101 protein-coding genes and 1 tRNA gene (2 of these 102 running past the window's edge) are annotated in these 115,343 nt (G+C 44.8%); 40 read left to right on the top strand and 62 right to left on the bottom strand.

The annotated features are described in order from the left end of the window. The 4 genes in view from truA to LDX50_RS27505 are tightly spaced (at most 30 nt apart) and all read right to left on the bottom strand, a layout consistent with a single transcriptional unit that may run on beyond the window. Window positions 1–161: the start of a tRNA pseudouridine(38-40) synthase TruA gene (gene truA / locus LDX50_RS27520; RefSeq protein WP_225699507.1), read on the bottom strand. 604 nt of this gene lie to the left of the window's left edge; only the first 161 of its 765 coding nucleotides appear in the window; its start codon is at window positions 159–161; the stop codon falls past the left edge of the window. Between the two features lie 30 nt (window positions 162–191). After that, the gene (locus tag LDX50_RS27515) at window positions 192–1,247 is read right to left on the bottom strand and encodes a saccharopine dehydrogenase family protein (protein ID WP_225699506.1); all 1,056 of its coding nucleotides are present in this window, start codon (window positions 1,245–1,247) and stop codon (window positions 192–194) included. Beyond that, a complete protein-coding gene (locus LDX50_RS27510; RefSeq protein WP_225699505.1) occupies window positions 1,244–1,891 on the bottom strand; it encodes a TPM domain-containing protein in 648 nt (215 codons plus the stop codon). Before LDX50_RS27510 ends, LDX50_RS27515 begins: the two co-directional genes overlap by 4 nt. Window positions 1,892–1,902: 11 nt before the next feature. Next, complete coding sequence (locus tag LDX50_RS27505; protein WP_225699504.1) at window positions 1,903–2,796, bottom strand: TPM domain-containing protein; 894 nt, start codon at window positions 2,794–2,796, stop codon at window positions 1,903–1,905. 50 nt (window positions 2,797–2,846) lie between these two features. Here LDX50_RS27505 and LDX50_RS27500 point away from each other — a divergent pair, with 50 nt between their 5' ends. Genes LDX50_RS27500 through msrA form a run of 3 tightly spaced genes read left to right on the top strand, consistent with a single transcriptional unit; the run spans window position 2,847 to window position 6,851 of the window. Further along, the gene (locus tag LDX50_RS27500) at window positions 2,847–3,953 is read left to right on the top strand and encodes a 6-phosphofructokinase (RefSeq protein WP_225699503.1); all 1,107 of its coding nucleotides are present in this window, start codon (window positions 2,847–2,849) and stop codon (window positions 3,951–3,953) included. 3 nt (window positions 3,954–3,956) lie between these two features. Continuing rightward, entirely contained in the window at window positions 3,957–6,278 is a 2,322-nt protein-coding gene (locus LDX50_RS27495) for a 7TM diverse intracellular signaling domain-containing protein (protein WP_225699502.1), read from the top strand. Window positions 6,279–6,317: 39 nt separating this feature from the next. Continuing rightward, window positions 6,318–6,851: a peptide-methionine (S)-S-oxide reductase MsrA gene (gene msrA, locus LDX50_RS27490; protein WP_225699501.1), complete on the top strand. Its 534-nt coding sequence runs from the start codon at window positions 6,318–6,320 to the stop codon at window positions 6,849–6,851. A gap of 45 nt (window positions 6,852–6,896) precedes the next feature. Here the strand turns inward: msrA and LDX50_RS27485 are convergent, their stop codons facing one another. The 3 genes from LDX50_RS27485 to LDX50_RS27475 form a co-directional block, all read right to left on the bottom strand. After that, window positions 6,897–9,509, bottom strand: a complete 2,613-nt coding sequence (locus LDX50_RS27485; RefSeq protein WP_225699500.1) for a SprB repeat-containing protein — start codon at window positions 9,507–9,509, stop codon at window positions 6,897–6,899. Between the two features lie 131 nt (window positions 9,510–9,640). Further along, complete coding sequence (locus LDX50_RS27480; RefSeq protein ID WP_225699499.1) at window positions 9,641–10,180, bottom strand: hypothetical protein; 540 nt, start codon at window positions 10,178–10,180, stop codon at window positions 9,641–9,643. Window positions 10,181–10,263: 83 nt separating this feature from the next. Then, complete coding sequence (locus LDX50_RS27475; RefSeq protein ID WP_225699498.1) at window positions 10,264–11,796, bottom strand: alkaline phosphatase D family protein; 1,533 nt, start codon at window positions 11,794–11,796, stop codon at window positions 10,264–10,266. 110 nt (window positions 11,797–11,906) lie between these two features. Here LDX50_RS27475 and LDX50_RS27470 point away from each other — a divergent pair, with 110 nt between their 5' ends. Next, on the top strand, window positions 11,907–14,291 hold the full coding sequence (locus tag LDX50_RS27470; protein ID WP_225699497.1) for a GAF domain-containing protein: 2,385 nt from the start codon (window positions 11,907–11,909) through the stop codon (window positions 14,289–14,291). On the opposite strand, the gene LDX50_RS31120 is transcribed toward LDX50_RS27470, so the two are convergent. Beyond that, a complete protein-coding gene (locus tag LDX50_RS31120) occupies window positions 14,288–14,560 on the bottom strand; it encodes a 2TM domain-containing protein (protein WP_225699573.1) in 273 nt (90 codons plus the stop codon). The two genes, LDX50_RS27470 and LDX50_RS31120, sit on opposite strands and share 4 nt — an antisense overlap. A gap of 125 nt (window positions 14,561–14,685) precedes the next feature. Between LDX50_RS31120 and LDX50_RS27460 the strand changes: the two genes are divergently transcribed. After that, window positions 14,686–15,150 (top strand): DUF4199 domain-containing protein, encoded by a 465-nt coding sequence (locus tag LDX50_RS27460; RefSeq protein ID WP_225699496.1) that lies wholly within the window; start codon window positions 14,686–14,688, stop codon window positions 15,148–15,150. 4 nt (window positions 15,151–15,154) lie between these two features. Here the strand turns inward: LDX50_RS27460 and LDX50_RS27455 are convergent, their stop codons facing one another. The 4 genes from LDX50_RS27455 to LDX50_RS27440 form a co-directional block, all read right to left on the bottom strand. Next, window positions 15,155–16,036: a DUF6268 family outer membrane beta-barrel protein gene (locus LDX50_RS27455; RefSeq protein WP_225699495.1), complete on the bottom strand. Its 882-nt coding sequence runs from the start codon at window positions 16,034–16,036 to the stop codon at window positions 15,155–15,157. 51 nt (window positions 16,037–16,087) lie between these two features. Then, complete coding sequence (gene fabF / locus LDX50_RS27450) at window positions 16,088–17,326, bottom strand: beta-ketoacyl-ACP synthase II (RefSeq protein ID WP_225699494.1); 1,239 nt, start codon at window positions 17,324–17,326, stop codon at window positions 16,088–16,090. Next, on the bottom strand, window positions 17,327–20,314 hold the full coding sequence (locus tag LDX50_RS27445; RefSeq protein WP_225699493.1) for an AsmA family protein: 2,988 nt from the start codon (window positions 20,312–20,314) through the stop codon (window positions 17,327–17,329). Window positions 20,315–20,388: 74 nt separating this feature from the next. Beyond that, window positions 20,389–20,736: a hypothetical protein gene (locus tag LDX50_RS27440; RefSeq protein ID WP_225699492.1), complete on the bottom strand. Its 348-nt coding sequence runs from the start codon at window positions 20,734–20,736 to the stop codon at window positions 20,389–20,391. Between the two features lie 358 nt (window positions 20,737–21,094). Here LDX50_RS27440 and LDX50_RS27435 point away from each other — a divergent pair, with 358 nt between their 5' ends. Then, the gene (locus tag LDX50_RS27435; protein WP_225699491.1) at window positions 21,095–21,880 is read left to right on the top strand and encodes a hypothetical protein; all 786 of its coding nucleotides are present in this window, start codon (window positions 21,095–21,097) and stop codon (window positions 21,878–21,880) included. Here LDX50_RS27435 and LDX50_RS27430 read toward each other — a convergent pair. The 4 genes from LDX50_RS27430 to LDX50_RS27415 all read right to left on the bottom strand — a co-directional run bounded on the left by LDX50_RS27430 (window position 21,873) and on the right by LDX50_RS27415 (window position 28,389). Continuing rightward, a complete protein-coding gene (locus LDX50_RS27430) occupies window positions 21,873–22,592 on the bottom strand; it encodes an OmpA family protein (protein WP_225699490.1) in 720 nt (239 codons plus the stop codon). The genes LDX50_RS27435 and LDX50_RS27430 overlap by 8 nt on opposite strands. Continuing rightward, window positions 22,585–24,594, bottom strand: coding sequence for an OmpA family protein (locus LDX50_RS27425; RefSeq protein WP_225699489.1), 2,010 nt, complete (start codon window positions 24,592–24,594; stop codon window positions 22,585–22,587). The genes LDX50_RS27430 and LDX50_RS27425 overlap by 8 nt, the downstream gene beginning before the upstream one ends. Before the next feature lie 122 nt (window positions 24,595–24,716). Next, complete coding sequence (locus LDX50_RS27420; protein ID WP_225699488.1) at window positions 24,717–27,014, bottom strand: patatin-like phospholipase family protein; 2,298 nt, start codon at window positions 27,012–27,014, stop codon at window positions 24,717–24,719. Between the two features lie 73 nt (window positions 27,015–27,087). Next, window positions 27,088–28,389: a peptidoglycan DD-metalloendopeptidase family protein gene (locus tag LDX50_RS27415; protein WP_225699487.1), complete on the bottom strand. Its 1,302-nt coding sequence runs from the start codon at window positions 28,387–28,389 to the stop codon at window positions 27,088–27,090. Window positions 28,390–28,518: 129 nt separating this feature from the next. Here LDX50_RS27415 and LDX50_RS27410 point away from each other — a divergent pair, with 129 nt between their 5' ends. Then, window positions 28,519–29,343, top strand: coding sequence for a Rossmann-fold NAD(P)-binding domain-containing protein (locus LDX50_RS27410; RefSeq protein WP_225699486.1), 825 nt, complete (start codon window positions 28,519–28,521; stop codon window positions 29,341–29,343). On the opposite strand, the gene LDX50_RS27405 is transcribed toward LDX50_RS27410, so the two are convergent. The 7 genes from LDX50_RS27405 to LDX50_RS27375 form a co-directional block, all read right to left on the bottom strand. Further along, complete coding sequence (locus LDX50_RS27405; RefSeq protein ID WP_225699485.1) at window positions 29,340–31,466, bottom strand: protein-disulfide reductase DsbD family protein; 2,127 nt, start codon at window positions 31,464–31,466, stop codon at window positions 29,340–29,342. The two genes, LDX50_RS27410 and LDX50_RS27405, sit on opposite strands and share 4 nt — an antisense overlap. Before the next feature lie 57 nt (window positions 31,467–31,523). After that, window positions 31,524–32,885, bottom strand: a complete 1,362-nt coding sequence (locus LDX50_RS27400; protein ID WP_225699484.1) for a dipeptidase — start codon at window positions 32,883–32,885, stop codon at window positions 31,524–31,526. Window positions 32,886–32,986: 101 nt separating this feature from the next. Then, window positions 32,987–33,880 carry a cation diffusion facilitator family transporter gene (locus LDX50_RS27395; protein WP_225699483.1) on the bottom strand — a complete coding sequence of 298 codons (894 nt, stop codon included), beginning with the start codon at window positions 33,878–33,880 and terminating at the stop codon, window positions 32,987–32,989. 8 nt (window positions 33,881–33,888) lie between these two features. Next, on the bottom strand, window positions 33,889–34,641 hold the full coding sequence (locus LDX50_RS27390) for a hypothetical protein (RefSeq protein ID WP_225699482.1): 753 nt from the start codon (window positions 34,639–34,641) through the stop codon (window positions 33,889–33,891). Then, window positions 34,622–37,312: a triple tyrosine motif-containing protein gene (locus tag LDX50_RS27385; protein ID WP_225699481.1), complete on the bottom strand. Its 2,691-nt coding sequence runs from the start codon at window positions 37,310–37,312 to the stop codon at window positions 34,622–34,624. The genes LDX50_RS27390 and LDX50_RS27385 overlap by 20 nt, the downstream gene beginning before the upstream one ends. Window positions 37,313–37,436: 124 nt before the next feature. Further along, the gene (uvrA, locus tag LDX50_RS27380; RefSeq protein WP_225699480.1) at window positions 37,437–40,253 is read right to left on the bottom strand and encodes an excinuclease ABC subunit UvrA; all 2,817 of its coding nucleotides are present in this window, start codon (window positions 40,251–40,253) and stop codon (window positions 37,437–37,439) included. A 73-nt stretch (window positions 40,254–40,326) separates the two neighbouring features. Beyond that, on the bottom strand, window positions 40,327–40,617 hold the full coding sequence (locus LDX50_RS27375) for a hypothetical protein (protein WP_225699479.1): 291 nt from the start codon (window positions 40,615–40,617) through the stop codon (window positions 40,327–40,329). A gap of 287 nt (window positions 40,618–40,904) precedes the next feature. Between LDX50_RS27375 and LDX50_RS27370 the strand changes: the two genes are divergently transcribed. The 4 genes from LDX50_RS27370 to LDX50_RS27355 are packed head-to-tail and all read left to right on the top strand — an operon-like array spanning window position 40,905 to window position 43,547. Beyond that, window positions 40,905–41,504, top strand: a complete 600-nt coding sequence (locus tag LDX50_RS27370; RefSeq protein ID WP_225699478.1) for an RNA polymerase sigma factor — start codon at window positions 40,905–40,907, stop codon at window positions 41,502–41,504. After that, window positions 41,479–41,715, top strand: coding sequence for a hypothetical protein (locus LDX50_RS27365; RefSeq protein WP_225699477.1), 237 nt, complete (start codon window positions 41,479–41,481; stop codon window positions 41,713–41,715). The genes LDX50_RS27370 and LDX50_RS27365 overlap by 26 nt, the downstream gene beginning before the upstream one ends. 3 nt (window positions 41,716–41,718) lie before the next feature. Then, window positions 41,719–42,363: an endonuclease III gene (gene nth, locus LDX50_RS27360; RefSeq protein ID WP_225699476.1), complete on the top strand. Its 645-nt coding sequence runs from the start codon at window positions 41,719–41,721 to the stop codon at window positions 42,361–42,363. 2 nt (window positions 42,364–42,365) lie between these two features. Beyond that, the gene (locus tag LDX50_RS27355; RefSeq protein ID WP_225699475.1) at window positions 42,366–43,547 is read left to right on the top strand and encodes a glycosyltransferase family 4 protein; all 1,182 of its coding nucleotides are present in this window, start codon (window positions 42,366–42,368) and stop codon (window positions 43,545–43,547) included. A gap of 271 nt (window positions 43,548–43,818) precedes the next feature. Here LDX50_RS27355 and LDX50_RS27350 read toward each other — a convergent pair whose 3' ends face one another. The 3 genes from LDX50_RS27350 to LDX50_RS27340 all read right to left on the bottom strand — a co-directional run bounded on the left by LDX50_RS27350 (window position 43,819) and on the right by LDX50_RS27340 (window position 46,775). Further along, window positions 43,819–45,381: an Rne/Rng family ribonuclease gene (locus tag LDX50_RS27350; RefSeq protein ID WP_225699474.1), complete on the bottom strand. Its 1,563-nt coding sequence runs from the start codon at window positions 45,379–45,381 to the stop codon at window positions 43,819–43,821. Between the two features lie 201 nt (window positions 45,382–45,582). Beyond that, window positions 45,583–46,413, bottom strand: coding sequence for a tetratricopeptide repeat protein (locus tag LDX50_RS27345; RefSeq protein WP_225699473.1), 831 nt, complete (start codon window positions 46,411–46,413; stop codon window positions 45,583–45,585). A 59-nt stretch (window positions 46,414–46,472) separates the two neighbouring features. Continuing rightward, the gene (locus tag LDX50_RS27340) at window positions 46,473–46,775 is read right to left on the bottom strand and encodes an HU family DNA-binding protein (protein ID WP_225699472.1); all 303 of its coding nucleotides are present in this window, start codon (window positions 46,773–46,775) and stop codon (window positions 46,473–46,475) included. A gap of 129 nt (window positions 46,776–46,904) precedes the next feature. Here LDX50_RS27340 and mutY point away from each other — a divergent pair, with 129 nt between their 5' ends. The 4 genes from mutY to gldD are packed head-to-tail and all read left to right on the top strand — an operon-like array spanning window position 46,905 to window position 50,391. Next, window positions 46,905–47,963: an A/G-specific adenine glycosylase gene (mutY, locus tag LDX50_RS27335; protein ID WP_225699471.1), complete on the top strand. Its 1,059-nt coding sequence runs from the start codon at window positions 46,905–46,907 to the stop codon at window positions 47,961–47,963. Between the two features lie 46 nt (window positions 47,964–48,009). Beyond that, the gene (locus LDX50_RS27330) at window positions 48,010–48,456 is read left to right on the top strand and encodes a single-stranded DNA-binding protein (RefSeq protein ID WP_255647417.1); all 447 of its coding nucleotides are present in this window, start codon (window positions 48,010–48,012) and stop codon (window positions 48,454–48,456) included. 23 nt (window positions 48,457–48,479) lie between these two features. Next, window positions 48,480–49,826 carry a gliding motility-associated protein GldE gene (gene gldE / locus LDX50_RS27325; RefSeq protein ID WP_225699470.1) on the top strand — a complete coding sequence of 449 codons (1,347 nt, stop codon included), beginning with the start codon at window positions 48,480–48,482 and terminating at the stop codon, window positions 49,824–49,826. Continuing rightward, complete coding sequence (gene gldD / locus LDX50_RS27320) at window positions 49,816–50,391, top strand: gliding motility lipoprotein GldD (RefSeq protein WP_225699469.1); 576 nt, start codon at window positions 49,816–49,818, stop codon at window positions 50,389–50,391. The genes gldE and gldD overlap by 11 nt, the downstream gene beginning before the upstream one ends. A 2-nt stretch (window positions 50,392–50,393) precedes the next feature. Here gldD and LDX50_RS27315 read toward each other — a convergent pair whose 3' ends face one another. Together LDX50_RS27315 and LDX50_RS27310 are read right to left on the bottom strand one after the other, a co-directional pair. Then, entirely contained in the window at window positions 50,394–51,098 is a 705-nt protein-coding gene (locus tag LDX50_RS27315; RefSeq protein ID WP_225699468.1) for a hypothetical protein, read from the bottom strand. 5 nt (window positions 51,099–51,103) lie between these two features. Further along, window positions 51,104–51,892 (bottom strand): SDR family NAD(P)-dependent oxidoreductase, encoded by a 789-nt coding sequence (locus tag LDX50_RS27310; protein ID WP_225699467.1) that lies wholly within the window; start codon window positions 51,890–51,892, stop codon window positions 51,104–51,106. Window positions 51,893–51,979: 87 nt separating this feature from the next. Between LDX50_RS27310 and recG the strand changes: the two genes are divergently transcribed. Further along, on the top strand, window positions 51,980–54,073 hold the full coding sequence (gene recG, locus LDX50_RS27305; RefSeq protein WP_225699466.1) for an ATP-dependent DNA helicase RecG: 2,094 nt from the start codon (window positions 51,980–51,982) through the stop codon (window positions 54,071–54,073). Here recG and LDX50_RS27300 read toward each other — a convergent pair. Genes LDX50_RS27300 through LDX50_RS27285 form a run of 4 tightly spaced genes read right to left on the bottom strand, consistent with a single transcriptional unit; the run spans window position 54,066 to window position 57,595 of the window. Further along, entirely contained in the window at window positions 54,066–55,016 is a 951-nt protein-coding gene (locus LDX50_RS27300; protein ID WP_225699465.1) for a D-2-hydroxyacid dehydrogenase, read from the bottom strand. The two genes, recG and LDX50_RS27300, sit on opposite strands and share 8 nt — an antisense overlap. Before the next feature lie 28 nt (window positions 55,017–55,044). Then, window positions 55,045–55,782: a LytR/AlgR family response regulator transcription factor gene (locus tag LDX50_RS27295; RefSeq protein ID WP_225699464.1), complete on the bottom strand. Its 738-nt coding sequence runs from the start codon at window positions 55,780–55,782 to the stop codon at window positions 55,045–55,047. Beyond that, entirely contained in the window at window positions 55,760–56,824 is a 1,065-nt protein-coding gene (locus LDX50_RS27290) for a sensor histidine kinase (RefSeq protein ID WP_225699463.1), read from the bottom strand. The genes LDX50_RS27295 and LDX50_RS27290 overlap by 23 nt, the downstream gene beginning before the upstream one ends. A gap of 36 nt (window positions 56,825–56,860) precedes the next feature. Beyond that, the gene (locus LDX50_RS27285; RefSeq protein ID WP_225699462.1) at window positions 56,861–57,595 is read right to left on the bottom strand and encodes a LiaF transmembrane domain-containing protein; all 735 of its coding nucleotides are present in this window, start codon (window positions 57,593–57,595) and stop codon (window positions 56,861–56,863) included. Between the two features lie 176 nt (window positions 57,596–57,771). Here LDX50_RS27285 and fumC point away from each other — a divergent pair, with 176 nt between their 5' ends. The 5 genes from fumC to LDX50_RS27260 all read left to right on the top strand — a co-directional run bounded on the left by fumC (window position 57,772) and on the right by LDX50_RS27260 (window position 63,939). Further along, window positions 57,772–59,175 carry a class II fumarate hydratase gene (fumC, locus tag LDX50_RS27280; RefSeq protein ID WP_225699461.1) on the top strand — a complete coding sequence of 468 codons (1,404 nt, stop codon included), beginning with the start codon at window positions 57,772–57,774 and terminating at the stop codon, window positions 59,173–59,175. 61 nt (window positions 59,176–59,236) lie between these two features. Then, the gene (locus LDX50_RS27275; RefSeq protein ID WP_225699460.1) at window positions 59,237–59,857 is read left to right on the top strand and encodes an Ezrin/radixin/moesin family protein; all 621 of its coding nucleotides are present in this window, start codon (window positions 59,237–59,239) and stop codon (window positions 59,855–59,857) included. Between the two features lie 83 nt (window positions 59,858–59,940). Continuing rightward, window positions 59,941–61,668 carry a single-stranded-DNA-specific exonuclease RecJ gene (gene recJ / locus LDX50_RS27270; RefSeq protein WP_225699459.1) on the top strand — a complete coding sequence of 576 codons (1,728 nt, stop codon included), beginning with the start codon at window positions 59,941–59,943 and terminating at the stop codon, window positions 61,666–61,668. A 13-nt stretch (window positions 61,669–61,681) separates the two neighbouring features. After that, a complete protein-coding gene (lptB, locus tag LDX50_RS27265) occupies window positions 61,682–62,413 on the top strand; it encodes an LPS export ABC transporter ATP-binding protein (protein ID WP_225699458.1) in 732 nt (243 codons plus the stop codon). A 5-nt stretch (window positions 62,414–62,418) separates the two neighbouring features. Continuing rightward, entirely contained in the window at window positions 62,419–63,939 is a 1,521-nt protein-coding gene (locus LDX50_RS27260) for a GH3 auxin-responsive promoter family protein (RefSeq protein WP_476702573.1), read from the top strand. A 102-nt stretch (window positions 63,940–64,041) separates the two neighbouring features. On the opposite strand, the gene LDX50_RS27255 is transcribed toward LDX50_RS27260, so the two are convergent. From LDX50_RS27255 to gldB, 6 genes are all read right to left on the bottom strand, one after another. Further along, entirely contained in the window at window positions 64,042–65,175 is a 1,134-nt protein-coding gene (locus LDX50_RS27255; protein WP_225699456.1) for a DUF2911 domain-containing protein, read from the bottom strand. Window positions 65,176–65,407: 232 nt separating this feature from the next. Beyond that, complete coding sequence (plsY, locus tag LDX50_RS27250) at window positions 65,408–66,043, bottom strand: glycerol-3-phosphate 1-O-acyltransferase PlsY (RefSeq protein ID WP_225699455.1); 636 nt, start codon at window positions 66,041–66,043, stop codon at window positions 65,408–65,410. A gap of 78 nt (window positions 66,044–66,121) precedes the next feature. Further along, window positions 66,122–70,954, bottom strand: coding sequence for a hypothetical protein (locus tag LDX50_RS27245; protein ID WP_225699454.1), 4,833 nt, complete (start codon window positions 70,952–70,954; stop codon window positions 66,122–66,124). A gap of 98 nt (window positions 70,955–71,052) precedes the next feature. After that, a complete protein-coding gene (gene prmA, locus LDX50_RS27240; RefSeq protein WP_225699453.1) occupies window positions 71,053–71,889 on the bottom strand; it encodes a 50S ribosomal protein L11 methyltransferase in 837 nt (278 codons plus the stop codon). 1 nt (window position 71,890) lies between these two features. Next, on the bottom strand, window positions 71,891–72,652 hold the full coding sequence (tpiA, locus tag LDX50_RS27235) for a triose-phosphate isomerase (protein WP_225699452.1): 762 nt from the start codon (window positions 72,650–72,652) through the stop codon (window positions 71,891–71,893). A gap of 10 nt (window positions 72,653–72,662) precedes the next feature. Continuing rightward, window positions 72,663–73,688, bottom strand: coding sequence for a gliding motility lipoprotein GldB (gldB, locus tag LDX50_RS27230; RefSeq protein WP_476702572.1), 1,026 nt, complete (start codon window positions 73,686–73,688; stop codon window positions 72,663–72,665). Window positions 73,689–73,747: 59 nt separating this feature from the next. On the opposite strand from gldB, the gene LDX50_RS27225 reads away from it, so the two are divergent. Beyond that, window positions 73,748–74,389: a PorT family protein gene (locus LDX50_RS27225; RefSeq protein WP_225699450.1), complete on the top strand. Its 642-nt coding sequence runs from the start codon at window positions 73,748–73,750 to the stop codon at window positions 74,387–74,389. On the opposite strand, the gene LDX50_RS27220 is transcribed toward LDX50_RS27225, so the two are convergent. Then, window positions 74,386–74,634, bottom strand: a complete 249-nt coding sequence (locus tag LDX50_RS27220; protein ID WP_225699449.1) for a hypothetical protein — start codon at window positions 74,632–74,634, stop codon at window positions 74,386–74,388. The genes LDX50_RS27225 and LDX50_RS27220 overlap by 4 nt on opposite strands. An 84-nt stretch (window positions 74,635–74,718) precedes the next feature. Between LDX50_RS27220 and LDX50_RS27215 the strand changes: the two genes are divergently transcribed. After that, window positions 74,719–76,044 carry an HTTM domain-containing protein gene (locus LDX50_RS27215; protein ID WP_225699448.1) on the top strand — a complete coding sequence of 442 codons (1,326 nt, stop codon included), beginning with the start codon at window positions 74,719–74,721 and terminating at the stop codon, window positions 76,042–76,044. On the opposite strand, the gene LDX50_RS27210 is transcribed toward LDX50_RS27215, so the two are convergent. Genes LDX50_RS27210 through LDX50_RS27195 form a run of 4 tightly spaced genes read right to left on the bottom strand, consistent with a single transcriptional unit; the run spans window position 76,013 to window position 79,719 of the window. Next, entirely contained in the window at window positions 76,013–77,023 is a 1,011-nt protein-coding gene (locus LDX50_RS27210; RefSeq protein ID WP_225699447.1) for an alpha/beta hydrolase, read from the bottom strand. The two genes, LDX50_RS27215 and LDX50_RS27210, sit on opposite strands and share 32 nt — an antisense overlap. A gap of 2 nt (window positions 77,024–77,025) precedes the next feature. Then, on the bottom strand, window positions 77,026–77,697 hold the full coding sequence (locus LDX50_RS27205) for a YciI family protein (protein ID WP_225699446.1): 672 nt from the start codon (window positions 77,695–77,697) through the stop codon (window positions 77,026–77,028). Continuing rightward, window positions 77,694–78,857, bottom strand: coding sequence for an aminotransferase class V-fold PLP-dependent enzyme (locus LDX50_RS27200; protein WP_225699445.1), 1,164 nt, complete (start codon window positions 78,855–78,857; stop codon window positions 77,694–77,696). Before LDX50_RS27200 ends, LDX50_RS27205 begins: the two co-directional genes overlap by 4 nt. A gap of 1 nt (window position 78,858) precedes the next feature. Further along, on the bottom strand, window positions 78,859–79,719 hold the full coding sequence (locus LDX50_RS27195) for a hypothetical protein (protein ID WP_225699444.1): 861 nt from the start codon (window positions 79,717–79,719) through the stop codon (window positions 78,859–78,861). Window positions 79,720–79,789: 70 nt separating this feature from the next. Here LDX50_RS27195 and LDX50_RS27190 point away from each other — a divergent pair, with 70 nt between their 5' ends. Together LDX50_RS27190 and LDX50_RS27185 are read left to right on the top strand one after the other, a co-directional pair. After that, the gene (locus LDX50_RS27190) at window positions 79,790–81,298 is read left to right on the top strand and encodes an ArnT family glycosyltransferase (RefSeq protein ID WP_225699443.1); all 1,509 of its coding nucleotides are present in this window, start codon (window positions 79,790–79,792) and stop codon (window positions 81,296–81,298) included. A gap of 86 nt (window positions 81,299–81,384) precedes the next feature. After that, the gene (locus LDX50_RS27185; RefSeq protein ID WP_225699442.1) at window positions 81,385–81,684 is read left to right on the top strand and encodes a hypothetical protein; all 300 of its coding nucleotides are present in this window, start codon (window positions 81,385–81,387) and stop codon (window positions 81,682–81,684) included. Here the strand turns inward: LDX50_RS27185 and LDX50_RS27180 are convergent. Then, window positions 81,681–82,082 carry a VOC family protein gene (locus LDX50_RS27180; protein ID WP_225699441.1) on the bottom strand — a complete coding sequence of 134 codons (402 nt, stop codon included), beginning with the start codon at window positions 82,080–82,082 and terminating at the stop codon, window positions 81,681–81,683. The genes LDX50_RS27185 and LDX50_RS27180 overlap by 4 nt on opposite strands. Before the next feature lie 145 nt (window positions 82,083–82,227). Between LDX50_RS27180 and LDX50_RS27175 the strand changes: the two genes are divergently transcribed. From LDX50_RS27175 to LDX50_RS27145, 7 genes are all read left to right on the top strand, one after another. Next, window positions 82,228–84,006, top strand: a complete 1,779-nt coding sequence (locus LDX50_RS27175; protein ID WP_225699440.1) for a chloride channel protein — start codon at window positions 82,228–82,230, stop codon at window positions 84,004–84,006. Window positions 84,007–84,477: 471 nt separating this feature from the next. Further along, the gene (locus tag LDX50_RS27170) at window positions 84,478–84,963 is read left to right on the top strand and encodes a TlpA family protein disulfide reductase (protein WP_225699439.1); all 486 of its coding nucleotides are present in this window, start codon (window positions 84,478–84,480) and stop codon (window positions 84,961–84,963) included. A 12-nt stretch (window positions 84,964–84,975) separates the two neighbouring features. Then, the gene (locus tag LDX50_RS27165; protein WP_225699438.1) at window positions 84,976–85,584 is read left to right on the top strand and encodes a thioredoxin family protein; all 609 of its coding nucleotides are present in this window, start codon (window positions 84,976–84,978) and stop codon (window positions 85,582–85,584) included. A gap of 46 nt (window positions 85,585–85,630) precedes the next feature. Beyond that, entirely contained in the window at window positions 85,631–86,143 is a 513-nt protein-coding gene (locus LDX50_RS27160; protein ID WP_225699437.1) for a DinB family protein, read from the top strand. Between the two features lie 24 nt (window positions 86,144–86,167). After that, complete coding sequence (locus tag LDX50_RS27155) at window positions 86,168–87,466, top strand: D-alanyl-D-alanine carboxypeptidase (protein ID WP_225699436.1); 1,299 nt, start codon at window positions 86,168–86,170, stop codon at window positions 87,464–87,466. 4 nt (window positions 87,467–87,470) lie between these two features. Beyond that, on the top strand, window positions 87,471–88,556 hold the full coding sequence (locus LDX50_RS27150; RefSeq protein ID WP_225699435.1) for a glycoside hydrolase family 3 protein: 1,086 nt from the start codon (window positions 87,471–87,473) through the stop codon (window positions 88,554–88,556). A gap of 98 nt (window positions 88,557–88,654) precedes the next feature. Beyond that, a complete protein-coding gene (locus LDX50_RS27145) occupies window positions 88,655–89,947 on the top strand; it encodes an OmpA family protein (protein WP_225699434.1) in 1,293 nt (430 codons plus the stop codon). On the opposite strand, the gene LDX50_RS27140 is transcribed toward LDX50_RS27145, so the two are convergent. Together LDX50_RS27140 and LDX50_RS27135 are read right to left on the bottom strand one after the other, a co-directional pair. Then, window positions 89,948–90,397, bottom strand: a complete 450-nt coding sequence (locus tag LDX50_RS27140; protein ID WP_225699433.1) for an LEA/WHy family protein — start codon at window positions 90,395–90,397, stop codon at window positions 89,948–89,950. A gap of 32 nt (window positions 90,398–90,429) precedes the next feature. Further along, complete coding sequence (locus LDX50_RS27135; RefSeq protein WP_420828569.1) at window positions 90,430–91,542, bottom strand: amidohydrolase family protein; 1,113 nt, start codon at window positions 91,540–91,542, stop codon at window positions 90,430–90,432. Between the two features lie 98 nt (window positions 91,543–91,640). Here LDX50_RS27135 and LDX50_RS27130 point away from each other — a divergent pair, with 98 nt between their 5' ends. Beyond that, window positions 91,641–92,774: a tetratricopeptide repeat protein gene (locus tag LDX50_RS27130; protein WP_225699432.1), complete on the top strand. Its 1,134-nt coding sequence runs from the start codon at window positions 91,641–91,643 to the stop codon at window positions 92,772–92,774. On the opposite strand, the gene LDX50_RS27125 is transcribed toward LDX50_RS27130, so the two are convergent. From LDX50_RS27125 to LDX50_RS27115, 3 genes are read right to left on the bottom strand one after another with little or no spacing between them, the layout of a single operon-like run. Continuing rightward, on the bottom strand, window positions 92,775–94,325 hold the full coding sequence (locus LDX50_RS27125) for an ABC transporter permease/substrate-binding protein (RefSeq protein ID WP_225699431.1): 1,551 nt from the start codon (window positions 94,323–94,325) through the stop codon (window positions 92,775–92,777). It lies immediately after the preceding gene. Further along, window positions 94,325–95,233, bottom strand: coding sequence for an ATP-binding cassette domain-containing protein (locus tag LDX50_RS27120; RefSeq protein ID WP_225699430.1), 909 nt, complete (start codon window positions 95,231–95,233; stop codon window positions 94,325–94,327). Before LDX50_RS27120 ends, LDX50_RS27125 begins: the two co-directional genes overlap by 1 nt. Window positions 95,234–95,278: 45 nt before the next feature. Then, on the bottom strand, window positions 95,279–96,124 hold the full coding sequence (locus LDX50_RS27115; protein WP_225699429.1) for a CE1 family esterase: 846 nt from the start codon (window positions 96,122–96,124) through the stop codon (window positions 95,279–95,281). Between the two features lie 135 nt (window positions 96,125–96,259). Here LDX50_RS27115 and LDX50_RS27110 point away from each other — a divergent pair, with 135 nt between their 5' ends. Beyond that, window positions 96,260–97,153: a diacylglycerol/lipid kinase family protein gene (locus LDX50_RS27110; protein ID WP_225699428.1), complete on the top strand. Its 894-nt coding sequence runs from the start codon at window positions 96,260–96,262 to the stop codon at window positions 97,151–97,153. Here the strand turns inward: LDX50_RS27110 and LDX50_RS27105 are convergent. Then, the gene (locus LDX50_RS27105; protein WP_225699427.1) at window positions 97,150–97,713 is read right to left on the bottom strand and encodes a class I SAM-dependent methyltransferase; all 564 of its coding nucleotides are present in this window, start codon (window positions 97,711–97,713) and stop codon (window positions 97,150–97,152) included. The genes LDX50_RS27110 and LDX50_RS27105 overlap by 4 nt on opposite strands. Then, a complete protein-coding gene (locus tag LDX50_RS27100; RefSeq protein WP_225699426.1) occupies window positions 97,691–98,590 on the bottom strand; it encodes a patatin-like phospholipase family protein in 900 nt (299 codons plus the stop codon). Before LDX50_RS27100 ends, LDX50_RS27105 begins: the two co-directional genes overlap by 23 nt. 45 nt (window positions 98,591–98,635) lie before the next feature. Here LDX50_RS27100 and LDX50_RS27095 point away from each other — a divergent pair, with 45 nt between their 5' ends. Beyond that, window positions 98,636–99,154, top strand: coding sequence for a DinB family protein (locus tag LDX50_RS27095; protein ID WP_225699425.1), 519 nt, complete (start codon window positions 98,636–98,638; stop codon window positions 99,152–99,154). 11 nt (window positions 99,155–99,165) lie between these two features. On the opposite strand, the gene LDX50_RS27090 is transcribed toward LDX50_RS27095, so the two are convergent. The 4 genes from LDX50_RS27090 to LDX50_RS27075 form a co-directional block, all read right to left on the bottom strand. Next, a complete protein-coding gene (locus tag LDX50_RS27090) occupies window positions 99,166–99,615 on the bottom strand; it encodes a hypothetical protein (RefSeq protein ID WP_225699424.1) in 450 nt (149 codons plus the stop codon). Between the two features lie 111 nt (window positions 99,616–99,726). After that, entirely contained in the window at window positions 99,727–100,896 is a 1,170-nt protein-coding gene (locus LDX50_RS27085; RefSeq protein WP_225699423.1) for an AIR synthase related protein, read from the bottom strand. A gap of 44 nt (window positions 100,897–100,940) precedes the next feature. Continuing rightward, window positions 100,941–102,947 carry a CHU_0125 family OmpA-like outer membrane integrity protein gene (locus LDX50_RS27080; RefSeq protein ID WP_225699422.1) on the bottom strand — a complete coding sequence of 669 codons (2,007 nt, stop codon included), beginning with the start codon at window positions 102,945–102,947 and terminating at the stop codon, window positions 100,941–100,943. 81 nt (window positions 102,948–103,028) lie between these two features. Continuing rightward, entirely contained in the window at window positions 103,029–103,514 is a 486-nt protein-coding gene (locus tag LDX50_RS27075) for a hypothetical protein (RefSeq protein ID WP_225699421.1), read from the bottom strand. A 163-nt stretch (window positions 103,515–103,677) separates the two neighbouring features. On the opposite strand from LDX50_RS27075, the gene LDX50_RS27070 reads away from it, so the two are divergent. After that, on the top strand, window positions 103,678–104,373 hold the full coding sequence (locus LDX50_RS27070; RefSeq protein WP_225699420.1) for a response regulator transcription factor: 696 nt from the start codon (window positions 103,678–103,680) through the stop codon (window positions 104,371–104,373). 2 nt (window positions 104,374–104,375) lie between these two features. Further along, window positions 104,376–105,857, top strand: a complete 1,482-nt coding sequence (locus tag LDX50_RS27065) for a sensor histidine kinase (protein ID WP_225699419.1) — start codon at window positions 104,376–104,378, stop codon at window positions 105,855–105,857. A 93-nt stretch (window positions 105,858–105,950) separates the two neighbouring features. Here the strand turns inward: LDX50_RS27065 and LDX50_RS27060 are convergent, their stop codons facing one another. Next, window positions 105,951–106,619 carry a DUF2461 domain-containing protein gene (locus LDX50_RS27060; protein ID WP_225699418.1) on the bottom strand — a complete coding sequence of 223 codons (669 nt, stop codon included), beginning with the start codon at window positions 106,617–106,619 and terminating at the stop codon, window positions 105,951–105,953. A 151-nt stretch (window positions 106,620–106,770) separates the two neighbouring features. Between LDX50_RS27060 and LDX50_RS27055 the strand changes: the two genes are divergently transcribed. Then, entirely contained in the window at window positions 106,771–108,153 is a 1,383-nt protein-coding gene (locus LDX50_RS27055) for a spondin domain-containing protein (protein WP_225699417.1), read from the top strand. A 48-nt stretch (window positions 108,154–108,201) separates the two neighbouring features. Here the strand turns inward: LDX50_RS27055 and LDX50_RS27050 are convergent, their stop codons facing one another. Together LDX50_RS27050 and LDX50_RS27045 are read right to left on the bottom strand one after the other, a co-directional pair. Beyond that, window positions 108,202–109,008 (bottom strand): (Fe-S)-binding protein, encoded by an 807-nt coding sequence (locus LDX50_RS27050; RefSeq protein WP_225699416.1) that lies wholly within the window; start codon window positions 109,006–109,008, stop codon window positions 108,202–108,204. Between the two features lie 4 nt (window positions 109,009–109,012). Beyond that, window positions 109,013–110,341, bottom strand: a complete 1,329-nt coding sequence (locus LDX50_RS27045; RefSeq protein ID WP_225699415.1) for a 4Fe-4S dicluster domain-containing protein — start codon at window positions 110,339–110,341, stop codon at window positions 109,013–109,015. Window positions 110,342–110,419: 78 nt separating this feature from the next. Here LDX50_RS27045 and LDX50_RS27040 point away from each other — a divergent pair. Next, window positions 110,420–110,492 (top strand) — tRNA-Phe (locus tag LDX50_RS27040). Between the two features lie 136 nt (window positions 110,493–110,628). On the opposite strand, the gene LDX50_RS27035 is transcribed toward LDX50_RS27040, so the two are convergent. The 4 genes from LDX50_RS27035 to LDX50_RS27020 all read right to left on the bottom strand — a co-directional run bounded on the left by LDX50_RS27035 (window position 110,629) and on the right by LDX50_RS27020 (window position 114,396). After that, entirely contained in the window at window positions 110,629–111,381 is a 753-nt protein-coding gene (locus LDX50_RS27035) for a pseudouridine synthase (protein ID WP_225699414.1), read from the bottom strand. Window positions 111,382–111,385: 4 nt separating this feature from the next. Further along, the gene (scpB, locus tag LDX50_RS27030) at window positions 111,386–111,952 is read right to left on the bottom strand and encodes an SMC-Scp complex subunit ScpB (RefSeq protein ID WP_225699413.1); all 567 of its coding nucleotides are present in this window, start codon (window positions 111,950–111,952) and stop codon (window positions 111,386–111,388) included. Continuing rightward, window positions 111,953–112,339 carry a TraR/DksA family transcriptional regulator gene (locus LDX50_RS27025; protein ID WP_225699412.1) on the bottom strand — a complete coding sequence of 129 codons (387 nt, stop codon included), beginning with the start codon at window positions 112,337–112,339 and terminating at the stop codon, window positions 111,953–111,955. It lies immediately after the preceding gene. Window positions 112,340–112,794: 455 nt separating this feature from the next. Beyond that, on the bottom strand, window positions 112,795–114,396 hold the full coding sequence (locus LDX50_RS27020) for a lamin tail domain-containing protein (RefSeq protein WP_225699411.1): 1,602 nt from the start codon (window positions 114,394–114,396) through the stop codon (window positions 112,795–112,797). Between the two features lie 75 nt (window positions 114,397–114,471). Between LDX50_RS27020 and LDX50_RS27015 the strand changes: the two genes are divergently transcribed. After that, on the top strand, window positions 114,472–115,343 hold the 5' portion of the coding sequence (locus LDX50_RS27015; protein WP_225699410.1) for an aspartate-semialdehyde dehydrogenase. The gene runs 121 nt beyond the window's last position; only the first 872 of its 993 coding nucleotides appear in the window; it begins with the start codon at window positions 114,472–114,474; its stop codon lies off the right edge, out of view.

The following is a 115,343-nucleotide window of genomic DNA, read 5'->3' as shown; positions in this document are numbered from 1 at the left end:
CCACTTCCCACCACAGCGCCGGCTTCAGGCCATAATTTTACAAGGGCGTTTTCAACTTCCTCCTGCACGGTATGGGCATTTTTCTGTCGCTGCCAGCCATGATATTTAGTGCCTCGATAGGCAATTTCAAAGAAATACCGAACTGATTCTGCCTGATCCATGTGCAAACATACAAATATCAGATCGATTGTCTATTTCCATCCGTTAACGCCTTCAATTTCCAGCACCAGGTCGGCCCCATACGCTGAGGAGGGCGTCTGATAACCTACTTTGAAATTTCCGTCCATAATTTTCTGAGTTATCAGCACTACCGACCGAGCGGTAAGAGTATATCCTTCAGGGGTTTCCAAATATTGTTTACAATGATTGTCAGTATTCGAAACTTCACCATAAAGAAAGGACCGGGCTTTTTCCCTTTTTTCCTTACCCGGGCCCGGAGGCCGTTTGTCAATACGCGAATATAACCACTGCTGCACCCAGCCAAGTTTAAAAAGAAACCGCAGTCGATGTGCCCATTTAAGAAAACGGACCTGCCCCCGGGTACTCCCGGTGTAGACTTCGATGTTTGGAATGCCGGTACTGAAAAAAGCAGTGGAAATATCTCCCCAGGAAATTCCGACAGTAAGCTGTTTAAAATTCCCGAAATCTGTGATCCGGGTTGCGGAACCCAATGGCTTTTTCTTCAGAATTCCTTCCGACCTGTAAACCAGTCCATCTGGTATACCTGCCACCATCGTGCGGGCTGTACCACGCGAAATACCTCCTCCCCTTGAAGTGAATGCCAGTAACAACCGATCGCTTCCGGGAAGCCTTGATGCGAGGTGCGCTGCCAGGCAATCTGATGGAACGACATCAAAGCCCGCTCCCGGTAATAGCATGATCTTTGCCTTTTGGGCTGCTTCATTCAATGCCCGAAGCTGTTCAAAGACCGCATACTCCCCTGTGATATCAATGTAATGACATTCCGCTCCGATACACATTTCGGCCACTGGTTCTGCCGTGTGAACGAAGGGCCCCGCACAGTGGATGAGAATATCCGTGCTTTTTAAAATCCGGATGAACCGGGATGTATCGGAAATATCCAGTACTTCGAATGTAAGTTCTGTTTCCTTCGCCAGCTGGCTGAGTTTTGCTTCATCCCTTCCGGCAATCACCGGATTGATCCCAACTCTTTTAAGTTCAGCAATTATAAGACGGCCTGTATAGCCGTAAGCGCCATAAACCAGTATCCTTCCGTCCGAAATCACGATATTCTGATATCATCTGACAGCTCATTCGGGTTATCCGGTGGTTTGTCCACACCGGCTGTCTGCAGTAATTCTCCGCACCGGTTGATGCCTCTGACAATCCCGCCAACGGGATCATTGGCTTTAATTCCTTCAATGATCAGGCCCACGACATGGGACCATTCCTTCTGATCGACTTTTGCATTAATACCGGTATCTCCGATTACCTCGACCATATGTTCAAAATGGGAAATGAATATCAGAATTCCGGTCCTGTTTTCGGTAGAAAACACTTCTTCTGTAAGAAATGCTGCCATAGCCCTGCGTTCCACAGCATTTTCCAAACGGCCATGACTCAAAAGGAGACGTTTATATGCTGAAGATACTCCCGGCAGAATGTAGCCTATTGCGCCCATGATTACGGCAATGATTGCAACTTCGAGGGGAGTTACCTGAAAGGGAAGAAGCCATGCAAACGAAAGGATCGCCAGCATGAAAAGTGGCGCAGCCACAAACATAAGTGTTGATCGCAATCGCACTTCCTCGTATTCATCGGATTTTTCAACGAAATAAGTGACTATTTCACCAGACGTTTTACCTTCCGCCATGGCAACAGCTTCCTTAATGCGGTCTTTTTCTTGTTGAGTGAAATTTCTTGCTTTCATAACTTTACTGTTTACCACCCCCCGGAAGCACCGCCTCCGCCAAAACTACCTCCACCTCCGCTAAATCCGCCGCCGAAACTACCGCCGCCGCCGAAGCCGCCACCACGTCCGCCGCCGAAACCACCACCATAGAAGCCTCCGCCACCGCGACCGCCACCACCGCCGAGCATTGAAATCACATAGAAAAACGCAAATGCCAGCGCAGCAACGACTCCTACTGCCAGACTTACAAAAATCCAGCCGGCCAGAAACGCAATTCCGCTACCAATTAATCCCCCTTTCGATTTGCCAGCTATTTTTCGAAGAATCGGCCCCATGACCAGGAAAATGACAATGAATACAGTGAGCAGTCCATTCACACCCCTTCCTCCGGGTTCACGATTCGCCGAAGGTTCAGGCAGAGGTTCTCCATCCACCACATGAATTATGGCATCCAGTCCTGCACTAATTCCGGCATAGTAATCCCCGGTCCTGAAACGGGGAACAATAATTTCGTTGATAATTCTGTTTGCAGTGATATCCGGAAGCGCTCCTTCCAATCCATATCCTACCTCGATCCTCAATTTACGGTCTTCTTTGGCTACCAAAAGGATTACCCCGTCATCAACCCCTTCACGGCCGGCCTGGATTTTTTCCGCCAGCCGAATACTATAATCCTCGATCGGTTCAATTCCGGTTGAGGGGATCATCACAAAAACGATCTGGCTTCCCTTTTGTGCTTCAAACGATGCCAATTTATTTCTGAGGCTGTTGATCTCCTCATTGGATAATGTTCCTGTTACATCCGTTGCGAACTCCTTCAGGTCGGGTAACGCTTTGATGTCCTGGGCATATACAAACTCCAGGGTAAAGAAGGAGATCGCGAGAATCAGAAAAAAGTATCGGAGTAAACCTCTGGGAAACATGACCTAAACTTAATAAATTAAACCGAAAATGCAGACTACTGCTCAAATGGATGAATAAAAAAAGGAAGATACTTATACTCACCGGAGGCGGTGACTGTCCGGGTTTAAATGCTGTTATACGCGGAATTTTCAAGAGGGCAAAAAAGGAAAAGGACTTTGAAATAATTGGAAGTATTGAGGCATTCAATGGTGTTTTTCACGATCCTCCCAATTTGATGAAGCTTACAAAAAAGAATACTTCAGGTATTCACGTGAAAGGTGGTACCATTCTCAAAACCACCAATAAAGGACATCCGTTTGAATATCCGGTTATAAATGAGGACGGCAGTATCACTATTACCGACCGGTCAGATGATCTGATTGAACGCATTCATAAGCTTGGAGTGGAAGCGGTTATCAACATCGGAGGGGATGGTTCGCAAAAAATTTCCCAGCGGCTGTATGAAAAGGGCCTGAATATTATTGGAGTTCCAAAAACAATTGATAATGACCTTTGCTCGACCGATCTTACCTTTGGGTTCAGCACAGCAGTTCAGGTAGCTACCGAGAGTTTTGACAGGCTTGTAACAACAGCCGAAAGTCATCACAGGGTAATGATCATGGAAGTGATGGGAAGAGATGCCGGCTGGATCGCTTTGCATACAGCGATTGCGGGTGGCGCTGAAGTCTGCCTGATCCCTGAAATTCCTTATAAAATAGAAAATATCGTTCGGCGGATTAACAAGAGGTATAAACATGGCAAGGGATTCGCGAATATTGTAATTGCAGAAGGGGCAAAGCCTCAAAGTGGAGAGGCGTACTCACAGAAGTCAGATGAACTAGGCTATGCGCACCGGCGACTTGGCGGAATTGCCTACAGGCTCAGCGACGAATTGAAGAGCGCGGGATGCCAGGCGGATATACGGGAAACTGTTTTAGGACATATTCAGCGCGGGGGAATACCTGTCGCTTTTGACCGAATTCTTGCCACCTGTTTTGGTGTAAGGGCATTTGAACTGGTACTCGAGAAAAAATTTGGTTACATGGTATCTTACCTGAACAACAAAGTAACCGAAGTCCCACTAAAAGATGCTACCCGGGAATATAACTTTGTTTCAAAAACCTCCTATCTTGTAAATACCGCACGTGGCATGGGAATCTCATTCGGGGATGAATAACAAATGAAATTTATATCGCTAGCCCTACTTTTCTTTTTTAGCTATCCGGCTTTCTCTCAGATTGTTCTGGACAGGGAGAAGGAGGTGGATATCACTTCAGAAATTGAATATTTCATTGATTCCACTGGTGAACAGGATATCACACGTATTAAAAGAAATGCCACATTCTCCCCGGCTCCGCCGGTAGGGCTGAGATTAAATGACCTGGAAGGAAACCTATGGCTTAGGATCACCCTGCAAAATCCCTATCAGGATGATGAACAGAGTATACTGATATTTAAGGACCCTTCATTATTTAATATCTCCCTCTTTGAAGAAGGAGAAGGCGAGAGTCTCAGCGGAGCCTCTGTCCCGCAACATGAAAAAGATGTAGCCGGCAATCACAATGCTTTCAATATAAATACCAAACCCCTTGAAACCGAGATCATATATGTAAAGATTCAATCCGATAATTTTATTACCACCAGCGCTACGGTATTTACCGACAAATTATACCATGAAAAAACCCGGCGGGAATATATATTCCTGGGGCTGTTTTACGGAGTGATGATGCTGATTATGGTGTATTCCATTTTCCTGTTCGTCCTCACAAGAATGTCTGTTTTCCTTATTTACGGCAGCTATATTTTGGGAAGCATGCTTTTTACAGGGACTTCCGACGGGTTCACGCACATGTATCTTAATCCGCTGGTGCAGGCAACCGGCGGATACCTTGAATATATTCTGGCAGCCGTTTCCAATATGATCGCACTCATCTTTATGGACCGGTTTCTGCACACACAACGCTGGTCTGTTCAGATTCATAAGGTGATAAAAGGCTTAGTCTGGTCTATCGGTGGAATTCTCACATTTACATTGCTTTTCACTCCCAATGAAGGATTTGAAGTAATGCGACCTGTTGGAATTGTTGTGCTTCTGATCGTACTATGGGTAAGTGGTAAGGCTGTAAAGCAACACGTACACCAGGCCCGTTATTTTTTTATTGCATTCCTGGGCTATGGATTTTTCATCACTCTATTTGTGCTGAATTTGTTCAGGATAATTCACTTCAGCTTCCTCGTACAGTATTCCATCCATTTCGGGATAATCTTTAACCTTACTGTACTCTCGATCGCTTTAGGAATGAGAGTATACCGAAGTTATCAGAACTCCATCAGGGCAGAACGTGAAAAACAGGTGGAATATTCGATCAAGAACGAAGCGCTGGAAAAACTGGTCTGGGACCGTACCAAGGCAATTATTCAAAAAGAAAATGAACTCCGCTCCATCATCGACAACAGTGATAATCTCATATGGCTGATCGATACCGACTACATACTACGTGAATTAAACACAGCTTTCGCCACATCCTGGGAACTCACTTTCAATAAAAAATTAAAGAAAGGGAAAAATATCGTTGAGCAGATCCCGGGCGATAAACTTAAGGAATTATGGCGATCCCGATACGACAAGGTATTTAAAGGCGAGGCCATTCGGTTTCGTGAAAATTATGAAATTGATGGCGAACAGCGATTTTTTGAAATCAATGTTTTCCCAATCCGCGAAAACCGCATAGTGAAAGCTGCTGCATTTTTCTCTCGGGATATTACTGAGCGTATGAAATACGAACAGGAATTGAAAGATAAAAATATTGCATTGCAAAAGGTTAATCAGGAGCTCGACAGTTTCGTTTACAGCGCCTCCCACGACCTGAAAGCTCCACTGGCCTCCATTCAGGGTCTGATAGCCCTTGTTAGGGATGAAAATGATCCGGAACATCGAAAGCAATATTACAGCATGATGGAACGGTCGATCAACCGGCTGGATCAGTTCATCCGTGATATCATCGACTATTCCAGAAATACAAGAGTAGAAAACAAACGGGAGGTGATTGACATTACCGAAATGATCAACAGCATCCTGGATGATCTGAAATACATGAATACGTCCGGAGCACTGGAAATAGCTCTTGAGGGAAATGAAAAATACCCGTTCATCAGTGACCCTACCCGAATGCGGATCATCCTGCGAAATCTTATCAGCAACGCGTTCCGGTATGGCCATGTTGATAAAGAAGATCCCCAGGTTTCGGTTTCATGGATCATTAAAAAGAAAGAGGCTGTTTTTTTTATTTCGGATAAAGGTCCGGGAATCGATAAAGAACATATTGAACGGATATTTGAAATGTTCTACCGTGCTCACGAAACTTCATCCGGTTCAGGGCTTGGTCTTTATATTGTTAAGGAAACTCTTTATAAAATGGATGGTGACATTTCTGTTGAATCCGGTAAAGGTAAGGGCACTACTTTTAAAATAGTTATCCCTAATTATTCTTCTGCTTCATAACTTTCAGGTACCCTGACGGGTTGTACAGATATGAATAAAATGGAAATTGAAGAGACCACATTGGGCGGTGGATGTTTCTGGTGTATTGAGGCGGCTTTGCAGCTTCTGGATGGGGTGTCATCTGTAAAACCCGGCTATGCGGGAGGTAAAATAAAAAACCCCACTTATCGCGAAGTATGCAGCGGTCTCACCGGCCATGCTGAGGTAGTTCAGATAACCTTTAACCCCGACATTATCAGTTTTGAGAAAATTCTGGAAGTTTTTTTCTCGGTCCATGATCCAACCACGCCGAACAGGCAGGGTGCTGATGTCGGTTCTCAATATCGCTCGATCATCCTTGCGCACAATGACCATCAGCTTAAGTCTTCAAAAGAGATCATACAGAAATTAGATGAGGAGAAGATCTTTGACAATCCGATTGTAACACAGGTTGAGATGTTAAAAATTTTCTACCCGGCAGAAGCTTATCATGTTGACTACTACAAAAATAATCCCAGTCAACCCTACTGTTCATTCGTAGTAAAGCCAAAAGTCGACAAGGTCAAACGAGTCTTTTCAACATTGCTAAAATAAAAAACCCCCGGTCTCATCAACCGGGGGCTTCTCCTTAAACCGCATTTATTTCATAATCATAACCTTTCCTGTTTTCATAGTATGATCCCCGACTATGCGGTAGGTGAACATACCTGAAATACCCTTATCCGGATACCAGGTCCAGGTATTTGTTACACCGGATTCCACCTTATCCCTGAACAGGATTGTCGCCAGATTTCCGGATGGGTCAAAAATCTCTACACGTACATTTTGTGAAATTGCCGATGTATATTGAATTTTCACATAATCAGTTGTAGGATTCGGGTAGGCAATCGCATTCTCATTGATCTCCATTTCCGCAACCTCAAAATCAATACAGGTGCCGTATTTGAATGCAACCCGTGGTGATTCATTCAACAAGAGGCTACATTCATCAGATACCCCACAGACAGTATACTCAATAGTGAATTCCTGGTATTCATGCCCCTCACCAAAACCGTTGATGTCATCAATCTTAAATCCGGAAATTCCAGTTTTAGGATCCGTTCCTTCCACAATTTTCCAACCTGAAGAATTGTATATGTCCGTAATTTCACCACAAGGTACTTCTACGGCCATGTGTGACAACCCATGGGTTTTATTTCCGTTGTAAGAGACGATCAAACGATAGGTCCGGCAATTTCCGGAATCGTTTAACTGGTCAACAATTACGTCAAATGAATCCTCACAGTCAGTAGTAAATGGCCCGTCAACATCCGTAGGATCGGTTGGATCGGTTGGATCAGTTGGATCAGTCGGATCGGTTGGATCCGTAGGATCAGTCGGATCGGTTGGATCAGTCGGATCGGTAGGATCAGTCGGATCGGTAGGATCAGTCGGATCCGCAGGGTCTTCACAGCCAGCCTCCGGGTAGCTCACAGAAATCATTTCAGTAACGGAACATCCATTATTATCCGTAACAGTGACACTGTAAATTCCTTCGGCAAGACCGGTTTTCATTTCTCCGGCGGTACCATCCTCCCAGACTATATCGTATGTGCCAGACCCGCCTGCAACTTCTATAAATGCCGTGAATCCATCAGTCAAACAGCCATCATTGGAGATTTGCGAGGTTATGGTAATTGGCGCCGGATCTGCAACAACGTACAGCAGTTCACGTACACAACCGGCTTCATTCGTTGCAGAAACACGGTAGACACCTGATTCCAGCGAAAGCCGTTCATTACCTATATAACCATCCGTCCACTGATAGGTGACTCCTGTGCCCGGCGAGAGGATAATAGACCCGTCATTACCTCCATAGCAGGTAGTGTTGCTAATCTCAGAGGATACTTCAAACGAATCAGCTGTGACATATACCGAAATACTGGCTTCACAGCCGCTCTCATCCGTCACCGTCGCCATATACATGCCTGCTGCCAGGCCGTCAAGATCTTCGGAGGATGCGCCGTTTGACCAGCTAACGGTTACGTTACCTGTTTGTCCTGTAATCGTCAGGTCTATTGTTCCCGAGTTATCCTCAATACAGCCGGTAGTTGTTGCAGTGGCCGAAAGTCTAAGGCTGTTTTTCTCCTGAACAAAGAAAGCCCCGCTTGCCGTGCAACCCGATCCATCAGTTACAACGACATTATAGATACCTGCTTCCAGGCCTGAAATATCTTCGGTTGTTGCACCATTAGACCATTCAATATTGTAATTGCCAGATCCGCCGGCAATCTCAATATCAATTGCTCCATCCGGTTCGGCACAGGAGGTGCGGGTAACCTGACCGGAAAGTTGAATCGCTGTTATATTCCGCACCTGGAAATTGGCATAATTCGAACACCCGTTGGCATCAGTCACCAGCACAGTATAGTACCCCGCCATTACACCCGAAAGGTCCTTCTCTGTTGTTTGGTTATTCCATTGATAGGAATATGGCGCTGCACCGCCTGAAACAGCTAAAACTACAGAACCGTCTTCCTTGCCGGAACATGAGGCATCTGATATTTCTCCGGAAATAACGATGGACTCCGGCGCCGACACTATTCCGGTCAATTCAAGTATCTCGCCATTTCCGTCTGTAACAGTGACTGAATATTCACCTGCGGGAAGGTTCTCAGCAAGTCTGCCTTCAAAACCATGAGACCAGTCAAAGGTAAACGGTTCAGCACCATCGGCTATTAGCACCTCAATTGACCCATCTAACCCAGAGGCACATGAGGCATTGGTAATCCTGAGCGATGCATCCAGTTTTGAGCAAACTACATCAATCGTTTCCCGGTAAACACATGTTCCGGCTTTATAGGCCACCTCTGGCGACCAGCATTTCAGGCCGTCAGCCGTGCATTCAGTATCAGGACAGATTTCAAATGTAACCGTAAACTCGCCTGCTGAATCGCCAAAGCCTTCAATATCGTCAATCTTAAAGCCATTGGTCCCTGTCGTTGGATCGAGCCCATAGGCTATTTTCCAATTGCGTGAATTTGTAACATTTGAGATGTTACCACAGGGTATATCCATCGAAAAGTGGGAGAGTGCATGTACACAATCAGTACCTGCATTCACGGCAACGGTATACCGCAAACATCCCGAAGCGAGTGTTTCAACCGTTTGAATCTCGCTTGAAAAGCAGCTGTTCCCGCAGTCTTTCTTTTGTGCGGAAACGCCGGTAATAAATAAAAGGTTAAGACAAAGCCATGTAAAAATGTATCGCATAGCATAATTGGTTGGTTCAATCATGTATGCGCTGATGACAACAAAGGTTATCTTACCTTTAGAGCATAGGTTGAATTCGTCGGTGAATGGCTATATTAAACGGTACAATTCAATTACCAGGATGTTGAAATTTACTCCAGCAATGACTCAATTTCATCCATTTTTTTACCTGAAAATGACCCTGTCGTGGCATATATAATTTTGCCATCCTCATCGAGCACGAAGAAATAAGGAACGTCTTTTTTGTCAAATGCCAGGGCATCCTTATAGGTCTTCAAATCTCCTTTATAAAACAGGATGTGCGGCAATAAACGGGCATCAATGTTTTCCGCTGCCTTTTTCTTTGCCGTTCCGGCAGCAGCCGCCTTTACTCCGGTGAACATCGGAACAAAATAGACATTCACATCATATCCAAATGATGAAAAAAGTCCCTTGTTTTCAGCAATGAACTTCAGATATACAGGCTCGAACCAGGTATTCAGGTCATCCTCCGATTTCTTGGAATAGGCCAGGCCGAGTAATGTGTATTTCCCTTTCGTATCCACCGGGAGGTTAACCGTTTCATCCTGAACAGTTTCTGCCTCCATCTCGGGGAAAAATTTACCGGTAACCTGTGAATACCCTGTAAACGGCAGTACCAGCAACATCAGTATCAAAAAATTTCGCATCATCCGTAGTTTTAAAAATGTAAATTCCTGACTATGGATATTATGAACGTAAAAATTGTAACCTGCGTATAGACTTTGATTAAAAACTAATCTTGAGGAGGGCTTTTCAATATGTGATATTCACCTGCGGGAACCCAAAACCTGGCTTCAATTCCCGCCTCCACGTTTCGCTGTCTCAAAGATTTTACAAAATAGAAATCGGCCCGGGCTGCTGTCGGGGACAAACTCAACAGCAAGTATCCATGATCCCTTAAATTCACGTATTTGAGATGTGGATTCACTTCCTCTGAAAGCAGCAATCGTTCATGAATCATTACAAGTGAGTCTGGATTACTCTCATTGCTGTTGGCACTGTTGATGCTCGTGGTTCCAAGTTCAATGGCGAGGGCCCCTTCACCTGTTTTAGCATTATACGCTCCGAACGGATCAAGCGTTGATTCAAACACCCACGAGGAATGTGTATCACCTGTTACCATTATCAAATTATCAAATTGGTTTATACTGAACATTTCAGCCAGACGAGCCTGTTCGTAAGGATATCCATCCCATGCATCCATATTCAGATTGAGATTTTCGCGTCCTGTATTCAGCCGCGAAAAAATGACCTGATTACCAATAATTTTCCAGGTGGATCTGGTTCGTACGAGCTGACTGGTTAACCATTGGAACTGTTCTTCTCCCAGCATTGAGCGCTCCTTACTACTGAAACCCGAATCGTCCGGACCAGGAACCGGTGCTGTCCGCCCGGCAAGGCGCTCATCCAGCATGATGAGTGTTGCCAACGGGCCGAAATCAAATTTCCTGTAAAGCGGGCCGCCCTCACGAACCGGCATCCATTCATAATAAACCTGTTTTGCCACATTCCTTCTCACCTGAAAGTCTCCTTCTTCAGGTTGATGGTTTTGGGCACCATCCATATAGGCATTATTGGCAATCTCATGATCATCCCAAATGGAAATAAAGGGATGGTTTTTATGGACTTCCTGAAGGTCGGGATCACGTCGATACTGCCCATATCGCATCCGGTAATCTGCCAGTGTGATGATTTCATAGGGTGGTTCATGTATCCTTCCGATGGTCGTGTCTCCATATACTCCCGGCCCGTATTCATAAATATAATCACCCAAATGTATCACCGCCGCGAGATCCGGTTGTTTGGCGATATGACTGTAGGCGTTGAAATATCCCCACTCATAATTGCTGCAGCTAACCACGGCAAACCGAAGACTATCTACAGAACCCGCAGGTGCCGTCCGCGTCCTGCCGACCGGTGAATACACACCGTAGGCCTTGAACCGGTAATAATATTCTCCTCCGGGGCGCAACTCGCCTACATCCACTTTTACCGTGAAGTCGCGTTCTGCGGTTGTATTAAAATTTCCTTGCTGAACGGGAATGCGGAATTCCGCATCACGCGCCATTTCCCATTGAACAGCAACGGATGAATCAGCGTGGGGTATAGTAATGCGTGTCCAGATGATGACACGATCAGCTAATGGATCACCGCTCGCCACTCCATGCATGAATATGTCACCCGGCTCGTAAGATAAATCAGGTATAGTGGATTTACAGGCCACGAGTAACAATAAAAGCAGCGTATAAAAGGGGAATCTCTTCATTGTATTTAATTTACTCATTATTCCGGATATCTGCGCACCCTTACAATTACACCTTTGAACCAAACTTATTCCGGGTAAATTACGTTGGAAAACTTATCAACCCGTTTATCATGAAGAATGCGAAAAATTATCCCGGCTGTCCTTTCAGAACCGAGCTTGATCTATCCGGTCTCATCAGATATTGGAAACAGAACCTGAATCAAAAAGAAAGCACACTGCAATATGCCTCAAAAGAAATACTCCAGCAGATCGAAAAGGCAGTTGAATTGCATAAGCCGATTCAGGATCCCTCGGTGCTGGAAAAGCATTCAGACCTGATCAGGATTCTCATGAGTGCCATCTTCCCGACTGCGTTATCTGATTCCGTCTTAATGGGAGCCCATGTACCCTTTAATTTCAGCGGATTTTACGCCACGCCCGGTTATACGGAAATCCTGCCCTTTGATAAACCGCGTGAAGATATCCGTTTGTACAGCGACACGGCAGACACCTCAAAGGGTACGATCATGATGGCTTACCTGTTCATTCTGAATAAATATTTTGGAACCAATATTGACTACCAATTACCCATAATTCTGGGTCTGCCAGATAAAAAAACAGGACTGGAGCGAATCTACAACCTCGAATTTGATACAAGATTCATTGAAGTGATCGCTCTTGAAAAACCGGAGATGCCGGATAGCAAGACCATCGCCATGCTGCTGGAAAATCTGTATGATGTTGAGTTATGGCGACGATACATTCGTCCGGAAAATTTCGTATTCCGGGGTTTTGCACTTCATAAACTGGTCGACGTTACAGACCAGGAAATGCTTTCCTCAATAAAATATTATTTACTAAAACGTGATGCTGTTACCTGTGGAGTGAATTTTCTCACCATCCAGGAAAAAATTCAAGCCCTCTTTGCACTTCCAGACCTGAAACTGGGAATTGTATTTTTTGACCCGAACAATAATATCATCTCGAGTGGGGGTATTTCCGACTGGAATAGTTTCATGATACATGATCATCAGGAGAATTTATCATGCTCCTATTTCTCCAATTCCATTTACGATAAGGCTTTCACCGAAAAGAAGCCTGTGATAATCGAAAACCTGGCAAAATACGATCGTAAAACAAAAATTGAGAAAGCGCTGCTTGAGCAGGACATAAAAAATATCATCATTGCACCACTTACCAATAATGGTGAAGTTATAGGCATGCTTGAGCTTGTAACCCCAAATCCAGGTGATCTCAATTTCATCAATGCCGGGAAGCTTTCAAATGTCCTTCCAATGTTTTCAGCGGCAATTACCAGGGTATTGGGCGATCTTCATAATGAAGTTCGGGCCGCAATTCAGAAGGAATGCACCGCTATTCATCCGTCTGTAGAGTGGAAATTCCTTCAGGCGGGTTATGAAATGGTCGGTCAGAACCAGAAAGAAGGAAAAACCACCCTCCCTGAAATCGTTTTTGATAATGTGTACCCGTTATTCGGGATGTCAGATATCCGCAATTCATCGGTACTACGTAATCAGGCGATTCGGGAAGATCTCCTTGAAAACCTTTCCATGGCAAAGCATATTATTGAAAGGATTCTTGAATACCGGAATATGCCTATTCTGGATGAGCTTATTTTCCGTATTAACACTGAAATGTCTCAAATTGAGCCCGGCCTTGCTTCGGGTTCCGAATCCGGAGTAATTTCCTTCCTTAAGGAAGAAGTGAATCCGGCTATCCAGCTCTTCCGTAATCATAATGAGGAAATTAAGAACCTCACAGACAATTACTTTAATGAGTTAGATCCGGACCTGGGAGTGATCTACCATAAGCGCCGTGATTTTGAGACCAGTCTTACCAAGGTGAATGAAAATATTTCCAAATTTATCGAAAATGCCGAAGTGCAGGCGCAGGAGATCGTTCCCCACTATTTTGAAAAATACAAGACCGACGGGGTGGAATATAATTTATACCTCGGACAATCATTGCTGCAAAACGGTACGTTCGATACTCTTTACCTGCGAAATTTCCGTCTCTGGCAGCTCATCACCATGTGCGACATCGCCAGAAGCATCGATGAACTGCAAAGCGAATTAAGCCATCCCCTTGAGATCGCTCAGCTTATACTTGTTCATAGCGAACCACTTGCGATCCGTTTCCGACAGGATGAAAAAAGATTTGATGTAGATGGGGCGTATAACATCCGTTACGAGATCATTAAGAAGAGAATCGACAAGGCTCACATCAAAGATAGCGGTGAACGGCTTACCCAACCTGGTAAAATCAGTATTGTATATTCCCGGGAGTCGGATGCGACTGAATACCTCCGATATCTTGAATACCTTAAAGCACAGGGCTTTCTCTGTGGAGAAGTGGAACAATTTGAAATTGAGGAATTACAGGGAGCAAAAGGACTTCATGCACTTCGGATCACAATAAATCAGGATAGAAAGACCTCGGATAGTTCAGACAACAGCCTGATCGATGATCTCATCAGTCAACTGGAAGAGGCCTAGACCCCGATCAGTTTGAACATAGCGGAAAGCAGCTGGGGATTACGTCGTTGTTTATTCATCGGATCAATACCGTATACAAGCAACCCGTGATAAATTAAGGCAATGGCCCAGCATACAATGAGGAATAACCAACCCCATCTCGATCTGATATCTCCAAAAGTGTACAGAGCCAATGCTATGTTGGCAGAAATGTATAGGAAAATATGAATCATGAAAAAATTCAGCGCTTTAACAAGGCGCCTGGTTTTTTCATACACTTCCGGGTTCATCATGCTATTACTACTTTAATATACAACTATACTTAATTTTTTTATTATTACCGACTGAATGGGGGTCTATGTAATGAAATTAAACAATTTACCTGCCTAATCCATTAGTATTATAAAGGATAATTATGGATAATACAATAGAAAATAATGCAATTAAGTATGGCTTGCTCACCTCTTTTGCCCTCATAGGCTTCTTTTTTCTGATGAAGGTAATGGGCCTGAGCACTGAGTATGAATTGCGCGCATTGAACGTTCTGTTCCTCTTTTCAGGTGTATATTTCGCTGTTAAATCCTACATTGATAAAGCCGATAATGTTAACTATTTAGGAGGCCTCGGAACCGGCATGTTAACTTCCGGGATTGCCTTATTCGTATTTTCAGGCTTCATCGTAATATATCTTGGCGTGATTGATCCTTCATTCATGAACTCACTGAAGGAATACGAATATTTTGGACGGTATCTGAATCCCTACATTGCCGGAGCAGTGATATTTCTAGAGGGTACAATTTCAGGATTGCTTGTTTCATTCATTTTGATGCAATATTACAAGCGCAGCCATCTGTCGACAACCGAACCTGCGATACCGTAGGCTCTCATTTCTTAACCCTGAAAAAGAGGTTAAAAGAAGCCAGAAATTGTGATTTGTCAAATTCACGGAGGAGTTCGCGGTCATTTCCGAATCTCAATAAACTCAGTGTAAAATCCACCTTATCACCTTCCGCATATTCTTCAAAGGTACGGTCGACCGGATATCCGAATCGCGCCTGAGCAACGATCTGTGGCGTAATGTAATACTCGATGAACCAATCGAAATCGAGGCTGCTGCGTTCGGTATATACGCCATCACCCATGAAGGAAGTCACCAGTCCGATGTAGTTTAATCCCGTATTCCAACGTTCGTTTATTGAATAGGATAAGGTGTTATACATCGGGAAACTTCCGAAGAGCCTCCATCTGTCTGAGATTTGCCAGTCAATAGCCAGAAAGGGCTGTAAGAGCTGGCCAAAAAGCTCATGGTTGGTGTAGATGCCATAACCCAGCATTAGATCTTCATTAATCTGTTTATTGGCACTTAGCAATACTCCAACCTGAAATCCATCGCCGAATTTCGCATCCTGATAAATACCGGTTCGCAAAAGAGGCAGGACCTGGAGGTTCCACTTTTCCGAAATTTGGGTCTGAATGCCCGCCTGGAATAGGTACCATTTAAAATTTTCTCCGGGGTCAACCCGATACTGCCAAAACCTGAAACCCGGGAGAAAATATGTTTTCTCGCTGATCTTTACCGGCAGAAGTATGTTGAACCTTGCCCCGTAGACAGATCTGGCTGTATCACCGTCACTGGCCGACGTTGGAAAAGAATAACGATAGCCTAACTGTCCTATCTCAATATAGTCCTGACCTTGCGTGCGCAGCAAGGAAAACACGAGCAGGGCGGTCATGATAATAAACCGGACAGTGTTTTTTCTAAACATTCGGAAAAATATAAAAATATTCCGGTAATGATGCGAGCAGCTGAAATTTACTTATTCTGACGAACCAAAGATGACAATTGCATTATGACCACCAAAGCCAAAGGTATTGCTCATAACATTTTTTAGATGGGCTTTGACAGGCATGTCACGTACCAGGGGAATACCAGCAGGAATTGACTCGTCAAGATGATCAATATTAATCGTTGCCGGCACTATGCCTTCTTTCAGCGCCATCACCGAAGCAACTGCTTCAATGGCCCCGGCAGCGCCAAGTAAATGCCCGGTTGATGATTTGGTGGCCGACAAAAGCGGTGTATGGTTAATAAAGACCTGACCGATTGCTTTAATCTCACTTACATCGCCAACCCGGGTGCCGGTAGCATGGAGGTTGATATACCCAATATCATCCGGAAGAAGATCCGCATCTTGAAGTGCGAGCCTCATTGCCCTGGCTGCCCCGTCTCCTTCGGGATGTGTGGAGGTAGCGTGAAATGCATCGTTGCTCATTGCGGCACCCTTAACCTCAGCGATAATGTGGGCACCACGCTGTTGTGCATGTTCAAGGCTTTCAAGAATGAGCGCTCCTGCACCTTCACTCATCACAAAACCGTCACGGTCACGGTCAAATGGCCTCGAGGCTCCCTGCGGATTGTCATTATTCCTTGACAACGCTTTCATGGCTCCGAAACCTCCGATTAAGGCCCGGGTGATGGGCGCTTCTGAACCTCCCGCAACAATAACATCTGCTTTGTTCCATCGGATGTAATTCAGGGCATCCATGATGGCGCTATTGGATGAGGCACACGCCGATACGACCGAATAGTTAATGCCCATGAATCTGTATTCAAGTGCAATTTCTCCGGAAGGTGTATCAAGAAGTGATTTAGGAACGTAAAAAGGTGAAAATCGAACCATTGCCGGGTTTTTTGCAAACTCGAGCAATCCGTCTTCGATCGTTTCGATCCCTGCGTTACCCGAAGCCCAGATCACCCCAATTCGTTCATTATCGTACGAAGAACTGAGCAGACCGCTTTGATCGATTGCTTCCTTAACCGCCTTAAGCGCATATAATGACAACCGGTCTTTCCGGTTGATCTCTCTTGGCGTGAATGATTGTTCAGGCTCCCAACCTGAAATCTCACCTGCTATCCGGCACGGAAAATTGCTTGCGTCGAAACGCGTGATCCTGCCGATTCCGCTCTTACCGTTCACAAGATTTTCCCAAAATGCCTCTACGGATGCGCCAATTGGTGTGAGTGCACCCATTCCCGTGATCACTACCCTTCTCATTTAGTTGGATCCCCCGTCATCTTTCTTCTTCTTTTTGAAGATTTCCTTTATTTTATCCACGGCTTCATCCTGTACTTTCTTCTCAACCGGTACTGTAACAGAATCAGACTTAGTACTATCTGCAGGTGTTTTCTTACCCAGAATATTACCAAGGATCTCACGGGTCTTTTCATCCTTTACATTTTCAAGAAGGTCTTCCGCTTTTGCCCCTGCTTCCTCGGTGGCCTTCTGCTTAAGAGCGGCTTCAATCAATGCCTTTTGTTCGTCCATCAACAGCATAGTTTCAGGCTTCTTGTAGGTGCCGCCAATACCCAGTGTGACCGGGATCAAATCACCACTTGCAGGTGCCTTACTGTTCTCTGCCAGGAAAGCATTCAGCTGAGAGCCCATTTTACCTGCCGGAACAAGCATGGAAACCTGGTAGGCAATGGATCCGTCAAGGGCTGTAGTCCCCTGTATGGTCGCATCATAATCTCCCATTTTTATGTCAAACGGATCCACCTTCAGTTTCCCATCTTCAATGGTAACATTCATGATCAGGTCTCTTAAGACCACCTGGTCCATCTTCTCAAGACTCGTAACGGAAGAAATACCTTTCAAAATATCCGAATCTTCAAGTGTAGCCCGTAAAACTTCTACCATGGCATCCACATCCACGGATAAAAGGTCTGGTGACATATCCTGCAATAACAGCCCGCTTAGTTTAACATCGGTAGAAACCGTACCTATCAATTGATTGGCAATAGGAACAAAGCCACGAACGATATCAAACGTGCTGAATGCCTCAGCAATTCTAACTTCCTTCACATCCATGGCCAGGTCATAGGAAGGTTTCTCCGGATCCACAGTTGAATAAGAACCGGAGGTGGAAAAAGCACCACCAAGCATATTGAATCTAAAGTCATTCATGCTTACTGTCTGATCCTTTATTATGAGTCGGCCCTGTGCATTAGTCATCCGCATATTTGTCAGGAGCACTTCATTCGCACGGGCATTAACAACAAAATCGATGTCTGCCGGAACTAAGATTACCGACAATGCAGAATCAACGGAGGCCGTTGCTGACGGATCTTCCTCAGTCATGAATTGGTTCAGGTCAATTTTAGTGGAATTTACATCCAGCTCCCCGCGGAGAGTTTTTCCCTCGCCAAGCGCGTAGCCAATGTAATTGCTGATATAACCGGTAACCTTAAAGTCACTGTCTCCAAGCCTGGAATCAAACCGGACAAGATTCATTCGTGCAGGATCAAACGTCAGGGCCGCTTCAGAAATTTTAAAAGCCGCGGGTAAGGCAGAACTGTTATATAAAAAATTCCGAAGCGTAACGTCTCCGCTGGTGGGAAGCTCCGCATACCTCTCTTTCTCCAGCGCCTCCATATTCCCTTTTGTGTGAACATCAGCCATTAGCTGACCTTCAAGCTCCATGTCAGTGAGTTTTAGAATTGCAGCCAGCTTTTTGAGATCAACTGATCCCTGCGCATTCAAATCCCATGTATAATTCTCGAGATTGGCGATCTTTCCATCTGCTTTGAAAGGCGCTCCGTCAAGCTGCATTGAAAATGGGTTGATACTGGCCTTGAAATCTTTCATTTCGCCTGTCGGGTTTTCAATCTCACTTTTCAGACGAACCTTTTCCAGGGCATAAGGCAAATCGGCCGACTTAATATAACCGTTCTCTATCCCCACACTTCCCTTGATTGAGGGCATGATCTGGCGAACAGAATCATAAATGCCGCTGAACGTCAGATCTGCCATTCCTGTTCCACGAATTTCGTTTCCCTCGACAGGGAAAATAGTTGTAAGCTCTTCAAAATTCAGCGAAGCCTTCAGATGACCGGCCATTTCATAATTCCTTAGATTATTGATCTTCAACGTGGCATCAACAGGATTTTGTCCAAAGTCAAGGTGAAACTTTGAAATATCAACGGAAGTGTTTTCAAGAATACCGTCTTTATTTTCAACAAGTGCATCAATAGTAATATTCTCCACAGCCCTGGGTAAATCAGGATACTGGAACATAGAATTCTGAGTAAAGAGTTTTATGCTGAATGCCGGAAGGCGTTCGTCATTGTAGGTTCCTTTGGCGTTCGCAGCGAAATCAAGGGTACCATTTGCCTGGATCCGATCAAAGTCGGATGTATAAATTCCCGGAACAAGTGACAACAGGCTTTTGAACGAATTATCCTTGGCGGCAAAAGTAAGATCCATATCATACCCTTCATCCAGCATTTTGAAAATGCCGTCAACGCCTATTTTGAAATCATTTATGGAAATGGTATTCTCCCTGAACGTGTAGGTGGAATAATTATCACTGATATTCATGACCACATCTGCATCAAGAACCTTATCCTGAATATATCTTATACCATCATACTCAATTACGAATGAGTCCGCCCGGGTATTTGTGCGCAGATCAAATGAAACCTGTGTAAAATCGCCATTCCCTTCGTGATTGATATTTTTTAAACTCAATCTCATTGGAAAGGTCGCATCATAATACGAGAGTGACCCTCCTGTTACATACCAGTGATCAATTCCAAGATTGAATGATGTACTATCCGGTGACGATGTGCCTGTTTCACTATTATCATCAATTGAAATATCGTAATTGGCTCTTCCTTCTTCGTCGATTAAAATGTTGACCACAGGATTCTTTATCCCCACACCGACGACTCTGATCTGATCTCCGAACAAGCTGAACAGGTCGATTTCCACTTCGATTTCGTTGGCCAGAAAAAGTATTTCTCCTTCAAAAGGAGCGCGATTTACTATTCCAATGTCGGATAAGTGGGCGGATACATTGGGAAAATTAGAAAGCAGTGAAAGGGAAAAATCATCTGCCTCCCATACAATATCGGCATTCACAGATTCTGCCAGTGCCTTATCAATGGCCGCTTTTATCTCGTCCTTGAATACTATTGGTAATACCAGAATTGCGGTAAAAAGGATTACCAGGATGATCCCAAAAATTACAATGAATTTTTTCATAGAAGATGGTGTCTTAACTATTGCAAAGTTGGTGATTCCAGTATCAAAAAAGACTGATTTGTAAGATTATACAATTATTTTTTAGCTAAAACCACGGTGATCTCGTCGAGGTAACTCAATTCCCAGTAGTCTGGTTCCCGGTGCTGTATTTCGTAGACCAATTCTATGCCACTCAGGTGATTTTTCAATGTCACTTTCTCTTCCGAGAGAACCACGATAAACCTGGCTTCGTCGAATCCGGATAGCAAATGAGAATCGGGAGATCCGTAGGCCTGAATCAGGGCCTCATTATCTCTGAATTCAATAGACCCCGTAAGTATTTCATTGTCGAAAGCCCAGCTAATTTGCCATAGCCCTTTTAATGGTGTGTCGTATGAACTCCGGACCTCTTCTTCTGAACATCTGATAAAACCAGCCGACAACAGGCAGATTAAAAAAATTCTCCTCCATTTCATCTCCCTATCCTAACGAAATCAACTCGCTCAGATTGTTTCAGGAGTCCGGATATTTTGAAATTCGTCTCCCCGTATACCTCACTTTCACAGAAAGAATGAAGTGCGGGCATATCGGCCCCACAAACTCCGGCTCAAAAGAACAAAAAATAGTACGTATGTTAATTTAATGTTAACAAATGAAACGATTTTATGAATTTAATGTTAACTTAATGTTACGTAATCAAGATTGAAAGCAGGGATGCGAAATTTTTTAACCTTTATTATCACAATTGCCCTTGGAATTGGGGGCATCATGGCGCAAAGCACTTTGCCTAAAAACAACAGCATGGCTAGTGAAACTGAACGTCAGTTAATCTGGAAGGCCTATACTGAGTCCGGTGCTGATTTGTTTTCATTGAATGCTGCAGCAAATTCAACCTTGCCCATCACTGCAATTGAGTCGTATAAATCGGGTCTTGCCGCATTTACATCGGAATTACGGGAGAGTTATGCAAAACATAACAACACCCAGTATCTTCTTAAAACCTTGTTCTACAAAACACATAAGAAATACCTCCATCAGTATAAATCCAATACCTCCTTCGGAAACCTGCTGGAAACCGGCAACTACGACTGTTTGTCAGGAACGATTTTATACGGGTGGTTACTCCATGAGCTGGGATTTGATTACAGTGTTATAGAAACTGAACATCATATCTACCTGGTTATCAATTCTGAACAAGGTGATTTCATGTTTGAATCAACCGATCCCCTGAACGGCTTTATCTATACCACTGCAGAAATGGAGGCACGGCTTTCGAAGCTTTCAGAAAATGAAGCGGGAGTGGAGACTTTTAAACCTGTTAACAATTCGGTAACATTCAAAGAGCTTGTGGGACTTCAGTATTTTAATGCTGCGGTAGATGCCTACAATTCGGGAAATTTCATCGAGGCCGTGGATCAGGTTGAAAAGGCCAGTATCTTTTATTCCGGGGATCGGCTGAAGGAGCTTGGTATAATTATTTCAAAGGCGATCGTTGGTTCCGATTTGGATCAGCAAACGAAGATGGCCTATTTGATGAAACTGACTCAAACTTTAAATAAAGGCGTAATCCTTGCCAGTCTTAATTAGCAAGAATACGAACTTCAACACGGCGATTTCTTCTTCTTGAGTCATCATCTGAATTACGGCTAAGGGGTTGTGTGCCTCCAAATGCCTTGGTCTGAATCCGCTTGCCGGCTATCCCCTTATTTTCAAGATAATCTTTCACGGCCTTAACCCGACGCTCAGACAATTTCATGTTCTTGCGCTCATCACCCCGGAAATCGGTATGACCTTCCAGCTGAATTTCCATAGCGGGATTACTATGAAGCATCTCCGCCAGTTTGTCCAGCTCATCAAATGAATCGGGAGTAAGATCTGATTTACCCTGCTCAAAAATCACCTTATCCAGCCGAATCACGTCACTTATCATATTGGGAACCAATTCGATAGTTCGTGATAGCACTTTGTTGCGGATCTCTGAATTCTTAAGAGTGGAAATATACCTGTTATATCCTTCGGCAGTAACGGTAAGCATATAATCCGTACGGGAATTCATTGGAAAAGAGACCGAAGAGCCTCTCATTACCCCAACAAGGCTGCCGTAGGGAATGCTTTCGTATTGGATAAGCGCTTCAACGGGCTCCTTGGTGGAGGCTGAAACAACAGTTCCCCTGAAGGTAGCAAACGCGCTGTCAACAGAAATGACCTGTCCGCATGCTCCCTGGATTCCAAGGAGCATGAGAGTTACAATTAGTGTGTAGCTAACACAGGTCGATTTCCATTTAACATTTCTAATCATTCGTAATTTTAAATTCAACTCGTCTGTTCGCTCTTCTTCCCGCGAAGGTCTCATTTGTTTGAACCGGCTTGGATTCACCAAAGTACTTCACGTCCAGCCTTTCTTTACTAATTCCTTTTTCGGCCAAATAATTATATACCGCTTCTGCCCTGCGTTTCGACAGTCCGAGATTGTATGCTTCGGTACCGGTAGCATCAGTATGGCCTGCAATTTCAATCGAAAGGTTCGGTCTGTCATTCATGAGTTCAACCACTCGATTAAGCTCAGGGAATGACTCAGACTTCAGTACAGCCTTGTCGAAATCAAAGAACACGTTATTCAATACGATCGTTGCCTCCACTTCTATAGGAACGAGATAGAGGTCTTTACGCTCAGTGGTACGGTCTGAATCTGCATTGAAATTACGCAGATCAAGGTTTTCGTTAACCGCCACATACCCTTCGGCATCTGCACGGATACCGTATAATTCACCGGCCGGCAACATTATTTCGTAAGCCCCTGTTTCAGGGTTTGACTGTGTTAAACCAATTTCCTGTCCATCTGATAAGCGCTCATACAGGATCTCTGCACCAACAGGATTGTTGGTCTTCGAGTCACGAATATTTCCCTGAACCAGGATAACCGGATCCGGGCGTTTGAAGAGTGGCATAGCGACCCTGAAGATATCCAGGTCATCTTCGCTAACACCCTGGGAATAATATGCAAAATCACTGTTCCCCGGAATATTAAAGAACAGATCCTCGTATTGTGAATTAATGGTTGGGCCGAGGTTTTCAGGCTCAGACCAATTGGTCCAGCTGTCATCCAGCCTGCGGGTCACATAAATATCACTTCCTCCAAATCCGGCGTATCCGTTTGAAGAGAAATAAAGCGTTTTGTCATCGGGAGCCAGAAAAGGAGATGTTTCTTCTCCTGCTGTATTTACAGTTTCCGATAAATTCAACGGCTCTGTCCATGTATCATCATCTTTAAGAAAAGAGACATAGAGATCACGACCGCCACGACTGTCATCCCGCTGAACTGACATAAGCAGTACTTTTCGGTTATTGGCCAGATAGAAGTTCGCCCTGTCTGAATAATTGTACTCATTTTCAATTTGCAATGCGGTAGGAGAAGACCAGCTGCCGGTAGTATTGTTACTCACCGAAACACCCGATGACATCCTGCCGTTTGATTCATACCGATTACCAAGTACCAGAATCACTGATTTTCCATCCGGGGTTACCGAACTTACAAAGTTAGGGTCTTCATTATTGAGTTCCGGGCCGATATTTTTGGCGAGTTGCCATTCCCCATCCGATCCAAGTTCGGAATACCAGATATCCTCCTCATCTTTCTCACCACCGATATTCTCCGGGTGATTCTTCCGGGAGAAATACAGGGTCTGTCCGTCGGGGGATAACAATGGTTTATATTCTTTATACTTACTGTTCACGTTTTCACTAAGCCGCTCCTTATATAATTCCGGATTCAGCCCTTCGGTAACCTGTATTTCCGCAGAAATAGGAATATCCGAATCAGAAATCGCCACTGCATCAATACTGTAATACTCAGGAACAGCGGCTCCGTCAAATTCCAGTTTGATAGCCGATACTTCAAAAGCTGTTTCTTCAATGATGATATTCAGCATACGGCCGTTCAGTGGAACAGAACGGGGACTGAATGTATTTACAAGATATTCCGTTCCCCCTGCATCATATGCATACACCTTATATAGTGCACTGGGGTTAAATGATTCAGCTACAGCGATCTGCCGAATTTTGATCGGATTATCAAAACCTATCTTGATAAACTCTTTTTTATTCGCACGTTCGGGAGTCCAGGCATTCGGACTTTCTCCCCCGGCGGGTAGTACATCGGGCTTGCCAAGGATTTGTTCTGCCGAATATTGAACAGGTGTCAGTTCCGAAGAAACCTCAATGACACGTGTCGCCCATTGAACTGTTTGCGCCTTGACGCCGAAACCAAGAAGAATTAAAAATAATAGTAAAAATCGTTTCATGTAAGCACTCTTTGAAGTATGGAATATTTACCTAAGGTAAACATAATTAAATTTTAGATTGATAACAATCAGAAATACCATTTGACTTGTTCAGAATGAGTTACGATGACGCATCAGGGCAGTTATTCCCAGGATTTCTTATTAAAGAGGAGATATCCGACATGTAATAATACCCCAAATTGATTTTCTTCGTCGTCATAGTAATTTGCACTGAGACTAACCGGTCCGAGCGGACTATGTAAAACCAATCCGCCGGTGGCGGCAAATTTTAGAGACCGGTTAAATCTTGTCGACGTCTCGAGTTGTTCATCATCTGAGCGAAAACCGTCAAGGCTTTGAAAGACATACCCCTCCAGCCGAAATTCAAGAAGATCGGAAATAGTGAAAACATTGCGCCACCCTGCGGCGATATAATTATAGCTAACAAGATTCTGAAGAAGAAGCGTACGGCTGTCCATGATCGGCTCGAAGGCCGGGGCATACAGAACGGATGCACGATTGGTAGCGAAAACTGGTTGATTCGAAAAAACAGCCTCAAAAAGATACCCTGTGCTATATTTATTCTTTCTGAAGTATTGTTCTATTCTGCCTTTTAATCGAACAAAGCGGTGATTCGCCTCAGTTGGCAGTATTTCCGAATTACTTCCGGGAATATAGTTTTCGTTAGCCGAGAAATAATCGAAGGAGAAATTCATTGCCAGTCCATCATTGGGGTATTGCTTTCTGTTCAGGTCATTCCGTTTGAATGAGATTCCGGCACGCAGACCTTTCACCTGAATGAAATCAAGTGTATCACCAGAAGTGAATTCACTTGTTGCCGCAAACCTGTCCTCATTATTAAAATGCCCTACCTGGATTTCGCCGTGAAATTTAGCACTTACCGGAAATCCGGTATTCAGCGCATATTTCCTGTCGATACGATCCAGTATTGTTGCCTGCCTGTCCTGGATGAACAGATCGTCATCATCCAGAAAATCCCATGCATTGTAGGTAAATTCGGGTTCGATATAGAAGGGGTAAAGATTCGAAAGCAGCAGACGTGTTTTGAGTTGCCCTGATTTATAAAAGTTGCCGGCATAAAAGTGAAGGGAGGTACGCAACAGGTAGCTGTCGAAATAATAGTGCTTCAACCCCAGGTATACCTGCGAGATATTTCTTGAGGCAATTACTCCACCCAATTGAACATTTAAATTGCTTCGCGGCCGGTCATTCAACTCCAGCCGGTAAGCCTTGTCCTCCTGATTATATCGGATATCGGGATAAATACTTTGAAAGTATGGTTCTGAAACCATTTTAAAGTATCCCTTTTTGATACTCTCAAATGAGAGCATCTCATCTTTATCTGCTTCGAACAACTTACCGATATACTTCCGCTGACGCCGGTTGAATCCATACAGGTCTACCCCGGAAAAGCTCAGCGGGGTACTTTCCGACCAGAACTCTTCCCGTTTTTCCTTTCGCTCAGCGATGGTTTCACGGCTGGTAATCTTCGATTTGATCTCCTGAATCTTTCTTCTGGTCGAGACATACCCACTATCGATGAGGCTCTTCACCTTCTTGAAGTCAAATGACGTATAACCGGTTAAATCAGGCTCGATATAAATACTGTTCAGCGGCATGCTGGAAGGGTCCGATTTATCAAGCAGCATGAACAGCAGCGACTTGTTGATGAGTTCGTCATCAGTTTCATAGGGATATTCCTTAAAGACCTTGGATGAAACATTTACGCCTATAATTACCTCTCCCCCGAATTCCCGCTGTGCAACATCAACAGGAAAGTTATTATAAATGCCACCATCAAACAGGTACTTACGTTCAATCCGAATGGGTTTATAAAAAAATGGAACCGACAGAGAAGTACGCACCGCTGATGCAAGAGAACCTTCCTTCAGGATCACTTCACTTTGGGTAAAAACATCAGAAGCAAGTATCCGGGCAGGAACAAAAAGACTGTCAAAATCATACCCCGCAATCATGGAGGGCTGGGCAAATTTTTCAGCCAATGCGAAATTAAGTGAGAGGTCGCTGGCAAGGCTGGATTGGAGGGAAGCCCGAAAAGTACTGTCGAGGCTGAAATCCACCTCCAGCACAAAGGGATGCTGATCATCCTGGTTATAGTAATAGTTATACTCCGGCTCAAGTTCACCATTTACCCACCGGATGAACGCTTCCGATGTCATGATTGCCTCAATTTCTTCTGCAGAATATCCTGCTGCGTAGCATCCGGCAATAACCCCTCCCATCGACGTGCCTACCACAAAATTAATTGGAATATCTTCTTCCTCCAGTGCCTTGATAACTCCAATATGCGCCAGCCCTTTTGCGCCGCCTCCACTCATCACCAGTGTGACCTTCTGTGCCTGTATGAACAACGGGCAGAAAAGAAGAATTGACAGCATTATTCGTGACAGAGACTTCATGATCATCTAGAGTGTAAACAAAAATAGCAAGACAAATATTGCCTTGCTATCTCCCAATTTTATGTGCTAAAGATTATTTCACACTTGCCAGCACTTCAACTTTTTCCTCAGGCATGGAAATCGCATCAAGCTGTTCCATCAACTGGTCGCGTTGGTGAAAAAATGCATCTTTGTTTGTATCCACGATGGGTTCCGAAGGAGGAAGATCGACTTTCAGCGCATCTACCTGTACACCGTTTTTCCAGAAGCGGTAACATAGATGATTCCCGGTTGCCAGACCCGTACTTCCCACATATCCGATCGTTTGACCCTGCTTCACCTTTGTGCCCGGCTTAATTCCGGAGGCAATTTTAGACATATGTAAATATTGTGTGGTATAAGTACTGTTGTGTTTAACCTTCACATAGTTACCATTATATTTTTTGAACTGGGCTTCCACAATAATCCCGTCGCCAACAGATCGGATAGGTGTCCCCCTGGGAGCAGCGAAATCCGTACCCCGATGTGCTTTGTATCGTTTCTGAACAGGGTGATATCTGCTGCCGGAGTAGCGTGAGCTTATCCGGGTAAACTCCAACGGATATTTCAATAAAGCCTTTCGAAGACTATTGCCTTCTTCATCAAAGTAATCGATTCCGGAACCCTGATCGAAGTTGAAGGCATAATAATCATTACCATAGTGCTGAAAGTAAATCGCCTTAATATCTCCTATCCCCACTGAGGTTCCCTCCACCATTTTATCTTCATAAATGACCTTGAACTGATCCCCTTTCTGTAACCCGAAGAAATCAAGCTGCCAGCCGAACACATCCACAAACTGATCCGTCAGTGCGGCTGAAAGTCCTAATTCCTGCATTGTAACAGAAAGATTTGATTCAATAACCCCGGCAGCGGTTTTTTCAATCACCTCCACATCCCTTGCCTTCTTCTCGACGAACACACTGTCCTTCAGGTTGAAAATCACATATTCAATCGGATTGTGCTCATACACCAGCACTCGTGCTGTTCTGAGTGAATCCTGCTCACATATGAGCGTATACTTCTTATTGGCTGCTATTTTTCGAACATCGAATACGTCTTTCGACTTATTGGCCAAATCAAAAATTGTCTGAGAGGATACGTTGTATTCAGAAAGGATTTCTGAAATGTTCTGATTCCGTTTAATCTTATCCTCAATGACGGTCATTGATTCAATACTAATGCCATAGAGCGTTGGCGGCTCGGATACAATTGTATCAATGGCAACGGCCATCGACATGGTTTCTGGTTCATCGGCCGGAGTCTCCGTCGAATTTCCCTGGATAAAAGGGATCAGGAAATAGATACCTACAGAAAATATCCCTAATATCAGCAGGGACAGAAATCGTTTTGACATGGTTAGATCAGTTAAAAAAATTTTTCACTGTACAAGAATTTCTAAATAAGCAGAATCTTCTGCAAATTATACGTAATAAGTAAGAAATAAGCTAAAATTAACCCATTATTGGAGTTATAACGCATAAAAATGTCAGAATCGCATTCAAACTCAGAAAAAAAAATTATCGGGATCCTTGGATGCGGCTGGCTGGGAACTGCAGCCGGCAAGTCGCTGATCAAGAAGGGATTTAATGTATACGGTACAACAACCAGTTCAAACAGGATGTCTGAGTTACGGGAGCTTGGAATTTCACCTGTAATGCTGCAGGTTGGTAACCCATCTGCTAAAGAACTTCCTGTACTGCCGGCAACGGATATCATCATATTATTCATGACGCCCGGGGTAATCTGGCCCAACCGGAACCAGATTTCACAGCTCATTAGAAAATCCGGGTCGTCGCATCTCATTCTGGCAAGTGCAACATCTGTTTATCCCGAAAATAACAAGACCGTAAAAGAAACCGACGCTGAATACATCTCATCACCCCACAGCGGTATTGTACTTCTGTCCATGGAGGATCAATTCCGTAATATTCCAGGGGTTACAACAACCGTCCTGCGTTTTGCCGGCCTTTATGGCCCAGGGCGGGAACCGGGAATGTTTCTAAAAAACAGAACCATTGTAAGGGGGCCCGGCAATCCGGTTAATCTTGTTCACCAGGAGGACTGCGTACGTGCTGTTAATGTGATCATCGAACGCCTGCCACCTGCAGGCATTTATAACATTTGTGCCGATGTACATCCTACAAGAAAAGAATTTTATACCGCAGCTGCTGAAAGAATCGGCATCAACCCGCCGGTATTTTCCGGGGATGATGAGCCGTTCAAGCTGGTTGACAATGACAAATTCAAGGACAATTTTGGATTCAGGTATATGCATCCCGATCCAATGGAGGATCTGAAAAAGTACTAGCGCAAATAACGCTCTGAATATCGGGCTTTCCCCTTATCAAGAAACTCCACAAAATTCTTTACATCCTTGTCGTATCCGAGTGGAGGCATCAGGACTTTTTCATCCGCTCCTACAAGCACATAAAAAGGTTGTGCATTGTTATTCAATTTGGAAATCTGCAAATCCGCATTTTGCTTCCCGATTGTCTTTTTCAGCTTGTCATCATATTCCGACGCATACCATTGGTCTTCAGGTAACTCAGTTTTATCATCGACATAGAGGGCTACCACCACATAATCTTCCTTAAGCCGTTTCAACACCTCAGGATCAGACCAGACGACTGCTTCCATTTCCCGGCAATTTGTGCAACCATGACCGGTAAAATCGATAAATAACGGTTTATTCTGAGATCTTGCACAGGCGAGTGCTTGTTCGTAATCAAAATATCCCTCCAAACCGTGGGGCAAATGCAAAAAATCACTGTATTTCGGCTCATCACAGGTGCCGGAATAGTTCGGGTCATTGTCGGGCCTGTTCATCGAAATCAGATCAAAGTCATGGGTATACATGGGCGGCAGGTAGCCGGCAAGTGCCTTTAGTGGCGCACCCCATAATCCGGGGATGAGGTATATCACGAAAGTAAAGGTTGCCATGGCAAGAATCAGCCGTGTTACACTCACGTTTTCAATCTTACTGTCATGGGGTAGTCGGATCTTGCCCAGCAAATAAAATCCCATCAGTGTAAATATCACGATCCAGATGGCAATGTTGATATCACGATCCAGAATGCCCCAATGATATGCCTGATCAGCAATACTCAGGAATTTAAACGCAAGTGCCAGTTCGATGAAACCCAGAACAACTTTTACCGAATTCAGCCAGCCTCCGGATTTCGGCAGGCTGTTCAACCATCCCGGAAAAATTGCAAACATGGTAAAGGGAATGGCGAAGGCAAGGGAAAATGCAAGCATCCCCATGATGGGCTTGATGACTTCACCTCCTGCAGAAGCTACCAAAATGCTACCCACAATTGGTCCCGTGCACGAAAATGACACCAATACCAGCGTAAAAGCCATAAAGAATACCCCCAGCAAACCTCCTTTATCTGCCTTTTTATCCATCCTGTTTACGAAAGAGCTGGGCAGGTTCAGCTCAAAAAGGCCAAAAAATGCCAGGGCAAAGAAGATAAAGACCAGGAAGAAAATAATATTGGGTAACCAGTCTGTCGAAAGGCTGTTGGCAGTTTCAGGACCCATCAAAGGAGCGATCGCCGCGCCAATGATTGTATAGATCACTATTATCGAAAGCCCATAGATCAAGGCCATGCCAAGGCCTCCCTTTTTTGTAAAGTAGGTTACCGTCATGGGAATCATTGGGAAAACACAGGGAGTTAGCAGGGCCGTAAGACCGGCTAAAAAGGCGACGATCATAAATGCCCAAAGTGTCTGTTTTGTCTTTACCTTACCACCATCCTCAAAAATCGCCTCATCCAGATCCGGGCCATCCGCGTCGCCATATACCGGCTGGCTCACAGAACTGTCCTGTACAGAATCGGTGACGGGCAAGGTGACAGGAACTTCCTTTACATCCGTCTTCTCATCAGAATCCCCGGGAGCCTGATCTGTTATTTTTTCCGGGGTATCACTTACAGGTGCAACAACCTTTATGTTGGTAAACGCAAAGTCATAGTCAAACGGTATGCACTGGCCTGTTTCATCAGAACAGACCTGAAATTCGTAGTTCCCGCGGATTATAACCTCCGGGGAAAGGATCTTCACCGTCTGTCGGAATTCGCCTTTCTTTTTGAAGATGCGTACGTTGCATTCAAAAATATCATCATATTTCTCCGTCGGATTTATGGCTTTGAGCTCACCCACCAGTTCAAAGCCGGCATTCGGTTCGAAGGTAAACGTAGTTACCATCGGACCGCAATCCGGATCGAAATCACTTGAATAGAGATACCATGCGGGATCGATTGTCGCTTTAAATATCAGTTCGATCTCTTCACCAGCCTGAACAGAAGAACGGCTCACATCATATTCCCATTTTGACGGTTCCAGGACCTGGCTGAAAAGGGATTGATGCATTGAAATCAGCAGTACCGAAAAAAGTATGACACGGACTGAATAAAAAATTTGCTTCATTCTGGTAGTTTAGATTCTACGTTAATAATCAAAACGAACGGAAACGAGTTCCCGGTTTTATTTTTTGGCAAAGTGTTTATAAAACTGGCAGATCGTTTCAATACCTTTCAGATAATTCTTTACACCATAGTGCTCATTGGGTGAATGAATCGCATCAGAATCGAATCCAAAACCCATAAGTACTGTATCCAGTCCCAGTTCTTTTTTGAAAAGAGAAACAATTGGAATACTACCGCCATCACGGGTTGGAATGGGCTCTTTGCCGAAAGAATCAACAAATGCTGCTGAGGCGGCCGCATATGCTGCTGAATCTGTTGGCGTAACAGCAGGTTCCCCTCCATGGTGCGGTGTTACTTTAACTTTTACTGAAGCCGGTGCAATAGATTTAAAATGATCCTCGAACATTTTTGAAATTTCCTTAGAGGATTGATCAGGTACAAGTCTCATTGAAATTTTGGCGTATGCTTTCGAAGGAAGTACTGTTTTGGCGCCTTCGCCGATATAACCGCCCCAAATACCATTTACATCCAGGGTCGGGCGAATTCCCGTACGCTCGATGGTGGTATAACCTTTTTCACCTTGTACTTCGGCAATATCCAGGTCCTTTTTATATGCTCCCAGATCAAAAGGAGCCCGATTAAGCGCTTCTCTTTCTTCGGCAGAAAGCTCAACCACCTTATCATAAAATCCAGGTATGGTAACCCGTCCGTTTTCATCATGCAGTGAATCAATCATGGAGCAAAGTACATTAATGGGATTAGCCACTGCACCACCGTAGACTCCACTGTGCAAATCACGGTTAGGTCCGGTCACTTCCACTTCCATATAGCTAAGACCACGCAAACCAACGGTGATTGAAGGTGCTTCGAGTGAAATCATTGCCGTATCCGAGATCAGGATAACATCGGCCTTTAATTTTTCATGATTATTTTTTACAAAAATCTCCAGGTTGCCGGATCCCACTTCCTCCTCGCCTTCGATCATGAATTTAACATTACAGTTGAGTTCACCAGCTTTGACCAGCGTTTCGAATGCCTTTACATGCATGAACATCTGCCCTTTATCGTCACATGCTCCGCGGGCATAGATTTTTCCATTCTTGATAACAGGCTCGAAAGGCGGAGAGTCCCATAATTCATAGGGATCCGCAGGCTGCACATCATAATGTCCATAAACCAGGACAGTTGGAGCATCCTTGCTTACCATTTTTTCAGCATAGACAATCGGATATCCCGCGGTCTCACAGATTTCGGCTTTATCAACACCGGCAGTTTCAAGTTTTTGTTTCAGCAGGTCTGCCATTTTGAATACATCATCCCTGAACTTTTTATCCGCACTTACAGACGGCACCCGAAGCAATTCGAGTAATTCTTCAATAAACCGGTTTTCGTTATCCTTTATATATGATTTGATTTCCATAAAATGAGCATTTCGTTGTCTTGTGTAAAGGTAGAATATTTGTTCAACCTCTGCTATATTCTGTTAAAGGGATTGCCAGTGAATAGTCCATTCTACATTATTCATGTGCAATGGGGCCGAAAGGCATCCTGTTGCAGGGCGTGTTCCACCTGGATTGTCACATGATCAATTTGATGTTCCCTTGCAAGATCATGGCGGACTTTCACTAAAAGCTCATCGGATGCTCCCCCAGGCATCACCAGATGGGCTGTCAGTGCCGTTTTGGTGGTCCCCAGCGCCCAGATGTGTAAGTCATGGACTTCCTCCACCCCTTCTATATTCAACAAGTATTCCTTTACTTTATCCTGATCAATATTTTCAGGCACCGCATCGAGCGCAAGCCGTAAAGATTCTGAAAACAGCTTCCACGTACTCCAGACGATCACTATCACGATAATGAAGGACACGACCGGGTCAATCCAGTAAAGACCGGTCCATCTGATCAGCAATCCGGCCACTACCACACCGAGTGAAACTCCTGCATCTGCAGCCATATGCAGAAATGCTCCCTTGATATTCAGGTCCTCTTTCTGGCCCTTCATAAACAAAAGTGCGGTAGCTGTATTGATTACGATGCCTACAAGAGCGACCCAAATAATAGTGTCGCTGTTAACCATTGAATTATCCCGGAGCTGATTAAAGGCATGGTAGAGAATAATTCCTGCCGCCAGGAATAGAAGAACGGCATTCAGAATGGAAACAAGGATCGTTGTCCTTTTAAAACCATAAGTATATTTTTTATCGGGTTTTCGTGTGGCGATCCATGCAGCGCCCCAGGCAAATACGAGGCTGAAAACATCTCCAAAATTATGGCCGGCATCCGCAAGGAGTGCAGATGAGTTTGCAATCCACCCGTATGCCGCCTCGATAACGACAAAAGCCACGTTAAGGGCTATGCCGATTCCAAAAGCTTTACTGTGTGAAACGTGTTCGGTATGCGTATGAGAATGTCCCATACATATTTCTATTCCGAAATGATGAGATCGGACATGTTATAGTTCGGATCGCTGAATACTCCATCGGGTAATTCATCATATACCTTCACATTCTTCGGGCCCCGGTTATCGGAACGGTCGGCAGAAAGCATCAGACCACCATAACTCGCATAATTGTCCCAAGGCCAGACAGCTGAAGCTGAGTCCTGGCTGGCTTTTTGAAAATAACACCACTGCTTCACCAGGTAGTCCTCCATATCCACATAAACCTCATACTTATTCTCCGGTGTTACGCCAACACCGGCGAATGTCAATTGCAAAACATGCGCAGGATACCCGCCCGGCAAGGTGTCCTCACGGGCATATTTGAGGGTTACTCCACTGTCTTTGAGCTTGAAGGGCATGAAAAGCCAATATGAGTCATTGATCCAGATACTCTTGCCCTGATCCACCTTTAATTTCAGGCTATCGGCAGGAGCTACCAACGAATCTCCAACGTAAACCTTACCGGTTTCATCGTTGACGTTAATCAGGTATGTTTCATTTCTGGGGGGGAAGTCAATTCGAACCCGACCGGTCTGTTTATCCCAAACCAGGTCGCGGGCCCCAAAAAAGTTCCAGGAAACGTAGCGAAGTTCGTCCCAGGCCTTTCTTCCGCCCATCGCCTCCATTACGCTGTCGGCAATAACGATGGCTTTTTGATCCGAGGCTTCGATATTGAAGCCGTCCGAAGGAGGATTTAGTTCCTCTTGTGTTGTTTCTTTAGTTTGACTGCAACTCATCAGCAGTGCCGGCAACAGCAGGCTGCTCAGGAAGAGGGATTTCCTTATTCTTGTCGCGAAGGCTGAAAATATCGAATACTTTAACATGCTTTTCCTTGAAAATGTATTTCCTCAGAATTTCTTCAACCGGGAGGATCATAATTGCCATCAGTACCTGAATGACAAACCCAAAAACGGGTGAAGTTTCCGTTTCAAATTTACTTTCTGCCAGCGCCTGGATCAGTTCAATGATGGTGATCAGGGTAAGCAGTGCAAGCAATCGGCTCACCAGTCGGTACTTGTAGCCCATTGCTTTCATTCTTATGGAAATAAGCAACATTAACGCGATAATCGCAAATTCAAGGGCATAAAACCATGTGCGTTTCCAGTAGGGTGCCAGGACCCGGAATTCAATTTCAGACAGTTCACTTACCTGACCAAGTACATTACGCGAGCGTATTCTAAGGGTATAATCACCTGCGGGCAGATAATTGAACCGTACTACCTGATTCGACTCAGACCATTCAGAGGCATCTTCCTGCTCACCGAGGAGTTCATATTTATACTCAGTATTCATAACCCCACTGAATTCAGGCTGACGGAATACAAAGGAAACATTACTGTTTTCCTGTTCGAAGCGAATCTTACCTGACGGAGAAATTTTCAGCTTGTCACCAATAGTGATCTCTTCCAGAAACAAACGATTTGGCTGATACCAGTCATAGGTCGCCTGCGGCAGTAAGTTGTAAAGTGTATTTTCACTTACGCCATTCTCGGTGATCACCCAAAGCCCCTCGTCCATTTTACTTTCTGAAATGAACCTGATCCTTTTCAGAGCAGAAAGATGACGGAAGGTCTCGGTATGGACTCCCTTTCCCGGTGCATGCCAGCCGTCTGCACCCAGTATCCATACCTGATCATTCACTCCCTGCAGGAGTTGTTCAGGGCTTTGCACATTATTCACGCGCTCAGCAATGCCTTCAGCGGGCTTAAGATTATATATTCCGGATTTATTGATCAGGTAGATAGAATCATTACTGATCAGACCATACGTTTCTTCGTAAAACGGATTCTCAAACGGAATCTCCTTAAGGTGGTTTCCTCCGTCATACAGAAACACCGCATGCATCCCTATCAGGAATAAATTGCCATCCTTGTTTTCAAAGATATAATTGATGGGTTCTGTGATCTGACTTAAAATCTCGCGGGATTCACTCTTATTCCCGCTCAGGGTAATGTCGATAATATTTCCTTCGTACGTTGCGGCAAGAATTCGTTTACTTGCCTCCGAATAGTGAAAATACTTTACAGGAACCCTGGTGAGACGTCGGGAATCCTTACGATCCACTTCAAAAATACCATCAAGACCGGCAGAATATAATTTCCCATTTACTGAAGCCAGGTGAAATACTTTGGACTGTATATTCTCAACCCGGATATATTCATACTGAATTGAGTGGAACTCCTTTGTAGTTTCCACCACTTCACGTTCTTCTGTTCGGGGTACATCTTCCCTTTTGTTGAAAAGCCGATTAAAAAAGCCCTTTCGTTCATTTGAACTTACGGTAACGTATTCTTTGTACCGGTGCCGGATCTTTTCGTAGACCGGAGTTTCATTGAGGTAGAAAAGGCCCTGACTGGTGCCCACATACAAAGTTCCCTTGTGCCGGTAAGCATTCAGGATTTTCCCTTCCAGACCTGGAAAGCGATCATATCGTCTGAACGGGTAATTCGGGGCAATGCGTGTAAACCCTTTTTCATGTCCCACCCAGACTCCGCCATTATTGTCCAGGTTCATAGTGAATACCTCATTGTCAGGAAGATCATTCTGGTAATTTATAACCTTCACCACATTTCGTTGCTCACGCCCTTTCTGAAACGGATTCAGAAATACAACACCGCCTTTAAGCGTGGAAATTACTGCAAGCGTATCACTGATCCATAATCCTGAAAGGATTTCGCTTTCCCTGAAGTATTCAAGGTCTTTGCCGTCAATTACATCATCTAAAATTTTTTGAAAACCTTTATCATAAACGTATAGTTTATTCTCTTTAGAAGCGGTCAGATAAATATCCTTTCCCGGCATTTTTTCAACGAAATTGAGCTGTCGCGCTGCAATTCCATCACCAGACTTGCGTAGGTGATCTCCGGAAATCACAAAGGAGTCTCCACTAGCATCGAGTACATATACTTTCCCTTCGAACGCATACAGATTAATGAATTCTTCACTTTCCGATGATGAAAAAGCGTGGGCCTCTGAAGTTTCAGCATTGTAGGAATAGACGTTCGTAGGTGACATCCCGTAGAGGATACCTTCCCATTGGATCATTCGGATTATATCCTTTACCAGACCTGGTGAATTCAAGGGGACATATTCCCATTCAAAATCCTCATTTCGCGTAAGCTCGCGAAATCCTGTGGGACCACCGGCAATGATCCTTCCATCAACTCTCTCGATGGCAAACAGGGACGCACTGTCGGGGATTTCCTGCCATGTTTTGCCGTCGAAGGTGATTATTCCCGACTTATGGGCCATGTACAGTATTCCCGCATCATCCTGCTCCAGGTCAAAGATCTGATGATCACTGCTGATAGAAGGTGGTACAAAGTGTGTTAAAAAATAATCACCTTCCTGAGAAAATGCCGCAAAGGGCATAATAACACATAAAAATACAAGCAGAAGACGTATCATCTGTAAGATTTAGGTCTAGGTTAATATGCCTCGAAAAGCATTGGTAACCTCTCAACATGGCTGCAAAGCTGTTAAAATGTGTCGGGTTTTCAGCCCTTAAGACGCCAAAGTAACGCTGGGATCGTTAACTGAGCTTATCTTTGAGATAAAGAGCTGTGTGACTGTCGTTAATGGAGATCATGTCCTCCGGGGTACCACTGTACTGAACGAAACCCCCGGCATCACCGCCTTCGGGGCCGAGGTCAATAACCCAATCCGCACATTTGATCACCTCCATATTATGTTCAATAATAAGCACGCTGTTACCCTGATCAATCAAGGCATTTATAGCATGGAGTAGCTTGGCAATATCATGAAAATGAAGGCCTGTGGTAGGCTCATCGAAAATAAAGAGTATATGATCCTTGCTATCCCGGGTATTCTTTCCCAGATAAAATGCAAGTTTTACACGTTGTGCTTCCCCTCCACTTAGCGAATTGGAAGACTGGCCCAACCCGATATACCCCAGGCCAACCTCAAACAAAGGCTGAAGGCGATTATAGATGGGTGCCTTGTCATGAAAAAATTCAAGACTTTCCTCGACCGTCATGTCCAGCACGTCTGAAATGTTCTTTCCGTTATACTGCACTTCAAGAACCTCATTCTTGAATCTTTTGCCTTTACAGCTTTCACAAGTGAGGTAGACGTCGGCCATGAACTGCATCTCGATCTTGACCACGCCTTCGCCCTGGCAGGTTTCACACCGACCCCCGTCTACGTTGAAAGAAAAGTGCGCGGGTTTGTAGCCACGCTGCTTTGACAACGGCTGTTCCGCATACAACTGCCGTATACCATCGTATGCTTTCACATAGGTAACAGGATTTGAGCGCGATGACTTTCCGATGGGGTTCTGATCGACAAACTCCACCTGCGTAACCTTTTTATAATCGCCCTCCATACCTGAAAATTTACCGGTCGCCTCTGCGACTGTTCCAAGGTATTTCCCAATGGCAGGATAGAGAATTTTCTTTACAAGTGTGGACTTCCCACTTCCGCTCACGCCTGTAACAACTGTTAAAACTCCCAGCGGAAACTTCACATCAATTTCTTTCAGGTTATTTTCCCGTGCTCCGAAAATCTCGACAGCGTCTTTCCATTTCCTGCGTTTTTCAGGAACCGGTACTACCTCCCGCCCAAGCAGAAAGTCGGCGGTATGTGTATGTACATGCTGCAGGTCATCTATAGTTCCCTGAAATACGAGCTCACCACCATGGATACCCGCGTCGGGTCCGATATCAATGAGCTGATCGGCCTGCTTCATGACTTCCTCCTCATGCTCAACAACAATGACTGTATTGCCAAGATCCCGGAGTGATTTAAGCACCTCCACCAGTTTTGTTGTATCTCTGGGGTGTAAGCCAATGCTGGGTTCATCCAGGATATACATAGATCCCACCAATGCACTACCAAGGGAAGTGGCAAGCTTTATGCGCTGAAACTCACCGCCGGAAAGCGTAGAGGTCATCCTGTTGAGGGTGATATAGCCAAGGCCCACCTTATCGAGATATTCAAGGCGGTAGTTGATCTCCCGAAGAAGACGTTCTGCAACCTTAAAATCATATTCAGGCAATTCCAGGTCGCCAAAAAACCGGATGAGCGATGTAACGGGTAGCAGCACAAGGTCGGTAATACTCTTTCCTCCGATTTTAACATAGGAAGCGTCCTTACGGATGCGGGTTCCACGGCAGTCCGGACAAGTAGTTCTCCCCCTGTACCGGGAAAGCATGACCCTGTATTGGATCTTATGCGTCTTGGATTCCAGATGCTTGAAAAACTTGTTGAGTCCCTTGAAATACTCATTGCCCGTCCACAGGAGCTGTATTTCTTCAGGGCTCAGGTCCTTAACTGCCCGATGAATTGGAAAATCAAAACGAATGCCGTCGCGCAGAAGCGGTTCGAGCCATTTCTTCATGGTCTCACTTCGCCACGGTGCAATCGCTCCTTCAAAGACTGACAGGCTTTTATCCGGGATAACGAGGTCTTCGTCTATCCCCAGAATTTTACCAAAGCCTTCACAGGTACGACAGGCGCCATAAGGGTTATTGAAGCTGAAGAAATTGACCGATGGTTCTTCGAAAGTGAGCCCGTCTAATTCAAAACGATCTGAAAAATAATGGGTCTTTCCGCCATCAACATGAATATAACATTCGCCGAGGCCTTCAAAAAACGCTGTTTGAATTGAATCGGCAAGCCTGTACTGTGCGTCTTCATCCTCAGGTTCAACTGACAGCCGGTCGATTAGTATCTGAAATTCGTGCTCACCTGTGAGACCGTCTTCAAGCAAATCCTCGATGAACATCGCTTCACCATCCACTAAAACACGAACAAACCCTTTCTGCATTAGCAGCTCCATCTCCTTTTTCATAGAGCGCTGCTTGAATTTTTTTAAAGGACAGGAAACCATGATCCGTGTTCCGGGTCCGATGGCGTTAATCTGGTCGACCACATCTGAAACACTGTCACGGCTTACCACATTGCCTGATAAAGGGGAATAGGTTATCCCGATCCGTGCAAAAAGAAGTTTCAGGTAATCATATATCTCGGTGGTTGTCCCTACCGTTGACCTGGGATTCCTGGTATTAACCTTTTGTTCAATGGCGATAGCTGGTGATACACCCCGAATATAATCTACTTCCGGCTTTTCCATCCGCCCGAGGAACTGACGTGCATAGGAGCTCAGGCTTTCAACATACATTCGCTGACCTTCGGCAAAAAGGGTATCAAATGCCAATGAAGATTTTCCGGATCCTGAAAGCCCCGTCACAACCACCAGCTTATTCCTTGGGATAGCAACACTGAGGTTTTTCAGGTTATTTACCCGGGCACGCTTGATAATTATAAACTTTCTGGGATCCAGATCATCCAGGTTATTCTCGGTTACGTGGGTATTCTCCTGCCTCATAAGGGCGCAAAGATACAACAGAATTCAAAGAATTCAGGCCTGCCCCGTATCATCCTTTTCCAGGAATGTACTGCTAGTCGTCGAAGTCGGCATCATCGTCATCGACACCGAAGGCAGGATCGTCATCATTGTCGATTTCATCATTTTCCACATCCAGATCATATTCACCGTCGCTATTTCTAACCATGGCGATTTTGATCAGATAATTGGTGTCATCTGTGTTGAGAGGTACCACGAAGATGGGTTCATTCTTCTGGTTGGTAATTCTCATGATGCTGTCTTCGAAGCCATCCGGATACTGCTTTTTAAAAATTTTTCTAAGCTCCGGGGAAAGGTTTTCCAGACTCTTAATTACTCGGTTCATTTACTACAAAAATTGATTCTCATTCCGGATATAACTATTCATTAATTGATGGGGATTAATGTAATAAAAGATTTGAGATAGCCTCCTACAATTAATGTAAAAAAATGATTGTTTTTTTCTTCTAACACATCCCATATGCTTTTTCCTCGTTTTTTTTAAGAAAATTGTTTGCAAGTTTATTTTATAAATCTTTACATTTGGTTCTACGTCGAAAAAATATTTTCAACAAAAACCCCCATCGCAGCAATATGATATAGACCTCTACGTTAACCTAACATGTGAACTTAATGGAGAAGATCAAGAAAAGTGACAGTGAATTAATTAAGCTGTACAAAGAAGGTAACGAAGGGGCATTCGAATGTTTGCTGCATCGTCACAAAGCGAGAGTTTACACTACCGTTTTACTCATTGTAAAAGACAAGTACATTGCTGAAGACCTCCTTCAGGAGGCCTTTATTAAGGCAGTGAAGACTATAAAAAGTGGACGTTATAACGAGGAGGGTAAGTTTTTACCCTGGATCACCCGTATTGCGCACAATCTTGCCATCGACTATTTCCGGAAGGAGAAACGATATCCAACGGTCATACTGGAAGATGGAAGCAAGGTGTTCAATACGCTCGAGTTTGCAGAGGATTCTTTCGAATCAGCACAGATACGCAAGGATACACATGCAAAACTCAGGGAAATGATACAGGAATTACCACCTGCTCAGAAAGAAGTACTGATCATGCGACATTATATGGACATGAGTTTTCAGGAAATTGCCGATAATACGAACGTAAGTATCAATACGGCACTGGGCAGAATGCGTTATGCGCTCATTAATCTGCGCAAAAAAATGAACAAACATAATATTGCCTATGATCAAAACATTTACCCACGATGATGTAATCCGATTTGTATATGACGAAATGAACGAGGAGGAAGCCCGTGAGATTTCACAGGCTCTTCTGTGTGACACCGAGCTCGAAATTATGTACAACGAGCTGATTACAATGAAGGCGCAACTTGATGCTGCCGAGCAGGCACCCTCTGATAAAGTTGTAGAGAGAATTATGAATTATTCAAAATCGTTACCTTTGCCTTCCAGTAAATAAGGAATGCAGCGAAAAGAACGGTTTCAACATTTCATAGATTATTTTACAACCCATCAACCCGATGCTGAGACGGAATTGCAATACAGCAATCCGTATGAGTTGCTGGTTGCCGTAATTCTCAGTGCTCAATGTACTGATAAACGCATCAATAAGGTTACTCCTGCCTTTTTTGAACGATATCCGACGGCGGAAGTTCTGGCCGCCAGTCACTTCGATGAAGTATTCCCTTTCATCAGATCTGTAAGTTATCCAAACAATAAAACAAAGCATCTCATTGGTATGGCCAGGATGCTTACCGAAGATTTCAACGGCATTGTGCCGGGTGACATCCGCGAGTTGCAGAAATTGCCTGGCGTAGGGCGAAAAACGGCCAATGTTGTTGCCTCTGTGATCTATAACCAGCCCGCAATGGCGGTTGATACGCATGTATTCCGCGTTTCAAAACGACTCGGGCTTGTAAATCAAAATAGCAAAACCCCCCTCGAAGTCGAAAAACAGCTTGTGCGCTACATACCGGATGAATACATAGCCCGCGCACATCACTGGCTCATTCTGCATGGTCGTTATGTTTGCCTGGCGAGAACACCAAAGTGTGACGAATGCAAGATTCAACATTTCTGCCGTTATTATGAACGGAACCGGAAATAGTCATGCACATCCGTATTATCCATCAGTATTTCAGAACCCCCGATAAGGGCGGGGGACTCCGGTCCTACTATATCGCCCGTGAGCTTCTGGACAAAGGGTATCGCGTAAGTGTGATCACTGCCACCAATGAGAACAAGGCTCACTTTGAGAATATCGGGGGCATTGAAGTTCACTATATTCCTGTCTATTACACCAATCACCTGAGCTTTTACAGCCGGCTTCATGCATTCCTGCGGTATGTATTTTTATGCGTCAGGAAAATCAGGTCACTCGAAAGAGCAGACCTTAACTATGTAATTACCACCCCGCTCACCACCGGCGTAATTGCCATTTATGAGAAGTTCAGAAGAAAAACGCCCTATATTTTTGAAGTGGGTGATCTCTGGCCTGATGCTCCTATCCAGCTGAATGTACTTAAAAACCCGATCCTGAAATGGCTTGCGAGGGGCCTTGAGCAACGAAGTTACCAAGGGGCATCGGCTTTAATCGGTCTAAGTCCGCCCATTTCAGATTACTTAAGGAACTGCAAGCCTTCAAAAACCGTACTTACCATCACCAACTTCAGTAATGTTCAGGTACGCAGGAATACCAAGGATCCTGTCCTCTTCAGGAAAGAGCTCGGTATTGCTCCTGAAGCATTCCTGATTGCCTATGCAGGTACCATTGGCATGGCCAATCACCTGGAATATCTGGTCGATTTCATTAATACGATACCTCTTGACTGGCCGGTTCATGCGGTGGTCATGGGAGATGGGGCACGGCTTCCACAAATCAGGGCATACGCAGGTGGAAACGGGCGGATCACATTTCTGGAAAAAGGCGGACAGCAACAGGTTGCCGATCTGTTGACTGCATCAAATGCGGTTTATATCTCATTTTATAATGTGCCGGTGTTAAATACCGGAAGTCCGAATAAGTTTTTCGACGCCATCGCTGCCGGTAAACTGGTCATACTGAATTTTAAAGGGTGGTTGAAATCTCTGGTTGAGTCTGAGAATATCGGTTTTTATCAGGATCCCGGGAATCCTTCATTGGCGCTGGACAAACTGAAGGAATATATTGACAATCCTGAGGAATTTGAAGGTGTGGGAGGCCGGGGAATGCGGATGGCAGAAACCAGGTATACCCCGCAAATACAGCTTCAGCCGTTGATTAAATTATTACAGGAAATAAAAAAATCCTGAGCCCCGCAAATTTCTGCGACCGCCCGCTGCGCAGGGGTCGTTTTAATTAACCATTCAACACCTCGCATATGTGACCCACGCTCTCGCATGGGTCATTAATCAGTCATTGGACATAGCAATGATGTTTACATCGGTGGTAAAACAAAGCGCCCTCTGTGAATTTATCCCCCGAAGCGGATGCATAGGGGGAACGGGGGTCGAATACGTGAGCAGGAATCACCTTAAAGATGTTTGCATAAAAAAAGGCTGCCTTTATCAGACAGCCTCTTTCTTAATTCAGATCAACCTGGATCTCTTCACCCAGCTTGTTTATAAACTTGTAATCTGTAATGGCAATGGATGAGTCCTGAACCAGCTTCACCCATTTGAAGTAACGCAGATACCATTTCAGTCTTCTGGAAAGTGTGCCCCGTGTAAAATACGCATACACATAGGGGTGAAGCACTACCGTAAGATCTTTTTCATTTTGCTTGGTAAGCAAATAATCAATTGTCCGCTCAATCGTGTCAGAGGTTAAAATAGACGGACTGATTTTTCCTGAACCATGGCAGGTCGGACAAACCTCCTTGGTGGTGATATTCATTTCGGGACGAACGCGCTGACGGGTAATCTGCATCAGGCCAAAGCGTGAGAGTGGCAGAACGGTATGCTTGGAGCGATCCGTATCCATTTCCTGCTTCATTACTTTGTAGATGAGTTTCTTATTCTCGGCTTTCTTCATATCGATGAAGTCAACCACGATAATCCCACCCATATCGCGTAGTCGCAGCTGCCGGCAAATCTCTTTGGCAGCTTCCATGTTAACCGAAAGTGCCGTAGCCTCCTGGCCATCCTCCCGGTTTGATTTATTTCCGCTGTTCACATCAATGACGTGCAGCGCTTCTGTGTGCTCAATGATCAGGTACCCGCCGCCTTTCAGACTAACTGACTGGCCGAACGCAGATTTAATCTGCTTTTCGATTCCAAAATGTTCGAAGATCTTGGCCTTACCGTTGTAAAGCTTGGCGATCTTTTCCTTATCGGGGGCAATCTTTCTGATGAAGGTCTTTACCTCATCATAGATATCCTTATCGTCAATATAAACACTGTCGAATGACTCATTCAGAACGTCGCGGAGCAATGCCGAAGCCTTGCCCATTTCACCGATCACTTTATCCCTGGTCTTGGCCGTCTTCAGTTTTTCCATACCTGAAGACCAGTTATCCAGTAAATTCCTCAGATCCGAATCCAACTCGCGTACATCCTTGTTCTCTGCCACGGTTCGAACAATTACACCGAAATTCTCCGGTTTAATTGATGAAACCAGGCGGGAAAGGCGTTTACGCTCCGCTGCACTGGTTATCTTTTTGGAAATATTTACGGTATTTGAAAACGGGACCAGCACCATGTACCTGCCCGCCAGGGAAAGCTCGCAGGACAACCTGGGACCTTTCGTTGATATGGGTTCTTTTACCACCTGCACCAACACTTTCTGATTCCTGGTCAACACATCAGTAATCTTACCGTGTTTGTCGATCTCGGGCTTCATGTTGTATTTCTCCAGCTTGAATTCCTGACCTTTCTTACTGGTAGCAACCCGCTTGGAGAAATCCTGCAGTGAGGTAAACCTTGGCCCAAGATCCAGGTAATGAAGGAACGCGTCCTTTTCATAACCAATGTCTATAAAGGCCGCATTCAACCCCTGAACTACTTTCTTAACCGTACCAAGGTAGATGTCTCCGACGTTGAATTTATTATCATCCTCTTCGTGATGAAATTCCGTCAGAACCTTGTCTTTCAATAAAGCAATGCGACATCCTGTTTGAGTCGAATTGATAATTAATTCGTTACTCAAAGCTGTATGTATTTAAGTGAAACTTGAAAAAATGACATTAAGGGCATGTTTAATATGCTAAACACGCCATCTTACTTCTTCTTATGTCTGTTCTTTCTAAGTCTCTTCTTTCGCTTGTGTGTCGCGATCTTATGTCTCTTTCTTTTTTTACCGCAAGGCATAATACAAATCTTTGTGCTCCCGCAGGAGCGGTTAAAACTTTTACTTTATACTTTCGAGGTAAGATTCGGCCGCCGCTTGGGTTTCCTCATCCGTTCCCCTCTCCTTTACTAATTCAAATTGCTTTCTGGCCTTATTGCGCTTTCCGGTTTCCAGATAACTTACACCCAGAAAAAACTGGGCCTCCATGTTTTCCGGGTAAGTTGTCACCAACTGCTCAAACCGTTCCACAGCCCGGTCATATTGCCCCGATTGCATCGACAGTACACCCAGGTTGAACATCGCCTGCTCGTTGGAAGGATCTTCCTGAACGATCTCCCGCAGCATCAGTATTCCCTGCATGGGAGTTGATGATGCGAGCCAGGTCATTGCCACCCGGTTCTTCACACGCAAATCCGAAGGGTCTTTTTCCAACACCCGTTCGTAATATGTGCGTGCACTGGTAGCAAGCTCCGATCTGTACTGTGGTTCAGTAGCAAAACCATACGCTTCATAAAACGCATCCCCGGCGCGCAAATCATTTTGCATATCCGGATCAGCCTTCGCAATTACCTCAATGAACATTGCCGCACTGTCAGGTCTGTTAATTTCCTGATACAGTTCGGCCAAAGAGTCTGCAAAGATAATACTTTTTTCTGAATTATCAGCAAGGGCAACACTATCCCGAAACCGGTTGATCCGGTTGCGAATATCCTCATTCACTTCAACTGAATGCGCATTTTCGATCGCTTCGCGCTGCGCTTCGCTCATTCCGGATTCCGCTTCGTTTTCAGAAACCTCCTCCTGCTGATTATCCACCACGACCTTAGGCAGCAGGTATATACCTCCTACAAGGACAATGGCAATAAAAAATAAAATGATCCGTGTTTTCATACGACCTTTACTTTGCCGCAAAGGTCGTCTATCAAATCGATAAAAAGAAAGATGTGGAATTAATTGTTGGCCTCGGCAACCTTATTACTCTCCTTGATCTTCTCAATGAACATCTTTGAAGGCTTGAAGCTTGGTACAAAGTGTTCATCGATCACTATAGCCGTATTCTTGGAAATATTACGGGCAATTTTCTTTTTGCGTTTCTTATTGACGAAACTTCCAAACCCCCTCACATAAATATTATTCCCTTCTGCCATCGAATCTTTAACTATCGTAAAGAATGCCTCCACTGTAACCGAAACGTCCTCCTTCGGAATACCTGTCTGCTCTGAAATTTCTGAAATTACTTCTGCTTTCGTCACTTGTCTCTTAGTTTAAAACGTTATTTGTATGCACAAAAAAAACTTTGCACAACAAATTTATGTCGGCTTTTGTTATTTAAAAACTAATTATTTTGCAAACTCACCTGAATTATTACATCTATTAAACCTTTGGTTGAACCTTCAGAAATAAGTGCCGGAATTTTACAGTGGTATGAAAAATTCAAGCGGGATTTGCCATGGCGAAAAACGACAGATCCCTACAAAATCTGGCTCTCAGAAATCATATTGCAACAAACCCGTGTAAATCAGGGCCTCCCGTATTATCATAAGTTTACCGAATTGTTCCCGGATATTTATGCCCTTTCCGCTGCCTCCGAAAAAGAGGTTTTAAAGGCCTGGGAGGGGCTAGGTTATTACTCAAGGGCAAGAAACTTACATCAGTGCGCGAAAATAATTTGTGAAAAACACGGTGGATTTTTCCCAAATTCCTATCAAAAGTTACTCGATCTTCCGGGAATCGGTCCGTATACCGCAGCTGCTATTGCCTCATTTTGCTACAATGAACCGGTTGCCGTGGTCGACGGGAATGTATTCCGTGTGCTTGCACGGCTCTATGCAATCGATGCAGACATCCGTGTTAGCCAAAAATTATTCCGGGAAATTGCACAGCAGTTGATACCGCATGATACTCCCGGAACCTTCAATCAGGCCATCATGGAATTCGGCGCCTTGCAGTGTACGCCCCAGTCACCCGACTGCGGCAGTTGTCCGCTGCAGGTACATTGCCTGGCACGCAAAGCGGGTAAACAGGATCGTTACCCGGTGAAGTCACCGGCAAAGAAAGCGCGAAAAAGATACTTCCATTACCTGGTCCTTACCCAGGACGAAAATATTTACATGCGACCAAGGCCCTCCGGCGATATCTGGCAGGGGCTCTATGACTTTCCTCTTATAGAAAAGGAAGAATTCATGAAAGATGATGACCTTCTCCATGCTGCCGAACAGCTTCTCAGTGGGCCATCCATTCTTCAGGATGTTTCGGCTGTCTATGAGCACCAACTCAGCCATCAGAAGTTACATGTACGATTCTACCGCCTAAAACCTCATAAAAACATGAAATTAAGCGATTTGATGGATAACCTGATATGCCTGGATAACCCCGAACAGGCAGGCTCATTACCCAAACCTGTTTTGATTACACGTTATTTGAATGAACACTTTTTTTAGTTAGATTTATAATTGTTACGTAGTTTTACACAAAATTTGAAGTCGTATGTCAGGAGTTAATAAAGTGATTTTAGTTGGAAGGTTGGGAAAGGACCCTGAAGTAAGGCATCTGGAAAGCGGCGCTGCAGTAGCTAATTTTCCCATTGCGACTTCCGAGACGTATAAGGACCGAAACACAGGAGAACGACGGGAACAGACCGAATGGCACAATATTGTCGTTTGGCGCGGACTCGCTGATGTTGCGGAACGTTACCTCCACAAAGGTGATCTTGTATATATAGAGGGTAAGCTTCGCACCCGTTCCTGGGAAAAAGAAGGTATTACCCGGTATACAACCGAAGTGGTGGCTGATAACATGACCATGCTGGGAGGTCGTACTTCCGAAAGCGACAACACACCGTATGCTGAACCAACAAAAAAACCAGAGCCGGCTACATCCGACAGCTCCGGAATGAATAACGGTGGCGATTTGGATGATGATCTTCCCTTCTGATATGTTGAATTAAATAAGATGTATTGGAAAGTTTAGACGAACCTCCTAGTCAGTATCTGTTAGCAGCCCTGCTCACCCCTCAAGCCTGGTTTTTTATTTCAAGCAGTATAGCGCTTGTCGTATTATTAATTACTTCTGCGCTCATCAGCGGATCTGAAGTTGCCTTTTTCTCACTCACCAGTAAGGACATTGCCAATTGCAAGGAACGCGGTTCCACCGCAGACATTAAGCTGCTATCCCTCATACAGCGACCCAAATTGCTGCTGGCCACCATCCTTATTGTAAACAACTTTGTGAATGTGGCCATTGTAACCCTGGCAACATTCATGACGTGGGAAATTACCGGGTCGAAAACAACCGAGGGCCTTGTTGTGGCTCTTCTCACATTCGTTGTCACCTTTGTGATCGTATTTTTCGGTGAAGTACTTCCAAAAGTGTACGCCACACCCAATAACCTTCAGTTCGCGCGGCTCACTTCCCCGCTTATTAAAGTTGCCGAAACCATATTCAAACCACTTTCATTCCTGCTCATGTCGATGAGCAACCTCATTGATAAGCGATTCCAGCGTAAAGGCTATGATATTTCTGTCGAAGAACTTCACCATGCCCTTGAAATCACAACGACGAATGAGGAAACCACCGAAGAGGAAAAGGACATCCTCAAAGGCATTGTTAATTTCGGTACCCTGAGTGTAAAACAAGTGATGCGCTCCCGTATGGATATTACGGCATTCGATGACGAGATGGATTTCCATGAACTCATGGATAAGATCAACAAATCAGGGTTTTCACGTATCCCTGTCTACAATGAAACGATCGACAATATTAAAGGCATCCTCTATATTAAGGATCTATTGTCCTATGTTGACCGGGATGAAAACTTTGAATGGCAGCAATTCCTGCGTCAGGGCTATTTTGTGCCCGAAACCAAAAAAATTGATTCACTGCTCAAGGATTTTCAGGAACGACGTGTACATATGGCGATCGTAGTAGATGAGTACGGTGGCACTTCAGGTCTTATTACACTTGAGGATATCATCGAGGAGATCGTGGGAGAAATAAATGATGAATTTGATGATGAGGACGTTATTTATTCCCAGATTGACGAGCGGACCTATATGTTCGAGGGAAAAACAACGTTAAATGATTTTTGCAAGGTCCTGGAAGAATCTCCCTTAACTTTCGAGAAGATAAAGGGTGAAAGTGAATCACTCGGTGGTCTGCTTCTTGAAATCAACGGCAAACTTCCATCAGCCGGTGAGCGGATGTATGTTGATAAATATGTTTTTACGGTCGTTGCAGTCGATCAGCGACGCATTAAAAAAGTTCGTGTATTTTTACAGGAAGAAAAGAAGACTCATGAAAATTAATTTTTTGCCAGCCATTTTCATGGCTGTTGTATTCATGGCGTGCCAGAGTGATTACACACCCAAGCCAAAAGGATATAACCGATTTGATCTGCCCGAGCACGCTTACACAAGTTTATCCGATACGCTTCCGTATTCATTTGAATACTCCCAGCATGCCCGGGTGCTGGCCGATACATCCTGGATCTCCGATAAGAGCTGGATTGAAATCAACTACCCTGAGTATAAGGCGAATATCCACATTACTTACAAAAAGGTCTACAATCAGGACTCACTAAAGGGATACCTCGATGATGCCTACTTCCTTACCGCAAAACATCAGATCAAGGCCTATGCGATCGATGAAAGCATTGTAAAAACACCTTCGGGAAAAACCGTGGTATACGCCGAACTTGAGGGTGAGGTACCGAGCCAGTTTCAGTGGTATACCACAGACTCCACCGAACATTTCCTGCGTGGGGCCCTATACTTCAATACCCAGGTACAGAACGATTCTCTTCGACCCGCTATCGAATATGTAAAAGTGGATATCGTACATATGATGAATTCACTGAAGTGGCGTGATTGATTTTATTCTGAAAGTCTTCCCAAAAGATCCAAAGCCGCCTCCCTCAGGTTTGGCGTTCTTACCGTATTTAAGAATTCCTTAATATCATCTCTTAATTCTGCTTTTGCCGCTTCATCTATTGACCCCTGATTAAATCGTAGTATAAAATCACCATATCTCCTGTTATCCCTTTGGCTAAGGTTCTTTAGTACATCGATAGCCTCAGAAAGATTCTGATCATCTTCCAATCGATGGCTATAATAGCTGCTGATTTGGCTTATACTCGGCCGGTATTCCTCCTCAATTGATTCACCCAGCTCACTTTTCAACTTCTTATATTCATAAAAAATTGTTAACCCATCTGTCGGGCGTTTTTCGTAGTTAAGCCAAATGTCTATCCCTTGTTTGAAAATTTTTACAGCTTCCGCTGATCTCGAGTCATTGAAAGTTGTTCTGCCCCACATTGAATAAAACCATATCAAAAAAGGATCCTGCATGGAACAACTCTCACAAAGCTGCCGGTAGTCCTCTGAAGCTTCAAGCCATTTCTTATTCTCCCAATAGACATATGCCCGAAAAGATAAAATTTGGTGTTCAATTTCTGCTTCTGTTGGATTGAACCGCGGATCAATATTCGCACGTGCCGTTTCCAGCATGGCAAGACACTCCTGAAGTTGCCCTTCATGGCTTTTGTTATAAATTTCATTCGTAAACTCGGTTGTAAACATAGTTTTTACATTGCCCGATGATCCTTTGTCCGTTCCCTGAGCGCATCAAACTGGGTTTCGATCACCTTGTCCATTTCTCCAGGTTCCAGGAAATTCTTGCGGATATCCTCCAGCCTCTTATCACCTCCGAAAACCACATCGATTTCCCCTGAAACCATTCCGTCGATACTCACCCTTGCCACATCTGCCGGATCATCCATATTCCCCACCGTCGCATTCTTCATCATCGGGGTATCTGTTGCCGTGGGATAAATGGTCATGACATGAATCGGAAAATCCTTCAGCTCCCGCCGCATCGCTTCAGAAAAATGCCGGACACCCGCCTTCGTCACTGCATACACATTATAGAATGGCCTGGCGATAAATCCCAGTCCGGAGCTCACATTCATTATTGCCGCCTCATTGCTTTCCTTCAGCATCGGAAGACATTTCTTTGTGAACAGAATCAGCCCGGTAAGATTTATCCCGATCTGCCCGATAATATCCTCGTCACTCATTTCATCCAGCAGGGCCGCACTCACCACGCCGGCATTATTGATCAAAATATCAAGCCTTCCCCAGCTTTCCCTGATTTCTTCCGCCGCCTTACTCACTTCAGCAGGATTCCCCATATCAGCGGAAATCAGGAGAAAAGAAACATCCGGGAACTCATCTTCCAACGCCTTCAGGGGCTCTTTGCGCCGCGCAATGATGGCAAAATGCGATGCCCCCCGGTTAATAAGATCGGAAAGTATTGCCTTGCCGATTCCGGCGCTTCCACCGGTAATACAGATATATTTATTTCGAAACTCCATCCTATAAATTTAAGAAATCTCCGACGGTCGGCATGAACTCAACGTCACACATTCGGCATCTACCATCATTTCTCATTATTTTAGCGCATGCCCGGATTTTTTGACACCAAAATCGAATTTCTAAAAGGCGTGGGGCCTCAAAAGGCTGCCATGCTGAATAAGGAATTGGGCATTTTTACCTACGGCGACCTGCTGCAGCACTATCCATTCCGGTATGAAGACAGAACCCGCTTTCACAAGATCAATGAACTGAATGGAACCATGCCCTATGCCCAGTTGCGCGTACGGCTGCGGAATACCGAGATGATCGGCGCACAGCGCCGTAAACGGCTGGTTGCCCACTTCCATGATGACACCGGCGAAATAGAATGTGTCTGGTTTCAGGGGGTCCCATGGATGGCAAAAAAACTTGTCAACGGAGTTGAATATGTTCTTTACGGAAAACCCAGCCTCTTTAACGGAAAGCTCAATATTCCGCACCCGGAACTGGAGATCGGAAGCCAGTTTTCCCTCGAAGGGGGTTATCTACAGCCCGTTTATTCAACCACAGAAAAACTTCGCAGGAAATATTTAGACAGCAAAGGCATCGGGCAGCTCATCAGGAACCTGCTGGATAAATCTATTCCACATCTGCGGGAAACGCTCCCTCCATATATTCTCGCCGAATACGCTCTGATCGATAAACCACGTGCCATACAGCATATCCATATTCCGGAAAATAATGATATGCTGGCCAAGGCTGTGTTCCGGCTCAAATTTGAAGAGCTCTTTTTCATCCAGCTTCGATTGCTGAAGCTGAAACTCGCGCGTACCGATAAATTTCGGGGCATGGAACTGACCGACACATCTCTTCTCACTAAATTTTATAATGAACACCTGCCATTCGACCTAACTGAAGCGCAGAAACGTGTTATCCGGGAAATCTACACCGATATGAGGTCGGGGCACCAGATGAACCGCCTTTTGCAAGGTGATGTGGGCAGCGGAAAAACCATCGTCGCCTTTATCTGCATGCTGATCGCAGCCGGATCGGGAGCGCAATCGGTAATGATGGCACCAACCGAAATCCTGGCCAATCAGCATTTCGAGGGTCTGAAGGAATATGCCGACAAAATGGGTCTTCATATCGCCCTGCTTACCGGCTCAACACGAAAGAGCGAAAGAAAGATCATCCATGAAATGCTTCTTTCCGGTGAGCTCTCCATCCTGGTCGGCACACATGCACTCATTGAGGATGTAGTTCAATTTAAACAGCTCGGACTTGCCGTGGTGGATGAACAACATCGTTTTGGGGTTGCTCAGCGGTCCAAACTCTGGCAAAAGAACAAGAATGTCTATCCACACGTGCTGGTGATGACTGCCACACCGATTCCACGAACGCTGGCCATGACGCTTTACGGGGATCTCGATGTTTCGGTGATCGATGAATTACCCGCCGGAAGAAAGCCCATTAAGACCGTTCACCGCTACGATGCAAATCGCCTTCGCGTCAATCAGTTCATGAAGGATCAGATCGATGAAGGCCGGCAGGTATATATCGTTTATCCGCTGATCGAAGAGTCGGAAAAACTTGATCTCAAACACCTCATGGATGGATATGAAAGTGTTTGCAGGGCATTTCCCGGTGTTCCCGTGAGCATTGTACACGGCAAAATGAAAGCCGATGACAAGGATTATGAAATGAAGCGTTTCGTAAAAGGAGAGACAAAGATCATGGTTGCCACAACGGTGATTGAAGTGGGCGTAAATGTTCCTAACGCTTCTGTCATGATTATTGAAAATGCCGAGAGATTCGGCCTTGCACAGCTCCATCAGCTGCGCGGAAGGGTAGGCCGCGGTGCAGATCAATCCTATTGCATTCTGATTACAAGCTACAAGCTGAGTAAGGATGGACGAACCAGAATTGATACCATGGTTCGCACCAATAATGGTTTTGAGATCGCAGATACTGATTTACAACTTCGCGGACCGGGAGATATCACCGGAACACAGCAAAGCGGAATTCTGGATTTGTTGATTTCCGACCTTGCCAAGGACGGTAAAATCTTGCAGGTCGCGCGTACGGCCGCCCAGGATGTGCTGCTTCGTGACCCGGAACTCACGCTTGATGATCACCGGAATATCCGATATCAGATAGAAAACCAGCAAAAAACAGTCGTAAACTGGAGTCGTATCAGTTGATCACATTCAGACGTTCACCCGCCTGGAAAGCCTTCAAATTTTCAATCAGGGCCGCCATCAACCGCTGTCTTGATTCCACTGAAGCCCAGGATATGTGGGGTGTTATGATACAGCGGGGTGCCGTAAGCAAGGGATTATCCTCATCAGGCGGCTCTTTTGATAGCACATCTACCGCCGCAGCGGCAATTCTGTTTTCATGAAGTGCATCCGACAGGTCTTTTTCGTTGATGAGTCCTCCTCTCGCGGTGTTTATCAGCCAGGCCGCAGGCTTCATTCGCCCGATAAGTTCTGCATTTACCATTCCTGCAGTTTTTGGCGTTAAGGCCGTATGTAATGATACAATATCGCTGCTTTCAAAAAGTTCTTCCAGGCTCACGATACGACCAAATTCTGCTTTATCAGCGTGCTCCGATGCGATGAGTATTCTCATTCCGAAGGCATGCGCAATTTTTTCGACCGAGCTGGAAATGGCTCCATATCCAACCAAACCAATGGTCTTTCCATACAACTCCGGGATTGGGTGTTTGTAATAACTGAAGTCTGCACTACGCACCCATTCCATTTCGTGAACACTTTGATTGTGCAGGGCAACGCGATTTGAAAGCTGCAGAATCAGGGCAAAGGTATGCTGTGCCACAGATGGCGTACTGTAGCCAGGAACATTGGTAACACAAATTCCCGATTCCCGGGCTGCTTCTGTATTCACATTATCGAACCCGGTAGCCATTAGCCCTATGTATGACAGCCGGGGCAGGGCCTGAATAACTTCCCGGGTCATTTTAATTTTATTGATGATCAGCGCATCCGCATTTTCAGATCTCTTAATCACGTCCCCGGGACCTGTCCGCGGATAAACAGTTACATCTCCCAATTCCTGAAGAGGCTCCCAGGACATGTCATCGGGATTGAGTGTATGTCCGTCCAGTACAACGATTTTTTGCATGCCGCAAAAGTAGGAAAATAGGTGAAGACTAGAAACCGAGCTGGTCGCGCAGCAACTGATATCCCTTTCTGCTAACGGGAATCTTATCTCCGCCTTTCAAAATGGCAACATAGCTATCCTTGGAATAGGCTTCGATACGGTCGATCTTACTAACTGAAACAAGATAGGACCTGTGCACCCTGACAAAATCTTCGGATGGGAGCGACTCTTCGAGGTATTTCATGGTTAGCTGCTTCAGGTATTTTTTTCCTTCAGCATGAACAGCGACATAATCATCCTGTGCTTCTATGAAATCAATTTGTCCCGCCCCGATAATCGTGATCCGGGTACCGTTTCGTACGGCAATCCGGTCGATGGGCCTTGAGGATTGTCGAACTGTCGTAAGGGCACTTGTATCCCGGGACTCGCCGGCACCCAGTTTTTCAATTGCCCGGCCCAATGCTTCATCGAATCTTTTACGCGTAAACGGTTTTAAAAGATAGTCGGCAGCGCTTAACTCAAAGGCTTTGATTGCATATTCATCGAATGCGGTGCTGAAGACAATCACCGGTAATTCATCCAGGAGTTCAAGCAATTCAAAGCCCGAAAGCTTTGGCATCTGCACATCCAGGAAAACAATATCCGGTTGGAGTTCCTGAATTGCCTTCAGACCTTCAAAGCCATTTATACATTCACCTACCACCTCAACTTCCGGATGGTCTTTCAGGAAATTCAGAACGATTGAGCGGGCAAGCGGTTCATCATCAATTATCAGAATCCTGATCATCGGTCTGGGGTACAACAATTTTTACACGATACATATCGCGCGTTCTTTCAATGGTTACAAGGTCTGGAATACCATACATTAATTCAAGGCGGCTTCGAACATTTTTCAGCCCAATGCCTGTGCCTTTTACTGATGACTTTTGCATCGGATCATACGTATTTGATATGAATATTTCCAGCAGTCCCTCCCGGCATTTCACCTCAGTTCGGATTTCAACTGTTTCGAGTTGTTCATACACTCCATGTTTAATGGCATTTTCATAAAGCGGCTGTAGTATTAATGCGGGTAGTTTGTGGCGCATACAGCTCCCGGGAATAACCTGTACTACCCGGAGTCTGTCGCCAAACCGCACCTGTTCAATATCCAGGTAAAGAGCCATCTGCTGCATCTCATCGGCAAGCGTATGAACATCTTTCCGTTCCTTTCCAAGGGCATTTCTGAAGAATTCCGATAACTTGATCACCATTTCCTGAGCCGCCTCAGGCGAAGACATGGTAAGCGCGCTTATGGAATTCAGACTATTGAAGATGAAATGCGGATTGATCTGAAACTTCAGCATTTCCATTTCAGATTCGCGCAGCATATTTTTTAAATCCTGTTCGCGGCTTTGCTGAATTTCCAGGAACTGATTATGGTTATATAAATAGTAGATTAGCACCAGGATCAATAACAGCATCACGCCTGAAGCAATCCGCCAGCCTAGGCTAAATTGGAGATAGCCGAAATAATCTTCATTTTCTATCCAGGCACGCATGATACGGTCGTGCAGAAACGCCACAAGTGATACCACGATGATCACTCCTGTGAGATGGGTTAAAATTTCCTGCAGGGTGATCCTGTTCTTTGAAGAAGAAAAACGAATGGCAAAATAGTAGCTCATGCCGAATCCCGCCAGTATCAGGTAAAAAGAAGCGGCATCAGCCAGGCAGATGATGACCGGGAATGTGAACAGGTTATAAAGAACCCCGGCGTGGATAACGATGATCAGTATCCACACCAGGGAATATATAAGGAATGCTTTGCCGTTGATAGGATGTTTCATGGTAAAAAGGCCGGGCTCATGTCCCGGCCTGAGGAATTATTTGTTCAATGAGACTTCGCCACCTCCAAACATCACAAATCCTTTTATTACAAGCGTTTTTTCTGAATCGGGTATTACCTTAAGGTTGGAATATCGTTTGTCACCGAAACCACCCAGCAGGGAAAATACCTCCACCCGCACGTTCCAGTCCGGCGGCACCAGAATATGAGTTCCACCGAACATGACAAATATATCCAAAACCTGGGTACCGGGCGCTAGTCCCGCCCCGCGCAGATCAATCTCCGAACCTCCGAACATAGCGGTGATCTTTCCACCCCTGAAGTTCTGCGAATTCACGGTACGTTCCCGTCCGCCAAATATGGCAAAATCATCAATTAAGTCTCCTCCGGGATCACCTGGCGTTGATCCGGATGCACCAGCAAATGAATCCACCGGACTGTTTCTTCGGGTGATCAGTGAAATACCAATCGCTATGATGATCAGCGGCCAGAAAATACTCCAGACATTAAAGTTCAGGAAGTCGAAGAAATTGAGGTCCTCAAGCCAGAAGAAAGATCCGATGGCAATCAGGACCACGCCAGGGCCTACTTTTTGACGGCCGACAATTAAAAAGGCGCCGAGTGCAATCAGGAAAGTTTTCCAGCTGAACAGGTAGTATTCAATGTGATATGGTATTACATTGAGATTATCAAGTAACCAGGCTGCTCCGAGTAACAGGAGGGCGACGCCAAGCCATACGCGTCTGTCGGGGGTGTGTCGTTGTTCTTCCATTTCTTTGATTGTTAATTATATCAATATTAGCGGATTACAACCCGAAAGGTTAGTGTTTATCGGCGAGTGCCGGTCCACTACCGGTAAATGCCGAAAAGGGATGTGTTAAATTGAACGACCGGTATTCCGACAACCAAAATATATTGGCTAAATTTGAGCATAAATAACGATCACCTATGGAATACCGGATAGAAAAAGACACGATGGGGGAGGTAAAAGTACCTGCCGACAAATATTGGGGGGCACAAACGGAGCGTTCCCGAAATAACTTTAAAATTGGTCCGGCAGCCAGTATGCCGCTGGAGATAATACAAGGTTTCGCCTATTTAAAGAAAGCGGCGGCCCATGCAAACCACGACCTGGGCGTTCTTTCTGCCGAAAAAATGGAGCTTATTTCCAAAGCTTGTGATGAAATTCTGGCGGGTAAGCTTGACGATCAGTTCCCCCTGGTGATCTGGCAGACAGGTTCAGGAACCCAGTCGAACATGAACGTGAACGAGGTGGTTTCGAACCGGGCACACGTTCTTGCCGGTAACACGTTGGGTGAAGGGCAAAAACTAATCCATCCGAACGATGATGTGAACAAGTCGCAATCATCGAATGATACCTATCCAACCGCCATGCACATCGCATGTTATAAAATGCTTGTCGAGACCACAATTCCCGGTGTGGAAAAACTTCGGGATACCCTGGCTGAAAAATCCGCAGCCTTTATGGACGTGGTAAAAATCGGGCGCACGCACTTGATGGATGCCACACCGTTAACACTCGGACAGGAATTTTCAGGTTATGTAGCGCAGTTGAACCATGGTCTGAAAGCACTTCGCAACACCCTCGACCACTTATCGGAAATCGCCCTTGGCGGCACTGCGGTAGGCACAGGAATCAATACTCCGGAAGGGTACGCCGAATTGGTTGCGAGTAAAATTGCAGGTTTTACGCAATTGCCTTTCAGAAGTGCCGAAAACAAATTTGAAGCCCTGGCTGCCCATGATGCGATCGTTGAAAGTCATGGAGCCCTGAAACAGCTTGCCGTTTCTTTGAATAAAATTGCTAATGATATTCGTTTGCTGGCATCCGGTCCGCGGTCCGGAATCGGGGAAATAATTATACCTGCCAACGAACCCGGATCATCCATTATGCCCGGCAAGGTAAACCCCACACAATGCGAGGCGCTTACCATGGTTTGTGCCCAGGTGATCGGAAATGATGTTACCATTACTGTTGGCGGCACGCAAGGTCATTACGAATTAAACGTCTTTAAACCTGTAATGGCAGCAAATTTCTTACAATCGGCACGTTTGATCGGGGAGGCATGCGTCTCATTTAATGATCATTGCGCTATCGGCATCGAGCCTGATCTGAAAAACATCAAAAAGCATGTAAACAACAGTTTAATGCTTGTTACAGCGCTAAATACGCATATCGGGTATGAAAAAGCGGCTAAAATCGCAAAGACAGCGCATGAAAACGGCACGACACTCAGGGAAGAAGCCATAAACCTGGGCTACCTTTCTGGTGAAGAATTCGATAAATGGGTACGTCCGGCAGATATGGTGGGCAGCCTGAAGGGCAAATAATAAAATATTTAATTATATTGCCTATATTTCAACGAGAATCATTTTTTAACTATTAAGAATCATGAAAAAACTTTTTTCGCTCGTTACCATTGTCCTGTTGGTCCTGATCAGTTCCACCTCTTTTTCCCAGCTTACCAAGGAAGAATCAAAGGAATGGAAGAAACGTGCCAAGGAGATGGCGAAAGATCCTGAATCGCTGAAAACACTTGTAGAAAGCGAAGCGGCTTTACAGTCCCAGGTAAGTACTTTAAAAAACGAACAGGATGCGCTGAAATCGCAGCTCAATGCCAAGGATGCCAAAATCGATGAGATGGAAGGCAACCTCACGCAATTAAGGGCTGAATTGTCAGACGCGAGAAGTACCATCAGTGAAATGGAGAGTAATATGCCACAGGTTGCTGCCAGCGAAGGTGCGATCCCTGGTGTGGTATTTAAAGTCCAGATCGGTGCCTTCCGTAACAAGGACCTGAGTAAGTACTTCGACAATCACCCGAACTTTGCAGGAGAAATCGTGGACGGTACTCAGAAGATCACGATTGGCCAGTTCAGTGACTATTGGGAAGCCGACACATTTAAAAAATATCTGAGGGAAATGGGTGTTAAAGATGCCTGGATAGTTCCCTATAAGGACGGTGTGCGCGTGCCGATCAAAGACGTCCTGGAAGGAGTCGTCTCTGAATAGAGCGATTGTCCGTTTACAAGTTTAACTTTGCTGAAGGCAGTACCCGTGTGCTGCCTTCTTTTTAACCCGTCTGCCAGAAAACTATGCAAAAGAAGCGCTGGATTCTTCCGGAATCAATGGAATCTGAGATGGCAAACCAATTAATGTCTGCCATAAACGTAAGCGCTCCCATTGCCAACATACTCATCAACAGAGGGATAACCAACTTTGAACAGGCGAAGGAATACTTCAGGCCATCGCTGGAAATGCTGCATGACCCCTTCCTCATGGCAGGAATGGAAGCCGCCGTGGATCGGCTGGTGAATGCGATCGGTACAGGCGAAAAGATTTTGATCTACGGCGATTATGATGTAGACGGGACCACGTCTGTGGCAATGTTCTATCATTTCCTTTCGTCGTTCTATGATCATTGCGAATATTATATTCCCGACCGTTACAAGGAAGGATACGGCGTGTCACTTGCAGGAGTAGATTATGCGGAAGAGAATAATTTTTCCCTCATCATTACATTGGATTGTGGAATTAAATCAAATGATCTGGTTTCACTGGCCTCAAAAAAAGGGATTGATTTCATCATCTGCGATCATCATGAGCCAGATAACGTTCTGCCACCTGCCGTTGCGGTCCTTGATCCCAAACGCACAGACTGCCCGTATCCCTATAAGGAATTATCCGGTTGCGGGGTGGGCTTCAAATTTATACAGGCCTTCCTGCTGTCACACCCCGATATAGGTTTTGATCCGTTTTCACTGCTTGACCTGGTTTGCGTTTCCATCGCGGCGGATATCGTCCCGATAACGGGCGAAAACCGTGTTCTCGCCTACTATGGTCTTCAGAAATTAGCAAGAGATCCTCATCCCGGACTGGCAGCGCTGATGGAAGTTGCAGGCATTCAACAGAATGATGTAACCATTTCCAGGGTCGTATTCGGACTGGCGCCCCGTATCAATGCAGCAGGCCGGCTGGAAGACGCCAAATATGCCGTTCGGCTGATGCTGGCGACGGATGCTGAACCGGCTCAAAATTTTGCTCGTCAGCTCGATGGCCATAATCAACAGCGAAAAGACATTGACCGTCTTATTACGAGTCAGGCTCATGACATGATACTTGAAAACGGGTGGACCGAGGCGAATACAACGGTGCTTTTTCAACCAGACTGGCATAAAGGTGTTATCGGAATTGTAGCATCACGATGTATTGAGTCGTATTACCGGCCAACGGTCATCCTTACCGAGACACACGACGGAATTTTAACGGGTTCGGCCCGTTCTGTAGATGGTTTTGATCTCTATTCAGCTCTTTTGAAATGCTCAGATCTGCTGGAACAATTTGGCGGTCATAAACATGCGGCGGGAATGACCCTTCGAAATGAGAACCTCGAAGCTTTTCGGTCACGCTTCGAGGCAGTTGTTTCCAGTGAAATCACTTCAGACCTGTTAACCCCGTCGATCATAATCGACACCAGAATTTCACTGGACGACATCAATCCAAAATTTTTCAGGATAATGCAGCAAATGGCCCCGTTCGGGCCAGGAAACGCTGAGCCTGTTTTTGTCGCTGAAGATCTTATCGCACGTGACGTGCGAGCTTTTTCGGCGCGTAACAATCCGGATTCAAACCACCTTAAACTTCGGATCGGTCAGTATGGGTGTACTTCCACATTTGAAGCTATTGGATTTGGCATGGGGGAATATGCAGATCAGCTTAAGAAAAATCCGCAGGGTTTCGGTATGGCTTTTGCGGTAGCGGAGAACAGATATATGGGCCGGGTTTCACTGCAACTGTATATAAAGGATATTAGGTGGGAATAAGTATATTTGAATCATGAAGCTTCACGCGAACAATCTTGTAAAAAAGTATAAGAAAAGAACTGTTGTAAACCATATATCGGTTGAAGTGGAGCAGGGCGAAATTGTCGGACTTCTGGGCCCGAATGGTGCCGGAAAAACGACTACTTTTTACATGATCGTAGGTTTGATCAAGCCGAATGAAGGTGAAATTTTCCTGAATGATGAAAATATAACCGACCTTGCCATGTACCGCAGGGCAAAAAGAGGAATCGGTTACCTCGCGCAGGAAGCATCGGTTTTCCGAAAGCTGACGGTGGAAGAAAACATACTTTCCGTACTGGAAATGAGAAATCTTCCGAAGAAAGTGCAGCGGGAAAAAACGGATGAGCTTCTGGAAGAATTCAGTCTCACGCACGTACGGAAAAACCTGGGCATGGTGCTGTCAGGAGGAGAGCGCCGACGTACCGAAATTGCGCGTGCCCTGGCTGTAGATCCTAAATTTGTACTGCTCGATGAACCCTTTGCAGGAGTTGATCCCATTGCTGTTGAAGAGATCCAGACAATCGTAGCCCAGTTGAAAAATAAAAATATTGGAATCCTCATTACTGATCACAATGTAAATGAGACGCTGTCCATTACCGACCGTGCATACCTCATGTTCGAGGGAAAGCTCTTAAAGGCGGGTTCGGCCGAAGACCTCGCTGCTGACGAACAGGTGCGGCGGGTATATTTGGGTCAGCACTTCGAACTTAAAAGAAAAATTTAGCATCTGTGGGTCTGATAAATTCGATATTGACATGGGTCATGAAAAAGCGTATTCATGATATTGAGCTTTTCATGAAGTACCCACACGATGTTCAGGAAGAATTGTTTCATAGGCTTATCGCAAAGGGCGCGCAGACAGAATTCGGCAGAAAATATGACTTCCGGTCTATCGGTTCAAAGGAGGAATTCAAACAACGTGTGCCTGTTCACCAGTATGAAGACCTTTTCCCCTATATCGAGCGTGTCATGCGGGGAGAGCAGGGTATCCTCTGGCCGAGTGATATTACCTGGTTTGCAAAGTCATCAGGAACAACGAATGCCCGAAGCAAATTTATCCCTGTGAGTACAGATGCCCTGGAGGATTGCCATTTCAAGGGGGGAAAGGACCTGATTTCCATCTACATCAATAATTATCCGGAATCACGCATGTTTACCGGAAAGGGGCTGGCCATTGGTGGGTCACATCAGATTAATGAATATGATCCGGGAGCGAATTCCTACTATGGCGATGTTTCGGCTGTGATCATGAAAAACCTGCCGCTTTGGGCGCAAATTATACGAACGCCAAGCCTGGAGGTCGCACTGATGGACAAGTGGGAGGAAAAAATTGAGAAAATGGCCCATATTACAATGGACCAGAATGTCACCAGTCTCTCGGGCGTTCCTACATGGACCATTCTACTTATTCAGCGCATTCTTGAAATCAAGAAAGCGGACCATCTGCTGCAGGTATGGCCAAACCTTGAAGTCTTTTTCCATGGAGCAGTCGCATTTACACCTTATCGTTCTCTTTTTGCCAGTCTGATCCCTGAAAATGAAATGCGATATGTTGAGACTTACAATGCATCGGAAGGATTTTTTGGGATACAGGATCAAAAGGACAGCAATGAGCTGTTACTTATGCTTGATTATGGAATTTACTATGAATTTATTCCCTTTGACGAGATTGACAGTGACAATCCTTCAACGATTACCCTTGACCAGGTAGAAACAGGGAAAAATTATGCCATGATCATCTCGACCAACGGAGGTTTGTGGCGGTATAATATCGGGGATACGGTGGTTTTCACTTCTACTGATCCCTACAGGATCAAAATTTCGGGCAGAACAAAGCATTTTATCAATGCATTTGGAGAAGAGGTGATCATAGAGAATGCAGAAAGCGCCATCACATATGCGTGCGAAAAGACTGGTTCCATCATAGATAATTTTACTGCCGCCCCTGTTTTCTTCGAAGGAAAGGAAAAGGGCCGACATGAATGGATCATCGAATTTCGGAAGTCTCCTGATGATACGGATGCCTTCAACCAATTGCTGGATCAACGACTTCGGGAAATAAATTCGGATTATGATGCGAAACGATATAAGGATATGGCCCTGATCGAACCCATCATACATCACGTTCCGGAGGGAACATTCTACAAATGGATGAAAAGCCGGGATAAACTCGGCGGTCAAAATAAAGTACCGAGGCTGAGTAATAGCCGGGAATACGTAGAATCTATCCTGAAAATGCTCAATCATTAAGAAGCAGCCGATTTCCCTTAATTATTATCGTTGCCCAGGTAAGCCGAAATTAGCAAATAGGAAAGGCTGCCGTTTCCGGCAGCCTTTCTGACCTTGAAGTGCTTAATTAAAATCCTTTCCTTCTTCAAGTGCTTTCAGGTATCCTTCCAGGAAAGGTTTACTCGCATCTGGCGCCAGGGCAAAGGCTTCACGTTCATATTTCAATGCCTTTTTATACGATCCGGTTGCAGACAGACCTCGGGCCAGGCCATGCGGAGCAAGCCAGTGATCCGGCCATTTTTTGCTTGCTGTACTGAAAACCTCCAGTGCTTTTTCGGTTTTGCCCTGTGCTATGAGGGTACGCCCGTAATTGTAGTAATTCTGAATGTTGGCAGTAGGATCCTCCAATGCCTCATCCATCAAGGCAGCTGCTTTATCGGATTCACCCATTCCATTGAGAATCTGCGCCTTATTACTCAAAGAATTAAAATTCTTCTGACCAACAAACGGTGCATTTATGGCATTATCAGCCCACTCAAGGGCGGTTTCACTATGTATTCCCTGTGTTGACAGATAGGACGAAGCTGCAATCCAGTTCTGATAATCGAATCCTGGAATCGACTTGAGCTCGTTTGTCAGATTTTGATAAGTGAGTTCCGGCGTATCAAATGAGATCTTTATGGGAATGCGTTTCTGCTCCCAGTCGAGTACAAGTGTGGCGCTGTTCAGGTCAGCCTCAGGAAAACTATACGTAAGCAGCGGGGTATTCGCATGATCCTCCCATTGGGTATTTACACGCAGCGCATCATGGGCCGGATCGTAAAAGAAGCTTCCCCAAGAATGGGTATCATGACTTAAAATGACCGTTACCGCTCCATCCTCAGAGAGAACCATATGAAGTCCGTATTCGCCGGCTTCAATGGACTTACCGCCGAACGTTGCATCATGAGAAAATTCAATGAGCGTATTTTCATTAGCACCTGCCCGCCAGGGAGCAGCCTTCGTACTACCAAAGCCAAGATCACTCAATCCGTAAGGAACCAATGCACCCCATATCTGACCGGTACGGTCCTGTCCCTGAGGAGTGACAACATTTGGCCTGGAATAGGTAACGGTCACTTGTGCGATTCCGACAGTTTGAGAGATTGTAGCCTTTGGGCTTACCTGCGGCAGTGTTACGGTCTGAGCGCCTGAATGGGGGATGGATATCCCCCAAAACAAGGCCAGGACAACAAGGGGTTTATATAAGTTTTTCATACGTAGAGGGTTGAATTGGAGAATTAGGTTTTCACCCCCATGTACGCGATCGCAGGTGTTTTTGTTTGAAATATATGGACGAATGAGCGGTCCGCTTTTTAAACGGTTAGCCAACATGCCTGACAGGCAGCGGAAATAAAGCATTGCGCATGCCTGAAAATGAAATTGCCCTCAAAATATTGCTTTAAACGTAATAAAGAAGGATTCTCAGCATATCCCCCCAATGACGGGATTAATCCTTTCTTGATTTGAGCAGGTAGGTTTTGCGCTCTTCTCCATCAATAATTCTCCGTATATTCTTGTGATGAGTCCAGACAATCACGATAAAAAGGAAAAATCCAAAGATCACCAACAGCGGCTCTGACGTCTTGAATCTGGGAACCACCCACAGTATGGTGGGAAATGCCAGTGCACTTATGATTGAAGAAAGAGAAACATATTTAAACAGGAGGAGCGTAAGAATAAAAATAGCAATACAGATCAGTGCCACTTCGTAGTCGATGGCGATCATCATACCTAATAAAGTCGCGACACCCTTACCTCCACGGAAATTCAGGAATACCGAAAATATATGCCCGGAGACCGCCACAATGCCGAAAAGAATTTTAAAAATGATAAGATTGTTTTCAGAAATGAAACCCAGGTTCATCAATGGAATGGCGATGGAAGTAGCCAGCAGACCCTTAACGATATCCACCAGCATCACGATGATACCAGCTCTTTTGCCCAAAACCCTGAAGGTGTTTGTCGCTCCAGGATTTCCGGAACCGTGTTCCCGCACATCTATGCCGTAAAGTGCTCTTCCGAGCCAAACGGCCGTAGGTATGGATCCAAGTAAAAATGCCAGTAAAAATCCCGCTACTATCATATCATTTCCCGCATTGATTTATCACGGTACAAAGATAACGATTTGACAACACCTTCAAAAAATGATTATACAAACGGTTTAAAACCCATCATCCTCATCCCCGAAACCATCGTCTTCCTCCTTCTTGCCACCAAAGCCATCTTCGTTTTCGTCAACCACAGTTTCAACTTCAGATTCCAGGAAATACTCTTCATCGATGCCGTAATATTGCAACCTGAAGCGGTTGATGAATGCGAGTGTCTCTGCGCGGTCGCCGGGGGCAAAAACAAGTTCACCGATCTTAGCCTTGGCTCCGTTACTTTTCTCTGCAATGATCTGATTAAATAATTCGTTCGATGAATAAACCAGGAGCCGGTTATCTTCATAGCCAAAGTAGTACCACGAGGCGCCACTGGCCTTCAGGAAAATATTAAATACGGGCAGCCCGTCCTCACTTCGCTTCATTTCAAGGAACCCGTCAAAAGCACCATTAATATCTGTCCTCAAAATATTGGAAAGTCCGATTTTACCTTCGCTGTAGAAACCGTTAAAATCATTGCTCCACTTCATATCCAGGTTGGGGAACATCATTGAAACACTCGTTTCATTTGCAAATCCACCAAGCGAAACATATTCACCAGCTGAAGCTGCTTCATATTCACGGGCAGCTCTTTCCCCTGCAACATCTGCAAGCTTATACAGTAGGTTTGTCGGATCACCCAGAGATTCGGGAGCGCCCAGGTTTACAATTACATCCAGTATATCCACCGCCATTGCTTCCATGGCCTGCTGCGGTAATGTTGCAAAATTTACCGCCAGCATGGTGTTCATCACATAGGAATTATCATTAATATTTCCGGATCCGATCACAGCCGATTTAAACGAAGCATTCGTTACGGTGGGAAGGAATTTAGCAGGTCCTTCGAACCTGATATTGCCGTTGAACTTATTATACCGATAAATACGTCCTGCGAGTGAATTTCCTGATGCCTTAGCAGTATCTTCAACCACAAAGTCCTCGCTCATTTCGTCGTAGAACATAACCCCACCCGCCAGGAAAAAATCTTCATCGTCGGGTGAATAGCGTTGTGTGATGAATGTATTATACAGGCTTTGATCACCCGCAGAGATGTGCAAACCGGCAACGACATTCCTTCCATCTTCTGTAACAACATTGTCGTCGAAATTAATCACCACTTTTTCATCATCTCCCGAGCTTGAGTGTTTTATCCAGGTATCGTACCCCGGCTCATTCATATCGAGCTTGATATAACCATCCAGTTCAAGCGCAGGCTTATTGGCATATAATGTCATGCCGCCTTTATAGAACATTCCCGGAGCTACCATGGCATCCTGATCCTCCCGAACAAATCCGTCGGCAGTGGTATGTTGTTCTGTTCTTGCCCTGCGTCCCTTGCCGATCGTAACCTCCTCAAGCCGGAAATTATCAAACCTCACCGGCACACTGTCACCGAGCATATTCACGAAATGGTAGGTTGCATACCCTGTAAACTCATTTCGCGATATAATATCAATCACACCGTCTGTGAGGGTATGATACCCGTTGAGTGTATCGAGTACGATGGTCGTGTTCATCAGTGTTCCGATCTTCGAATTCTCAAGGATCAGTACCTCGCCATTTTCCGGGGTGATAAGCGCATCCGCAACCGTGATTGACGGAATTCCGCTCACTTTCAGCTCAAGCGTATTCAAATCATATTCCGCATGGGTCGCATAGAAGCTAAGGGAATCCAGGTCTTCGCGAGTCGTGTAAAAATATGAGCTTTCCAATGCCACATTTTCAGGCTTCGACATATAAATCTTGTCCTGCTGTAAGTCCCACTTCGCTTCACTAATGGAGGTATTGAACTGCGCATAGGGGAATTCAATCGCTGCATCTCCCTCTACTTCCGGACTGATCGTAGATGTACTGTCGACAAGGTTGAAATTCAATTTTACGTCTGTTCCACGGATCAGAGGTTTTTCAGGGTTGTCACTCAGCTTGTTAAAAACGGCATGCCGTGCATCGAAAGCATCATGCTTGAAACTGATTTCTTCCGAATTGAAGACTGATTCCCGCGCTACAACAGTACCGCTTGCAAAAACCCCGTTACTGTTAATGGACGCCCGCCCGTCGAGCGACGCAAACGTATCATAGAACCTGAATGCCTCCTCCCGGTTCTCTATGACCAGACTGTCCTCAGACGGATTCCATTTCATATCAAAATCAGTGATCTCCGCCCTTGGGAAGGTAAATCCGTTAATACTTTCTTCCCTCATGACCAGTGACTTTGCCTGGGAAACAACGGAATCGGGGTAAAATATAAAGTCTTCGGATTCCATCGTTAAAGACAAATGTTCAATCCGTCCATTTCCGCGCAGTCCGTTCTTATCAAGTTTCAGATCATTGTAATAAGTAGAGTTTCCCCCATAAAGATTCAGCCCTTCAGTAGGTGTAGTATATTCAAAACCCATTGAATAATCATCCATCACCTCCAGCTTGGCATCGAAAGTTGGGAAGATGCCACTCACAAACTGACCGTCAAAAGAGATGGAGGTTGGATCTGAACCATTGAGGCTGTCAACCGCGAATGGAGGAACCACAAAATTTATTGAACGTTCATAGACCCCGCCAAAAACATCTTTATTATCAAAAAATACGATGGATCCCTTCCCGGTATCAAATTTTGGATATTCATTGTAACTAACCTTGCCCGACTTATTATTCGGCCGGTTAATATACAGCGTACCTTTCGTGGCGCCATCAACATCTGATACGAGTGAGTTATTAATCTTTCTACGGCCTTTACCCCCGCGTGAATTCACATCCTTGATATAAAACTGGATGCTGTCGATTTCCTTGAGGTTGATCAGGAAGCTGTCATACCTGAAGGTAAAATCACGACCATAATATTCATAGTTACCGGCAGTGATTTTGCCATTGAACTTGAAATCCCTGTTTTCAAGTAACGTAATGGTACTGCTATCGGGCTCAATCATGACCCGCAGGGAATCACTAACCTGAAATTTTTCCACGCCCCGAACGGTCATATAGCCATTCGGGAAATTCAGTGTGGCATTCGGCTTGTCCATCACTGTTGATGCAAAAATGAAATTATCGAAATCCTTCATCCCGAATTTCGACTGGTACAGGTGTTCACCTTTTTCCTTAAGCTTTACCCTTCCTGATTGTGCGTTAAAATCAACTAACCCTTTTTGGGCAAGTGACAGCATAGCACCTTTTATAATGTGATCGGGTTTTTTATATCTTCTGGCCAATTCTGAAACATAGAATTCGTTTGTTCCTTCTTTGGCCGCATAGGCTGCAACAATTCCGAGCGGATTGAAGTCATATAATTGGTCGCCTAACGCGACATAGTCTTCATAATTATAATGATCGACGGATTCAAAATTCGCCGAAACCATTCGTTTCGCTTCAAGAATGGATATGTCAAGGCTATCGTTATCCAGGTCCCAGCGAATAAGATCAGCGGTGAAATCAACATTGAAGAAGGATGCAGAGTACGGAGTATTGCGGTATCCGCCTTTATCCTTCTGAAGGACAAGGCCTCTCGAATTCATGTTGTATTCCATCCGGACTGCCGGATGATAGATGCTGTCTGTATTCTGGTAAACAATTACTTTCGCACGTTGAGTTGATACTATTGAATCTGCAAATTCAAAGTACCTCGCACGCGCCTTGAATTTAGGCATGTCATTTACCGCTACATTGATGGTTGAAAGATCCCCAAGAACGGAGGCACTGATAATTTTGCTGCCTTTCATTGAAAAGCCGCCGACGTATGAAATATCGGGGCCAAAACCAGCTACGGGAATATTACTTTGATAAGAGATAAAACGCGGATATGTTGCGTCGGTTACAGAATCATGGCGTACACTTTTATAGTTCACAATCCCGGGTACGCCTTCTGTTACTTTCCCTGAATAATGCATGATTGCATTTTGCGCCTCAAACTCAGGTTTCCTGATATCGAAACTGTATTCAGCTAATTCCGAATAAACATCCGATGGAGGCAGTCCCGCTGATTCCCACGTCAAACGGCCCTCACTTCCAACAAAAACATTTTTTGTTACTTTAAGTGCCCCGCTTGTATTTTCAAGGAAAACGGAATCATAAGGAGTGGCAAAATTAAATGTGACCTTGTCAAACCTGATTACGGCACCTTCGATCAAAGGAAGCGGATCACCGGCAGCAATTGCTTCTGCCATGCTGTTGTCATTTTCTTCTTCGTAATCATCCCAGTTTTCATCATCCTCCCAATCATCATCCTCCCAATCGTCATCCTCCCAATTGGTATCCCAGTCATCATCACTCGGTTCATCATCCCAGTCATCGAAATATTCGTCTTCTTCCTCCTGTTCAGGTTCAGCGGTTTCGGTTATTTCCTGTTCTGTGTACTCGGGAATAGTTACATACTCAAAATTATATGTTGCATCAAGGGCATAGAGGGTATTTGAGTTTTCTGCAAAAAGCTTGTGTTCCCGGAACAAGAGTGAGCTCGTCGATAAAAAAGTCATTACGAAAGAACGTTCCTCACGATCAATGACCTGCCCGGCAGTTTCCAGGTACGATGATAATTTTTGGGCATCAAGATGTTCCTGATTAACTGCGGCCGCCAGTGCCTCACTGTATATGACAATATAAGGTCTTACAGGATACTTTTTATTCAGCATGATCCGGATATGGGATGCGGCTGATTCCTGTTGCTGACCTGACATAGACAGCCATGCCGAGGAAATTTCCTCGCCGGCAAGCATTGCTCTTTCATTGTTTGTGGCAGCGAGTAGTGAACGCAAAGAATCACCAAAGACAGCCACATTTTCCGGTAGTCTTGAAATCTGCGAAAAACCGGAAAATCCGATGAGCAGGAAAAAAATAAGTACGATATATCGTAACCTGGCCCTTATCATAAATTTAAGTTCCTAAAAATCCTGTTAATATACCATGTTCAGCACATAGATACTAACACAAAAACAGGGTGAAAAATTGCCTAAAACTAACCTCGGTGCTATTTTTTATGAAATAACAGTGCCGACCAGTGGTTTCTGTGCCCTGTTTTTACCAATTCGAAGCCCAGGGGAATAACACGGTTGATTATATCCTGTTCGTCGTAATCATAGAAACCACTTAACATTAATACGCCACCCGGCACAAGGTAACTGTTGTAATAATCCATTTCTTCCAATAAAACATTCTTGTTGATATTGGCAAGTATGATATCATAGGCTCCCTGGATATCTATGGTTGAAATGGTACCTTCCTGAATCGTGATACTCTGGCAATTATTGAGTGATAGATTTTCCGGTGCATTTTCGATCGTCCAGCTGTTATTATCATAGGCCAGCACTTCCCGCGCACCCAGCTTTTCAGCAAGTACGGCCAAAATGGCTGTACCGCAGCCCGCATCAAGAACTCTCTTCCCAACATGATCGGTTTCAAGCTGATGTTTCATCATCAGCCATGTGGTTGAATGATGGCCAGTGCCGAATGACATTCTGGGATTTATGATGATTTCATACTTAAATTCAGGATTGGCTTCATGAAAAACTGCACGTACCCTGCATATACCATCCACTTCAATGGGGTCGTAGTTTTTCTCCCACTCTTCGTTCCAGTTACGGGTTACTACACGGGAGGTGCTGTATGTCACGGCAGTTGATGCATACCTGCGCAACAATTCATCCAGATGCTCCTGGTTAAAATCCGACTCAGGAATATAGGCCTCAAGTCCGTCTTCGATTTCCATCATTGTGTCATAACCCAGTTCAGCGAGTTCCGCAATCAGTATATCACGGAATTCCTCAGGACATCGAAACGTCACTGCCATAAAGTCGATCAGTGCCAACCTAGAACGATTTAATTATGTCTACAAAATCCCTCGAGGAAAGAGATGCCCCTCCAATCAATCCGCCGTCTACATCCGCACAAGCAAAAAGCTCGGGCGCATTTGATGGTTTACAGCTTCCGCCATAAAGAATTGTAATATCATCAGCCAATTCTTTTCCATACGCGCCGGCAATATAGTTTCGAAGCGCATGATGCATTTCCTGTGCCTGTTCGGTCGAGGCGGTTTTACCGGTACCGATAGCCCAGATCGGCTCATAAGCGATCACAACCTTGCGCAGCTCTTCTTCTGATAAATGAAAAAGGCTTTCATTTAGCTGATTGCACACATGTTCAACATAATTGCCTTTTTCGCGAATTTCGAGGGATTCTCCGCAGCAAAAAATGGGAAGCAGTCCGTGGTTCAATACGATATCGGTTTTTCTTGCCAACTGTTCGTTGGTCTCATTAAAGTATTCGCGGCGCTCACTATGACCAATGATCACGAAGTTCACACCAACCGAAGCAAGCATCCCGGCCGAAACCTCACCCGTGTAGGCGCCTTTTTCGTGCTCAGAACAATTCTGTGCCGCAAGTGAAATTCGGGCTTCATTTTTGAGCAGCTGACTGATCTTGGTCAGGTGAACAAAGGGGGGTGCTATTACGACACCAACATTTCCTCTTACTTCATCCTCAACCATATGAATAATCTCTGAAGTGAGCTTCAGCCCAGCATCAAGATCATTGTTCATTTTCCAGTTTCCGGCAACAAGTTTTTTTCTCATGATAAATAGATTATTGATTTTTTGGAGCATAATTACTCCTATCCAGAATTTTTTGTGCATCGGGTTCTGCCATCAATTCCTGAAGTGAAATATCAGGGTTCTCCCGCATGTAAGACTTGACGATCTCCCATCCAACCCAGGTGGCGATCCGGCCCGGTGCCTTGTCTCCGATCTCATAGGTGTTAGGCCGCTCATCAAGATATTTTTTCTTAACCATGTGACTGGTCTCGAAAAGTAATTCATTCTCCAGGAAATGCGCCCAGATCGTTCCGGCATTTTGCCGGACGCCCGTCATATTTTCAGCTGTGTATGAAATAATCACACTATCAGGTGTACAGGGCATCATATGCTTGGCAAAATAATACGCTTTCCCGTAGGTTATCATATCGGCAAGCATCGATTTGTTATTCAATTCAGTTCTGTTCCAGCGCGGAGAAATCCCATAAAGCAACATAAGGGAAGGTGTAATTTTTTCGGGGGTATAGCGGGCAAGCATATACTGATACATTCCTGCAGGCCTGAAACGCGCACCCTCTCCAAGAAAATAATCAAGCCCGATGATTACAAGGGAATCCGACATGAACAAATCATATTCAATACCGCTGATTACCGTTTTAATTTCCGGTATCTTAAAATCCGGATAATAATATTGAACGTGGGAATACGCATCATTTAGTTCCATTTTCAGATCAGTCAGATCACCGAAAACAGCGGCCACTTCCATACCTAGAGTATCAATATAGGGGTTGGTAAAGCGATCCAGCATCACGTCGATCATAATGCTGTCAGTTGGATATTCACTTCGCTTTAAAAAAACTTCTGCCACGACCGGATTGTCATTCAGGAAATTGATCATTTCATCCCGGTCAGAAATTCCAAGAAGTTCATCTTGTAATTCCATTATTTGAAGTTCGACTCCATTCCCAGAAATATCCGGCTGTGAAACACATTCTGATTCCGGGTCTGAATCACAACCCGTTACAATCAGCAGAACTAATATCAGACAGATTATTAATTGATTAAGAGGTTTTTTCATCGGGAACTATTGAGTTACTTTGTGTGAATCGTCACAAAAATAACATAATTGAGATAGCCATGAGAAAAAAATACATTTTCATTCTTACTATACTCCTGGGTGCGACTTCAGCCATGTCCCAAATTCAGATGGGATTCAAGGTATCTCCATACTGGTCCAGTAACCGTGTCGATGTTGAGGTTGGTGATGTAAATGTAGAAAACGACGGAAATGGCCTGCGCCTGACATTTGGCCCGGTAGTTGACCTTTCTATCGACAATAATGAAAACTATTATTTCAGCACCGGATTGTGGCTATCATCCAGACGTGCGGGAATAAGCTATTCAGGCTCTGAACGAATTACGCAGTCCTATAATCTTCAATACTTGTCTATCCCGGCAACCATGAAGCTCTATACACAGGAGGTAATGCTGGACAAACGGATTTTCTTTCAATTCGGACCGACATTTGACTTCAAGGTTTCAGAAAAACTTAAGGACGGAAACAGAAGTATCCGCCTGATTGATGATTTTCGGTTCATCGATGTATCACTTTACTTCTCGGCGGGTCTCGACTGGCATCTGGGATCCACAACACGTATATATGGAGGACTTACATACAGCAGAGGTCTTGTAAATGCCGCTAAGAATACCATCAGCGATTTGAATGAAATGACCTATAAGAATGATCTCTTCGGAATCGAGCTGGGGGTAATGTTCTAATTCATTTCGGCACTGTTCATGCTGATTACGTGGCGCCGGGTGGTAACCGGGTCATACTGATTGTAATAACCGGATAGGATTCTGTGAGCGATGTGGGAAAGTATTAATTCTTCATCGCTTTTTCCTTTATTTGACTGCCAGTAAACGCGCCGTGGATGACGCTTCATATCATCCACATAGCTCTTTGCATGTTCATATTGCTCAGGGGTATAACTTAGGGTAAAGCAAGTATTGACTGTTTTCATATGACCAAGATTTGATGTTGTTACTTCTAAAAATAACGAATCATATAGAAATTTGGTTGTTGGAGCCTGTAAAATTCATCTGTTATGGGGGATAATTCGGTGCAAAAACTTCTGTTCCGGCCGGTTGATAACACTCCATTAGTCGTATTCCGGGTCATTTTCGGGGCATTAATTATGGCCGAAGCGTGGGGTGCTATTCTTACCGGATGGGTGAAACGAACATTCATAGTACCCGATTACAATTTCCCGTTTATACAATTCTCATTCCTGGAGCCTTTGCCCGGTAATGGAATGTACATTTATTTCGTGGTGATGGGAGCCGTCGGCTGTCTTGTCATGCTTGGTTACAAATACCGTTATGCCATGCCGGTATTTGCCTTAATGTGGTCGGCTGTTTATCTCATGCAGAAAACCAACTACAACAATCATTACTACCTGTTGATGCTGCTAAGCTGGCTCATGTGCCTGCTCCCGGCCTCCAGAAATATATCCCTTGATGCAAAAAGAAATCCGGAATTTCGGTCGGAAAGCTGCCAGCAGTGGCATACCTGGTTATTTGTGGTTCAGATCACTCTGGTTTATATCTACGCGTCCATTGCAAAGATGTATCCGGATTGGTTTCAGGGAATTCCTGTAAGAATCTTTTTTGAAGGGAAAAAGGACTATCCCCTGGTGGGTCCATGGTTGCAGAAAGATTGGGTTATTTATCTTGTTGCCTATGGTGGAATACTGTTCGATCTGCTCATAGCCCCGGCACTATTGTGGAAAAAAACCCGAAAGGCGGCATTTATCATTTCCATATTTTTTCACTTATTCAATTCCGTCATATTTCAGGTTGGCATTTTCCCCTACCTCGGAATTGCCTTTGCCATATTTTTCTTTCCTCCTCAGACAATCCGCAAAATATTCCTTAGAAAGAAACCGGCATATATTTCTCCGGCTCACTTTTCAGTAAAATATAAACGGCCCATGATGGCTTTTCTCCTTGTGTATTTTCTCATACAGCTCGCGTTGCCCCTACGCCACCTCACATTCCCGGGTAATGTGAACTGGACGGAGGAAGGTCATCGCCTGTCCTGGCATATGATGCTGCGATCTAAAGCCGGATTTGTGCATTTTCGGATTAAAACGGATTCGGCAGAGTGGGTTATAGCTCCGGGAAATTACCTGACTTCAAAACAAGCTGCAAAGGTGGCAACACATCCCGACATGGCCTGGCAGTTTGTTCAGTATCTGAAAAAGGATCTCTTCTCAAAAGGAATCGCCGATCCTGAAATTTACGCTGTGGGTAAGGCAAGCTTAAATGCCCGTCCCTATACCACGTTGTACAACCCCGAAATTGACCTGGCAAAAACAGAGTGGGAGCCCTTCCGGCACGCTACCTGGCTGGTGCAGCTTCCTCCCGATTAACAGGTTTGAGATTCATCTCCTTCTCCAGAAATTGAATTGTTTCTTTTCTAACCGCATCCAGATCATGCGAAGTGAGCGAGGAAGCCATCACGTGATGTCCAACCTCAGGAAATCGCACAAGCTTCTTTTTTTCCGAGCCTAGCTGTTCGTACATATCAACAATCGCTTCGACGGAAACTGTATTATCCTGCAATGAATCATTCTTGTAGTAACAGCCAACAAAAACAGGATCTGTAACCGACCTGAAAGTTGACTCAACCATCGTTTCATCCACCAACGCCTGCAACTCTCCCAGTGACTTCAGGCAGTAGCGCGTGGTCCAGTATTGCTTACGCGGACCCTCAGCCTCCCATGAGTGAAAACTGCTGCCCGTAATCAAGCGTGCAATTTGTATTCCCCAGGGATCATCGAGGATGGCTGCCGATTTGTCGTAGATGCGAATATTGGGAGAATACAGAATCTGACCGGCAATTTCAGGAGCTGCATTGGCCAGGTAAAGCCCGAGTGTTCCTCCGGTGGATGTCCCCATGATAATCACACTGTCACCCAGCTGCCGGGCAATCGCCAGGGCTTCACGGGCAGATTCAAGAAGCTTGTCGGCCGTGAGATCACAAAAATTGTTTTCCACATCAATGCCATGACCGTAAAGACGGGGCAGGTAGAGGTTGAACCCATAACGCTCCGCAATTTCCCGGTGTATGGGATCCCCTTCCATGTAACTTGCAGACCACCCATGCAAATACACTATTGCATAGGGTGTTTTATTCCTCAGCGTATCATTATTCCAGATAATTCTTGCCTGATTGTCTGCCTTAATTCCGGTGACGGTATCCTCTCTGCTCAGGATCATCTGCTCAAGTGCTGTGAGATCAACCGGGACTTCCGGCAGGAATAATTCTAATTCAGGATCCTTAACTTGTGGTCCCGCCAGGTATACAACAATCAGTACCAGCGGAATAATCAGCCACTTTTTTTTCATACTTACTTGTTTTCACAAAAAGATCCGTCCGCAACCCAGATGGTTTTAATCTCCGGAAGGAAGATCCCGTTAATAACGGTAGGATCAGACATAATAAGCTCCCTGTCGGGATCATCCTTGAATATCAATATTCCCCCGTCATTATTATCAAAGATGCCTTCCGCAAGGATGTTGTCAGATATCACATGTTTCTTCAGATAGTTATCATGTTCGAGATATAATTCAGGAGACTGCTGAACATTGAATTTCGTAATATGGGGAACATAGCGAACGAATGTATGCTCGCCCATGGCCGCATCCGGAGATGCCTGACAGGCAGAGCCTGTTCGGGGGGTCCATTCAAACATCTCAATTTTATACCGGTTTGCACGGATTGCTGGATCCGTTAAAATCCAACCTTTGGCTTCGTCTCTGTCGGCCGTTTTTAAAATGAATATTCCACCTCCGGAATTAAACGGTCCGGCAACGATTAATTTACCTTCGCTTGCCAGCTTACCAATATTTTCCAGATGCCTTCGCTGAAGATCTTCTACTTCCTCAGCGGGAAGTTCTTCGCGTTCCGGATTTGTATTCAGAAATACCCATATGAATTTCTCCTGAGCATTTTCTTTCTGTGCATTTACGTTACCAGAAAAACATGAAACCGCTAAAACCAAAAGAATCAGTTTTTTCATAACACCCCCATTTTGGCTGCTTCTGTCAGGATCGTTGTCAGCTTTTCCAGGTCAGCCTGTGTGTTGTAAACATTCGGAGAAATCCGCAATGAATCTCCGCGCCATGAAACAATAACCTTTTCATTGTCCAGCGTTTTTCTGAGTTGCTCATGATCTGTGTTTTGGCGCATTCTGATACCAAAAAGATGATTCCCTCTTTGGCCCGCGGCAGCAATTCTAAAACCTGAATCGCGAAGATCAGCAATGGTTGATTCTATCAGTTGCCCCGTGTATGACTGGATATACTGCGGGGTAAATTCATTAACCTGCCGCAGTGCTTTGAGCAACATGGGGACCAGGTTAAAATTGCTGTGCTCACCCACTTCAAAACGGATTGCACCGGTCTCATATTCACTCTGATAATTAACAAGACCTTTAAAATCGGAACTGTTTTTTCTATTGATCCAATTCTCCTCCACCGGGGTGCCGTTATCAAAATAAGGCCCGTAATATGCCAGTCCGAGCGCATACGGCCCCATGAGCCATTTATACCCCGCACAAACCAGTGCGTCTGGCTGAATAACACTTACATCGAAAGGTAAGGCCCCCACAGACTGGGTCCCGTCCACCACGAGTAAGGCACCCACATCTCGCGTACGCGCCCTGAGATCCTGAAGCCTGAAAAGGGTACCATCGGCCCAATGGGTATGGGAAACCGCCACCAGGCATGTATTTGTATCAATCGCGTCGAGTAAGCGCTCGTTCCAGCTGGCTTCCCGATTCTCCGCCTTTGGGTCTGGTGATATCTGGCGTAATTCCAATCCGTGTTCCTTTGCCAGCCGTTCCCAGGGATAATAATTACTTGGAAACTGTTCTGCGGCCAGGATGATGTTTTCTCCCCGTGAACATTGAACATTCCTGGCTACATTGGCCATACCATAGGAAACAGAGGGAACAAGCACAACCCGGCTGGAAGGCGCATTTATAAGGCGTCCAAATTCACTTCGGATGCTCTCGGTATCAGAAAAAAAATCATCCGCAGAGAAGGCGAGAGGATTTCGTCTTTTCTTCACAGCTTCGATGCCTGCTTCTTCAACGGACTGAAGAAGTGGCGCCATATAGGCACAGTTCAGATAAGTTATTTCATCGGGCAGATGAAAGAGATGTTTGAAGGATTCCATATTACTTCAAATCTAATGAATCGCGCCAAATTTGATCCTTATTTTTATTTAATTGCCAGTAGGGCAACTTCAGTGATTTTCTTTTTCTTGCCCGCGTGGTAAGCCCCCCGGTGGTTTCGTCCCAGCCTGTTATCGCATTCGGAAATTCCGGCTCAAAATATATCCTGAGAATACGGTCATCTTCAAATTCCACCCGGTATTCCGCTGTTGACGAATCCTTTGAAAATGATGCTGTTGCCTGTTGGCCCGTCATGGGAAAATGCTGCAGACGGGAGGCCATCATGGATGGCAGTATGCTTATCTTTCCCTGTGGAAGCTCCATTGGATTCAGCCGGATGCGCGTCCACAATTCATCCTCGGTGATTGTTACAGGTATGGTCAGACGCTGATCTCCTTCTTTTTCAAAATAGGAGAAGCTTTCCAGCATGAAACCGTCTGAACGATTGTTCAACTGGGAGAAAACCTGACCACACCATTCCTGCGAGGAAAAAGTCATTTTCAACAGATTGCTTTCGCCATAGCTGGTGAGGGGGCAAAAGGTTGATAACATGGTCGAATACGGATAAATTCCAGTCGTAAATTTTCTGATAAAATTCAACTTCATCACATTAATCCCCTCATCTTCAGGATTATCCAGCTTCACTTGCTTTTCCCTGGAGAAAGGCTCAGAAACAAAAATCATGACGGCATGACCCTCATGAATCTCACCATAGCGCGCCTGTTGAAGGTCGAAGGATATGATCTCGGCCCGTCCATCAAACCAATATTCCTTAAAATCATCGCTTAAAGATCTTACCTTGTCATCTCCTGGTGAGCAGGAAGAAATAATAAAGAGTAGTAATAGAATAATATTGATTTTCATCTGATCTTGGTCTGTTTGCGTAAGCACTTCAATAAAAAGGAATTCATATATTTACCTTTTGGATTTTATTATGCAGCTAACCTCGCACAAATTTTTTCTTCCGTTTCTTCTCATCCTGTTTTTTCTGGGCAGTTACTACTATACGTTCGATCCGAAGATTGCCCAGCTTGGCGATAATGCCAGCTATTATATGCTTGGAAAAGCCTTGTCACAGGGAGAAGGTTATGTGAACATAAGTAAGATAAACAAAACGCCAAACAATCACTACCCACCCGGTTATCCGGCTATTCTGGGAGTGGTGATGCTTTTCTCGTCGGATATCATAACACTGAAATTACTCAATGGCCTGTTCTTGCTGGGATCAGTGCTGGTGCTTTTCGCACTGGTAAACCGTTTATCCTCCTCACACCTGCTGGCATTTATTACAGCATCAGCCATGCTGGGGAATTTTCATATTCAACAGTACAGCTCGCTGCTGATGTCTGAGGTCCCCTTTATGTTCTTTTCCCTCCTTTGTTTGTTATTTATTTCCAGATCCGGAAGCACCGATTCCCTTCGTGATAAAAATTTTTGGTTCGCAATAGCACTTGCGGTCGTTTCATATTATATCAGAAGCCTTGGAATAGCATTGATTGCGGGTGCTGTTTTTTACTATCTGATGGAAAAACACTGGCGTAAAGCCGGTGCAACCGCCCTTGCTTCATTTGCCGGGGTATTGCCATGGTTTCTGCGCAGCCAGCATCTTGGAGGAGGCTCATATGCGCGTCAGCTTCAGCTGATCAATCCATACCGTCCTGAACTGGGCACAGCTGATTTCGGGGATTATTTAACCCGAATTACAGAGAATTTCTCCCGGTATGTATCAGTTGAAATTCCCTACAGCATATTCCCCGGAACCCGCCCGGATTATACAGCAAGCGGGGATACGGGATCCTGGATTCTGGGTATTGCGATCATTGCTATCACTGTATATGGAATCATCCTACTTCCAAAATTCAGGTGGCTCATCCTCGGATATCTGTTGTCAACCTTTGGGATTCTGATGCTCTGGCCGGATGTATGGGTAGGGGTTCGTTTTATGATCCCGGTAATTCCGCTCATTCTTACAGGCTTGTTTTTCGGGCTTTACACGATTTTTTCAAGGTTTTTCCGTCAAGCGAATAAAAACTTCCATCCGGCCTGGCTGGTCATTCCATTGCTTTTTATGGTTGCCCCGTTAGGTGAACTTCATGATCAGGCCCGGCTGCCGCTTCACCCGGCATGGCAGAATTATTACGCCATGGCCGAATGGCTCCGCAAGAATGAAAAGCCTGACGTGGTTGTGAGCTGTGGGAAACCGGCGCTTTTTTATCTTTATTCGGGAACTTATACCATGCGCTATGCCTTTGAGGATGAGCCAGACAAGCTGATACGGGACCTGGAAGAACAACAAGTTGATTATGTAGTACTTGACCAGGTCTACGGAAATACGATGCGTTACCTGCTTCCTGCGATAAAACAATACCCGGAGCGTTTTGAGCAGATAGTCTATGCAAAAAACCCCGATACATTTCTCCTGAAATTCAGGCGCCTTAATTAGAATTTTTTGTAGCAAATCGTCCTGCCATACAATATGAGCACAATGTTCACATTCAGTTCACACAGTGACGATAAATTTGCTTATATTTGTACCCCGTTCTTATTCTGAATGGTATCGCTATGGAAGTAGGAAGAAAATATCGTGGAATAGAATTTGTCCGACTGAGTGATCTGCCTGATGAGCTTCAGCAAGCCATGACTAACTGGCTGAATGAGGATATTCTGATCAAGATAAAAACAGATGAATCCCTTTTCAGCGATTGCATACTTTTAAAAGACTTCCAGTACTGGTACCAGAATATTTACACCCCTGTAAATGATCTTTCTGAAGCCGGAAAAGCTACACCATCCAAAAGAAGGTCTATCAATTTCGCTTTCGAGCGCTAGTCCCACACCCCCTCGGGGACAATTTCAAGAACATTACCTTCAGGATCTTTAAAATAAAATGATTCCTGTCCCGAACCCCAAACCAGTTGGTCAATGATCTGTATGCCCTTTTGCTGAAATTCATTTTTCAGCAGATCGTAATCGGCAGGGCTTACTTCAAAGGCCAGATGCTGCGGACCGTCGGCATAATGCGGCGGAGGTGATTTTTTGGTTCGACTGTCCACGGGGTTAAAGCAAAGCAAAACACTTCTTCCTGCACGGAAAAAAATATGTTTACCGGGTTCATGGTGGATTACCGGGAATCCAAGTGTATCATGATAGAAGGTTTTGGCTGAATCCAGGTCATGAATGTACAGACAGGTTTCCTTGATTCCCTTGATTTGGTTATTAATCAGCATCTTTCGGGCAGTTTATGCGGCAGTTATTTCTGCTTTTCTTAAAGTATTGAAAAGTTGATTATTTACTAATTTAATTCAGAGTTTTTGGCTAACTACCAACCATAAGGGTTCCTATTGATTACATTTGTGGCTCAAAATTAAAGCAGTGAAGGTAGATCAGTTATTGTTAAAGTTCCTGGTATGGCGCGTTCGGCATATCAATAACAAAAACTTTGTCCTGATCCTCGGCGGTGTGATCGGTGCCATCTCCGGATTGGCTGCAGTGATACTTAAGACGAGTGTTCACAAAATAGAATCATTGCTTACCAGTGATTTCAGCACGCGGCTTCCGAACTTCATGTATATCGGATTTCCCCTTATCGGAATTCTGCTAACCGTTATAATTGCCAAATACCTGCTTCGCGAGCGGATCGGCCACGGGATCACACAGATACTCTATGATATTTCAAAAAATTCCGGGATTATCAAAAGATCCAGAATGTATTCGCGCATGATCACAAGTGCAATCACGGTAGGATTTGGAGGATCTGTAGGGCTGGAGGCTCCAATCGTAGTCACTGGCAGTGCCATCGGATCAAATATAGGTCGCCTGATGCACCTCAACAGCAAAAAAAGGAGCCTGCTCATCGGATGTGGGGCTGCGGGTGCCATCTCCGCTATCTTTAACTCCCCGATCGCAGGAGTAATATTTTCACTTGAAGTCATTCTTACGGATGTAACCGTCGCGATGTTCATCCCGGTACTCATCGCATCGGTATGTGGATCACTGATATCTCTAACACTCCTGGGTGATGACGTTCTGTTTTCCTTTAAGCTGGTAGACAGCTTTGTAGCAGCCGACGCACCATACTATATTTTGCTGGGAATAGTTTGCGGACTGGTATCTGTATATTTCACACGAACCACATACCGGATTGAGGGCCTGGTAACACGCATTACCAATGATTTCGGAAGGGCCATTACGGGAGGAATTCTTCTGGGAATTGTAATTTTCATTCTTCCCCCGATGTATGGGGAAGGATACAATACCATCAAACTGCTGCTGGCAGGTCGTGAAAGCGAAATACTGAACGGGTCGCTGTTCTTCGAAAACTTTGATAACCGCGGGTTTTTGCTGCTATTTATCTTCATGATCATCCTGGTGAAACCTGTTGCATCGGCATTGACCATAGGTTCGGGTGGCAGCGGTGGAATTTTTGCGCCATCTTTATTCGTTGGCGGGGTAACCGGACATTTATTCGCATCCCTGATCAATTCTGTAAGTACCGTCGGCAATGTGAGTACGAGTAACTTCACCCTTGTTGGCATGTGCGGGATCATGAGCGGGGTGCTGTATGCGCCGTTGACAGCTATCTTCCTGATTGCAGAAATTACCAGCGGGTATGAACTCTTTGTTCCCCTCATGCTGGTCTCTGCCATAGCTTACAGTACCTCCTCCTTCTTTGAAAAACATTCATTGTATACCAAGCACCTCATAGAAAGCGGAGATCTCATTCAATTCGACAAGGACCGGCTTGTCCTAAGCCAGATTGATCTGCATAAAATCATCGAAACCGATCTGTTGAAAATTCACCCCGATGCCACGCTCGGAGAGCTGGTGGACCTTGTTCGTATATCCAGGAGAAATATATTCCCGGTTATTAATGATGATAACAAATTAGTTGGTGTGGTTACACTTGATGATATCCGAAGCATTATGTTCGATGAAGGAAAACACGAGACGACAAAGGTTAAGTCGTTGATGCACAGTCCTCCCGAAGAAATATCCTCTCATGAAAATATGCAATCCGTTATGGCTAAGTTCGAAAGGAGCAACGCATGGAACCTTCCGGTCATAGATAACGGAGAATATATCGGGTTTTTGTCAAAATCCAGAATTTTTAATACCTATCGAAAAAAACTCATCCGACATCAGCGGGATTAGTGGATTTTTTCATAATTTATTGCGCATCCACTGTCCACCAGCCATCCCCTCCGTATCAGGTCGAATAGTTGTCCACAAAACCAATAATTGATATTATTTTTATAATACAATGATTATCAACTACTTAAGCATATTTTAAAAAATGGTGTGGATAACTTCTTCAAAATGTGGAAAAGTTTTTGTTGACTTTTTGCAATCTTCGTTTTGTATAATGCTATTAGAATATCCAATGTAAAAATGTCATTAGATGTATAATAATCAGACCCCCAATTCTGACTAAAAATGGTTAAATCAGGCAAGCGAAACTTTCATGTAAAGGGGTTATTAAGACGTTAATTGAATATTATCTTCATGTTAACCAATTTGACATACTTATCCTGACACGGACCTGACAAAATTTCATTTCTTGAAATAATACAATTTTAATCCTGTGCCATAAAACCTCTTTTCAATAAGAACGTTAACTCTACTATGAAATACCTATTCCCCCTGGTTATAGTAATGCTACTCAGTTCCCTGCCTGATCTCATGGCGCAGAAGGAAGCGCGGATTGTTTCCTTTGAAGAATTTGAGCAACGCATGAATTCTTCTGTCAAGGATATAACAGTAATTAATTTCTGGGCAACCTGGTGTGCGCCGTGCATCAAGGAGCTTCCACATTTTGAGGAGGCATTCAGTCAACACAAGGAACGGATGGACCTTCTGTTGATTAATCTTGATTTTGTGGAAAAGATCGGGAAAGTGAATGAATTCATCGTGAAAAAGGAATTAACCGGCGATGTACTCCTGCTGGATGAAATCGATTATAATACATGGATCGACAAGGTTGATACATCCTGGTCCGGAGCCATACCGGCAACCCTGTTAATCAATCGTATTAGCGGAGAGCGCAAATTCATAGAGGGGGAGATCTCTGCTTCAGAACTCGACACAATACTTGAAGATTTTTTACAATAAAATATATCTGCTATGTTTAGAACAACACTATTATCACTTGCTGCATCATTTCTTCTTACCGCTGCCGGTAACCCCAATGGCTATCAGGTGGGGGATATCGTGGACACTTTTACCCTGAAAAGCACTTCGGGAGAAATGATCTCTCTGGATGATTATACCGACGAAAAGGGACTAATCCTCATATTCGACTGCAATACCTGTCCATATTCACAGGCATACAGGGAACGGATCAAAGAACTGCATGCCATGTACGCCTCCAGGGGCTTTCCGGTTCTTGCCATTAATCCGAATGATCCGGTGAAGCAACCAGGCGACTCATTTGAGGCCATGGCAGCATATGCGAAGAAGCATGATTATAAGCATCCGTATGTTCAGGATATCGAGCAAAACGTTACGCGAGCCTTTGGAGCAACCAATACGCCACATGTCTTTGTACTTAAAAATGAATCGGGGACTTTCCGGGTTTCGTATATCGGCGCGATTGACAACAATACCCGCAGTGCAGCGGATGCCAACAAAAAGTATGTTCAGGATGCTGTAAATGCGATCCTCAAAGGGGAGAACCCTCCGGAGACCAAAACCAAGGCTATTGGATGTTCCATAAAATGGAAATCAGCATAATTTGAAATGGCGCTTTAATCGGCGCCATTTTTTGTATTTTTAAACTATGAAAACAACACACCCCGTTTTACCTCCGTTTTATTCACGCTATGTCGATCTTGTTTCTGATGTGGGACTTCTTTCATTATTGGAAGAGAATGGACGGGACATGAGGGCCATGGTGAATTCCTGGTCTCCGGAAGAAGCCGATTTCCGATATGCCCCGGATAAATGGGCAGCACGGGAGGTGATCATGCACCTGATCGATTCGGAACGAATTTTCAGTTATCGTGCACTGCGTTTTGCCCGGAAAGACCATACTCCACTGCCTGGATTTGATGAAAACAGCTATGCACAATTTTATGGGAATGATAAGCGAACGTTGGAAATGCTGATTGCCGAAATGAAAAGCGTACGTGACAGCACCATTTCCCTGTTCAAAAGTTTTGATAGCGACGCGCTCAATCGAAGAGGGGAGGCAAGCGGAATATCCATGACGGTACGTACCATCGGAGAAATCATTGCCGGACATGAACTTCATCACAAAAAAGTTCTTGAAGAAAAATACTTTCCTAAATAACCCCGGTTTCGTATTTTCCCGATCATGAAGAACCTGTTACTTTTTGGCGCTATTGTATTTTTTCACTTCTCCTGTTCATCAATCCGGAAAGGGCCAATCGAAAAAGACCTGAAGGCACTTCAGAATAAATTTCAAAATCATACCGGTTTTGCCCTCTATGATCCTGAAACCGATAAAATGATCATGTCCTACAACGGTGATCGATACTTTACTCCTGCATCAAACACCAAAATCTTTACTCTCTATACCAGTCTGAATACACTGGGAGACTCTTTGCCGGGAATACAGTACACCACGCACCAGGATTCCCTCTTTTTCTGGGCGACAGGCGATCCTTCTCTTTATTATGACGATTTGCCGGCAAGCCACGTGATTGAATTTTTATCAGGCCGCACAGAGACGCTCGTTTATGCAGAAGAGAGGGTACGTATTGAGCGATTTGGGCCGGGGTGGTCATGGGACGATTATAATTATGCATATTCTGTTGAAAGAACTCCTTTTCCTATTTACGGAAACCGCTTTACTTTTAGCCTCGACAGTGTAAGCGGGCTCCTTGATTCACCTCAGGAATTTTTCAAACGGTATATCTGGCTGGGTGATACCCTCGATCAACCGGAGATGGTTCGTGACTATGAATCTAACCGCACGACCTTCTTTCCCGGTAGAAACCGCAGCAATGAAGTGTTTTCCATACCCTTTAAATATTCAACTGAGCTGGTTGCGCGTCTGCTTACGGATACACTCAAACGGAAGGTTAACCCCATGCAATTGGAGCGGCCATCCAAAAACGAACTGAAAACCATTTATAGCATCCCTACAGATAGTGCTCTCACCATCATGATGCAAAACAGCGATAATTTTATCGCGGAACAGCTCATGGCGATGAACGGACTGCTTTTAACGGATACACTGGACGCCGAAACCGGAATCAGAGCCGCGGAGAAACTATATTTCGCCGGAATGCCCGATAAACCCCAGTGGGTCGATGGATCCGGACTATCAAGATTCAACCTGTTCACACCACGCTCCATTGTCTGGCTCTGGAAACAATTATATACTCAATTTGGCAAGGACAGATTATTTCCAATGATCGCCTCCGGCGGGGGAAATGGCACACTGAAATACTATTACCAGACGGACCCACCATTCATTTTTGGTAAAACAGGTACACTTAGCAACAATAATTCACTGAGCGGTTTCCTGATTACCAAAAAGGGCAAACTTTTAATTTTTAGCATGCTGCATAATAATTATCCAGGCTATTCCACTCCGGTAAAAAGAGAAATGGAACGGATTTTGACAGCAATACACGACAACTACTGATATTATGAAAAAACTGATCCTGCTTTTATTGTGTCCATTCATCTTGAGTCCGTTATTAGCCCAGGACCGGGACAGCCTTGATATTAAAATCGGTCAAATGCTGATGATAGGCTACCCCGGAACGAGTATCACAAATGATGATCCTGTAATGAAGGAAATCAATGCCGGGAAGGTAGGAGGGGTCATTTTCTTTGAAAAGAACTTCACTGCCAGGCGCACACTGCTGAACATGAAGGAAATGATCTGGAAAATGCAATCCAATACTTCTGTTCCATTACTTATCGCTATTGATCAGGAGGGAGGACGCGTAAACCGTATGAAGACCAAATATGGATTCCCTAAAAGTGTTACGGCTGAATACCTGGGCACCCAACCGCTGGATAGTACAAGATTCTACGCAGAATTAACCGCAGGCACCCTTTCCGCAATGGGCTTCAACGTAAACTTTGCCCCAGTTGTGGATCTGGCTATTAACCCCGACAATCCCATTATAGCGGGTGTTGACCGCGCATATTCGGATGACGGAGCAACAGTTGCCCGTTATGCTGAAGAGGTGATCAGAGCTCATCGTAAAAATCATATTGCAACGGCACTAAAACATTTTCCTGGTCACGGAAGCTCCAAGGAAGATACACATAACGGCATGGCTGATGTAACCAATACCTGGCTGGAAGATGAGTTGACCCCGTACCGGATATTAAATGATCGGGGGTTGATCGATGGTGTAATGTCCTCTCATATTATCAATAAAAAACTTGATCCTGCGGGGCTTCCCGGAACCCTTTCAAAGCCTATATTGACCGGTGTTCTTCGTGAAAAGATCGGATATGACGGCGTGGTTTACTCCGATGACATGCAGATGAAGGCAATAACTCTTCATTATGGCCTTGAAAAAGCAGTTCAGCTGGGTATTGAGGCAGGCCTTGATATTCTCATATTCTCTAATAATATTCAGGACAGTGAAGAGCGAACTGTGGATGCAGTCCATGATATAATTCGGAAACTGGTTGAAAACGGAACCCTCAGCGAGGACAGAATCGATGAATCATATAGAAGAATCATCCGGTTGAAAAGAATGATCAACCCGTAATTGTCAATAAAATCCTTGAAAATTAACATTATTTAGCTTAATTTCACTATACTAAACAGGTGTGTGAACCTGCGATTTATATCCAAAAGAATGGTTTCATGCACAAGGTGATTAAGTTGTATTCAGCTATACTGATCCTGTTTGTTGCCTCCCTGCAGGCTTTCGGACAAACCACGATCGATACCACCAGAAGCGCTGAGTACCTCGTCAAACAGATTCTGGTGGGGAATGGAGTTTTAGTTGGAAACGTTCAGTATACGGGCCCCAGGCACGCAATTGGACTATATATGGATCCCCAAAAACCCATTGGGATCGATACAGGAATCGTATTGACTTCAGGAAATGCCCTGTTTACCATGGGACCCAATCAATCACCAAGAACCGGGTGGGCCAGCAATTATCCGGGCGATGAAGACCTGAATGATATTGCCCGTGGAAAGACGCACGATGCCGCAGTTCTTGAATTTGACTTTGTAACGGCCTCAGAAAACCTATCTTTCCGGTTTGTCTTTTCTTCGGAAGAATACCTGGAATATGTCGGTTCAAAATTTAATGACGTGTTTGGATTCTTCCTGGTCGGCCCGGATGGAAAAAAGATTAACCTTGCCAAACTTCCGGATGGCAAGACCCCTATAACTGTGAATACGGTTAATAATTCAAGAAATCAAAAGTACTACATAGATAATACCTATTTCAACACGACAGATCCATTCGTCTGGGATGTGAGGAACAGAAAGGTAGTACGAAATGATCACTATATGGAGGAGGAGCAGCTGCCGCCTTACAACATTCAGTATGATGGATTCACCACAGTTCTTGAGGTGAACCAGCCCGTTATTCCCAATGAAAAATATCACATCAAAATGGCGATCGCTGATGTAGCGGATGGGATACTGGATAGTGGTGTATTCCTGGAAGGCAGCTCTTTCAGCAGCAGCGGAAATCAGATCGTCCGCCTCGACAAGCATTTTGAAGGTTTTGATCTCACCATCCCCCGGGATGTCGCAATTGTTCCAACAACCACAAGTGAAGTTAAACCTGTCGATGAACCGGAAATACTCAAAATTCAAATGATCAACTTTGATTTTGACAAGCATGACCTGAATGCTGAAGCGGTTATTCACGTGAGAAATGTTTATCGGGCATGGCAGAATCACCCGGAAGCGGTGATCGAGATTGCAGGACACACAGATTCTTATGGTTCCGTTGAATATAACAGGGTCCTGTCGCGTAACCGTTCGAGCAGTGTAGCAAATGCACTTCGCACCCTGGGCGTTCCTGAAGAGAAACTTAAGATTGTCTTTTTTGATGAGCGCAGACCCATGACGGCTAACTCCACGAATGAAGGACGGGCTTTGAACAGACGGGTAGTCTGCACCATTATTCTTTAATCAGCGAAGTCTTACCTCGCTTTCATAATCTACCGGAACCCGAACGGGCAACCCGTTCATGGTTACTTTAATATATCCCATATAACGTACTGACAGTTTCTTTCCGCCCAGCATTCCCAAAACAGTATTCAACACACCAACATCACCAATCCGGAATGTTGCATCCAGCGGAATTTTAAAATCAGATGAAGCGGGGATCTTGATTTTATTTGATTGTTCGATTCTCCCCACTTCACGTCCTTCAATAAACAGGTCAACATCTATGCCCCGCAAGGTCATGCCCTGTTCATTGGGATTATAAAATACAGCATCCGCATTTAGATATGCCTCCTTATCAGTCACATTCGTAACCCTCACATTCTCCACATATTTAAATTCGGGAGCCTCCTCAGGCCCCTTGCACGAAGCAAGCCCTGAGATCAAAATAATTACCAGCAAAAAATTCTTCATAGAGTGATATCTTCATTAATCATGCCATCCCGCTATTCAGGAAAAAGTGACGTATCGATATTGGGAATAACCTGGAGGGCATTCTTATAGTATAGCTTCTTCAATACCTCATCACTAAGATCCAGTCCGTACATTCTCCAGAATGCATGATACCTTTTATAGTAGGGAAAATATTCATCTGCTGTTTCCAGCACACGGAAATATGTATAATATTCCTCGGGATTATATGCATCTTTCCCGAACATCACCCGGTCCTGGTATTTGGTTAAAAATTCTTTTGCCATCCGCGGTTGCCGGCCCAGTTCAGCAATCACGGCACCGATTTCTGAATACATGTTTGGATATTTCTCCATAAGTTCAGCCAGCTTCGCAAGATCATTGCCGTACCAGCCCAAATGGGCATTGATAAACTTTGTTTCCGGATGTTTCCTGAAAATGTCATGCTGCTCGGCAATGATTGTTTCCCATGGAGCGGGATCCGTATCACTTCTTTTCCTGTTCGGTCGAAGTTTCAGCTCCAGCCAGCGTTCATTATTTTCATCATGGGGATCCCAGAACGATTTTGGGTCTGCGGCATGAATGAGAACAGGAATGCCAAGCTCACCGCACTTCGCCCAGACCGGATCTATACGCGGGTCGTTAATTTTGACTCTGTTTCCCTTGCTGTCATTGTTGGACATTCCCTGACTCTTGTAAATCTTTAGTCCGTTTGCCCCCATTGCTACGTCATTTTCTATCTGTTTTACGGTCCTTTCAGTCCAGTCAGGATCATCAATACCATTCAGATCGATATTGGTAAATACGATAAACCGGTTGGCAGCTGTCTTTTTTACATTCTCCAGGCTACCGCGAAGATGTTCTTCCGACCCTCGTCCGCGACCGCTCAGATTAACCATGACCGCCATGTTCAGCGCATCCATTTCACTCACCAGTTGATTGAGGTCCTGGTTTGGCATATTGAACTGATGATTGTGAACATCTATAAAAGGGAATTTTGCACGTGTGGTTTCATTTTCAGGGACGACCAGTGTCGATGGGGGATCGTAATCCTCCCAGTCCATTTTTTTATCATCATTCTGGGCGCATGCCATATCGGTAATACCGACAATACACAGCAGGAAGGGTAGAATTTGCTTATAATTCATATTCTTTTTCTTACGTTAACATGTTTTGAAAGGTTATGCATCATTTACGAAGGATATGGAGGTTCTTTGAATGTGACAAAAACACTATATTTAGAATCATGAAAATACCGAATAAAATTGCCTTGACCTTGAGCCGGGTCATTTTTTTAATCCTGGCATCGACAACTGTGTTGTTTGCACAGACCAGCCCGCTGCAAAAGGGGCAACAGGCCCTTGATGAGGAGCGGTTTGAGGATGCAATCGCCATTTTCACCTCCTACCTGGAAACCAATCCATCCAGTAAGGAAGCATATTCCCTGCGCGGGGAAGCGAAGAATGCGCTTGCAAATTTTTACGGTGCAGTGGGTGATTACAATTCGGCCATCGAAATCGACAGTACTTATGCTGAAGCATATGTAAACAGGGCTGATGCCAAGTTCAATCTGGGTGATGATTATGGTGCCCTTGAGGACTATAACAAAGCGATTGAGCTGGATCCCGAAAACCCTGAAGCATATAGCGGAAGAGGCTTCGCAAACTACAACCTTGGGGATCTCGGCTCGGCAAATTTTGATTTTTCACGGGCAATCGAACTGGATCCTAAGGATGCCGACAAATATTTCAACCGTGCAGTAGTACGTGCGGAGCTCGACGAGTATATAGCTGCCATAGATGACTATTCCATGTCAATCAAGCTGGACCCGAATGACGCTGATGTATACAGTTACAGGGGGGTTGCTTACTACAACATCGGAAACATCCGGGAGGCCATGAAGGACTATGACAAGGCGATCAGCCTGGATGATACAGATCCTGTGAAATTTGAGAACCGGGCACTGGCACGCGGGTCACAGGAAGATTATGCAGGAGCCGTGGAGGATTTCACAAAATCGATCGAACTCTTCGAAGAAGATCCGGAAACTTATAACCTGAGAGGGGTTGCCTATTATCATTTAAAAGAGCATGACAAGGCTATTGCTGATTATAACCGGGCTATCGAACTGGACCCTGAGAACCCGGTATACTACGATAATCGTGGGTTATCTAAAGCTGAACTCGAAAACTACAAAGGGGCAGAAGAGGATTATACCACCAGTATAGAACTCTATCCCAATGATCCCGAGACCTATGTTCAGCGCGGACTTGCCCGAATTAAACAAGGCAAAAACAACGAAGGCTGTCTGGATTTAAATACGGCCATTGAGCTGGGTGCTGAAGGCATGGAAGAAACACTGCAGACGTACTGCAAATAATCATTCCTCCCCGGCAAGATCAGAAATTGATGTAATTTTCAGCCTTTCGGCCATTTCACGTCTCATCATGAGCGCGAATGTATTATTGAATCCAAGCGGTTTACCCCAGGTCATGTCATAGCGTTCGTTGAATTCGCGCATGACAAATTGATAAACTTCGTCTTTTTCATAGCGAAGATCTTCCGTTTCTGCAGCATCCCGGGGCAGGATCACCAGCAGGCCTGTTCCGGTGTATTCAGGATACAGGTCAATATCTCCGCGATTCGCCGCATCAAAAAGAAGTTTCGTACTGCCAAAACCCAGGCGCAGTTCTGCGGTATAGCCGGTATAATTCTCGATCACAATTTTAAACAAATGAGCCAGCACATAACTCTCTGTGAAGTCCTTTGAGCCAATTTGAATTACTCCTTTGGTTTCATGCTGCACCTCCGTACGTAATCCCTTTTGATCAAGAAATTCCCTGGCGACTTCAGATATCGGTCTTTTACGTTCATCAATCTCAAAATTCATCGCCGCCATTTCTGTGTCTGAAATGAGATCTTCAAGCTGGTCGAGCGCCTCCTTCATCCCGGGATATTTTAGCATTGATTCATTTCGGATCAACGGAGCAGCATGGTAGGGAGGAAAGTACTGTCTGTCATCCTCGAGAATTTTCAGGTCGAAGGCAATGATCCTCCCGTCGGTGGAAAATCCGCTGATAACATCCACGCTTCCTTCCTTCAGGGCCTGATACATAAGCCCGATGGATAATTCATTTACCTCAAGCGAAAGGCCGTAGGTTTCAGCCAGTCCGCGATATCCATCGCCACGTTCGATAAATTCCGACGGAAACCCGGCCCGAAGCTTCGGATTTTCCGGTTGGAACCAATTAAAATACCAGCTTGCCAAAGCGATCATTGAAAATACATATATGACAATCATGGGCTTGAAAAATGAACGAATGTGGCGCTGGGTATAACCCAGAATTGCGTCAAAGAAAAGTGCCATGATTGATGCGGGAATCGCACCTGCCAGTATCATTGTCGGATTATTAGTACCCAAACCACGGAAAATAAATTCACCCAATCCGCCTGCGGCAATCAGGGCACAAAGTGTGGCTAATCCTACGTTGATGACAAAGGCCGTCCGGATGCCTGCAAAGATTACGGGCATTGCCAAAGGGATCTCAACCCGAAATAGCAGTTGATTGTTTGACAATCCCATTCCCAATGCAGATTCAGTAACTGCTTTATCGATTCCCTGAATACCGGTATATGTGTTGCGCACAATGGGTAGCAATGCATAAAGGAACAGGGCAATGATGGCTGGCACTACTCCTATTCCGAAAAGAGGAAGCAATACACCCAGCAGGGCGATACTGGGTATGGTCTGAACGGCGTTCACAACTGCCATTACTGGCCCGGCCATTTTCTTATTCCGTGCGATCAGAATTCCCAGCAGCAGGCCTGCGAGTACTGCAAGGGTGACTGAAAAAAGAGTAAGCCAAAGGTGTTCAAGAACCTGTTCCTGAAGTTCATCCAAATGCGCGGATATAAAGGTTATGAACTCCATTAGATTTCGTCAGTTCTGAAATTCACCAAAATAGAATCACGGTTGATGAAATAATATTTCCGGATTTCCGGGATCAGTTCGGATGGAACATCCGCGACGGAGGCTTCAGTAATTAGAATACGGCTTCTCAATTCCTGCGGAATAAATGGCATAATGTCTTTTATCCGAACTGCCCTCATTTCAAGTGAATCCCGCTGTGGATCAAGAAACCGCTGAACAAATTCATTAGCTGGTTTGAAGAGTAATTCTTTCAACGTACCCGTTTGCTGAATAACCCCCTTGTCGAGCAGGCATATCCTGTCGGCCAGAATTGCTGCTTCATTCATATCGTGGGTAACCAGGACGATTGATTTCCCCTGAAGGCCTTCCAAAGCCAGAAACTCACGCTGCATATCTGCCCTTATTATCGGGTCCAGCGCACCGAAAGGTTCATCCATTAAAATGATCGGAGGGTCTGCCGCCAGGGCTCTAGCAAGCCCAACCCGCTGCTTTTGACCGCCGCTTAAGGCCGAGGGATATCGCTTTTTCATTGAACCGGGAATGTGAATCCGTTCGAGCAGAATATCAACACGGGTTTGTATATCTGAATGCTCCCATCCCAGAAGTTCCGGAATGAGGCTGATGTTTTTCTCGATGGTATAGTGGGGAAACAAACCTACATCCTGGATTACATACCCCATTTTCCTTCTAAGTTCAACGGGGTCCCATTCATCCAGAGGTTTGTCAAAAACACTAATTTCCCCTGAAGACCGCGTGATCAGGGCATTTATACACTTCAGGATGGTCGTTTTGCCACTTCCGCTGGATCCTATCAGGGCAACAGTTTCTCCCTCCCTTATTTCCAGCGTAACACCGTCAACCGCTAAAAAATCAGCGTAATATTTAGATACATTCTCTAACCGAACCATGTATACCTTGAAAATAACAATTCTTCTTCAGCAAATTTCTATGAATCAATTATTTGCTGTTGCTGGAAAATTTCGTTCCATGAATCGCCATATAGCTTCATTGGCACTGAGATCTTTATTCAAAGGCCCAAGTGGATTCCCATGAAACGTATTCGCATTGAAGACTGCTCCGGGCCATTGATGACCTCCGCCATTTACACGATAGAAAATAACTCCGTTTCCGGGATCACCATTATAGGTTAACCTACTCACCGTTGATTCATCCCGTTCATTCGTATCGGGTAGTTCCGTAATCATGGGCGTGGGATCGCAGTTATTTACGGATAACCATTTCATCAAAGTATCATCGGCAGAAAGCAATTCCACCCGACCCGGATACAGATAATCAGCGGTACCATGAATATATAAAAAAGGCGCACTCTGAAAATCTTCGTTATCATATGAACGGGGCAGGTTTCCCGATACAACCGCAAAGCCGGCAAACAGCCCCGGCAGTTCCTTCATGACCTGAAAACTGAAAATTCCACCACCCGAAATTCCCGCAAGAAAAAACCGGTCGGAATCAACCCGATAACGCCTGGTAATCTCGTCAACGAGCCGCTTCATATCACTGATTTCCGTTACATTATTTTCCGGGATAATGGGCCATTTCTTATTCGTAGCGTCGGGATATACAACAACAAATCCGTATTCGTCGGCAGTCTTATTCATACCCGTCCAAAGCATCATCTGCCAGCCATTCGATGGATTTCCGTGCAAAACAATAAGAACCGGCAGTTCCTCTCCGTTATCGGCGTAACCCGAAGGCAGATGAATTCGGTAACTCCTCCGTTGTTCAGTACCTTCAAAATGTTCCTTTGCGCACCCGGAAAGGATGATTACAAGACCCAAAAACATAAGGTAACGCCTCAACTTACATCTGTTCTTTACAACATCCATTTCAACTGCTTATATTCGGGAAGGATTTAAGCCATCCGCGACAATTTCATCTCAATAATTCAACAAAATGGTTATCCTCTTCTTCAAATGCAACCAGTTCCTCTACGTATAACAGTAATACGCAATAGTAAGCATCAGAAAAAGAAGTTGCTTGAGGCGTGGGCGGAAAGAAATTCGGCCGCGTATGATATCCGAATTGTGGATACACGCTTTAGCGGCCATGCCATAGAGCTCACAAAGAATGCTATTGCCAACGGAACAACACACCTAATCGCCGCAGGTGGTGACGGCACACTGAATGAGGTGGTGAACGGTATTCTTACATCCGCTAAACCTGCCACGCCCTTGCTTTATTATCCCGGAGGAACCGCCAATGACTGGAGCAAGACATTCACAGCTCCGGCAAGTACTGATGAAATTCTTCCAAGATTAGGAGGAACACCCCGTCAGGTCTTTGTGGGTAAAATCATTTCAGGAGACCACGGTACGGAAAGATTCTTCATCAACATTGCCGACCTTGGGATGGGCGCCGATGTGGTAAGGATGGTTAATGAAAGCTCCAAGTGGATGGGGCCGAACATTACTTTCATGAAAGCGATCCTTCAGACTTTTTTACGTTACCGTAACAAGATGGTAACCATTGAACAGGACGACGTTACTTATCAGCAGAAAATCCGTGCACTGGTGATTGCCAATGGAAAATATTTCGGCAGTGGTATGTGTATTGCCCCGGAAGCAGACCCATTCTCCGGAACCTTTCAGCTGGTGGTGATCGGAGATGTGAGTATCCTTGATTATCTGCGCTACCTGCCGCGCATCCGAAAAGGGGAGCACATCGACCACCCGGGTGTTAAATATTACTTTTGCCGAACAATTCTGGTGAGCTCCAAAGAAAGTGTTGGTATCGAGGCTGATGGAGAATTCCTGGGGATGATACCGGCACGGATAGAATCCGGACGGCACTGGGTACAGATGCTTTAAGCCTTGCGCTTTAATACCAGTACAGACATCGAACGGTCATGTACAAGCACTGTTTTAAAGGGTTCCGCCCATTCATATTTTTCCGAGATCATATCAAGATCGTCCTGTGTTAAGGAATACAGAAATCGGGCATCCCTGTTATCACCCAATCCAATTGTGGCCGACATTCTCACAAACAATATGCCTCCTGTTTTCAATACCCGGTACAGTTCATTCCACATTTGGGTAAACATATCACGGTTTTCCGCGAAATGCAGTACGGCCGAACATATGCAACCATCAAAGTACTGATCAGGATATGGCAAATCTGTTAAGGTGCCTTCTCTGAAGGTTACGTTTGAGAATTTCTGAAACGTCATCCGGGCAAATTTTACTGCCATGGGGTCGATGTCCAGCCCATTCACTTCATATCCGTTTTGAATGAAGTAGCGGCTGTTCCTGCCTTCTCCACAACCGGCATCGAGTAGTTTTTTCTTTCCGGCAAAACTCCCTTTGAGGACCTGATCAAGAAGATACAGATCCATATTGCCAAGTTCATTATTCAGTTCCTGGTATGTCATTTTCCAATGTACTTAAAAGTTGTTGCCGGCCGCACTTAATTAATGATTCAGACCGGTGAAATTCGAATGTTGAACAGGTGTAACGCGAAATCCTGATGACAAGGTCCGGCTTCATGGTTTGTATGATAAAATCTGAGATCCGGTCCTGCATCAAATCGACAGACCGGGCAACCAGATCAAAATAGGACAGGGCTTTATCTGTCTCTTTATCCTTTGATTCTCCGTCTTTTGAGATCTTCCAGTTTTCAAGGAAAGAGGCCCACCTGCGATTTTCATTGGTTGCTTCGCGCCGCATGGCCGGCGATACCGGAAGATCGGCGTTCACATCAGATACAACGAGAAGATCATCCTGAAATCGGGCAATATGCTGAATGGGAATGGGGTTCATTACACCGCCATCCACGTGCTGATTGCCATTCACCCAAACCGGTTTCACGACTGAAGGAATCGCCGCCGATGCCCGCAGCGCCTGGTACAGGTTGCCTTTCTTAAAAACAACTTCACGCCTGTTAGTGATATCTGTAGCCACGGCAGCAAACGGTATGGGCAAATCTTCAATATTACGTTCTCCCATGAACGCAGCCATTTCGTTGAAAACTTTTTCTCCGCGTACAAACCCCTGCCCGCTCAGGGTAAAGTCCATGAGCCTGAAAACATCAATCCGGTCAAGATTGGTGATCCATTCCTTGAATTCTGGCAATTTTCCGGCAGCATATACGGCACCAACAACTGCACCCATGGAACTTCCGGCGATGGAAGAAATTTCACATCCGAGTTCAAGCAAACCTTCTATTACGCCGATATGTGCTACTCCACGTGCACCACCGCTTGATAAAACAAGGGCAATCTTTTTATTTCTTAATTCAGTAAGTGCCATTGCCTTAAGTTTTTGGTCTATACAAAATTGGTATCTTTAACTGATATGGTACCCGAATTACAAAAGAAATTGAATCAGCTGAATGATTCACTCCAAAACCTTCTTACGGATATGGACAAGACCGAATCGTCCATTTTGATTCAAAAACATTCCCCGGAAAAATGGAGTCCTGTTCAAATTCTGTATCACGTCAAATTGTCTGAGCAGTTGAGTATCGGATACCTTTCCCGAAAAATCCAGGTGATTGATACATTACCCAAAACGAGTTTTCGTCAAACCTACCGTTCATGGCTACTTACACTGGCGCTCCGGTCACCGCTAAAATTCAAAGCCCCTTCTGTCGTATCAGAAATTCCGGATATCCCCGACTATAATATTCTGAAATTGGAATATAATGATTTACGGACGGAGCTTGAAAAGGTAATGAGCGGGATTCAGCCAGATCAGGTTAACCGCAGTATTATGAAGCATCCCCGGTCCGGACCGATTAATATCCTTCAAACCATGGACTTTTTCCAATCCCACTTTCAACATCACGAACGACAAATCCGCAATCTCATTTAAAGCAGAGAGGATCAGTACAGTAATTCAAACCGATAAATTATTCGCAATTTATTTCCGAGGTCTTTATTATAAATCACTTCTTCTTCCGTAACACCCATCATGCGTTCTGTTTCAAACTTACTTCCCATACGCTGGCGGATTACCTGCTTTTTGGTATTCACTCTTGATTCACCGTACAATACATAATCCTGCACTTTGAGTTTCAATTTCTTTCCCCGCTGGGTATAAAGAAAGCATGCATAATAACTCACATCATTTTCCCTGTACAACATGATGGTAACGGGAATATCGGATGCCATATTTGCCACCTTGTCGGAGTAATTTTCATACTTTCCGTCACCACGGGCAATTTTTACATCCGTGATCAGCAATTTAGACTGGGCCTTTACCTCCATTCCGGTAATGCTCATGACTAACAGCAGGCAAATGATTATGATCTTTTTTAGATGCGGATGGGTCATAGCAGGTTATAATTGGTAGGTATAAGGGAATTACAAGTTCCGGAAAATGCGCCGAACCATTCACGACAATAATCATGGTTCTTGCTACCGCAAATAATGCCTTTGATTAAACTACTGAATATACTCAAATTCACCTTTTTCACTTATGATCGTTACTTTTCGTTGCGCAGCATCGGAAACGCGTCCGACAATTTTCGCGTCGATATTAAAGGTGGCTGAAAGTTCAATGAGTTCCTGCGCCACAGAGGGGTCCACATATAATTCCAACCGATGTCCCATGTTAAAAACCTGGTACATTTCTTTCCAGCCCGTTCCGCTTTGCTCCTGAATAATACGGAATAGCGGCGGTATCTCAAAAAGATCGTCCTTAATTACGTGCAAATTCTCTATGAAATGCAGCACCTTGGTTTGTGCTCCTCCACTGCAATGGACCATCCCGTCAATATGATCCCTGAAATGTTTCAATGCCTCCACAACGACGGGGGCATAAGTACGGGTCGGCGAGAGTACGAGCTTACCAATATTTACGGGAACTCCCGGCACCTCATCTGTAAGGTGATACCTGCCCGTATAACATAAATCGGAAGGAACCGCAGGATCAAACGATTCAGGGTATTTGTCTGCATATTCCGATGCGAACACATCATGCCTGGCCGAAGTAAGGCCGTTGCTTCCCATTCCGCCATTGTAGGAATCTTCATAGGTAGCCTGGCCACTTGATGATAGTCCGACAATAACATTTCCAGCCTTTATATTGGCGTTATCAATTACATCCGACCGTTTCATCCTGGCCGTTACGGTACTGTCTACAATTATCGTCCGCACCAAATCCCCAACATCCGCTGTTTCACCACCGGTGCTTCGCACATTCACGCCGGAATCGCGGAGCATTTCCAATACTTCCTCGGTTCCGTTTATGATGGCTGCAATTACTTCCCCGGGAATGAGGTGTTTATTGCGGCCAATGGTAGAAGACAACAGGATGTCATCAATTGCACCGACACAGAGAAGATCATCTATATTCATGATCACCGCATCCTGAGCAATGCCTTTCCAGACACTCAGGTCCCCGGTTTCTTTCCAGTACATGTAGGCAAGTGATGACTTAGTTCCGGCACCGTCTGCGTGCATGATATTGCAATAGGCTTTGTCGTTCCCCAGATAATCTGGAACGATTTTGCAAAATGCCCTGGGGAAGAGGCCTTTTTCAATATTCTTTATGGCATTATGGACATCTTCCTTGGAAGCTGAAACCCCACGTTGTGCGTACCGGTCATTCATACGCACAAAATTAAAAAGAATAAACGATTAATAGGGAATTTGAATCAATTACCGCTATCGTCACCCTCATCATCGAAGAAACGATCTTCATCAAATTCAGAGGTTGGCGGAGGCTTGATCTTTCCGATTTCAAGGATTTTGAATTCAGTTCGCCGGTTAACCTGGTGTTCTTCCTCGGTCTGGGCATTTTGAATAAGCAATTTGGATTCTCCATATCCTTTGGCCACGAGCCGCGTGGGATCGATGCCCTGGGACACGAGATAGCGAACGGCCGACTGAGCTCTGCGCTCGGAAAGTGCCATGTTGTAATCGTCTGAGTTTCGATCATCAGTATGTGAACTCAATTCAATCTTCAACTCGGGGTTATCGGTTAAAATTGTAACCAGCTTATCGAGTTCAAGTGCGGCATCGTCGCGAATATCCGACTTATCGAGATCGTAATAGATGTTTTCCAATACGAAGATCTTATCCTTTTCAATTCGTTCAAGAACAATCGTGGTGTCGTAGTAAATATTAGTTACGAGCTGCGATAAGGTGTCTTTCCGAACAGACTTGCCAAAAGTTGAATAGGGTGAACGCGTAATCAGGTATTGTTCATCTCCTCCCTGGCGTTCAGCGACGAGGTTGTAATTTTCATTTTCATAGATCCTGAACTCAAACCTGCCGTCATCCTGCGTAATATCTTCATCGAGCTGTTCGCCATTGGCATCCAGCAATCGCACCTGCACACGGGTAAGAATTTTAAGCTCATCACCTTCACCCGGCGTCATTGTAACACCCCGAAGGAAATAGTTCAGAATTTTCAGATCAGGATCTCTGTTGACGAAGGTATAGATATCGTCATCGCCCATTCCACCTTCCCTGTTCGATGTAAAGAATCCACGATCTGCACGGAAAAGAAAAAACCCGAAATCATCTGCTGCTGAATTCATCGGCTCCCCAAGATTTTCAATCGTTGTCTTCCCGTTTTGTCTGCGGGCTACAAAGAGATCAAGCGCTCCAAAACCGGGGTGGCCGTCACTGGAAAAATATAATGCCCCATCCTCAGAAACGTACGGAAACATTTCATTGCCCGTCGTATTAATATCGGGGCCCATATTTTTCACATTGTAAAAACGACCCCTTGAATTCATTTTGGCAGAATACAAATCTGTACCGCCATATCCGCCAGGACGGTTTGAAGCGAAATAAAGCGTCCGTCCATCCTGTGAAAATGCAGGGGAAGAATCCCAGTATCCGTCATTGTTAATATTGAGCATCCGCGGCTCGGTCCATTCACCGTTTCGATTCCGTGTGATATATAAATTCACATCGGCTGTTCCCTTCTTTTTCCCAGAATTTCCCTTGGCATAAACCATTGTTTTGCCGTCCGGACTAAAAGTTACGGAACCTTCGTTTACATCGACAGAATTTATTACGCCGCCTAATTGCTCAAGCGTATTCATATCTACGATCGCCCCCTGTGTTTTAACTTTATAAATACTTGTGAAAGGGGTACCCGTTGCCTTATAGATTTTATTATCAAGCCTGTTAGAAGTAAAATAAAGCTCCCCATCATTATAAACCGGGGAGTATTCAGCTGCAGGGGAATTGATCTCTTCCAGCGCCTTCACCCGATAATAGCTTTCCTTGGATCGAATCTCATCAATATTCTGGAGGTGGGCTAATTCTTCTTCGGCGCGTGCCTTGTAGAATTCATTGCCGGCGCCGGCAATGTAAGTATTCATTTCCTGGCGAGCCTTGTCATATTCCTGATTGGCCTTTAGGGAAAACGCGTAATTCATTCGTATGGAATCGTTGTTTACCCCCTGTTCCAATGCCTTTTCGTAGTAGGGTTTAGCATCAGCTAACCTGTTGGAGAGACGATAAGACTCCGCAACAAAAAAGTTTGCCGTGCCATCCTGAGGGTTTTTTTCGAGCATTTGTCCATACAAATCGATTGAACTCTGGTACTGCCCCAGGTTGAAAGATTTGGCAGCCTTCTTTTCAATACCACAGGACGTAACGAAGATGCCGGCGGATAAAATCAGGATGAAGCGGACAATTGTCATAAATTAAAGATAAAGATCTCAGTAAGAAAATTTAGCACAAATAGGTAATAATTACATAACGAAACATTTTCGGTGCTATTGTCAGGAAACATATCTTGCCAACCAGGTTTCACGAACCGGTTGTTTCCATGCATTATCCAGATCAGCTTTCACCTGAATTAAATTATTAAACGTAATAGTATCAGGGGAAATATCTCCCGGAACCTCCTTGTTGCGAACGTTTGCCAGGGGATATACTTTGATCTGGCCATCCATTAAAAACGCCAGTTGGGTCCGATCAAAAAAGTCTATTTGGTGTACGGCTCCAATCGCCTTAATGGCATTAACCGAGGCATCCGTAGAACACCCTGATACTGCATTGTAACTCTCATCCAGGCCAACTACAACAAACCTTTTATGATAAACACGTGCAGATCCCCGCAGGGGGCTGCCATGAGCCGCCCAATCCTGAATGAAATCCTGAAGGGACTTCAGAATCTCTAATTCAGTAGAAGCATCTATTTCTCGGTTTGCCTGATAGATCCAAACACGCGCAGATTCTGGTAATTCATCAAATGATATCCACATAGCACAAATTTATACAATTAACCCCATAAAAAAGTAGTTGGTTCCGGCAGAGTTAATCAAGGATACGTCGCCGGTCTGACTTTTCCTTTGTTGCCCATGTGTTAGTTTTATTATGTTTTGAAATTGTGATGATTCCGTGATAGATCCAACTGATCTTTGATTTATGAAAAATGTATTACTGATAGAAGACGATATGCACATCAAGGATTTACTTGAAATGCACTTACGTGATATGGGGTGTACCCTGGAAATGGCAACAAATGGGCGGACAGGTTATGAACTGGCACTTAACCAGCCGTTTGATCTTCTGGTTCTTGACGTAATGCTGCCTGAAAAAGACGGCATTGAAATTTGTCGTGATCTTCGTGCCCGCGAAATTAAAACACCGATTCTCATGCTAACAGCACGGTCTGAGGAGGTGGATAAGATCATCGGACTGGAAACCGGTGCCGATGATTATCTTACCAAACCATTCAGCATCAGGGAATTTCTGGCACGTGTAAAAGCCATCTTCCGACGGATGGAGCTCAACAAAGCAGACGACCGGCCTCTTCGGCTTTTGCAGTTCGAAATGCTTGAAATTGATCAGGAAAAAAGAAAGGTAAGCCTGAATGGACAGCGTGTAGACCTAACCCCAAAAGAGTTTGACCTGTTGTCTCTACTGGCAGAACATCCGGGGACAAGCTATTCCAGGGATCGGTTGCTGCGGCTCATATGGGGATATGAATTTGAAGGATACGAGCATACAGTCAATTCCCATATCAACCGGCTGCGCGCTAAAATTGAACCCGATCTGTCGAATCCTAAATACATACTTACCTCCTGGGGTGTTGGATATCGCTTTAACGACGAATTGTAATCATGAAAAAAATACTTAATCCACCGGTTTTCTTCTGGAAGATATTTCTGGTTATGCTGAGCCTCGCATTGGTGGCAGGACTCATATATGTACTGATCACAGCAAACCTTGCCGAAAAATATTTTCAGGAACGTAACCAGGTACTGAATGCCCCGATTGCTGAACAGATCATCAAAGAAGTAAAGCCGTTCATCGATGGTGAATTATCTGAAAGCGCCACGGATGAGATCATGCATCACATGATGGCAATAAACCCGAGTATTGAAGTATACATACTGGATGACAGGGGGAATATCCTGAACTACGTGGCGCCCTATAAACGGGTAAAACTTGAAAAGGTAAATCTTGCACCCGTGAATGAATTCATCAGGACCGGTGGAAAAAAATATATAACCGGTGACGATCCCCGAAACCCGGGGGAATCCAAGGTTTTTTCTGCGGCACCCATTCTGGATGATAATAACATTCAGGGGTATGTATATGTAGTGCTCGCCAGTGAAGAATTCGAATCTGCCGCTGCGATGGTTCGAAGCAGCTATATCTTCAGGCTTGGAGGTCGTGCCATGCTAATTACACTGCTTGCAGCTATTCTTCTTGGTGCTCTTGTAATCCGCCTGATCACCCGCCGGCTGGACCGGCTAATCCACACGGTTAAAAAGTTTCAGGAAGGAGAAATGAGTGCCCGAATCGAAACAAAAGGAGCCGGAGCCGTTCAGGACCTTGCCATCGCATTCAATGATATGGCCGACAGCATCGTCGGAAATATCGAAAACCTGAAGTCAATGGAAACCTTACGGAGAGAACTGGTTGGGAATGTTTCACATGATCTGAGAACTCCGTTAGCCGTTATTCATGGTTATGTGGAGACCCTCATGATCAAGCAAAAATCTCTTTCAGAAAATGAACGAGAAAAATACCTGGAAATAATCCTGGCGAGTACGGAAAAGCTGCGCAAACTCGTAAATGAATTGTTTGAATTGTCGAAGCTGGAAGCAAAACAGGTGACTCCCAATAAAGAACCCTTCTTTATTGAAGAACTCATCCAGGATATCTGCCGAAAATTTGGTCTGCTGGCACAGGAAAAAAACATCCGGTTGAAGCCAGAAACTACCGGTCGGCAGTCACTCGTTTTCGGAGATGTCGGAATGATTGAACGGGTTCTCCAAAACCTGATTGATAATGCGCTGAAGTTTACTCCGGAAGGAGGCGTGATTCGTGTGGAAGTAGATTCTGAAGATGAAAATGTGGTGATAAAGGTATCAGATACCGGACAGGGCATTCCCGAAGATCAGATCCCTTACATTTTCGACAGGTATCATATTGGCGATAAACGAATAAGCCTCGATCAGAATAACACGGGTCTCGGGCTCGCAATTGTCAAGAAAATTCTGGAGATCCATAATTCTACGATTGTTTTAAAAAGCCGCCTGGACCGGGGAACAACTTTTTCCTTTCGGTTACCCACACATTCCACATATGCATAGGATTCTCCTTTTCTGATGAACACCCCGTTATACGGGCACCCCGTGACCAGTGAGATCAATGATTACGTTACCGTCGGGGTATTCTCTAACTTATCAGCGAATGAGTGGTACACCGTTCAGATCTGTAATGAGCATTTCCGTCATACAATTCAGAAATGGCATGGCTTTTTTATATCCGGCGGCAACGAGGCTGGCAAAATTGGGGGCAAGCACCTCCTCATCGGTGAATGAATGAGTTAGAATGAATTGTTTGTAACGAAGAAGATCAATGGCCGGATCATCTTTTTCAAATCCTTTTGGAGCTGTTTTAAGCTGATCACCATACAATTCTCCGAAGTAAGACTTGAAAGACTTGCCATCCAAAACCTTTCTCAGCTGCTCCGAATCCTGTGAAATTTGCTTGCGGATGTGGAGAAGATCCGCCGGTTCCGGGCCCCAGAAACCTGTAGCCAAAAAGGATTGACCCGGCTGAATCTGTACATAATATCCTCCCCGCCGTTCTTCTCCCGCTCGTGTGAAGGACATACTTCGGGTTATCTTATACGGCGTTTTATCATTAGAAAAGCGTACATCACGATAGATCCTGTAAATTTTTGTTCCGGATGGCTCCAACTCATCAAATTCCCGAATAAGACTTTCCAGGCTGGCGGCCAATGCCTTGGTTTCGTCATTCGAAATCTCATACTGTTTCTTGTTCTTTTCAAACCACTCCCGGTTGTTGTTTGATTTAAGCCTGGAGAGAAATTGTAATGTGTTTTTCATTTTAGATGCTTTATAAGGTTATAACGTGCCGATTGTCCCTGTGGTTTTACACAAACGTCGCCGGCGCGACATTGATAAAGGGAAGTTGATTTTTTCGTGAGAACTCCGTGATAATTAATGAATTCCTTTGAAAAAATAAACAAAGAAAATCATGAAAAAAATAATCAACTCTCCTGTACTGATGGCAATTGTCATCATGTTCGTACTGGCATCGTGCAACGATGATGATGACGACGGAACGCCGGTATCGAACCCCGTAACCTTCGAGGTTACCATTGAAAATATCAACCCGGCATTACCTTTTTACCAGTCGGGAATATTCAATACTCCTGATGGAGCTGCAGCGCCGGGTCCTGTTCTGCCAGGAAGCGGTGATACGTACACGTTCACCTTCAATGCCGGGTCAAACTACGTACCCGGTGCAGTTCCACGTTTATCATTCCTAACAATGCTTGTTGCATCGAATGATCTTTTCCTTGCTCCGGGTGAAAACGGAATTCCACTCTTTGACAGTAATGGAGATCCCCTGAATGGCGACATCACCGATGAGATTTATCTGTGGGATGCCGGAACAGAGGTAAACAGGATGCCAGGAAGTCCGGATCAGCCCGGGCCATCCAGCGACCCGGCAGGATCGGGAACAGATGAAAATGGCCTGGTAACGCTGCTTGGCGGGACCGGCAGCGAGATTAGTGTCGAAATAACAACCGAATCCGGAACCGGGAATTATATCTATCCGCCGGTAGATGAACTGGTGCGCGTTACAATATCCAATACAGGGACAGTATTCACCGTAACCTTGGAAAACTTGTCTGGTTCTTCAAATGTTCCCTCACCGCTTTCACCGGGTGGTTTCGCAATTCATATCGGAGATCAAATTCTCTTCGCCGAAGGTGAAGCTGAGCGGGGTAACGGCATTGAAGAAATTGCCGAGGACGGAATAACCACTGTTTTTGCCGATTATGTCGGGGATAATAACGGACTTATTGTGCCGCTCTCTCCGGGGGTTTTTGCTGTACACGATGCAGGTATTCTTCCGCTTTTCGAGGATGGGCAAAACGACTATGGAGACGGACTGGAAGCGATTGCCGAAGACGGTGATCCATCTGCTCTTACCACTGTACTTGCTTCTGTACCCGGGGTAACTGAATCAGGAGCGTTTGGTAGTGCTCCGATTGGTCCGGGGGGAAGTTATCAGTTTACTTTCACCGCCCGGCCGGGTGACTATTTGTCCTGGGCAACGATGTTCGTACAATCGAATGACTGGATCTATACATTTGATGAAGAAGGGGTGTCCTTATTCAACGGAAACACACCGGCATCCGGCGATCTCACTTCCCTCGTAAAACTCTATGATACGGGTACGGAGACAGACCAGTACCCGGGAGCAGGTGAAGATCAGGCAATTCGTCAGCCGGCCGCAGATACCGGAGCTCCTGATGCAAATGTTCTGGTACGTGAAATAACGTCGCCAGGGGACATCATTCCGGCAACGAATGAAACGATACGTGTAACCATTCGCGTGGTAAACTAATTGAGGTTGGTTGATGGTTTGAGGGAATGGCGGCTGCCATTCCCTTTTTTATAATCCTTCAGATTCTGCGATCAGTTCGGCAAGATCCTTAACGGAAACCTGCCCTTCCTTTTCCTTGTTTTTAACCCCATCGCTCATCATGGTCATACAGAACGGACAGGCAACAGCGATAGTAGTGGCGCCCGTCTCGAGTGCTTCCTCTGTTCGTTCGATGTTAACTTCCTTATTGCCCTTTTCGGCATCCTTGAACATTTGAGCTCCTCCGGCACCGCAGCAAAAGCCCTTTGTCCTGCATCGCTTCATTTCCACCAGTTCTGCATCAAGTGCCTCGAGCACTTTACGTGGTGCTTCATAAATATTATTCGCACGGCCGAGGTAGCAGGAATCGTGATAGGTAATCTTTCTACCGCGGAATTCACCCCCTCCTTTCAAGTGTATTTTACCTTCGTCTATTAATTGCTGAAGGAATGTACTATGGTGAATTACCTCATAGTTTCCGCCCAAAGCAGGGTACTCGTTCTTGATGGTGTTGAAACAATGCGGACACGCAGTTACGATCTTCCTGACATTGTAGCCATCCAAAACCTGTATATTCGACATGGCCTGCATTTGAAAAAGGAATTCATTCCCAGCCCTTCTGGCCGGATCACCCGTACAGGTTTCCTCGGGGCCCAGTACCGCGTAGCTGATACCAACCTTCGACAGAATTTTTACAAAAGCCTGGGTAACATTTTTGTACCTATCGTCAAAAGAACCTGCGCACCCTACCCAGAAAAGTATCTCAGGAGACTCACCTTTGGCGGTCATTTCTGCCATAGTAGGCACTGATAGCTTATTAGATTGTTCTTCACTCATAATTTCAGTCTTTCAAAGTAATATCATCCGCCCACTTGAATCGATCAGTAGTCGGAAATTTCCATGGAGCAAAATTTGTTTCAACATTCTGGAACATCGCATTCCACGAAGCAGGCGAACCTGATTCTTCCATGGCCACATACCGGCGGAGATCCAGAATGATCTCCAGGGGATTGATATTCACCGGACACGCCTCAACGCATGCATTACAGGTTGTACAGGCATTTATCTCTTCTTTGCTGATATAATCGCCCAATAGTGATTTGCCGTCATCTGCGCCAGCACTACCCTGATTCTTTACAATTTCAGTGGCACGGTCACGCGTATCCATCATAATCTTTCGCGGCGATAACAACTTGCCTGTCTGATTGGCAGGGCACTCAGAAGTACAACGACCGCACTCCGTACAGGCAAACGAACCCATAATACTTCTCCAGGTCAGATCGGTAACATCCTTTGCCCCAAACCTTCCAATCTCGTCAGGGTTGGTATTGGCGGCACCCTCAGCGACCGGAAGACCCAGCATCATTTTAACTTCATTGGTCACTGTATCCATATTTTTCATTTCGCCCTTTGGAGTAAGCTGACTGTAGTACGTATTTGGGAAGGCAAGAAAAATGTGGAGATGCTTTGAATAGGTAACATAAATTGCAAATGCCAGGATACCTACGATATGAAACCACCAGGCAAAACGCTCGACAAAAACCAGCGAAGATGTTGACATACCTTCGAAAATGGGTATGAGCATACCTGAAAAGAACAGGGGACCGGTTTGAGCATAGTGTTCAGGATCCACCCCCTGAAGAATCTGATCTGTGGCATTCATGGTGAAAATGGCGAGCATGAGGATAATCTCGATCACAAGAATAAGATTGGCATCCAGCCGTGGCCAGCTCGTCATTTCCCTGGAGTGGAATCTCTTAATTTTCATCACATTCCGACGCCATAGAAAAACTATGCATGAGAGTAAAACACCCATCGCAAGGAACTCAAAAATATTCATGAGTACATTGTAGAAACCCCCCAGAAAAGGAGCAAACAGGCGATGTGTGCCGAAAATTCCATCCAATACAAATTCAAGTACTTCAAGGTTGATGACAACAAAGCCGATGTAAATCAAAAAGTGAAAGAAGGCTGGAATTATACGCTTAAACATCTTTTGCTGACCAAATGCAACCAGCATCATGGTTCTCCAGCGTTGTGAAGAGTCTCCGCTTACATCTGCATCACGACCCAACAGAATTGCTTTCCGGATTTGCTTAATCCGGCCCGAAAGCAGGTATATCGCAACGGCCAATACCAGGACAAATGCGATTTGTTGTATATATGCCATAGTTGTTCAGCTTTGAATATTTTTAATATTTGTTTTGCACCAGATGTAAAATTATATAGTTTTGCATCCTCTTAGGTTGGTGCTGTAGCTCAGTTGGTAGAGCATCGGACTGAAAATCCGTGAGTCGGTGGTTCGAGCCCACTCAGCACCACTTCAAAAAACCTCCCCTTCAAGCGGAGGTTTTTTTATTCCTCCAAATCATTATCTGAACTCTAAAATAGATGATTATCAAAAAATAGTATGCAAGCATACTAAATTTCTGATTTATTTAGACAGATTCCAGATAATTACATTCTTTTAAGCTTTGAAACCTCCTTTTCGGTGAGTGGCCGCCATTTCCCCCTGGGTAGGTTGTACTTATCAAGACCCGCATAGACCACACGGTCCAGTTTTGTTACTTCAAAGCCAAGGTGCTCAAAAATACGGCGTATGATCCGGTTCCTTCCAATATGAATTTCAATTCCAAATGCCGTTCTTTCATTATTGAGTACGGCAAGCTGATCCACCGTCGCAATCCCATCTTCGAGTTCCAGGCCCTGTTCAATCTGCTGAATTTCAGCCTTGCTGAGAGGCTTGTTAACTTCTACCCGATATATCTTTTTTACCTGTCCGGAGGGATGTGACAACTTCTTCGCCAGTTCACCATCATTGGTAAACAACAACAAACCGGTTGTATGACGGTCCAGCCGACCTACAGGATATATTCGCTCATCCGCGGCATTCTTCACCAGATCCATTACCGTACGGCGGTTTTCCGGATCGTCTGTTGTCGTAATAAAGTTTTTAGGCTTATTAAGCAGAATATAAACCATCTTTTCAGGGCTGAGGCGTTTGCCCTTATAACGAACATCATCACCGCGTGATACTTTTGTGCCAAGTGCGGTTGTTACTTTTCCGTTCACGGTAATTTCACCCGACTCGATCAACTTGTCGGCCTCACGCCGCGAGCAAACCCCTGCATTGGCTATAAATCTGTTCAGGCGTATCTCTGCCTCAACTCTTGGGGCAGACTCTCCTTTTGGTTTTTTCTTTCCGGTCACCGTATTAGTTTTCGCGTTCTTCGCCTATGACATTCTCGTCCGGAGCGGCAAAGTCTTTCGGTGTAGGTAATTCCGACAGATCATTGATTCCGAAGTATTCCATAAAGGACGGACTGGTTCCATACAGTAATGGCCGCCCAATACCTTCTGATTTGCCCTTAATTTCAACCAGACCCTTCTCCAGCAGTTTCTGAACAGCATAATCGCAGTTTACACCACGGATATTCTCCACCTCACTTTTGGTAACTGGTTGCTTATAGGCTATGATCGAAAGGGTTTCCAACGCAGAATTTGATAGTCTGCGTTTCGACTGCTGCTTGAGAAGTATTCCGATACTGGCCTGATACGCAGGTTTGGTAAGAAACTGATACCCACCTCCGGCCTTGTTTAACTCAAAAGAAAATTCATCATCCGAATACTTCGCAATTATTCGCTCTATCGCTGAAGTAATGTCTTTCTCCGGAACATCTGCCTCAAACATCTCCGTAAGACAGGTTTGTATATCAGATACACGTATCGGCGACGGAGAACAGAAGATCAACGCCTCGATATGGTTTTGAAGAAAGTCCAACTAGTTTTGCTGACTAAGTTTCGCTTCTATTGATTGAGTTGTATGAGGTACCGCTCTTAGTCGTTCCTTTGAGATCAGTTTACCCGTAACTGAACAGATACCATAGGTTCCGTTCTTAATTCGTATCAATGCATTTTCCAGGTTATTGATGAACTTCTGCTGGCGTGCAGCGAGCTGGCTTAAATTTTCCTTTTCGGCTGTATCAGCACCATCCTCCAATACTTTAGTATTGCCGGATGTAGTATCTGTGCCTTCATCGTTACTCTTATTCAGTGTACCCTTCAATATTTTGAATTCAGCCCTGGCCTTGTCCAATTTTTCAAGAATTAACTCTTCAAATTCTTTCAACTCCTCGTCTGAATACCTTGTTTTTTCTTCTTGAGCCATATTTAAAATATTAGTGGAGGACATCCTCCCGTTAAATGCGCCTAAAAATAATTTATGTGGCGGAAAGTAAAAAAGAATAACCCAAATAAATTAATACTTGTTCCCCGCGTATATTAATTTCAAACGATTGAAATGGCTTCTTGTTGCGTTTCCATGCAAGGAGAATGCAACAGAAGAACAATTACAGGAATGCCAATTTCCGGATTCTAGGCGCTAATCCGTGAAGAGGGTGAATTCTTCAGATTTTTAATCCGCTGCCTGATCGATTCCAAATCCATTGTTATATGGTATTGTTCCCGAATATATTCACGAATGGCCTTAGCCTTTTTCCCTTGCCTGAGCAAATAGGAAATAGAGTTATCTACAATACAGTTCATTTGTAATAAGGATAGTGGTTAATGAAATATAATGAATTTTCAGCATCCCCGCCTAATTGTTGTGTGTATTCGGAAAATTTATCGCGTAATTAACCGTCGGATAAACCGGTGTGACTTTCCACCCTGGGTGAGAATTTCAATCCACACAAAATACATCCCGCCCTTTTTTATACCGACCGCCTCAAAGTTGAACTCAATCATGCCAGATCTTCCTGTCAGAAATTCGCTTACAATATCTCCCGTTATCCGGCCCCTCATATCAAATACCTTGGCGCTGAGCGTCGTCCCCACGGGCAAATCATGATAAACAATCTGAGCATTTCCGGATAAACCGATATCTGCATTAACTGAGATCATCATATCATCAGCATGTTCCAGCTGTGAATTTGGCCTGCCGGGAGTTCCGAAACCATCCGCCTGAGATGCGGATGTCCAGTTATTTCCGGTAATCGCCGGCAAGAACATGCTTATTCTTTCAAGTGAAACATCTTCCGTATTTTCCAGCGCCTGATGATGAAATCCTTCATCATAATTAATTTCATCCATCACTGATCCCGAAGCACCTTTGAGTACCAGATTACCCTTCCTGTCAGGAAGGTTCAGCAGATTTTTAATCTCCAGGATCTTATTCTCAGGAGCGCTGCGGTACCTGTTGAGAAGCGCATTTCGGTTTTTGGTAATCACCAGGTAATCATTCGAAGGGATCGAAACCAAAGAATCGATTACGGTCTGTATCGGCTTTGCAGTTTGAGTAAAGCGTTCAATTGTTACCCCTCTCAGCGTCAATTGATGAGCTGAAATATTTGCCAGTTCGATATAATCACTATTCCCCGGTGCAGCATTAAATAATATTTCGTTGATGCAAAGATCCTCCTCTCCCGGTAAGTCGGAAACCATGAACTGCGTTGACAGCGTTTTTGATATACTTCCATCGCAACCCTTAATATCCACGAGCTCCAGCCCATAATTTACATCGGAAAATAACCTTTGATCCGTCCTGAAAACGTAATGCCCCTGTTCCATCAGAATTGCCCTCAACCTAATTTCCGGCAGTATCCTGATGCTTTCCGCGTTCAGTGAGCTGAAAACAATTGATTTATCAAACCATATGTATATATCAGATTCAGCATAAACATTCGTGATGAATGGACCATCCGAAACAGGTTCTTTATAGATACTATTTGTTACGCCAGGAGTGCCGCCCGCCTCATTCACACTGCTCCTCCAATTATTTTCAGGAATGCATAAATAACGCGGATTGATCATTTCAAATGAAACCCCTCCATCGCGATCCGAACCCTGATGCCACGATTGAAAATATGTTACACTGTCAATGATGTCTCCTGACCCATCCCGTAATATGATCCTGTCGCTCGTATTATTCAAAACCGGCCAGGGTTCCACCGCCACAGCATCAGGGAATTTTTCACTGTTTGTCTCACTGCACAACACGATCAAATCCCCCGCGTTTACAGAACGCCTTCCAACTCTTCCAATCCTTCCTGATGCATCTTGCAGCGTCCAGTTCTCCGTAGAGATCCCATCTTCTGAAATCAACAATTCAACATATTCCGCAGCCGGCAGACCCCGCGATGGCTCCGGGTCACTCATGATCTCAACGATCCGGGCCTCCTGTGCCATCAGGCATGGGGCAAAAACCACTGACTTACAAATGATCATTATGAGCTTTTTCAACTCTATATCACTATTAATTTCAGGAATTTGTACTTTTGAACGGACAAATAATGCCCGAATATGAAATTAGCCGTTGTGGGGGCTACCGGACTGGTTGGTCAGGAAGTCCTGAAAGTATTGGAAGAAAGAAATTTTCCCCTGGATGAGTTGCTGCCTGTCGCTTCTGAGCGCTCTGTGGGCAAGACCATCACATTCAGAAACAGGGAATATACGGTGATTGGAATGGCTGATGCTGTTTCGCAGGCCCCGGATATTGCTATATTTTCGGCGGGTGGCGGCACGTCACTTGAGTGGGCACCAAAATTTGCCGAGGCAGGAACCATTGTGGTTGATAATTCATCCGCCTGGCGCATGAGTCCTGATCACAAGCTGATCGTTCCTGAAATTAACGGGGAGGAACTTCGCATAGATGACCGTATCATCGCGAATCCAAATTGCTCCACCATTCAGATGGTTCTGGCATTGGCTCCTTTGCATCACCGATATAAACTGAAACGAATCGTTGTTTCAACATATCAGTCGGTCACAGGCACTGGTAAAGCAGCGGTGGACCAGCTAATGAATGAACGCAAGAATACACCCGGAGAAAAGGTCTATCCCCATCCGATCGATATGAATGCTCTTCCTCACATTGATGTCTTCATGGAAAACGGTTACACCAAGGAAGAAATGAAGATGATTAATGAGACACGGAAAATTCTCGGTACACCTGACATCGCAATCACTGCAACAGCGGTACGTTTGCCGGTTATGGGGGGTCATTCAGAATCGGTGAATGCTGAGTTCCACGAGGATTTCGACCTGGCCGAGGTTCGTGAGCTTCTTCAGAATATGCCGGGTGTAGTGGTTGAAGACGACGTGTCGCAAAATATTTATCCGATGCCGCTAAATGCACACGGCAAAGACGAGGTTTTTGTTGGCCGTCTTAGAAA

Source organism: Fulvivirga sedimenti, from assembly GCF_020328055.1.
The sequence above is the reverse complement of the archived record's forward strand: the minus strand, read 5'-3'. Positions and strand labels throughout refer to the sequence as shown.

Bases quoted from the DNA above. Each gene is read 5' to 3' on its own strand.
- LDX50_RS27385 (WP_225699481.1), bottom strand. From the start codon at position 37,312: ATGATACGTCTTCTGCTTGTATTTTTATGTGTTATTATGCCCTTTGCG.
- gldB (WP_476702572.1), bottom strand. From the start codon at position 73,688: ATGAAAAAACCTCTTAATCAATTAATAATCTGTCTGATATTAGTTCTG.
- LDX50_RS27365 (WP_225699477.1), top strand. From the start codon at position 41,479: ATGATCAAAACATTTACCCACGATGATGTAATCCGATTTGTATATGAC.
- LDX50_RS27370 (WP_225699478.1), top strand. From the start codon at position 40,905: ATGGAGAAGATCAAGAAAAGTGACAGTGAATTAATTAAGCTGTACAAA.
- plsY (WP_225699455.1), bottom strand. From the start codon at position 66,043: ATGATAGTAGCGGGATTTTTACTGGCATTTTTACTTGGATCCATACCT.
- fabF (WP_225699494.1), bottom strand. From the start codon at position 17,326: ATGAGAAGGGTAGTGATCACGGGAATGGGTGCACTCACACCAATTGGC.
- LDX50_RS27210 (WP_225699447.1), bottom strand. From the start codon at position 77,023: ATGAAAAAAAAGTGGCTGATTATTCCGCTGGTACTGATTGTTGTATAC.
- LDX50_RS27060 (WP_225699418.1), bottom strand. From the start codon at position 106,619: ATGAAAAACACATTACAATTTCTCTCCAGGCTTAAATCAAACAACAAC.
- LDX50_RS27170 (WP_225699439.1), top strand. From the start codon at position 84,478: ATGAAATACCTATTCCCCCTGGTTATAGTAATGCTACTCAGTTCCCTG.
- LDX50_RS27110 (WP_225699428.1), top strand. From the start codon at position 96,260: ATGCAACCAGTTCCTCTACGTATAACAGTAATACGCAATAGTAAGCAT.
- LDX50_RS27460 (WP_225699496.1), top strand. From the start codon at position 14,686: ATGGATAATACAATAGAAAATAATGCAATTAAGTATGGCTTGCTCACC.
- LDX50_RS27495 (WP_225699502.1), top strand. From the start codon at position 3,957: ATGAAATTTATATCGCTAGCCCTACTTTTCTTTTTTAGCTATCCGGCT.
- LDX50_RS27190 (WP_225699443.1), top strand. From the start codon at position 79,790: ATGCAGCTAACCTCGCACAAATTTTTTCTTCCGTTTCTTCTCATCCTG.
- fumC (WP_225699461.1), top strand. From the start codon at position 57,772: ATGGAATACCGGATAGAAAAAGACACGATGGGGGAGGTAAAAGTACCT.
- LDX50_RS27020 (WP_225699411.1), bottom strand. From the start codon at position 114,396: ATGATCATTTGTAAGTCAGTGGTTTTTGCCCCATGCCTGATGGCACAG.
- LDX50_RS27420 (WP_225699488.1), bottom strand. From the start codon at position 27,014: ATGAAGTCTCTGTCACGAATAATGCTGTCAATTCTTCTTTTCTGCCCG.
- LDX50_RS27080 (WP_225699422.1), bottom strand. From the start codon at position 102,947: ATGACAATTGTCCGCTTCATCCTGATTTTATCCGCCGGCATCTTCGTT.
- LDX50_RS27415 (WP_225699487.1), bottom strand. From the start codon at position 28,389: ATGTCAAAACGATTTCTGTCCCTGCTGATATTAGGGATATTTTCTGTA.
- LDX50_RS27205 (WP_225699446.1), bottom strand. From the start codon at position 77,697: ATGAAAAAACTGATTCTTTTGGTTTTAGCGGTTTCATGTTTTTCTGGT.
- LDX50_RS27310 (WP_225699467.1), bottom strand. From the start codon at position 51,892: ATGGAGTTTCGAAATAAATATATCTGTATTACCGGTGGAAGCGCCGGA.
- LDX50_RS27140 (WP_225699433.1), bottom strand. From the start codon at position 90,397: ATGAAGAATTTTTTGCTGGTAATTATTTTGATCTCAGGGCTTGCTTCG.
- LDX50_RS27345 (WP_225699473.1), bottom strand. From the start codon at position 46,413: ATGAAAACACGGATCATTTTATTTTTTATTGCCATTGTCCTTGTAGGA.
- LDX50_RS27055 (WP_225699417.1), top strand. From the start codon at position 106,771: ATGAAAAAAATAATCAACTCTCCTGTACTGATGGCAATTGTCATCATG.
- LDX50_RS27075 (WP_225699421.1), bottom strand. From the start codon at position 103,514: ATGTGGATATCATTTGATGAATTACCAGAATCTGCGCGTGTTTGGATC.
- LDX50_RS27070 (WP_225699420.1), top strand. From the start codon at position 103,678: ATGAAAAATGTATTACTGATAGAAGACGATATGCACATCAAGGATTTA.
- LDX50_RS27145 (WP_225699434.1), top strand. From the start codon at position 88,655: ATGCACAAGGTGATTAAGTTGTATTCAGCTATACTGATCCTGTTTGTT.
- LDX50_RS27165 (WP_225699438.1), top strand. From the start codon at position 84,976: ATGTTTAGAACAACACTATTATCACTTGCTGCATCATTTCTTCTTACC.
- msrA (WP_225699501.1), top strand. From the start codon at position 6,318: ATGGAAATTGAAGAGACCACATTGGGCGGTGGATGTTTCTGGTGTATT.
- tpiA (WP_225699452.1), bottom strand. From the start codon at position 72,652: ATGAGAAAAAAACTTGTTGCCGGAAACTGGAAAATGAACAATGATCTT.
- LDX50_RS27200 (WP_225699445.1), bottom strand. From the start codon at position 78,857: ATGGAATCCTTCAAACATCTCTTTCATCTGCCCGATGAAATAACTTAT.
- LDX50_RS27355 (WP_225699475.1), top strand. From the start codon at position 42,366: ATGCACATCCGTATTATCCATCAGTATTTCAGAACCCCCGATAAGGGC.
- LDX50_RS27050 (WP_225699416.1), bottom strand. From the start codon at position 109,008: ATGAGTGAAGAACAATCTAATAAGCTATCAGTGCCTACTATGGCAGAA.
- LDX50_RS27315 (WP_225699468.1), bottom strand. From the start codon at position 51,098: ATGTTTACAACCGAGTTTACGAATGAAATTTATAACAAAAGCCATGAA.
- LDX50_RS27150 (WP_225699435.1), top strand. From the start codon at position 87,471: ATGAAAAAACTGATCCTGCTTTTATTGTGTCCATTCATCTTGAGTCCG.
- LDX50_RS27155 (WP_225699436.1), top strand. From the start codon at position 86,168: ATGAAGAACCTGTTACTTTTTGGCGCTATTGTATTTTTTCACTTCTCC.
- LDX50_RS27160 (WP_225699437.1), top strand. From the start codon at position 85,631: ATGAAAACAACACACCCCGTTTTACCTCCGTTTTATTCACGCTATGTC.
- LDX50_RS27105 (WP_225699427.1), bottom strand. From the start codon at position 97,713: ATGACATACCAGGAACTGAATAATGAACTTGGCAATATGGATCTGTAT.
- LDX50_RS27245 (WP_225699454.1), bottom strand. From the start codon at position 70,954: ATGATAAGGGCCAGGTTACGATATATCGTACTTATTTTTTTCCTGCTC.
- LDX50_RS27130 (WP_225699432.1), top strand. From the start codon at position 91,641: ATGAAAATACCGAATAAAATTGCCTTGACCTTGAGCCGGGTCATTTTT.
- LDX50_RS27470 (WP_225699497.1), top strand. From the start codon at position 11,907: ATGAAGAATGCGAAAAATTATCCCGGCTGTCCTTTCAGAACCGAGCTT.
- LDX50_RS27220 (WP_225699449.1), bottom strand. From the start codon at position 74,634: ATGAAAACAGTCAATACTTGCTTTACCCTAAGTTATACCCCTGAGCAA.
- LDX50_RS27400 (WP_225699484.1), bottom strand. From the start codon at position 32,885: ATGGAAATCAAATCATATATAAAGGATAACGAAAACCGGTTTATTGAA.
- lptB (WP_225699458.1), top strand. From the start codon at position 61,682: ATGAAGCTTCACGCGAACAATCTTGTAAAAAAGTATAAGAAAAGAACT.
- LDX50_RS27330 (WP_255647417.1), top strand. From the start codon at position 48,010: ATGTCAGGAGTTAATAAAGTGATTTTAGTTGGAAGGTTGGGAAAGGAC.
- LDX50_RS27480 (WP_225699499.1), bottom strand. From the start codon at position 10,180: ATGATGCGAAATTTTTTGATACTGATGTTGCTGGTACTGCCGTTTACA.
- LDX50_RS27215 (WP_225699448.1), top strand. From the start codon at position 74,719: ATGGGGGATAATTCGGTGCAAAAACTTCTGTTCCGGCCGGTTGATAAC.
- LDX50_RS27430 (WP_225699490.1), bottom strand. From the start codon at position 22,592: ATGATTAGAAATGTTAAATGGAAATCGACCTGTGTTAGCTACACACTA.
- recG (WP_225699466.1), top strand. From the start codon at position 51,980: ATGCCCGGATTTTTTGACACCAAAATCGAATTTCTAAAAGGCGTGGGG.
- LDX50_RS27425 (WP_225699489.1), bottom strand. From the start codon at position 24,594: ATGAAACGATTTTTACTATTATTTTTAATTCTTCTTGGTTTCGGCGTC.
- LDX50_RS27300 (WP_225699465.1), bottom strand. From the start codon at position 55,016: ATGCAAAAAATCGTTGTACTGGACGGACATACACTCAATCCCGATGAC.
- LDX50_RS27025 (WP_225699412.1), bottom strand. From the start codon at position 112,339: ATGGCTCAAGAAGAAAAAACAAGGTATTCAGACGAGGAGTTGAAAGAA.
- LDX50_RS27375 (WP_225699479.1), bottom strand. From the start codon at position 40,617: ATGAACCGAGTAATTAAGAGTCTGGAAAACCTTTCCCCGGAGCTTAGA.
- LDX50_RS27455 (WP_225699495.1), bottom strand. From the start codon at position 16,036: ATGTTTAGAAAAAACACTGTCCGGTTTATTATCATGACCGCCCTGCTC.
- gldD (WP_225699469.1), top strand. From the start codon at position 49,816: ATGAAAATTAATTTTTTGCCAGCCATTTTCATGGCTGTTGTATTCATG.
- LDX50_RS27125 (WP_225699431.1), bottom strand. From the start codon at position 94,325: ATGGAGTTCATAACCTTTATATCCGCGCATTTGGATGAACTTCAGGAA.
- LDX50_RS27100 (WP_225699426.1), bottom strand. From the start codon at position 98,590: ATGGCACTTACTGAATTAAGAAATAAAAAGATTGCCCTTGTTTTATCA.
- LDX50_RS27180 (WP_225699441.1), bottom strand. From the start codon at position 82,082: ATGCTGATTAATAACCAAATCAAGGGAATCAAGGAAACCTGTCTGTAC.
- LDX50_RS27395 (WP_225699483.1), bottom strand. From the start codon at position 33,880: ATGGGACATTCTCATACGCATACCGAACACGTTTCACACAGTAAAGCT.
- LDX50_RS27275 (WP_225699460.1), top strand. From the start codon at position 59,237: ATGAAAAAACTTTTTTCGCTCGTTACCATTGTCCTGTTGGTCCTGATC.
- LDX50_RS27090 (WP_225699424.1), bottom strand. From the start codon at position 99,615: ATGACCCATCCGCATCTAAAAAAGATCATAATCATTTGCCTGCTGTTA.
- LDX50_RS27255 (WP_225699456.1), bottom strand. From the start codon at position 65,175: ATGAAAAACTTATATAAACCCCTTGTTGTCCTGGCCTTGTTTTGGGGG.
- LDX50_RS27120 (WP_225699430.1), bottom strand. From the start codon at position 95,233: ATGGTTCGGTTAGAGAATGTATCTAAATATTACGCTGATTTTTTAGCG.
- LDX50_RS27475 (WP_225699498.1), bottom strand. From the start codon at position 11,796: ATGAAGAGATTCCCCTTTTATACGCTGCTTTTATTGTTACTCGTGGCC.
- LDX50_RS27065 (WP_225699419.1), top strand. From the start codon at position 104,376: ATGAAAAAAATACTTAATCCACCGGTTTTCTTCTGGAAGATATTTCTG.
- LDX50_RS31120 (WP_225699573.1), bottom strand. From the start codon at position 14,560: ATGAACCCGGAAGTGTATGAAAAAACCAGGCGCCTTGTTAAAGCGCTG.
- LDX50_RS27500 (WP_225699503.1), top strand. From the start codon at position 2,847: ATGAATAAAAAAAGGAAGATACTTATACTCACCGGAGGCGGTGACTGT.
- LDX50_RS27085 (WP_225699423.1), bottom strand. From the start codon at position 100,896: ATGAATGACCGGTACGCACAACGTGGGGTTTCAGCTTCCAAGGAAGAT.
- LDX50_RS27485 (WP_225699500.1), bottom strand. From the start codon at position 9,509: ATGCGATACATTTTTACATGGCTTTGTCTTAACCTTTTATTTATTACC.
- LDX50_RS27225 (WP_225699450.1), top strand. From the start codon at position 73,748: ATGAGAAAAAAATACATTTTCATTCTTACTATACTCCTGGGTGCGACT.
- LDX50_RS27505 (WP_225699504.1), bottom strand. From the start codon at position 2,796: ATGTTTCCCAGAGGTTTACTCCGATACTTTTTTCTGATTCTCGCGATC.
- nth (WP_225699476.1), top strand. From the start codon at position 41,719: ATGCAGCGAAAAGAACGGTTTCAACATTTCATAGATTATTTTACAACC.
- LDX50_RS27285 (WP_225699462.1), bottom strand. From the start codon at position 57,595: ATGGAAGAACAACGACACACCCCCGACAGACGCGTATGGCTTGGCGTC.
- uvrA (WP_225699480.1), bottom strand. From the start codon at position 40,253: ATGAGGCAGGAGAATACCCACGTAACCGAGAATAACCTGGATGATCTG.
- LDX50_RS27445 (WP_225699493.1), bottom strand. From the start codon at position 20,314: ATGAAAAAATTCATTGTAATTTTTGGGATCATCCTGGTAATCCTTTTT.
- LDX50_RS27295 (WP_225699464.1), bottom strand. From the start codon at position 55,782: ATGATCAGGATTCTGATAATTGATGATGAACCGCTTGCCCGCTCAATC.
- LDX50_RS27390 (WP_225699482.1), bottom strand. From the start codon at position 34,641: ATGAGTTGCAGTCAAACTAAAGAAACAACACAAGAGGAACTAAATCCT.
- recJ (WP_225699459.1), top strand. From the start codon at position 59,941: ATGCAAAAGAAGCGCTGGATTCTTCCGGAATCAATGGAATCTGAGATG.
- LDX50_RS27410 (WP_225699486.1), top strand. From the start codon at position 28,519: ATGTCAGAATCGCATTCAAACTCAGAAAAAAAAATTATCGGGATCCTT.
- LDX50_RS27510 (WP_225699505.1), bottom strand. From the start codon at position 1,891: ATGAAAGCAAGAAATTTCACTCAACAAGAAAAAGACCGCATTAAGGAA.
- LDX50_RS27435 (WP_225699491.1), top strand. From the start codon at position 21,095: ATGGCTAGTGAAACTGAACGTCAGTTAATCTGGAAGGCCTATACTGAG.
- LDX50_RS27135 (WP_420828569.1), bottom strand. From the start codon at position 91,542: ATGAATTATAAGCAAATTCTACCCTTCCTGCTGTGTATTGTCGGTATT.
- LDX50_RS27045 (WP_225699415.1), bottom strand. From the start codon at position 110,341: ATGGCATATATACAACAAATCGCATTTGTCCTGGTATTGGCCGTTGCG.
- LDX50_RS27095 (WP_225699425.1), top strand. From the start codon at position 98,636: ATGGTACCCGAATTACAAAAGAAATTGAATCAGCTGAATGATTCACTC.
- LDX50_RS27405 (WP_225699485.1), bottom strand. From the start codon at position 31,466: ATGAAGCAAATTTTTTATTCAGTCCGTGTCATACTTTTTTCGGTACTG.
- LDX50_RS27290 (WP_225699463.1), bottom strand. From the start codon at position 56,824: ATGAAACATCCTATCAACGGCAAAGCATTCCTTATATATTCCCTGGTG.
- LDX50_RS27195 (WP_225699444.1), bottom strand. From the start codon at position 79,719: ATGAAAATCAATATTATTCTATTACTACTCTTTATTATTTCTTCCTGC.